Origin of the sequence: Shewanella aestuarii, assembly GCF_011765625.1 — a bacterium.
GTDB classification, from domain to species: domain Bacteria; phylum Pseudomonadota; class Gammaproteobacteria; order Enterobacterales; family Shewanellaceae; genus Shewanella; species Shewanella aestuarii_A.
In genome coordinates this window covers 3,123,745-3,239,087 of the sequence record NZ_CP050313.1, presented here as the reverse complement: position 1 = coordinate 3,239,087, position 115,343 = coordinate 3,123,745, and the positions used below count along the sequence as shown (strand labels likewise).

96 protein-coding genes, 7 tRNA genes, 1 pseudogene and 1 riboswitch (2 of these 105 only partly in view) are annotated in these 115,343 nt (G+C 41.4%); of the genes and pseudogenes, 56 read left to right on the top strand and 48 right to left on the bottom strand.

The genetic code is table 11. From position 1 onward, the window contains the following. From HBH39_RS14230 to HBH39_RS14185, 12 genes are all read left to right on the top strand, one after another. Nucleotides 1-1,230 carry the 3' portion of an MtrB/PioB family decaheme-associated outer membrane protein gene (locus HBH39_RS14230; RefSeq protein WP_167679344.1) on the top strand. It extends 765 nt beyond the left edge of the window, so the window shows 1,230 of its 1,995 coding nt (coding positions 766-1,995); its start codon lies off the left edge, out of view; the stop codon is at nucleotides 1,228-1,230. A gap of 32 nt (nucleotides 1,231-1,262) precedes the next feature. Beyond that, nucleotides 1,263-1,811, top strand: coding sequence for a molybdopterin-dependent oxidoreductase (locus HBH39_RS19985; protein ID WP_280117331.1), 549 nt, complete (start codon nucleotides 1,263-1,265; stop codon nucleotides 1,809-1,811). Nucleotides 1,812-1,852: 41 nt separating this feature from the next. After that, nucleotides 1,853-3,661, top strand: a complete 1,809-nt coding sequence (locus HBH39_RS14225) for a molybdopterin-dependent oxidoreductase (RefSeq protein ID WP_280117330.1) — start codon at nucleotides 1,853-1,855, stop codon at nucleotides 3,659-3,661. Nucleotides 3,662-3,683: 22 nt separating this feature from the next. Next, a complete protein-coding gene (locus HBH39_RS14220) occupies nucleotides 3,684-4,310 on the top strand; it encodes a DMSO/selenate family reductase complex B subunit (protein ID WP_167680093.1) in 627 nt (208 codons plus the stop codon). Nucleotides 4,311-4,345: 35 nt separating this feature from the next. Continuing rightward, a complete protein-coding gene (locus HBH39_RS14215) occupies nucleotides 4,346-4,975 on the top strand; it encodes a TorD/DmsD family molecular chaperone (RefSeq protein WP_167679342.1) in 630 nt (209 codons plus the stop codon). A 79-nt stretch (nucleotides 4,976-5,054) separates the two neighbouring features. Continuing rightward, nucleotides 5,055-5,507, top strand: a complete 453-nt coding sequence (locus tag HBH39_RS14210) for a hypothetical protein (protein WP_167679340.1) — start codon at nucleotides 5,055-5,057, stop codon at nucleotides 5,505-5,507. Nucleotides 5,508-6,172: 665 nt separating this feature from the next. Further along, nucleotides 6,173-6,754 (top strand): class I SAM-dependent methyltransferase, encoded by a 582-nt coding sequence (locus tag HBH39_RS14205; RefSeq protein ID WP_167679338.1) that lies wholly within the window; start codon nucleotides 6,173-6,175, stop codon nucleotides 6,752-6,754. Then, a complete protein-coding gene (locus tag HBH39_RS14200) occupies nucleotides 6,755-9,856 on the top strand; it encodes a DEAD/DEAH box helicase family protein (protein ID WP_244325663.1) in 3,102 nt (1,033 codons plus the stop codon). It begins immediately after the preceding gene. Between the two features lie 265 nt (nucleotides 9,857-10,121). Further along, nucleotides 10,122-12,959 carry a hypothetical protein gene (locus HBH39_RS14195; RefSeq protein ID WP_167679336.1) on the top strand — a complete coding sequence of 946 codons (2,838 nt, stop codon included), beginning with the start codon at nucleotides 10,122-10,124 and terminating at the stop codon, nucleotides 12,957-12,959. 86 nt (nucleotides 12,960-13,045) lie between these two features. Further along, nucleotides 13,046-13,843, top strand: a complete 798-nt coding sequence (locus tag HBH39_RS19840) for a TonB-dependent receptor plug domain-containing protein (protein ID WP_244325662.1) — start codon at nucleotides 13,046-13,048, stop codon at nucleotides 13,841-13,843. Beyond that, the gene (locus HBH39_RS14190; RefSeq protein WP_244325661.1) at nucleotides 13,840-15,753 is read left to right on the top strand and encodes a TonB-dependent receptor domain-containing protein; all 1,914 of its coding nucleotides are present in this window, start codon (nucleotides 13,840-13,842) and stop codon (nucleotides 15,751-15,753) included. The genes HBH39_RS19840 and HBH39_RS14190 overlap by 4 nt, the downstream gene beginning before the upstream one ends. A 387-nt stretch (nucleotides 15,754-16,140) precedes the next feature. Continuing rightward, entirely contained in the window at nucleotides 16,141-17,940 is a 1,800-nt protein-coding gene (locus HBH39_RS14185) for an SLC13 family permease (RefSeq protein ID WP_244325660.1), read from the top strand. Between the two features lie 21 nt (nucleotides 17,941-17,961). On the opposite strand, the gene HBH39_RS14180 is transcribed toward HBH39_RS14185, so the two are convergent. Further along, nucleotides 17,962-18,918 (bottom strand): glutathione S-transferase family protein, encoded by a 957-nt coding sequence (locus HBH39_RS14180; RefSeq protein ID WP_167679335.1) that lies wholly within the window; start codon nucleotides 18,916-18,918, stop codon nucleotides 17,962-17,964. 256 nt (nucleotides 18,919-19,174) lie between these two features. Here HBH39_RS14180 and HBH39_RS14175 point away from each other — a divergent pair, with 256 nt between their 5' ends. The 3 genes from HBH39_RS14175 (at nucleotide 19,175) to HBH39_RS14165 (ending at nucleotide 24,699) form a co-directional block, all read left to right on the top strand. Continuing rightward, nucleotides 19,175-20,590, top strand: coding sequence for an FUSC family protein (locus HBH39_RS14175; RefSeq protein ID WP_167679333.1), 1,416 nt, complete (start codon nucleotides 19,175-19,177; stop codon nucleotides 20,588-20,590). Nucleotides 20,591-20,804: 214 nt separating this feature from the next. Continuing rightward, nucleotides 20,805-21,299 (top strand): prepilin-type N-terminal cleavage/methylation domain-containing protein, encoded by a 495-nt coding sequence (locus tag HBH39_RS14170; protein ID WP_167679330.1) that lies wholly within the window; start codon nucleotides 20,805-20,807, stop codon nucleotides 21,297-21,299. Between the two features lie 358 nt (nucleotides 21,300-21,657). Next, entirely contained in the window at nucleotides 21,658-24,699 is a 3,042-nt protein-coding gene (locus tag HBH39_RS14165) for a sensor domain-containing protein (RefSeq protein ID WP_167679328.1), read from the top strand. Nucleotides 24,700-24,998: 299 nt separating this feature from the next. On the opposite strand, the gene HBH39_RS14160 is transcribed toward HBH39_RS14165, so the two are convergent. Then, on the bottom strand, nucleotides 24,999-26,513 hold the full coding sequence (locus HBH39_RS14160; RefSeq protein ID WP_167679326.1) for a sensor domain-containing diguanylate cyclase: 1,515 nt from the start codon (nucleotides 26,511-26,513) through the stop codon (nucleotides 24,999-25,001). After that, complete coding sequence (locus HBH39_RS14155) at nucleotides 26,510-27,349, bottom strand: phosphate/phosphite/phosphonate ABC transporter substrate-binding protein (protein ID WP_167679324.1); 840 nt, start codon at nucleotides 27,347-27,349, stop codon at nucleotides 26,510-26,512. Before HBH39_RS14155 ends, HBH39_RS14160 begins: the two co-directional genes overlap by 4 nt. A 442-nt stretch (nucleotides 27,350-27,791) precedes the next feature. Here HBH39_RS14155 and HBH39_RS14150 point away from each other — a divergent pair, with 442 nt between their 5' ends. From HBH39_RS14150 to HBH39_RS14140, 3 genes are read left to right on the top strand one after another with little or no spacing between them, the layout of a single operon-like run. Then, entirely contained in the window at nucleotides 27,792-29,186 is a 1,395-nt protein-coding gene (locus HBH39_RS14150; protein WP_167679322.1) for an efflux transporter outer membrane subunit, read from the top strand. After that, nucleotides 29,176-30,417: an efflux RND transporter periplasmic adaptor subunit gene (locus HBH39_RS14145; RefSeq protein WP_167679320.1), complete on the top strand. Its 1,242-nt coding sequence runs from the start codon at nucleotides 29,176-29,178 to the stop codon at nucleotides 30,415-30,417. The genes HBH39_RS14150 and HBH39_RS14145 overlap by 11 nt, the downstream gene beginning before the upstream one ends. Next, nucleotides 30,414-33,548 carry an efflux RND transporter permease subunit gene (locus tag HBH39_RS14140; protein ID WP_167679318.1) on the top strand — a complete coding sequence of 1,045 codons (3,135 nt, stop codon included), beginning with the start codon at nucleotides 30,414-30,416 and terminating at the stop codon, nucleotides 33,546-33,548. The genes HBH39_RS14145 and HBH39_RS14140 overlap by 4 nt, the downstream gene beginning before the upstream one ends. 186 nt (nucleotides 33,549-33,734) lie before the next feature. Here the strand turns inward: HBH39_RS14140 and HBH39_RS14135 are convergent, their stop codons facing one another. Next, nucleotides 33,735-34,256 (bottom strand): hypothetical protein, encoded by a 522-nt coding sequence (locus tag HBH39_RS14135; RefSeq protein WP_167679316.1) that lies wholly within the window; start codon nucleotides 34,254-34,256, stop codon nucleotides 33,735-33,737. Further along, the gene (locus HBH39_RS14130) at nucleotides 34,249-35,007 is read right to left on the bottom strand and encodes a winged helix-turn-helix domain-containing protein (protein WP_244325659.1); all 759 of its coding nucleotides are present in this window, start codon (nucleotides 35,005-35,007) and stop codon (nucleotides 34,249-34,251) included. Before HBH39_RS14130 ends, HBH39_RS14135 begins: the two co-directional genes overlap by 8 nt. A 496-nt stretch (nucleotides 35,008-35,503) precedes the next feature. Here HBH39_RS14130 and HBH39_RS14125 point away from each other — a divergent pair, with 496 nt between their 5' ends. After that, nucleotides 35,504-36,325, top strand: coding sequence for a cytochrome C (locus HBH39_RS14125; protein WP_167679312.1), 822 nt, complete (start codon nucleotides 35,504-35,506; stop codon nucleotides 36,323-36,325). Nucleotides 36,326-36,335: 10 nt separating this feature from the next. Continuing rightward, nucleotides 36,336-36,860 carry a hypothetical protein gene (locus HBH39_RS14120; RefSeq protein WP_167679310.1) on the top strand — a complete coding sequence of 175 codons (525 nt, stop codon included), beginning with the start codon at nucleotides 36,336-36,338 and terminating at the stop codon, nucleotides 36,858-36,860. 204 nt (nucleotides 36,861-37,064) lie between these two features. Here HBH39_RS14120 and HBH39_RS20130 read toward each other — a convergent pair whose 3' ends face one another. Then, a complete protein-coding gene (locus tag HBH39_RS20130; protein ID WP_432280122.1) occupies nucleotides 37,065-37,223 on the bottom strand; it encodes a hypothetical protein in 159 nt (52 codons plus the stop codon). A 275-nt stretch (nucleotides 37,224-37,498) separates the two neighbouring features. Here HBH39_RS20130 and HBH39_RS14110 point away from each other — a divergent pair, with 275 nt between their 5' ends. Both HBH39_RS14110 and HBH39_RS14105 read left to right on the top strand, forming a co-directional pair. Then, complete coding sequence (locus tag HBH39_RS14110) at nucleotides 37,499-38,458, top strand: Gfo/Idh/MocA family protein (protein ID WP_167679308.1); 960 nt, start codon at nucleotides 37,499-37,501, stop codon at nucleotides 38,456-38,458. 49 nt (nucleotides 38,459-38,507) lie between these two features. Next, complete coding sequence (locus HBH39_RS14105) at nucleotides 38,508-39,548, top strand: LacI family DNA-binding transcriptional regulator (RefSeq protein ID WP_167679306.1); 1,041 nt, start codon at nucleotides 38,508-38,510, stop codon at nucleotides 39,546-39,548. A gap of 383 nt (nucleotides 39,549-39,931) precedes the next feature. Here the strand turns inward: HBH39_RS14105 and HBH39_RS14100 are convergent, their stop codons facing one another. After that, a complete protein-coding gene (locus tag HBH39_RS14100; protein ID WP_167679304.1) occupies nucleotides 39,932-40,645 on the bottom strand; it encodes a FadR/GntR family transcriptional regulator in 714 nt (237 codons plus the stop codon). A gap of 807 nt (nucleotides 40,646-41,452) precedes the next feature. Between HBH39_RS14100 and HBH39_RS14095 the strand changes: the two genes are divergently transcribed. The 3 genes from HBH39_RS14095 to rimI all read left to right on the top strand — a co-directional run bounded on the left by HBH39_RS14095 (nucleotide 41,453) and on the right by rimI (nucleotide 43,002). Further along, the gene (locus tag HBH39_RS14095; RefSeq protein ID WP_167679302.1) at nucleotides 41,453-41,788 is read left to right on the top strand and encodes a cupin domain-containing protein; all 336 of its coding nucleotides are present in this window, start codon (nucleotides 41,453-41,455) and stop codon (nucleotides 41,786-41,788) included. Nucleotides 41,789-42,133: 345 nt separating this feature from the next. Further along, nucleotides 42,134-42,478, top strand: a complete 345-nt coding sequence (locus tag HBH39_RS14090) for a DNA polymerase III subunit psi (protein WP_244325658.1) — start codon at nucleotides 42,134-42,136, stop codon at nucleotides 42,476-42,478. 56 nt (nucleotides 42,479-42,534) lie between these two features. Continuing rightward, nucleotides 42,535-43,002: a ribosomal protein S18-alanine N-acetyltransferase gene (gene rimI / locus HBH39_RS14085; protein ID WP_167679300.1), complete on the top strand. Its 468-nt coding sequence runs from the start codon at nucleotides 42,535-42,537 to the stop codon at nucleotides 43,000-43,002. A gap of 184 nt (nucleotides 43,003-43,186) precedes the next feature. On the opposite strand, the gene HBH39_RS14080 is transcribed toward rimI, so the two are convergent. The 15 genes from HBH39_RS14080 to leuS all read right to left on the bottom strand — a co-directional run bounded on the left by HBH39_RS14080 (nucleotide 43,187) and on the right by leuS (nucleotide 60,013). Beyond that, nucleotides 43,187-45,511 (bottom strand): TonB-dependent hemoglobin/transferrin/lactoferrin family receptor, encoded by a 2,325-nt coding sequence (locus tag HBH39_RS14080; RefSeq protein WP_167679298.1) that lies wholly within the window; start codon nucleotides 45,509-45,511, stop codon nucleotides 43,187-43,189. A 278-nt stretch (nucleotides 45,512-45,789) separates the two neighbouring features. Continuing rightward, nucleotides 45,790-46,755 carry a lipoyl synthase gene (gene lipA / locus HBH39_RS14075; RefSeq protein WP_167679296.1) on the bottom strand — a complete coding sequence of 322 codons (966 nt, stop codon included), beginning with the start codon at nucleotides 46,753-46,755 and terminating at the stop codon, nucleotides 45,790-45,792. Continuing rightward, nucleotides 46,755-47,405 (bottom strand): lipoyl(octanoyl) transferase LipB, encoded by a 651-nt coding sequence (lipB, locus tag HBH39_RS14070; RefSeq protein ID WP_167679294.1) that lies wholly within the window; start codon nucleotides 47,403-47,405, stop codon nucleotides 46,755-46,757. Before lipB ends, lipA begins: the two co-directional genes overlap by 1 nt. Nucleotides 47,406-47,501: 96 nt before the next feature. Further along, entirely contained in the window at nucleotides 47,502-47,768 is a 267-nt protein-coding gene (ybeD, locus tag HBH39_RS14065; RefSeq protein ID WP_167679293.1) for a DUF493 family protein YbeD, read from the bottom strand. Nucleotides 47,769-47,925: 157 nt separating this feature from the next. After that, nucleotides 47,926-49,137, bottom strand: a complete 1,212-nt coding sequence (locus tag HBH39_RS14060; RefSeq protein WP_167679291.1) for a serine hydrolase — start codon at nucleotides 49,135-49,137, stop codon at nucleotides 47,926-47,928. A 166-nt stretch (nucleotides 49,138-49,303) separates the two neighbouring features. Beyond that, a complete protein-coding gene (locus tag HBH39_RS14055; protein ID WP_167679289.1) occupies nucleotides 49,304-50,122 on the bottom strand; it encodes a septal ring lytic transglycosylase RlpA family protein in 819 nt (272 codons plus the stop codon). Then, entirely contained in the window at nucleotides 50,112-51,107 is a 996-nt protein-coding gene (mltB, locus tag HBH39_RS14050) for a lytic murein transglycosylase B (RefSeq protein WP_167679287.1), read from the bottom strand. The genes HBH39_RS14055 and mltB overlap by 11 nt, the downstream gene beginning before the upstream one ends. A 9-nt stretch (nucleotides 51,108-51,116) precedes the next feature. Continuing rightward, nucleotides 51,117-52,226, bottom strand: coding sequence for a rod shape-determining protein RodA (gene rodA / locus HBH39_RS14045; RefSeq protein WP_432280121.1), 1,110 nt, complete (start codon nucleotides 52,224-52,226; stop codon nucleotides 51,117-51,119). Next, complete coding sequence (gene mrdA, locus HBH39_RS14040; RefSeq protein WP_167679283.1) at nucleotides 52,219-54,078, bottom strand: penicillin-binding protein 2; 1,860 nt, start codon at nucleotides 54,076-54,078, stop codon at nucleotides 52,219-52,221. The genes rodA and mrdA overlap by 8 nt, the downstream gene beginning before the upstream one ends. Before the next feature lie 139 nt (nucleotides 54,079-54,217). Then, nucleotides 54,218-54,688 (bottom strand): 23S rRNA (pseudouridine(1915)-N(3))-methyltransferase RlmH, encoded by a 471-nt coding sequence (rlmH, locus tag HBH39_RS14035; protein ID WP_167679281.1) that lies wholly within the window; start codon nucleotides 54,686-54,688, stop codon nucleotides 54,218-54,220. Continuing rightward, on the bottom strand, nucleotides 54,688-55,017 hold the full coding sequence (gene rsfS / locus HBH39_RS14030) for a ribosome silencing factor (RefSeq protein ID WP_167679279.1): 330 nt from the start codon (nucleotides 55,015-55,017) through the stop codon (nucleotides 54,688-54,690). The genes rlmH and rsfS overlap by 1 nt, the downstream gene beginning before the upstream one ends. Nucleotides 55,018-55,093: 76 nt before the next feature. Beyond that, on the bottom strand, nucleotides 55,094-55,744 hold the full coding sequence (nadD, locus tag HBH39_RS14025; RefSeq protein ID WP_167679277.1) for a nicotinate-nucleotide adenylyltransferase: 651 nt from the start codon (nucleotides 55,742-55,744) through the stop codon (nucleotides 55,094-55,096). A 7-nt stretch (nucleotides 55,745-55,751) separates the two neighbouring features. Further along, on the bottom strand, nucleotides 55,752-56,783 hold the full coding sequence (gene holA / locus HBH39_RS14020) for a DNA polymerase III subunit delta (RefSeq protein ID WP_167679275.1): 1,032 nt from the start codon (nucleotides 56,781-56,783) through the stop codon (nucleotides 55,752-55,754). After that, nucleotides 56,784-57,278, bottom strand: a complete 495-nt coding sequence (lptE, locus tag HBH39_RS14015) for an LPS assembly lipoprotein LptE (RefSeq protein WP_167679273.1) — start codon at nucleotides 57,276-57,278, stop codon at nucleotides 56,784-56,786. Nucleotides 57,279-57,433: 155 nt separating this feature from the next. Further along, on the bottom strand, nucleotides 57,434-60,013 hold the full coding sequence (gene leuS / locus HBH39_RS14010) for a leucine--tRNA ligase (RefSeq protein ID WP_167680090.1): 2,580 nt from the start codon (nucleotides 60,011-60,013) through the stop codon (nucleotides 57,434-57,436). A 137-nt stretch (nucleotides 60,014-60,150) separates the two neighbouring features. Between leuS and HBH39_RS14005 the strand changes: the two genes are divergently transcribed. Beyond that, nucleotides 60,151-60,651, top strand: a complete 501-nt coding sequence (locus HBH39_RS14005; RefSeq protein ID WP_167679271.1) for a zinc ribbon-containing protein — start codon at nucleotides 60,151-60,153, stop codon at nucleotides 60,649-60,651. Nucleotides 60,652-60,660: 9 nt separating this feature from the next. On the opposite strand, the gene HBH39_RS14000 is transcribed toward HBH39_RS14005, so the two are convergent. From HBH39_RS14000 to HBH39_RS13965, 8 genes and pseudogenes are all read right to left on the bottom strand, one after another. Further along, a complete protein-coding gene (locus tag HBH39_RS14000; RefSeq protein WP_167679269.1) occupies nucleotides 60,661-60,951 on the bottom strand; it encodes a DUF6482 family protein in 291 nt (96 codons plus the stop codon). Between the two features lie 274 nt (nucleotides 60,952-61,225). Continuing rightward, a complete protein-coding gene (locus HBH39_RS13995; RefSeq protein WP_167680089.1) occupies nucleotides 61,226-61,726 on the bottom strand; it encodes a pilus assembly FimT family protein in 501 nt (166 codons plus the stop codon). After that, nucleotides 61,716-63,305, bottom strand: a complete 1,590-nt coding sequence (lnt, locus tag HBH39_RS13990; RefSeq protein WP_244325657.1) for an apolipoprotein N-acyltransferase — start codon at nucleotides 63,303-63,305, stop codon at nucleotides 61,716-61,718. The genes HBH39_RS13995 and lnt overlap by 11 nt, the downstream gene beginning before the upstream one ends. Nucleotides 63,306-63,307: 2 nt before the next feature. Next, nucleotides 63,308-64,185: pseudogene (gene corC, locus HBH39_RS13985) on the bottom strand (CNNM family magnesium/cobalt transport protein CorC). Between the two features lie 58 nt (nucleotides 64,186-64,243). Beyond that, nucleotides 64,244-64,708, bottom strand: coding sequence for an rRNA maturation RNase YbeY (gene ybeY / locus HBH39_RS13980; protein WP_244325656.1), 465 nt, complete (start codon nucleotides 64,706-64,708; stop codon nucleotides 64,244-64,246). Between the two features lie 4 nt (nucleotides 64,709-64,712). After that, complete coding sequence (locus HBH39_RS13975; protein WP_167679264.1) at nucleotides 64,713-65,813, bottom strand: PhoH family protein; 1,101 nt, start codon at nucleotides 65,811-65,813, stop codon at nucleotides 64,713-64,715. A 147-nt stretch (nucleotides 65,814-65,960) separates the two neighbouring features. After that, nucleotides 65,961-67,385 carry a tRNA (N6-isopentenyl adenosine(37)-C2)-methylthiotransferase MiaB gene (gene miaB, locus HBH39_RS13970; RefSeq protein ID WP_167679262.1) on the bottom strand — a complete coding sequence of 475 codons (1,425 nt, stop codon included), beginning with the start codon at nucleotides 67,383-67,385 and terminating at the stop codon, nucleotides 65,961-65,963. Nucleotides 67,386-67,477: 92 nt separating this feature from the next. Beyond that, nucleotides 67,478-67,867 carry a hypothetical protein gene (locus HBH39_RS13965; RefSeq protein WP_167679260.1) on the bottom strand — a complete coding sequence of 130 codons (390 nt, stop codon included), beginning with the start codon at nucleotides 67,865-67,867 and terminating at the stop codon, nucleotides 67,478-67,480. Between the two features lie 299 nt (nucleotides 67,868-68,166). On the opposite strand from HBH39_RS13965, the gene HBH39_RS13960 reads away from it, so the two are divergent. From HBH39_RS13960 to rluF, 11 genes are all read left to right on the top strand, one after another. Beyond that, a complete protein-coding gene (locus HBH39_RS13960) occupies nucleotides 68,167-69,423 on the top strand; it encodes an FAD-dependent oxidoreductase (protein ID WP_167679258.1) in 1,257 nt (418 codons plus the stop codon). 127 nt (nucleotides 69,424-69,550) lie between these two features. Beyond that, a complete protein-coding gene (gene pth, locus HBH39_RS13955; protein ID WP_167679256.1) occupies nucleotides 69,551-70,144 on the top strand; it encodes an aminoacyl-tRNA hydrolase in 594 nt (197 codons plus the stop codon). 57 nt (nucleotides 70,145-70,201) lie between these two features. Next, nucleotides 70,202-71,293 carry a redox-regulated ATPase YchF gene (gene ychF / locus HBH39_RS13950; protein WP_167679254.1) on the top strand — a complete coding sequence of 364 codons (1,092 nt, stop codon included), beginning with the start codon at nucleotides 70,202-70,204 and terminating at the stop codon, nucleotides 71,291-71,293. A gap of 269 nt (nucleotides 71,294-71,562) precedes the next feature. Then, a tRNA-Met gene (locus HBH39_RS13945) sits at nucleotides 71,563-71,639 on the top strand. A 46-nt stretch (nucleotides 71,640-71,685) separates the two neighbouring features. Then, nucleotides 71,686-71,770 (top strand) — tRNA-Leu (locus HBH39_RS13940). A gap of 45 nt (nucleotides 71,771-71,815) precedes the next feature. Further along, nucleotides 71,816-71,890 (top strand) — tRNA-Gln (locus HBH39_RS13935). Between the two features lie 61 nt (nucleotides 71,891-71,951). After that, a tRNA-Gln gene (locus HBH39_RS13930) sits at nucleotides 71,952-72,026 on the top strand. Between the two features lie 17 nt (nucleotides 72,027-72,043). Beyond that, nucleotides 72,044-72,120, top strand: a tRNA-Met gene (locus HBH39_RS13925). 93 nt (nucleotides 72,121-72,213) lie between these two features. Further along, nucleotides 72,214-72,298 (top strand) — tRNA-Leu (locus HBH39_RS13920). 42 nt (nucleotides 72,299-72,340) lie between these two features. Then, nucleotides 72,341-72,415 (top strand) — tRNA-Gln (locus HBH39_RS13915). 226 nt (nucleotides 72,416-72,641) lie between these two features. Further along, nucleotides 72,642-73,559, top strand: coding sequence for a 23S rRNA pseudouridine(2604) synthase RluF (gene rluF / locus HBH39_RS13910; RefSeq protein ID WP_244325655.1), 918 nt, complete (start codon nucleotides 72,642-72,644; stop codon nucleotides 73,557-73,559). 255 nt (nucleotides 73,560-73,814) lie between these two features. Here the strand turns inward: rluF and HBH39_RS13905 are convergent, their stop codons facing one another. Beyond that, on the bottom strand, nucleotides 73,815-74,468 hold the full coding sequence (locus tag HBH39_RS13905) for a thiol:disulfide interchange protein DsbA/DsbL (RefSeq protein WP_167679252.1): 654 nt from the start codon (nucleotides 74,466-74,468) through the stop codon (nucleotides 73,815-73,817). 147 nt (nucleotides 74,469-74,615) lie between these two features. Continuing rightward, nucleotides 74,616-75,269 carry a DNA-J related domain-containing protein gene (locus HBH39_RS13900; RefSeq protein ID WP_167679250.1) on the bottom strand — a complete coding sequence of 218 codons (654 nt, stop codon included), beginning with the start codon at nucleotides 75,267-75,269 and terminating at the stop codon, nucleotides 74,616-74,618. A gap of 218 nt (nucleotides 75,270-75,487) precedes the next feature. On the opposite strand from HBH39_RS13900, the gene HBH39_RS13895 reads away from it, so the two are divergent. The 6 genes from HBH39_RS13895 (at nucleotide 75,488) to HBH39_RS13870 (ending at nucleotide 82,594) form a co-directional block, all read left to right on the top strand. Then, nucleotides 75,488-76,054: a phosphoribosyltransferase gene (locus tag HBH39_RS13895; protein WP_167679248.1), complete on the top strand. Its 567-nt coding sequence runs from the start codon at nucleotides 75,488-75,490 to the stop codon at nucleotides 76,052-76,054. A gap of 118 nt (nucleotides 76,055-76,172) precedes the next feature. Beyond that, on the top strand, nucleotides 76,173-78,101 hold the full coding sequence (locus tag HBH39_RS13890) for a peptidase U32 family protein (RefSeq protein WP_167679246.1): 1,929 nt from the start codon (nucleotides 76,173-76,175) through the stop codon (nucleotides 78,099-78,101). Nucleotides 78,102-78,165: 64 nt separating this feature from the next. After that, on the top strand, nucleotides 78,166-78,486 hold the full coding sequence (locus HBH39_RS13885; RefSeq protein ID WP_167679244.1) for a DUF3622 domain-containing protein: 321 nt from the start codon (nucleotides 78,166-78,168) through the stop codon (nucleotides 78,484-78,486). A gap of 135 nt (nucleotides 78,487-78,621) precedes the next feature. Continuing rightward, nucleotides 78,622-79,287, top strand: coding sequence for a hypothetical protein (locus HBH39_RS13880; protein ID WP_167679242.1), 666 nt, complete (start codon nucleotides 78,622-78,624; stop codon nucleotides 79,285-79,287). Between the two features lie 156 nt (nucleotides 79,288-79,443). Further along, a riboswitch (cobalamin riboswitch) is annotated at nucleotides 79,444-79,633 on the top strand. A 109-nt stretch (nucleotides 79,634-79,742) separates the two neighbouring features. After that, nucleotides 79,743-81,737, top strand: coding sequence for a TonB-dependent receptor family protein (locus HBH39_RS13875; RefSeq protein WP_167679240.1), 1,995 nt, complete (start codon nucleotides 79,743-79,745; stop codon nucleotides 81,735-81,737). A 116-nt stretch (nucleotides 81,738-81,853) separates the two neighbouring features. Beyond that, nucleotides 81,854-82,594 carry an HDOD domain-containing protein gene (locus HBH39_RS13870; protein WP_167679238.1) on the top strand — a complete coding sequence of 247 codons (741 nt, stop codon included), beginning with the start codon at nucleotides 81,854-81,856 and terminating at the stop codon, nucleotides 82,592-82,594. Here HBH39_RS13870 and HBH39_RS13865 read toward each other — a convergent pair. Beyond that, entirely contained in the window at nucleotides 82,577-83,479 is a 903-nt protein-coding gene (locus tag HBH39_RS13865) for a LysR substrate-binding domain-containing protein (protein WP_167679237.1), read from the bottom strand. The genes HBH39_RS13870 and HBH39_RS13865 overlap by 18 nt on opposite strands. A 290-nt stretch (nucleotides 83,480-83,769) precedes the next feature. On the opposite strand from HBH39_RS13865, the gene HBH39_RS13860 reads away from it, so the two are divergent. Continuing rightward, complete coding sequence (locus HBH39_RS13860) at nucleotides 83,770-83,976, top strand: dodecin (RefSeq protein ID WP_167679235.1); 207 nt, start codon at nucleotides 83,770-83,772, stop codon at nucleotides 83,974-83,976. A gap of 35 nt (nucleotides 83,977-84,011) precedes the next feature. On the opposite strand, the gene queG is transcribed toward HBH39_RS13860, so the two are convergent. Together queG and HBH39_RS13850 are read right to left on the bottom strand one after the other, a co-directional pair. Next, the gene (queG, locus tag HBH39_RS13855) at nucleotides 84,012-85,202 is read right to left on the bottom strand and encodes a tRNA epoxyqueuosine(34) reductase QueG (RefSeq protein ID WP_167679233.1); all 1,191 of its coding nucleotides are present in this window, start codon (nucleotides 85,200-85,202) and stop codon (nucleotides 84,012-84,014) included. A gap of 139 nt (nucleotides 85,203-85,341) precedes the next feature. Further along, nucleotides 85,342-87,204, bottom strand: a complete 1,863-nt coding sequence (locus tag HBH39_RS13850) for a tetratricopeptide repeat-containing diguanylate cyclase (protein ID WP_167679231.1) — start codon at nucleotides 87,202-87,204, stop codon at nucleotides 85,342-85,344. Nucleotides 87,205-87,533: 329 nt separating this feature from the next. Here HBH39_RS13850 and HBH39_RS13845 point away from each other — a divergent pair, with 329 nt between their 5' ends. Then, nucleotides 87,534-87,968, top strand: a complete 435-nt coding sequence (locus tag HBH39_RS13845; protein WP_167679228.1) for a DUF3069 domain-containing protein — start codon at nucleotides 87,534-87,536, stop codon at nucleotides 87,966-87,968. A 114-nt stretch (nucleotides 87,969-88,082) separates the two neighbouring features. On the opposite strand, the gene HBH39_RS13840 is transcribed toward HBH39_RS13845, so the two are convergent. The 3 genes from HBH39_RS13840 to HBH39_RS13830 form a co-directional block, all read right to left on the bottom strand. Beyond that, nucleotides 88,083-89,771 carry an NAD-dependent malic enzyme gene (locus HBH39_RS13840; RefSeq protein WP_167679226.1) on the bottom strand — a complete coding sequence of 563 codons (1,689 nt, stop codon included), beginning with the start codon at nucleotides 89,769-89,771 and terminating at the stop codon, nucleotides 88,083-88,085. A 176-nt stretch (nucleotides 89,772-89,947) separates the two neighbouring features. Beyond that, the gene (locus tag HBH39_RS13835) at nucleotides 89,948-90,412 is read right to left on the bottom strand and encodes a DUF1456 family protein (protein WP_167679224.1); all 465 of its coding nucleotides are present in this window, start codon (nucleotides 90,410-90,412) and stop codon (nucleotides 89,948-89,950) included. A 197-nt stretch (nucleotides 90,413-90,609) separates the two neighbouring features. Then, complete coding sequence (locus tag HBH39_RS13830; RefSeq protein ID WP_280117329.1) at nucleotides 90,610-91,878, bottom strand: Nramp family divalent metal transporter; 1,269 nt, start codon at nucleotides 91,876-91,878, stop codon at nucleotides 90,610-90,612. A gap of 241 nt (nucleotides 91,879-92,119) precedes the next feature. On the opposite strand from HBH39_RS13830, the gene HBH39_RS13825 reads away from it, so the two are divergent. Together HBH39_RS13825 and HBH39_RS13820 are read left to right on the top strand one after the other, a co-directional pair. Beyond that, complete coding sequence (locus HBH39_RS13825) at nucleotides 92,120-94,714, top strand: TonB-dependent receptor (protein WP_167679222.1); 2,595 nt, start codon at nucleotides 92,120-92,122, stop codon at nucleotides 94,712-94,714. A gap of 80 nt (nucleotides 94,715-94,794) precedes the next feature. Further along, nucleotides 94,795-95,436 (top strand): glutathione S-transferase family protein, encoded by a 642-nt coding sequence (locus HBH39_RS13820; protein WP_167679220.1) that lies wholly within the window; start codon nucleotides 94,795-94,797, stop codon nucleotides 95,434-95,436. 240 nt (nucleotides 95,437-95,676) lie between these two features. Here HBH39_RS13820 and HBH39_RS13815 read toward each other — a convergent pair whose 3' ends face one another. The 3 genes from HBH39_RS13815 to HBH39_RS13805 all read right to left on the bottom strand — a co-directional run bounded on the left by HBH39_RS13815 (nucleotide 95,677) and on the right by HBH39_RS13805 (nucleotide 98,826). After that, nucleotides 95,677-96,177, bottom strand: coding sequence for a DUF4447 family protein (locus tag HBH39_RS13815; protein WP_167679218.1), 501 nt, complete (start codon nucleotides 96,175-96,177; stop codon nucleotides 95,677-95,679). 24 nt (nucleotides 96,178-96,201) lie between these two features. Then, nucleotides 96,202-96,603: an SMI1/KNR4 family protein gene (locus tag HBH39_RS13810; protein ID WP_167679216.1), complete on the bottom strand. Its 402-nt coding sequence runs from the start codon at nucleotides 96,601-96,603 to the stop codon at nucleotides 96,202-96,204. Between the two features lie 129 nt (nucleotides 96,604-96,732). Further along, complete coding sequence (locus HBH39_RS13805) at nucleotides 96,733-98,826, bottom strand: M13 family metallopeptidase (RefSeq protein WP_167679214.1); 2,094 nt, start codon at nucleotides 98,824-98,826, stop codon at nucleotides 96,733-96,735. Between the two features lie 291 nt (nucleotides 98,827-99,117). Here HBH39_RS13805 and rsuA point away from each other — a divergent pair, with 291 nt between their 5' ends. Together rsuA and HBH39_RS13795 are read left to right on the top strand one after the other, a co-directional pair. Beyond that, nucleotides 99,118-99,810: a 16S rRNA pseudouridine(516) synthase RsuA gene (gene rsuA, locus HBH39_RS13800; RefSeq protein WP_167679212.1), complete on the top strand. Its 693-nt coding sequence runs from the start codon at nucleotides 99,118-99,120 to the stop codon at nucleotides 99,808-99,810. A gap of 249 nt (nucleotides 99,811-100,059) precedes the next feature. Continuing rightward, entirely contained in the window at nucleotides 100,060-100,293 is a 234-nt protein-coding gene (locus tag HBH39_RS13795) for a cytochrome c3 family protein (protein ID WP_167679210.1), read from the top strand. 242 nt (nucleotides 100,294-100,535) lie between these two features. On the opposite strand, the gene HBH39_RS13790 is transcribed toward HBH39_RS13795, so the two are convergent. From HBH39_RS13790 to HBH39_RS13780, 3 genes are read right to left on the bottom strand one after another with little or no spacing between them, the layout of a single operon-like run. Further along, the gene (locus tag HBH39_RS13790; RefSeq protein WP_167679208.1) at nucleotides 100,536-101,495 is read right to left on the bottom strand and encodes a DUF4097 family beta strand repeat-containing protein; all 960 of its coding nucleotides are present in this window, start codon (nucleotides 101,493-101,495) and stop codon (nucleotides 100,536-100,538) included. Nucleotides 101,496-101,547: 52 nt separating this feature from the next. Next, entirely contained in the window at nucleotides 101,548-102,216 is a 669-nt protein-coding gene (locus HBH39_RS13785) for a hypothetical protein (protein WP_167679206.1), read from the bottom strand. Continuing rightward, nucleotides 102,213-102,767, bottom strand: a complete 555-nt coding sequence (locus tag HBH39_RS13780) for an RNA polymerase sigma factor (RefSeq protein WP_167680084.1) — start codon at nucleotides 102,765-102,767, stop codon at nucleotides 102,213-102,215. The genes HBH39_RS13785 and HBH39_RS13780 overlap by 4 nt, the downstream gene beginning before the upstream one ends. 254 nt (nucleotides 102,768-103,021) lie before the next feature. Here HBH39_RS13780 and HBH39_RS13775 point away from each other — a divergent pair, with 254 nt between their 5' ends. Then, on the top strand, nucleotides 103,022-104,884 hold the full coding sequence (locus HBH39_RS13775) for a methyl-accepting chemotaxis protein (RefSeq protein WP_167679204.1): 1,863 nt from the start codon (nucleotides 103,022-103,024) through the stop codon (nucleotides 104,882-104,884). A gap of 80 nt (nucleotides 104,885-104,964) precedes the next feature. On the opposite strand, the gene rpiA is transcribed toward HBH39_RS13775, so the two are convergent. Beyond that, a complete protein-coding gene (gene rpiA / locus HBH39_RS13770; protein ID WP_167679202.1) occupies nucleotides 104,965-105,627 on the bottom strand; it encodes a ribose-5-phosphate isomerase RpiA in 663 nt (220 codons plus the stop codon). Nucleotides 105,628-105,896: 269 nt separating this feature from the next. Here rpiA and pbpG point away from each other — a divergent pair, with 269 nt between their 5' ends. The 3 genes from pbpG (at nucleotide 105,897) to HBH39_RS13755 (ending at nucleotide 108,779) form a co-directional block, all read left to right on the top strand. Beyond that, the gene (gene pbpG / locus HBH39_RS13765; protein WP_167679200.1) at nucleotides 105,897-106,805 is read left to right on the top strand and encodes a D-alanyl-D-alanine endopeptidase; all 909 of its coding nucleotides are present in this window, start codon (nucleotides 105,897-105,899) and stop codon (nucleotides 106,803-106,805) included. A 51-nt stretch (nucleotides 106,806-106,856) separates the two neighbouring features. Further along, entirely contained in the window at nucleotides 106,857-107,501 is a 645-nt protein-coding gene (locus HBH39_RS13760; RefSeq protein ID WP_167679198.1) for a cupin domain-containing protein, read from the top strand. Nucleotides 107,502-107,588: 87 nt separating this feature from the next. After that, nucleotides 107,589-108,779, top strand: coding sequence for a GGDEF domain-containing protein (locus HBH39_RS13755; RefSeq protein WP_167679196.1), 1,191 nt, complete (start codon nucleotides 107,589-107,591; stop codon nucleotides 108,777-108,779). Nucleotides 108,780-108,970: 191 nt separating this feature from the next. Here the strand turns inward: HBH39_RS13755 and HBH39_RS13750 are convergent, their stop codons facing one another. Further along, complete coding sequence (locus HBH39_RS13750) at nucleotides 108,971-109,666, bottom strand: pirin family protein (RefSeq protein WP_167679194.1); 696 nt, start codon at nucleotides 109,664-109,666, stop codon at nucleotides 108,971-108,973. 237 nt (nucleotides 109,667-109,903) lie between these two features. On the opposite strand from HBH39_RS13750, the gene HBH39_RS13745 reads away from it, so the two are divergent. Then, nucleotides 109,904-110,266 (top strand): HopJ type III effector protein, encoded by a 363-nt coding sequence (locus HBH39_RS13745; protein WP_167679192.1) that lies wholly within the window; start codon nucleotides 109,904-109,906, stop codon nucleotides 110,264-110,266. A gap of 43 nt (nucleotides 110,267-110,309) precedes the next feature. On the opposite strand, the gene fusA is transcribed toward HBH39_RS13745, so the two are convergent. Further along, complete coding sequence (gene fusA, locus HBH39_RS13740) at nucleotides 110,310-112,358, bottom strand: elongation factor G (protein ID WP_167679190.1); 2,049 nt, start codon at nucleotides 112,356-112,358, stop codon at nucleotides 110,310-110,312. 311 nt (nucleotides 112,359-112,669) lie between these two features. Between fusA and HBH39_RS13735 the strand changes: the two genes are divergently transcribed. Both HBH39_RS13735 and HBH39_RS13730 read left to right on the top strand, forming a co-directional pair. Next, a complete protein-coding gene (locus tag HBH39_RS13735; protein WP_167679188.1) occupies nucleotides 112,670-113,614 on the top strand; it encodes a GGDEF domain-containing protein in 945 nt (314 codons plus the stop codon). A 157-nt stretch (nucleotides 113,615-113,771) separates the two neighbouring features. After that, complete coding sequence (locus HBH39_RS13730; RefSeq protein ID WP_167679186.1) at nucleotides 113,772-115,058, top strand: acetyl-CoA hydrolase/transferase family protein; 1,287 nt, start codon at nucleotides 113,772-113,774, stop codon at nucleotides 115,056-115,058. 281 nt (nucleotides 115,059-115,339) lie between these two features. On the opposite strand, the gene HBH39_RS13725 is transcribed toward HBH39_RS13730, so the two are convergent. Then, nucleotides 115,340-115,343, bottom strand: the final stretch of a protein-coding gene (locus HBH39_RS13725; RefSeq protein ID WP_167679184.1) for an IS3 family transposase. It continues 842 nt past the right edge of the window; 4 of the gene's 846 nt are visible here — the last part of the coding sequence; its start codon lies off the right edge, out of view; it ends in the stop codon at nucleotides 115,340-115,342.

The following is a 115,343-nucleotide window of genomic DNA, read 5'->3' as shown; positions in this document are numbered from 1 at the left end:
GCCGCGCCAGATAACCAAGCCCATCAAGTGTCATTGTCAGGTCAATACAATATCAATCGCACCGTCATTAACGGTCGAATTGTTACTGGACGTATGATTCAAGATGACAACCTGATTCAAATGACCGGCAACCCGCTACAAAACTGGGATGGTCAAGTTGATACTCTTGATGGCCGCTTTGCGCTGACCTCTATGCTTACTAATCGTTTACGCTTAGGTGGCAGCATTGATTACAGCAAGCGTGATAATAAAAGCTCAACCGCTGAATTTGCTCAATACAACTTCAATAGCTTAACCGGCGCCTTTAGACAAAACGTGCCACAAGACATTGAGCGTAATACCTACAAAGTGAACGCTAGTTACCGCATTGCAAGTGGTTACCGTTTGCAAGCTGGTTACGACCGCAAAGAAGTGGAGCGCACCTTCAGTGATCGCGAGCAAACTAATGACGATAATTTATGGCTAAAACTCAATGTTCGCGCCTTGGATAAGGTTAACTTTAACCTGAAAGCCGAGCATGCGAATCGCAGTGGCTCTGCCTATGAAGCCAATGAGCTGACATCATCTGAAAACAACGCCTTATTACGCAAGTACTACTTAGCTGACCGTACACGCAACGCCGTTGAATTCAAGGTGAACTACACCCCAATCAACTGGATGAGCCTAGACATTAGCACCCGTTATGCTCAAGACGAGTATGACCAGACCCAAATTGGCCTGACTGAATCTGAAGATTACGGTTATGACGCTAGCCTTAACATTGCCTTTAATCAGCATATTGATGGTTATGTATTTGCCGGTCAGCAATGGATTAACTCTAACCAAGCTGGCAGCCAAGGTTTTGCTAGCCCTGACTGGGCAGCCGACATTGAAGACGAATTTATCAGCTTAGGCGCAGGTGCAAGCTACAGCGGCTTGATGCAAGACAAGCTTACCTTAGGTATTGATTACTTATTTAGTAACTCAATTAGTGACACAAATGTCACCGCCGATAGAACGAATCCGTATGGGGATTATTACTCATACAACCACAGTGCCAGCATGTACGCCGATTATGCCTTGAGCAAGCAAATGGCGCTGAAATTAACATACCGCTATGAACGCTATTTCGATACCGATGCAGCCAACGTAGGGGTCAATGATATTCCGGGGATGATTACTCTGGGCGATATCAACCATAACTATAACGCACACCAAGTGATGTTGTCGTTTACCTACAAGTTGCGTTAACACGCATCGTTTTAGTTACTGAGGATAAATGAATGGAACGTAGAAGTTTTTTAAAAGCCAGTGCCGCACTAGGCTGTGCAGCAACCATTACCGGCTGTAAAACCAGCTCTGATGAGCCAAATAAAGTCCCTGAAGTGCCACCTGTAGGGGAGAAGGTTGATTGGTCTTGTTGTACTTGTAACTGTGGACATAACTGTCCGTTAAAAGTTATTACCGTTGATGGAAAAATCACACGAATTGAAACTGATGATGTTGGTGGTGATGAATTTGGTACTCACCAAGTTAGGGCGTGCCTCAAAGGTCGCTCTTCTCGTAAAAAAGTCTACTCACCAGACAGGCTAAATCGTCCAATGAAGCGTGTTGGACCTCGTGGCCATGCAAGTAGTTTCATAGAGTGTTCGTGGGATGAAGCTTTTAATACCATTGCTGAAAATTTGCAAAAAGTCTATAACGAAGCCGGACCTTCTGCAGTATACCCCCACTATGGCACAGGCCGACTATACGCTAGATATTCTGGCGGTGATTGGCGTTGGGCTGGTCAATGGGGCGCAAAACTTTTATGTGAAATGGGGGATATTTAAACCACTATGGAACTTATAGCTCTTCACAACAGTTGGCAGCTATGTATTACACGTATGGTACAATCACATCAAGCACATACACTGAAATGTTGCACAGTGATTTAGTTGTTGCATTTGGTTTTAACCCAGCAGAGACACGCATGAGTGGTGGTGGTGGAACTTACGACTGGAGTACATGCACCCAAGGCAAAAAAGTTATCATGATTGACCCTCGCTATTCTGATTCTGCATTAGGCAAAGAAGATAAATGGTTGGCAATCCGTCCAGGTACTGACGCAGCTTTGTGTGAAGCTTTAGCTTACGAGATTATTCGTCAAGGTAAAGCTGATAAGGCATTTCTGGATAAATATTGTATTGGTTATGATAGCGACACTTTACCAGCATCTGCTAAACCAAATAGCGATTATAAGTCTCATATCTTAGGGCTTGGCGAAGATGGTATAGCTAAAACACCTGAGTGGGCAGCAAAAATTACAGGTATTGCTTCAAATGAAATTGTTGCTTTGGCTCAAGATTTAATGAATGCCTCAACCCCTTTTATATGCCAAGGTCTAGGTCCACAACGTCACGCAATTGGCGAGCAAACTGTACGCTCAATTGTCATCTTACCTTTATTACTAGGGAAAATCGGTATTTCTGGAACTAATTCAGGTATTTGGCCTAGTCATGGGAGAAGTTCCATAAGTCTCTCACCTAAAGGAGACAATCCATATTCAGGCAGTATTTCATTCTTTACTTGGAGTGATGCGATTGTACGTGGTGTTGACTTTACGCCTGAAAAAGATGGTCTAAAAGGTGTTGAAAAACTAGATAGTAACATTCGATTTATTTGGAATTATGCTGGCAATGCATTAATTAACCAACACTCTGATTCATTTGGCACTCATGAAATTTTAGCCAGCAGAGAAGCTGATGAGCTGTTTATTTTAGTGCATGATGTGTTTATGACACCAAGTGCAAAATACGCAGATATTTTGTTACCTGATTTAACTGATTTAGAGCATACCGATATTAGTGCATTCGGTGGAACTAACCAAGAAACAGTTATTCCGATGACCACCTCAGTAAATAGCCCTGTAGATGCAAAAGGTTGCTTTGAAGTGACTTATGAAATTGCTAAACGCTTAGGTCTTGAAGGTGCAGTGTTTGAAGGTAAGAATTACGACCAATGGCTGGATGAACTATACAAGCGTGACCAAGCGAACAATGCCAAGTTACCTGATTACAAAGATCTTGTTGAGGGTGGTTTGTATAAAATACCAAATCCAGACTTCAAAAATGTCGCGTTCAGTTCATTTTTTGCGGACCCTGAAGCAAATAAACTCAGCACTCCAAGTGGTAAAGTAGAGATCTACTCAGAAACACTTGCAGCAATGTCAACTCATTGGGAACTCCCTGAAGGAGATTTAATTCCGGCCATTCCAATGTATCACAAAACATGGGAGAGCTATGAAGACACCGAAACTCGTGAACAATTTCCATTACAACTAATCGGTCATCATACAAAAAGTCGAACTCACTCAAGCTTTCATAATATCAAATGGTTAACTGAAGCTGTTGAAGATGCAGTATGGATAAATCCTAAAGATGCAGCAGAGCGTGGTATTACTGATGGTGCCAAAGTTGAAATTAGTAATGATCGCGGGAGCGTCATTATTGCTGCAAAAGTTACGCCGTTAATCATGCCAGGCGTAACATCTCTAGCACAAGGAGCTTGGTTAAATAGCGATAATTTATCAACAAAAGTCGATACTGGCGGTAATGTTAATGCATTAACCAAATACCACCCAACACCGATTGGTAAATGCAATCCACAACATACTAACCTAGTTGAAATCCGTCTAGCTTAATAAACGGTAACGAGAAGATATGATGAATAATTATACCCAATATGGTTTTCATATAAACACTGAAAAATGCAGTGGTTGCAAAACATGCCAAATTAGTTGTAAAGACAAAAATGATATTGATTTAGGACCTATGCTACGTCGTACCTATAAATACGGCGGTGGCAGCTTTCAAGAAATAGAAGATGGTGTATATATTAATGACGTATTTGCCTACTATGTGTCTATTAGTTGTAATCATTGTAATGAACCAGTATGTGTGAAAGCCTGCCCAACAGGAGCCATGCATAAACGGCGCGAAGATGGCATTGTTGATGTTATGACAGATCTTTGTATTGGATGCTCAAGTTGCGCACGAGCTTGCCCATATGATGCACCTCAGCTAGATACTCAACGCAAAGTGATGACCAAATGTGATGGATGTAAAGACCGAATTGCACAGGGTAAAAAACCTTCCTGTGTTGAGTCTTGCCCACAACGCGCATTAGATTTTGACAAAATTGAAATCTTGGAAAAAAGATACCCTATGGCTGTTAGAGGTGATGCTAGACCATTACCGAGTAGTAGTATTACAGACCCTAACTTACTTATTACCGTAAATCGTTACAACGACCGCTCGGACGGTTCAATCCAAAACGAAAACGAAGTGTAATCTTAATGAGTTATTAGGCATGGGTGCAGTCACCCATGCCTAAAACCACTCAGTTAATAACAACAGAGATTGTAATGAACCAAGCCACTTTTGAAAATTCAGCAGCTATCTGTAATGTACTTTCTTGTATGTTATTCAATACACCAACAGAAGCTTTTTACCAACACGTGAATGATGAAATTATCACTAATTGGCCGACTCTTATTTCGCCAACTGACGATATTTGTATAAAAATGAAAAAGGCGTTGTGTAAACATAGTTTCATTGAACTCAGTAATGACTATAAACAACTTTTCGTTGGACCTGGAGTTAAGTCTGCTTACCCTTGGGGGTCGGTCTATACAGATAAAGATCAACTTGTGAATGGACAAAGTTGTATCGAGTTTGAACAATTTTGTCAGCATAACAATATCGATATAAATACGGCTTTTAAACAGCCTCGTGATCATATTGGACTAATTATCGCTGTGTTGGGTAAGTTAATGACCGAAAAAAAGCCAAAATTGTCTATTATTTTGCTCACTGAACACCTATTGCCTTGGGTAGATCAGTTTCTAACATGTGTAAAAGTCAATGCAATAACTGAATTTTATAGAGGAGTTGGTGATTTGTTAAAAATTTTAATTTTCGACTTGCAGATCCTGCTTGATATTAAAGTAAAGTGAAATTTTTAGTTGAGGTGAAACATTTAATTTACTTCTTGAGTATCATCCCAATGCGTTTATATCGCTAGTAGGAAAATTAATGAGTGTCATTCGATCAGTAGCCCAACAATGGAACAAAGCTGACTTTGCCCAACAATTACAAAAATACTTTGCTGAGGATAAAGCAATTGATGAATTATTTGTCGGTGCTACATCCTGTTCGACAGTGTGTAGCCTCATAGCGGCTATGATCGAATTACCCCCAAAGCCTAAAAATGAACATTACAACATGGATAAGGCACAAGTTTTTGATACCTTGTTCCAATGCTTTTTATTAATGTTTATTAAGGAGCTAGAACACAAGGACCTCACTCAAGCTGAACAACTTATTATGTCGCTTGCCGTGCATTATGCTCAAACAATTTGTGATGATAAACAATATGCCGATTCAATGCTGTACGATAAAGCCCAACGAGTATTAACTGCAATGGCACGTCTATCATTAGAAAGACAAAAACTTCGAAAGCAACAATGTAATATGGGCAAGGTTTAGGATAGGACTTCTCTTTGCCAGTCATTTAACCAAATTAGCAATTCTGGCCGAAATATAGGGCTCAAAGCTGCGCGTTGACGCTTACCCCCATGGCTATCTTTCTTATTTTCAACTTCGCCAACAAGATTGGCTTTCTTACTCTAGCGATGGCATTCACATCGCTACAGAGCTTGACATTATCTTGAGTGTACCTTGTTAACCGGCCTTTGGAAGGTACAGCAACACGTCAAAGGTGGCTTATGCCTGCACCACGCTTTACAGAATAGTAGAAACCGTATAGGTAAATGAGTTAGTGCCATTTGATTACATCATGGCTTGCCTTAATGAACGGTGCCAACCAGTACTGGATATCTTCAGCCTGTGGCCTTGGAATTTTAAAAGATAGGTGTAGTTGCCTAGATACTTGCGTTCATATAGCAAGTTATGGTCCCCGTAACCACGGGACTTAACGATTCTTTTAGCCCCCTTAATGCCACAATGCCACCAGCACTCGATAAATTCGATAGCGCTGAACCCCAGACAAAAACACAACTTTTATGAAAATTAACAGCTTGATCCTCTTGCTTCGCGGTAATGTAGTTGATTAGTAATTTTGCTTGATGTCGTTTTACCAAAGCATGATTGTTTATGATAATCTGTTGCCATTGTTTATTAATTCCAACCTTATGAAAACTAACTTTTATAATGTCAATGCCGAGTCATTCTATAACGATACTGTTGGCGTCGATTTATCGCCCTTATATGACATATTTTTACCATTATTAACGCCTAATGGTCATATTATTGATGCAGGGTGTGGTAGTGGCAGAGATAGTTTGTACTTTTTGCAGCAAGGGTTTGACGTTAGTGCTTTTGATGCCAGTGAAGAGTTAGTGGCTAAAGCGTCTGCGTTAACGGGGATTGATGTTGCGCTAAATACGTTTGAGCATTACAAAGCGGCAAGATTAGCCGATGGTATTTGGGCGTGCGCGTCATTACTGCATGTTGCTAGTGGTTTATTGCCTGCTGCATTGACCAACTTAGCTGAAAATTTAAAACCGGGCGGTTATCTTTATTGTTCATTTAAATATGGCAATGATGATGTTGAACGGGGTGGCCGTTACTTTACCAACGCTGACGAAACCAGACTTAATCTGTTTATTAAAGATACCCGTTTAACTGTGGTTAAAACATGGATAACAGGGGATGCACGACCTGATCGCCAAGATGAAAAATGGTTAAATGCTATTCTGATAAAAGGCAATTAAATGCCCCTAGATGCGATAAGGATAGATCAGGTTTTAGCCCGGTTTGGATATCAGTTAGTCGATATAGTAGAGGTGGGTCGCTTATATTTTTTTGAGCAGACTAAGGCAACATCCTTAGCATCACAATTACCCGCCATTTTAATTGATCACACCTTGTATGCCCTCAATCCTGCTGAGTTTCATTATGTGGATTACACCAGTTATCAGAATAAATTGATGCATCAATATCAAGGATTGTATCGATTTTGTGCTTTTGATATCGCGCAATTAACCCAAGATATTACATTGTTTGTTGCCGATGAAATTGAAACTATTGAGCTGAAAAAGTATGGTGCGGATCGACAAGATCAACATATTGATCCCACGCCGCCAGAGTTTAAGTTTGCACAAATTTTTGAGACCGTATTTGGCCAAGCATCTGTGCATGCATTACAGGCCGAAGCGCCTTATGTAGACAGGCAGGGTCATAAGCGATTTGTTGATTACATTCTGCATCGAAAATCATCACCCATAGCCATTGAGCTTAATGGTGAAACTTACCATCATCCTTTATCTTCTATTGTGTCTAAAAAGCAATATCGTTCGCAGTTGTTCAAACAAAACTCATTGGTTAACGATGGCTATTTGGTTTATCGCTGGTCTGATCGCGGCATGAGTGATGCATTTAAATTTGAAGACCAGTTAAAAGATTACTTTGGTGAGTCAGCTCACTTTTTAACATCCCCCTTGTATAAAGCTGAGCGGCCAGTTGATTTTAGTTTGTATGCGCATCAACAAGATGCAGTCAATCGACTGGCTGAAAAAAGACAAGCTGGGCAGAACAGTTTTTTGGTGGTTTTACCCACGGGCACCGGTAAAACCGAAGTTTTTATTGAAGATGTCAGGCTGCAAATACAGCAATATAATGCCAAGCGAGTATTGGCTGTTGTGCCTACTGTGGCGTTAAAAAATCAGCTTATCGCACGCATTCACGCTCAGCTCCCAGAAGTAAAAGTGGGTGAGTTACTCAATCATCCTCAACTCGACATTAGTGTGCAAACCAGTGCTTATGTATTGCGCCATTATCGAAAATTATCCAAAGACCATTTTGATTACATTGTGATTGATGAAGCACATCGCGCAGCGGCTGATGGTTTGCGGCAGGTGTTAAATTACTTTACCCCCAAAAGTTTGCTGGGGTTAACCGCTACACATGAGCGGCTTGATAAGCGGTCTTTGATTGATATTTTTGGTCATTACCAAGTTGAAATGACATTAGAGCAAGCGATTCAAAAAAATCTAGTACCACAAATTCGTGCCTTTAGATTGGAGTCTAATATTGATTTTTCTAAGGTGAGATTTAATGGTAAAGAGTTTGTCAGAAGCGATCTGCAAAAAACTGTTATTGTGCCTTCGCGTGATCAATTGATTGCTGATGTTTTACTAAAATACTTTTTCAACCCACACTCGCCAACAGTGAGCACCCAGCAGGGGATCGTGTTCTGTGTGGACATTAAACACAGCCAAAGAATGGCTAAATTATTAAATCAATTAGGCATAAAAGCGGCTGCGGTCAGTGGTCATGATCGTGCTGGCTTAGATTTGTACCATCAAGGCAAGGTGCAAATGTTATGTGCCTGCGACTTAATTAACGAAGGTTGGGATGCGCCTCAAACCGGTATTGTTGTGATGGCAAGGCCCACTATGTCAAAAGTGTTATACACCCAGCAACTTGGGCGTGGCACTCGACATTATCCGGGCAAAGAAGCCTTGTATGTTATTGATGTTGTGGACAGTTATGGCGCAGCAATGACGCCTTGGTCGTTACATGGCTTGTTTAATTTAGGTAGTTACCAACCCTTTGGTGATGTGGTTAAGGATGTGCAAGGGACAGCTCAGCAAGAGTTACTGATTTTAGATGGCTTATGGGAGTCAGAACGTCGTATTGAACCCATTAATATTTTTAACTTTGAAAAAGAATTCAGTGACTTATTAAATGAAGAACAACTTGCCAGAGAGCTGTTTATTTCAACGGGAACAGTAAAAGCGTGGATGAAAAAAGGTGAGTTAGTCGCCGATAAAACCATTCCCTTTGGCAGTAAAACCTTAAGTTATTTTAGTGTGGCGCAGCTTGAAAAGATAAGAAAAAGTAAGCACATCCCTTTAAGAACTCAAGATACGCGCAAGGCCGACTTTATCGAATTTATTGAAAAACGTGACTATACGTTTTCATACAAAATAGTCCTGCTTATGTTGATGGCCAATCATTGTAATAAGCAAGGTGAGATGGATTTAGAGGTGCTAGCTAGTTTATATTCAGGCTTTTACCAAGCTTTACTTCACAAGTACGCCAAAGCCGAAAAGGGAGATAACCCTCTTAATATTCAGGATAATTTATTAGATCCTGCATTTATCAAACGGAATATTCTGATTAACCCATTTGAAAAATTTGAACGTAAACGCTTTTTATATCAATGCAAAGAGCTGAATTTAATTTCGTTCGACACAGTGTTATGGGACAAGCTTACTCCCTCTGACTTAAATAACATCACAGTACAGATGCTAGATGATCTTAAACATTACTACAGCAAGCTAGACATCGCCTTAACTGAGCAAGATATAGCCGTGTTAGGTTTACCGGCAGTTAATACTCAGCCAGCTAAACTACAGGCTATTGATACGCAACAAGCGTCAGATGAAAGTGGGCTGTCTTTACCGTTTTATCAAGATCTTAAAATTGCCTGTGGTCACTTTCGGTCGAGCAGCGCCGAGATTGTGAGTCGCATTGATTTACCTGCAAAATATGGGGCAAAAAATCCAGATAAATATTTTATTGCAAGGGCGGCTGGTAACTCTATGAATGGCGGCAAATCGCCAATTGTGGATGGTGATTTATTGCTGTTTGAATGGATAACCCCAAGCAGTGCAGGCTCAATATCCAACCAAATTTTAGCGATTGAACTACTAGATGAAACCGGTGAACCACAATATTTACTCAGAAAAGTTATCAAGCAATCGCCAGGTCAATACACATTAATCGCTAATAATACCGATTATTCTCCCCTCAGTGCCAGTGACCAAATGAATACCTTTGCCCGTTTTAAAGCGGTGATCAACCTGTAGTTGTCGATTTTAGCCAGTCAAACCACTGTGCTATTAATGCTCTTCACTCTTTTTTGTTACTCAAAAGTTACAAGCCAACTTGCTTGCAAGGCTTGTGGTGACAGGCTTTTCATTATTCTGTCATGCTATGGAAATGTTAATGTCACGTTAACACAGTCTTTTTGTCATTTTTACTCGTTAGTTTTATGCACCAGCAAATGCGTCTGCCGGTGGCACGCAATAAAACCTCACTAACTTGTAATGCAATCCGTCTTCGGAGATGACAATGGAACTGAAAAACCTTTTTAAACTCACCGCGATTTCTACCGCTTTAGCTGCAACTTTAGGTCTTGCGGGATGTGGTGGTGATATCAATATCAACACAGGTAAAGAGACCACAACGCCTACCACACCAACTACGCCTCCAACCACTCCAACAGAAACGGCGCAGCAAAAGTCTTATAGTGGTTTTGCAACTAAAAGTACCACGCTTGCTACTGTCGATGGTAAAGAGGTTTGGGAATTAAAAGGTAGCTTGTTACCTTCAACTGCAGCATCAACCATTTCTACAGGCGGTCAAGACGGCGATAAAATTGTATTGGGCAATGATGTTGTATGGCTACTTAACGGTGCGGTGGTTGCTGGTGGCGATAACGAAAATTCAGTTGAATTGTCTATTCTGCCTGGCACTAAGGTATTAGGTGGCAGTGATTCGTATCTAGTCATTAGCCGTGGTTCAACTATCATGGCTGAAGGCACAGCTTCCGCACCTATCGTATTCACATCAGCAGAAACCGCGTTAGGCCAAGAAGGCAAAGCAGGCCAATGGGGCGGCTTAGTCTTACTGGGTAATGCACCGGTAAACACCTGTCCAGATCTAGCCAATTGTGATGCCTCGTTTGAAGTGGGCAACCATAACTATGGCGGCGATAACACTCAAGATAGCTCAGGTGTGCTCCAATATGTGCGGGTTGAATTTGGCGGCTTTAAAATTAACGACACTCAAGAAATGAACGGCATCAGCTTTGCGGGTGTTGGCAGCGGTACTCAAGTTGACCACATTCAAGTGCATTTAAATAATGATGATGGCGTTGAGTTTTGGGGCGGTAACGTGTCCATTTCTAACGTGGTGTTAACGGAAAACTTTGACGATTCATTAGATTGGACTAACGGTTGGCAAGGTAGTGCTCAACACGTTTATATTCGCCAAGGCGACAATGGCTCTAACCGTGGTATTGAGGCTGACAGTAACAGCGATGCCAACGCTATGCCTATGTCTAAGCCTACATTAGCTAACATCACTATCGATGTGGCTAACGGTACTAACTCGGGTGGTGACGACGCCGAAGGGATTTTATTCCGCAAAGGCACTGGCGTAACCGCTTATAACCTGTTGGTGAAGGGGGATGTAGATTCGGGTGAGTGTTTAGAGGTGAATGATGACAACACTGTAAACAATGCCAATAGCGCAGAGTTAACCGTACAAAACAGCTTGGTTGACTGTGTTGAGCCATTTAAAAATGCCAAACCGGATGCCGCAGAAGGTCGCACTTTAGCGCTAGATGTTGAAGCTTGGTTTAAAGGCCAAGAGGGCAACCTAGTCGGCGCGTCTGACTTAACAGGCTATATGCCGAACACCTCATCAGTTGCATTGACTGCTGGTAAAGCAGATTTAAGCAACTTGGATGATCGCTTAGTGGATGCCCAATATATTGGCGCATTTGATGGCACCAATGATTGGACTGAAGGTTGGACAACGGCGATTCATGACGATGCCACTCCCGCTCCGACAACATTACCGACATTAACATCTTGCCCTGTTGGCACCACCGCTGAAACCGTTCCTGCAGGCTTGTACAAAGATGATGCGGTCACCTTAGTGTGTACTTTACAGGGTAACGTATTAAGCAATACCACTTTATTGGCTGGTCAAAATGTCATGTACAAAATTGATGGCGGCGCAGTTGTTGTTGGCGGCGATAACAGCAATTCAGCCACTTTAGCCATTCAAGCGGGTACTAAGTTATTTGCCACCGACAACAGCTATATTGTGGTCAGTCGTGGTTCAAAAATTATGGCTCAGGGCACAGCCACTCACCCCATTGAAATGACCTCGCAACAGGATGTGATAGCGGGTGCTGAAGGCGCGCGCGGTCAGTGGGGCGGGTTAGTGCTTTTAGGCAAAGGCTTAACCAATACTTGTCCAGATAAAAATGCCTGTGATGCCTCATTTGAAGTCGGTGACTTCCCATATGGCGGTAACGACAACACCGATAGCAGCGGTCAAATCAGCTATGTGGTGATTAAGTATGCGGGCTTTAAAGTGAATGATACCCAAGAAATGAACGGGATTTCGTTTGCAGCAGTCGGCAGTGGCACCCAAGTTGACCACATTCAAGTGCATGCTAATGGTGATGACGGTGTAGAGTTTTGGGGCGGCGCGGTGAACCTGAAATACGTGTACCTTACCCACAACTTTGACGACAGCTTAGACTGGACTAACGGCTGGCAAGGTAAAGCGCAGTTTGTTTACATTACCCATGAAGATGGCAATGCTAACCGTGGTATTGAAGGTGACAGCCACAAAGGTGCCACAGATACGCCAGTATCCAAGCCTAAATTAGCTAACTTCACCATTTTACCGGGCGCAGACATTGAAAATGCCAGTGGTGATAAAGGCGAGGGTATTTTACTGCGCGTCGCCACCGCAGCTGAACTGTATAACGTGTTAGTGCAAGGACGTAAAGGCAGTACAAGCACCACAGAATCTGGAGAGTGTTTAGAGCTAGATGGCAGTTATGCAGGCTTAGTTGACAATGTGAACAACAACACCTTAACCATGTCACACTCGATTATCGACTGTAACGAGCCGTTCAAATACAGCTCTGATAACGCGGCAACCGCAGATGCAATCAATGTTGAAACCTGGTTTATGGGGCAAGAAGGTAACGCAACCAAAGCGGTAACCTTAACCGACGGCATGCCAGCAACCACAGATGCAGCATTAATCGGCGCGGGTAAAGACTTAAGCACAGACGACAACTTCTTCGAAGCCACCAACTTTATTGGTGCATTCGATGGCCAAAATGATTGGCGTCAAGGTTGGGCTTACTTCCCACAGTAAATCACACCATTAAGTAGCTAAGTTTATAGCCGCCCCGCAATGCTATGGGGCGGCTATCTCTGAACCGCATACAGGACTTATCACGTATGAAAACCAAGCCGAGTTTTACCGCCAACAAATTAACGCTCGCGATTCTATCAGTGCTTTCAGTAACATCATTGGCCGCCACTCAGGCAATCGCGCAAGATGAAACACTCAATGAGCCGACATCTAGCACGCAAACATCAACGCAAGCCGCTGGTGAATCTTTTCCGATAGAACCTATTGAAGTGATCTCTGTTACCGGGCGACTACGTACCTCAGCTTCGGCTGCGACCGAAGAGCGTCGTGAACAAATTGCTGTAGCCGATATTATGGGCTCAGAACAAATTTCGAGAACCGGCGACAGCGATGCCGCTGCTGCACTGCGCCGAGTGACGGGGTTAACCCTAAAAGACGGTAAATTTATTTATGTGCGTGGTCTGGGTGAGCGTTATTCAAGCACCTCGTTAAACGGGGCTATAGTACCGTCACCGGATCCGACCCGAAATGTAGTGCCGTTAGACATGTTTCCTGCATCGATAATTGAATCATTATCGGTACAAAAATCAGCTTCAGCTGAAAAACCAGCCGCATTTGGTGGTGGCCATGTCGACATTCGCACTAAGGCTATTCCCGCTAACTTTTTCTTTAAAACCTCTGTGGGTGGGCGTTTTAATACCAACGACAGCAATGATAGCTATACCTACAAGGGTGGCGGTGATGATTGGACCGGCAAAGATGACGGCACCCGCGGCATGCCATCCAGTATTGATAACACGATTAATCAATTTGGCGGTATCAGCCCGATTGATATTGTTAGCGGCTCTAATGGCGCTATCAACTACCCACAGCCCAAAAAATGAATCGCGAATTGGCCTTAGACATGTATCGCGATATGGCGGTAAAAACAGACAGTACCGACCCTGGTTTTAGGGGCGACATTGCCATTGGCGATCGCTTTGACATATCAGACGACTTTGTATTTGGCGCATTAGCGGCATACTCCTATAAACAGCAAGCTGAAAACTACACTAAGTATGAAGTTGAGCTTGATGGTGACAGCGAACAAACTCAAATAGAAAACCAAAAAGACATTATCGGCACCGACTCGATTGTGCAAATGTCGGCCATGCTGAATTTAGGCTTAGAAATTGGTTACAACCATAAAATTGAAACCTTCACCACCTATTTGCGTGACACCTCAGACGATGTTTCCGTTGGCATTGAAGAAACCATAGACACCCTTGGCGAGCCCAATGCATTACAGGTTTATGGTATTGATTACGAAGAAAGAACCTTAATCAGCAATCAAATAAAGGGTCATCACTTTATTGAAGTATTCAATGATGCTGAATTTAACTGGATGTTTTCTGATGCCAGCTCAGAACGGAACGCCCCAAATGAGTTGTCTTATACCTATAACGTGATTTTAGATGAAGCCAACTCGCCTATTTCACGTAATCTGAATACCCAAGATGCGCCCAAATATGTGTATTCAAACCTACAGGACGACAGCCAAAATTACGGCTGGGATTTCGCCTACCCGCTGCAGTTTGATGATGCCCTGATGAAAGTCAAAGTCGGCTATCAATACTATGAGCGCACCCGCGAAAGCTATGCTACTCGCCTCGCGTTTGATGTTGATTTAAGTCCAACCGACCCGAATGGCGCTCTCTTGTCTGAAGAGTTCGACGCTATTTTTTCTGACGACAACATCAATAACAACACCATCGGGCTTGAGTTAAAAGATGCCTCAACCGACACCGAAGACTATGTGGCCGCTGAAAAAAATGATGCCGGTTTTATCAGTGTTGATGTCGATTTTGATGACGTATGGCGTTTTTATGCAGGGGTGCGTTATGAAGATTTTCGCCGTGTCACCTTGCCGATAACGCCTGAGGGGGAGATTTCAGACGAGGGCGGCCGTTACGATTTAGCCGATTATGCCATCGCGGAAGACGGTTGGTTCCCGTCAATGTCACTTACCTGGAAGCAAACCGACACCACCCAATGGCGTTTAGGGGCCAGTAAAACCATAGTGCGTCCAGACTTACGTGAAGTGTCGCCTGTGCGATTTCAAGATCCCGTTACCGGATTTGATTTTTTTGGTAATCCAGAGTTAGCCAGCTCAGACATTTATAACCTTGATGTGCGCTGGGAATATTACTCAGATGAAGGGGATAACTTCAGCTTAGGCGCGTTCTATAAAGATGTGGATGCACCTATCGAGCCGATTCAGCGCATTTCTGAGGCGGGTCGTCAGCTGAAGTTTTATAACGCCGAATCGGGTTACGTATACGGACTTGAAGCCGAGTTTTTACAAACCTTAGACTTCATCAGCGAAGGCAGCCTATGGGAAGACTTCTTTGTTGCCGGTAATTTAACCATAGGTGACTCTGAAATTACTATCGCTCCCAATGGTGAAATCGACCCAACTAACAATAAGCGCCGTATGACAGGCCATTCTGCATGGGTGGCCAACGTACAGCTAAGTTATGACTCTTCTAACAGTTATCACAGTGCCACTTTGGTTTATAACGTGTTTGGTGAACGCATTGCTTACGGTGGCCGTGGTGGCTTAGATGATGTGTATGAAAAACCCTTTCATAGTTTAGATTTCACCTATAGCTTTTTTCCCACCACCAGCATGGCGATTAAGTTAAAGGCGAAAAACTTACTGGGTGAAACCACAGAATATGAACAACAGGATATTCAAGTGTACGCCAAAGACCCAGGCACAGAATACACCCTGCAATTTAGCTACGAATACTAGAATTGCGGTTATGTTAGGGAAAACGAGTACTGATTTTTAACCATATTTACTCATCATTTCTATGGTTAAAAAGGTGCATGGCCACTTTCTTTGGAACGAGAAAGTGGCTTTTTTTAACATTGATAGTTGGCAATATTCTGGATATGAAATTGAGTGAAAGTGATTGCATTGGCCCTGTGGCAAGTTATTAAACCTAATGATAAAAGTCTAATTTGTTTAAGGTGTTAACGGTAAAGTTGAACTATGCTAATAGCACCTGCCAACGATGATCATTAATGTTTGAGGAAGCACTTCATGTTAAGGATTAATCATCTAGGGTCCATTTGCCATGTCATCTGATCAAATCATTATTGTTACTTTATTAGTGATCACTATGGCGCTGTTTCTATGGGGAAATGGCGTCACGATGTTGTTGCATTAATGGCTTTGCTTGCCTGTGTATTTTTGGGCGTTGTGCCCAGTGCTGACGCATTTAGTGGTTTTGGGCACCCCGCAGTGATTACCGTGGCAAGTGTGTTAGTGCTGGGGTATGGCTTACAAATATCGGGAGCGGTAGATGTTCTGGCAAAACATTTATTGCCCACCTCTAAGGGACCAACCTTAAGCATATTGGCCTTGATAAGCCTTGCAGCCTTGTTATCGGGCTTAATCAATAACGTTGGCGCGTTGGCGCTACTGATGCCAATAGCCATTCAGATGGCAGCCAAGTTTGGTTTGCCTGCGGGCCAAGTGTTAATGCCGTTAGCATTTGGGTCTATTTTGGGGGGCATGATGACCTTAATTGGTACGCCGACTAACATGGTGGTTGCTGGCTTTCGAGGCGCAAGCGGCTTGGAGAGTTTTTCCATGTTTGATTTTTCTCCGGTGGGTGTGACGGTGGCCGTTGTGGGCGTGGTGTTTATTGGGGTGTTTGGCTGGCGACTGGTGCCTGTGCGCAAACAGTCTGAGTCGGGCAGTTTTGACACGGGAACTTATCTAAGCGAGGTGCGTATTGTAGCGGGCAGTCAGGCTGAAAATAAGAGTCTGTTTGAGGTTGATAAATTACTGGTTGAGGCTGATGCGCAAATTATTGGTTTGATCCGCCGTAAGGTGCGCTTGTCTGCCCCTAGCCCCAGACGAGTTTTGCAGCAAGATGATATTTTAGTGATTGAGGTTGAGCCAGAGTCATTGCCAAAAGTACTTTCAAGTCTTGGGGTAAAATTGGAAGAAGACATTAGTGTCAACAATGAACCACCAACCGAACCTGCGTTAGAGTCTGATAAGCCAGACTTAACCGATGCTGATACAACCATCATTGAAAAAGAGGGGCAATGGGATGCGGGCAAAGTCGCTGATATCATTTTACAGGAGTGGGTGGTTAAACCCGGTGCCGCATTAGTCAATCGCTCTGCTACAGACATCGAACTACGCAGCCGCTTTGGTATTAATTTGTTAGCCATTTCTCGCCAAGGTTTGCGGTCAATTAAACGTTTGCGTTCAACACCATTGCGAGCAGGAGATGTATTGCTGCTTCAAGGCGACCCTGAGTCGGTTGCGGGATTTGCGTCGCAATTTGGGTGTTTACCTTTAGCTGAACGAGATATTAGGGTGCCCAAAAAAGGTCAAGCGCTGGTGGCCTCAATCATTATGGCCATTGCAGTGACAACAGTGGCATTGGGTATTTTGCCTGCTGCGGTGGCTTTTGTGGCTGGTGGGTTGGCTTTTTCATTATTGGGCATTGTGCCAATCCGATCGATTTATAGCACCATTGATTGGTCGGTTGTGGTGTTATTGGCTGCGTTATTACCGGTTGCTAATGCCATGTTTACAACAGGTGCGGCAGATTTAATTGCCCAGTTTTTACTGGATAATGTCGCTCAAAGTCATGCCATTGGTGCTTTGGTATTAGTGCTGGTTATCACTATGTTTTTATCTGATTTAATGAATAATGTGGCTACGGCAGCCGTGATGTGTCCCATTGGCATAAGCACTGCAACTCAGCTTGGCGTGAGTGCAGATGCTTTTTTAATGGCTATTGCCGTTGGGGCGTCCTGTGCATTTTTAACCCCCATTGGTCATCAAAATAATACCCTGATACTGGGTCCTGGGGGATTTCGATTTGGCGATTACTGGCGACTTGGTTTATTACTTGAGGCCATTGTTGTGGCGGTAAGTATTCCTATGTTGTTGTGGGTATGGCCATTTTAATCGGTGGTTCCTGCGGTTTGTTCATTTAAGTAAATCTCTATCGTGCTTAATGGTAAAGTCCAGAGCAGGCCCTTTGGGGACTATCAGAGTGGGGTTAATGGTGTCATGACTGGCGTAGTAATGTCTTTTGGTGTAATCCAAATCTATGGTGTCGGCGACAGTGCCAAATTGGTAAAGCTCTCTGACGTAATTACTAATATGATGAAATTCACTTAAGCGGTTGCGATTACATTTAAAATGTCCATGGTATACCGCATCAAAACGCACCAAGGTTGTAAATAAGCGCCAATCGGCCTCGGTGAGTGTGTTGCCGACTAAATAGCGGTGTTTACCTAGGTGTGTTTCAAGCCAATCTAGGCTAGTAAAAAGCTCATCATAGGCGGTTTCGTATGCTGTTTGGGTGGTAGCAAAACCGGCTCGATAAACACCATTGTTGATTTGATGATAAATTCGGTCATTAATGGCATCGATTTCAGTTTGGAGTGCTGCGGGGTAATAATCATCGTCATTGCCGGTTAACGGATTAAACGCGCTATTAAAAATGCGGATTATCTCACTGGATTCATTATTAACAATTTGATGGGTATGTTTATCCCATAATACTGGCACAGTGACACGGCCTTGATAATCGGGGGCTGCTTTTAAATAAAGTTGATACAAATAGTCACTGGCAAAGAGGTGGTCTTTATAGTTGCTATTTTGTGGGTCAAATTCCCAGCCATTTTGTCGCATTTCAGGTTTGACACAACTGACACTGATGATGTTTTGCAGTTGCTTTAATTGCCTGAAAATCAGTGTTCGGTGTGCCCAAGGACAGGCTAATGAAACATATAGATGATAGCGACCAGCTTCTGGTTTATAGGGGCCATTCGCTGAGATAGTATCTCTAAAGCGACTTTGCTGGCGTTTAAATTCGCCTTGGCTTTTAGAGGTGTCATACCATTGATCAACCCACTTGCCATTGACAATTAATCCCATGGTTTACTCCTGTATTGAGACGCCTTTTATGTTTGTTAGTACGTCAAGATGGCTTTAGCGATCATATATATTTAATCGCGCGAACTGACTAGTGCTTTTTTTTTCTAATCCACTGTATATTATTCGCTGATTGGTTATTTTTTACTGTCCTGTTCATTGAAATTTATTTAGCGTCTACAGCTAATTGTAACTAACCAAGCTAAGCTAAATAAACGCTAATCACTAAAAATAGTTAATTACGCATTAAGGTTATTAATTGGAAGAATCGAATAATAAAATCGCATTAAAAATGGCTTTGGCTGTGGTGCTTTCGATTTGTTGTGCGCTTTGGTTGCAATGGGAAAAACCATACTGGTCTGCTATGGCTGCATTAGTGATGGGAATGAGTGAATCCATTGGTCATGCGATAACCAAAGGCCGTCATCGGCTATTAGGTACCGGTGTTGGCATTATTGCGGGATTATTTTTAATTGTATTTTTATCTCAAGAACGCTTCATGTTTTTGGCGATTTTATGTGTGATTTTGGCTATTTGTGTTTTCATGACTAGTGATCCTAAGTATGGCTATATCTATTCCACCACATTCACCGTGTGCATCATTATTGCCAGTGTTGGTGGCTTTGATAACCAGGTAACATTTAATGTTTTGTTGTTAAGGTTACAAGAAACCCTCCTTGGAATAGTGGTATACACTTTAGTATTTCGTATTATTTGGCCAAGAAACACGGAAACGCTTTTTTTAGAGCTGTTTACCAAAACCCAAAATAATTTAGTAACTAGCTTTGAGGAAGCGAACCGTCATCTTGATGCTATTATGGCTGACGGCGTCGATCATCATGGCGTGCGTTATAAAGATCACAGTTCAAGTATCAGAAAGTTATATGAATATCTCAATATGCCATTTCACGACCGTTATCAATTACATCGGCGCGATAAGCAGTGGCGAGAGCATGTAAAAGCCATGGCTGTTGCGCAGCACTGTCTAGCTCAAATTCATGCAAATTGGCAAAATCCACAATTAATTTTGCGTCATAGAATGTTATTAAAGGACGTGATTGATTTTTTACAAGAGCCTACTCAACATGCAGACAAAGGTGTACCTTGTCCTCGTTATATTCAGCAAGCTTACGATGAATTACCCCTAGAGGCTAAAGCTGACTTTTTGCCGCCTAAAAATTATCGGCTTGATGCTATAAAGTCACTAAAAGCATTATGCATGTTTATTACTGCGTTGATGTTATGGATTTATGTCCCTATTCCAGATAGTTATATGTTTCCATTAAATGCAGGGGTATATGCGGGGTTATTAGCGCCAATGCCTGATCGTATGCTCAAGCATTGGATGTTGGGTTACTTTGGCTTTGGGGTGATATTTATTGTCCAATATGTGTTGATCATGCCAGCCATGACAGAAGTTTGGCAATTAGCTGCGTTCTATTTTATTAATACTTATATGCTCTGGCGAGTGATGTCGCATCCCCGTTTAGTGGTTCACCGCATTATTGGTGGCAATATCATGTTGCTGATGACAGCAGGGGCGTTAAATAACACACCCACTTTTGACGTTGAAAGCTCAATAATCATGTTAATTTATATTATGTTGAGTTTTGTTATTGTGCAGTTTTATACCCATTTATTCAGTGGCATTGTGGCTAAGTTATCTGCTGAGTAAATCCAAGCCTATCACCTCATCTCGTTCAACTCTCTTTATTTGAAATACCTCAACTGCAAATTACTTGGTTGCAAGCACTAAAAGTATGTTGCGAAAAGCTATTGTTAAATTTTAGGGGGCTTATGGGCTTGATCTGTATCATTTTTAAGCTTTTTGGTAATTCTTGTCATCAGCAGCTAAAGTTAGTTTATTGCTCTATTTTAGAGGTGAGAATATGAAAGTTATTAAAGTTCAGGGTTTTACGCTAATTGAGCTAGTGGTGGTGATTATTATTTTAGGGATTCTCGCGGTAACTGCTGCACCTAAATTTATTAACTTGCAAGGGGATGCGCGGGTGTCAGCCCTAGCAGGATTAAAAGCTGCGATTAATGGTACTAATACATTAATTTACTCAAAAGCTGCGATTCTTGGGGTAGAAAAACAGGACAAAGTGAATAGCTTTTTCATTGCTGATGGCGTAGATATCACAATTATGTACGGCTATTTGGCACCTAGTTTTAACGATTTTGCTGTTGCTTTAGATATCAGTATTTCTAAAGTGAATAATAATGAGGATACTGAGTGGTTATTTGAAAAAGAATCTGGCAGCGGCCGAGCCAAAATTTGGCAAGCTGGCGCTCCACAGGATACTTGTTTTATTACCTATGACAAAGCAACACTAACAACCCCGCCCGTTATTTCAACTTTGCCCGATCCCGCAGATTGCTAAGCTAATTGGCAAGGCTGATTCAGCTGCAATTTAGAGGGTATTTGGCTTAGACATTTTTTATTGATGAGGTTGAAATATTGACCATGACGACTCGGACATCACAACTTTGGTATCGGCTTTGTTTGTGGAAAAAATATTCATCCATAAGTTTGATCCATGTCTATACTTGTAAAAAAGTCAACGCATTAACTTTGTCAACTTTAAACGATATGACCATAAGGTTGATATCAAAGTCATTAAATGTGTTGCTGATCAAAACTGTGCAATAAACCCCTATCGCGTTTATTTTTTAGTGTTCTAAAAACTTTTATGCTGAGTGACGATGAAAAATAATAGCAAAAGATTCAAATTAAATTTGATGGCTATCCTATCTATCACGGCTTTGCTTAGCTTGTCGTGGGTGTTTTTTGCCAAAGAGGGGGTGGCAAAAATCAATCAAGTACAAAATTTTTGGGTTGATTATAGCCAACAAACAGTCAAAGAGATTGAAATTTTGGAGGAAATCCATCACTCAATAGGGTTTGGTGGACTGATTCATCATTTTAAAAATTATGTTTTACGCCATAACCCCTCCTATCTTGATAGTGCGAAGGAAAGTATACAAAAATTTAAACATTCTCTTTATTCATACCACCAGTTTGTAAATTCAGCTGCTGAAGAGCAAGCTATTTTAGACATTAAAAACGTTGTGGAACAATACGAGGCTAACCTTGAATTGGTAACGCTTGGTATTGCAAATGGACAGACCATAGCTCAAATAGATAAGGTGGTAAAAGTAGATGATGAGCCAGCTTTTATTGCGTTAGCTTTTTTGAAAGAAAGGGCTTTGGCTCGAGCGGAAGAGACTCGTCACTTCACGACTCAAAAGATTAAAGAAACCACTCAATTCTTATTGTTTAGTATCTTAGCTATTCCAGTGATGTTTATTTTTAGCGGCATACTGATCCGATTTATCAAAGTCAATCAACGCATTCAAGAAGCTTATGGCATTCTTGATAATCTATTAAAGTCGATGCCGGATGCTGTGCTGAGTTTTAATCGCGACGGTAAAATTTTGCGTGCATCAAAACAGGCGCAGCGGTTATTAGGCTATAGCCATGCTGAACTTTCGGGCATGCAGGCTGTGCAATTGATGCTCCCTGAGCAGCGCAATCAATATGCTGCAAAAATTAAGACTTTTGTAAAACACTCTGCTTCGAGTCGTATAACAGAACTGAAAAGCTTATTTGTGTTGTCAAAAGCAGGGCAACAAATTCCCGTTGAAATTAATCTTAGCCGAGTAGATGTCGCTGACGTCTGTGGCATCATTGTCATTCGAGATATTAGTGGTCGATTAAAAAACGAACTATCGCTAATAAAAAGCCAACAACAATTGATGAACGCGCAGAAAGTGGCACATTTGGGGCATTGGGAGTGGTTAGTTAAAGAGCAACAATTTGAATGCTCAAAGCAAACTCAAATCATTTTGGGTTTTCCTGGTGGCGTTAATCACCTAACGCTTGACAGTTTTATTGATAGGATACATCCAAAAGATAAAGATCTGGTTCGCAATGCCTTTAATGACGCCATCAACAAACAGCAGGGCTTTGCGTTGGATTGTATGTTAGCTGAGATAAATGGAGAAGAACGCATTGTTCATTTAATTGGTGAGGTTACTTTTGATGATCAAAACCAGTCTTTAATGTTATCGGGTACAGTGCAAGATATAACTCATTTGCGTCAAACTGAACAGCGTGTTCTGTTGGCGGCTGCGGTTTTTGAAAATACCACTGAAGGAGTTCTCATAACAGATAAAACCAACCGTATCATTGCGGTTAATAATGCTTATACAAACATTACAGGGTATGACGAAGATGAAGTGCTAGGGTTGAGTCCAGATTTTTGTTCATCAGGACACCATGATAAAGATTTTTATCGTGAAATGTGGCATCAAATTAAGACTAGAGGAAAATGGCGAGGTGAAATATGGGATAGGCGCAAGGATGGCAGTGTATTTCCAAAGTGGGTTAGCATTAATAAAGTTACTGATGAAAATGCGAATGTAGTTAACTATGTTGCTGTTTTTTCAGATATTACACATATGAAAGAGTCAGAGCAGCGACTTGAATATATTGCACAACATGATTCTTTAACAGATTTACCCAACCGTATGCTTTTCAACATGACTTTGGAACATGCTATGGCGGTTGCTAAGCGTAAGCGCTGTAAGTTAGCTTTGTTTTTTATGGATTTAGATCGTTTTAAGCAGATCAACGACTCACTAGGTCACCCTGTAGGTGATGCTTTACTCGTTGCGGTTACCAAGCGACTAATGGAGGATAGACGCGCTTCAGACACCATATCTAGACTTGGTGGTGATGAGTTCACTATTATTTTTGAAGGTGTGAATGGTAAAAATAGTATATTAAACGCCGCAAATAGTCTTTTAGATAGCTTCAAAACTCCCTTTATCATTAATCATAACGAACTGTATGTTTCATTCAGTGTTGGGGTTGCGGTGTATCCTGATGATGGTGAAACAATTACCGAACTAGTTAAAAATGCCGATACTGCAATGTATAAAGCTAAGCGTGATGGTGGCTCCCAAGTTGTTTTTTATGATGAGAGCCAAAGCATAGAAGCGACAGAACGTTTTTCTATTGGAAACAACCTTTTTCAAGCAATGAAAGAGTTGCAGTTTGAATTGCATTATCAGCCTCAAATTGATTTAAGTACCAATCGTATTGTTGGCGTAGAGGCTCTAGCTCGTTGGACGCATCCACAATTAGGCATGATTTCACCAGCAAAATTTATTCCAGCGGCAGAAGAGAATGGGCTGATTGAAGAAATTGGTAAATGGTCATTAATTACAGCCTGCCAACAGATGAACCTATGGAAGGCACAAGGGTTACCTTCTATTAGAATGTCGGTGAATATTTCAGGTAAACAAATTACCTCAGGTTTGTTGGTCGATAGCGTAAAAAAAGTACTAAATGATACTGGGATTAATCCCAACCACCTGATATTAGAGATAACAGAAAGCTCGGTCATGCAACAAGCTGAGTTAGCTGTTGATACATTAAAAGCACTCAGAGCTCTGGGTGTTGGAGTGGCGATAGATGATTTTGGAACAGACTATTCATCACTGACTTATTTAAAACGATTTAAGATAGATAAACTTAAAATTGATCGGTCTTTTGTTATGGGGTTACCTGAGGATAAAGAAGATGCTGCTATTGTGAAAGCGATTATAGCGATGTCACACAGTCTTGGGTTTAGTGTTATCGCAGAAGGAGTCGAAACCGAAACCCAGAAATTGTTTATGTTAGAAAATGGTTGTGAAGAAATGCAAGGCTATTTGTTTAGTCCTGCGGTTCCCGCAGATAAGTTTGCTGAACTGTGGAGCAAACATCATAGTTAGTCAGAAGTAATATCAAACATGATAAATAACTGCTCATTCTAGCTTGTTAAATGTACAAGTTTATCTGTTAAATCACTTAATCACGGCGTTGAATTTTTCGAGTAGGGAATAGCTATTTATCGAAATTTTTGCCTTGTTATCAGATGTTTTCCTTACTATTTCTGTTACTTATTTACCGAGATAGGTATTATGGGATGGAATTTTTAATAGAGATTTAGCGAGGTAGTTGTAAAGTAACATCTTAAAAGTATTTCCATATATTATTAATTGACTGTTTAATACACTTGTAACAGAGGAGGTTAGATATCATCGAAAAATGAAAAGTTGTTTTTCCCTTTTCGTTTAACAGCATACATCATCTCATCAGCGCATTTAATCAACTCTTCTGCACCATGGCCGTTATTTGGGTAAAGAGCAATACCAATACTTGCGCCAATCTGGGCTGTTTGTTCATTGAGGTTGAATGGCTCTGTTAAAGTATCAATAATTTTTGTTGCAACGGCTTCTACGTTATCACGATGATAAGCTCGAGATAATATGATGATGAACTCATCACCACCGACTCGCGCTACAGTGTCCATTTCACGAGTGCACTTGAGCAATCTTTCAGATACCCCAATAAGTAATAAGTCTCCTGCATCGTGGCCTAAGGTGTCATTCACAGCTTTAAAACCATCAAGATCAATAAACATGATACCAACAATGCTGTTATCTCGTTTGGCCATCGATAGTGCTTTAGTTAGGTTTTCTAAACACAATCTTCGTGTTGGAAGACTGGTTAGTGCATCATGGTTTGCCAGATGCTTGAGTTTTTCTTGGGCCAATTTCTGTTTGGTTATATCGGTTTTGATAGATAAATAGCGTTCAGGTTTACCTTGGTTGTTTAAAAATGGCACTATCGTGGAGTTTACCCAATATTCAACCCCAGATTTTGTCAAATTGCATATTTCGCCATGCCAAACATCTCCCTGCTTGAGGCTTTGCCACATATTTTGGTAAAACTCAGGACTATATCTATTTGAGCTAACCAAGTTGTGTGTGCTACCTATTATTTCTTTTTCTGTATAGCCACTGATTTTTATAAAGTTGTCATTCACATAAGTGATCACGCCATCGATATCTGTCATGCTGATAATTGCATGATGATCAAGCGTCTTATTCTTGAAGGCTAACTCTTGTTGCATAGCGCTAAACGATTTAGTGAGTTCGCCCAGTTCATCTTTGGTTAACCGCGGTAGTTCTGTATTAAAGTCGCCATTTTCGATTTTGTTTGCTGCACGACTGAGTTTTTTTAACGGCCGATAAATGAGCTGGAATTGGCTGAGTGTAGAGATAGCGATAATCAAAATAATCATGTAAATAATGACATTTTGTATGGCACTGATATTTTTTAGTATAAGTGTTTTTTCTTTACCCCAATCGGCCTCAAACACGATGAAACCTAGAGGTTCACCAGTTAGTTTAATAGGGTAATTAATTTGAATAAATTCACTATTGAGTTTAGCTGTGTCAGTGTCATTCCTAAACAACGGGTAGATTTTTCTGTTGTTTTGATTAAAGAAAGTAATATTGTACCAATGGTTGGCATAATTTTTTTCTAGCATTTCTAGGGTAGAAAACAGAGACCCAAGGTCTTTTTCTAAAATATGCGGAACCATGACCACTGCAGTGATATCAAGCAATTCGTTGATATGATTTTCATATTTTATTTTAGCTGACGCTAGCTGTTGTGGTTGCCAAAATACTTGAATGAAAGCAATGACTAACATTAAGCCTAATAAAGGCGGAATGGCTAGCTTAAATTTGATGCTCATTGAGTCGCAGGCGCTACATAGAATCGGTCTAAGTCAATTTCCTTAAGGGTAATGTATTCATCCATGTTTGCAGGGCCGATTTTTTTCATGGGGATCTCTTCAAGTAATTGCCTACCTTGCTCTAACCCACCTATTTTTAACAATGCCTCCCGTACTCGATTGACGACTTCAACGGGTACACTGGGTAATACTGCTATTGGGTGTGGCACCACCTCTTGGGTTTTATGTATTATTCTTAGCGCCTCTTTAAATTGTGGTTTTTGGTTATTTAACGTTTTTTGTACCCCGCCGCCAGCAGCCGCTTCACCAAGTAATACATTTATGTAAACTGAATCATGGGTTTTTACATAATTAGAGTTGAATGACACCCCAAAATTGTCCTGCAATTCTTGACGCATAAGTAATGATGCACCTAGAGCATTAGGTGATGGGAACGCAATTGTTTGACCATTAAGTTGGGCTGGAGTCGTGATGTCACTGTCTTTTTTTACGACCAAAATACCATATAGCATGCGCCCATTATCTCTAACAATTGGCAAGTATCCTGCGTAATCATTTGCCATGACCATGTGGTAGGGATTCATGTAAGCGAAATCGAATTTCCCTTGCGAGAATTCCTGTTCAAACTTTGAAATATTAGATGATCCTACCAGGTTAAATTTATAACCTGTTTCTTGCTCTAAAATATCGAGGATCGGTCGCCAAATCTGGTGTATCTTGATAGATTCAAATTGAGGGACCACACCAAAACTGTATACTTTTTCTGCTTGTTCAGCGTAAGTTTTGGTGCAGATAATACTTATTGCACAAAGAATAATTATGGCGATTTTTTTCATAAAGCACCCAAAAATCAACAGAGAAAGGCACAAAATGTTGTCTGTTATTATCATTTTGTTATTACAAATGAGTATAGTACAAAATAAAAACAATGAATTATTAAGCGCAAACACTCTCTAACGTTTATGGTCATTAGGCCATTATCAGTGCGATATAAAATAGCTATTTGGGGTATGGTGAATATTCAAAGCGAATAAAGTGGTTTGTGTGTTTTGATAAATTAATATCCGATTATTTTGTTACGATAATTTATTCTCACTCCCTAAATTGTGCTGCGTACCTTATCTCATTAAAGAACTGATAAGTTAATTTAGTCTTACCTGTGTAAAGCTATGCAAAGTTACAGTTTGGCAGTGTTATTTAAATAGTGATCTCATTACAATCCAATACGTAACAGAAAAGTCATATTGAAAATAATACACAAAAATGGATTTCCAGTTCATGAAAACACGCTATACGCTAGTGGCGGTTGCAACTTCGCTATTCATTTTATCCGCTTGCAGTAGTTCATCTTATGTTAATCAGCCTTTGGTTGAGCCTACATTACCGGTATCGTGGCACACAGATGCAAAATCGTTAAAAGACAATCAACCTTGGGTAACTTCAATTGCCACTGAACAGTTATTAGAACTCATCAGCATTGGCCTTAATACCAATCAAGAATTAATTCAATTGGCACTTGAAGTTGAGCTAAAAAAGCAACAGCTTGATGTGAGTGAGGCCAGCTTTTGGCCTGAATTAAGCTTGTCTGCCAATAGTGCTCGGCGTGGCGATAATGTGTCTTCATTAAGCACTAACAGCCTCAGTCTTGACCTCAGTTATGAGCTAGATATTTGGGGTAAATTATCCGATAGCGCCAAAGCCTCAAAGTTAAATTTACTCACGGCCCAAGCCAATTACCAACAAGCCAGAGATACATTAGTTGCCGATATCTTTATCGCTTATTACAAGGTGGTGACCTCAACTGAATTAGTTAAGTTATTTGAACGCCGGACAGCAAATGCCAAACTGAATTTTGAAATCATTGAGTCAGGCTATTTACAAGGTTTAAATGCGGCATTAGACGTGTATTTAACCCAAAATGAATACCACAGCGAAAACGCAAATTTGTTATCGCAGCGCAGTCAGTTAAACAAAGATGTTCGATCGCTAGAGCGTTTATTAGGTGGCTATCCAGCGGGGGATTTATTAATTGATGAGCAATTACCCTTATTGCCTCAGGGCATAAAAATGGGCGTTCCTAGCGAATTGGTAAAGCGTAAACCGCAATTGCAAGCGGCGTGGTATCAGTTATTAGCGCAAGATGCCTTAGTGGCCTTTACCCAAAAGCAGCGTTATCCCGCATTACGAATAGGCGCTGATATTGGTAGCGCAAGCAATGATGTCAGCAACTTATTCAGTGGTGATTACAGCTCATGGTCGGTGTTTGCTGGCCTTACTGCGCCCCTTTTTAATGCTGGACGCTTAAAGTCACTTACCGAGCAGCAAAAACTGAAATTGCAACAACAAGAGCAGCAGTATTTAAGTACCTTGTTTAGTGCGTTTGAGGTGGTTGAAAACAACCTCGATCTTGATGCTAGTTTGCAGCAGCAATACCAATCAACGCTAAAAGCGCAAGACAATGCCTTACAAGCTGAAACCCTGTCGTTTGAACAATACCAAAGTGGTCTTGTGAGTTACACCACAGTGTTAGATGCCCAAAATCGTGCTTTTGTGGCTCAAAGCTCAGTCATTAGCTTAAAAAATCAAATCATTGCTAACCGTATTGGTTTACTGCTTGCATTAGGGGGTGACCTTGATGCCAGCGTGACAAAAGAAGAAAAATATGATGAATAAGAAATACCTTATCCCCGTTGTCATTATTGCCATTGCGGTGGCGACAGTTGCTTTGATCACCTCAAATCCGCCCACTTCTGATCGCGGCAAACCGATGAAAGTTGCAGCCATGTTGGTGGAAACCCAGGTGGTTAAGCCACAAGACTATCAAATTCAAGTAAGCAGTTTTGGGGTCGTTAAGCCACGTACGCAAAGTGTGTTAGTGACTCAAGCATCTGGTCAAATCTTATCAATTAGCCCTAATTTTCGTGAAGGCGGCTTTTTTGAAAAAGGTGAAGTGTTAGTTCAGCTCGATGATAGAGACTATCAAGCGGAAGTGAAAATTGCCGAAGCAGGCTTACTGTTAGCTAGGCAGCAATTATTAGAAGAACAAGCGCGAACTAACCAAGCATTGGCTGATTGGCAACGCTTAAGCAATGATCGTCAACCCAATGCATTAGTGTTACGTGAGCCTCAATTAGCGGCGGCGCGAGCGGCCATGCTATCAAGCCAAGCAAAACTAGAACAAGCTAACCTTGCCTTAGAGCGAACTAAAATCGTTGCGCCTTATTCGGGACGAATTTTAGAAAAAAATGTTGATGTAGGCCGTGTGGTGTCAACCAATAGTCAACTGGCTACCATTTACGCCACTGATTATGTTGAAATCCGTTTACCCATCAATAACAATGATTTAGCACTAGTAGACTTGCCAGAGCAGGGTAATACTGTGGTGGCAAAGGTGAGTTTTGAGTCAGATTTAATCGGCTTGCAAAAGTGGGAAGGGCAGTTAATTCGCACTGAAGGTGCCATCGATAGCAACTCGCAGCAGCTTTATGTAGTGGCACAAATCGATGATCCTTTTGATTATCAAGCTAATCAACAAATGCCACTTAAAATTGGCCAATATCTTAGTGCGAATATTGCCGGCAAAATGCTTCCCCAAGTGCTAGTTATTCCGACTAAAGCCATCTATCAAGGTAGTTATGTGTATGTGGTTAATAACGGAAAGTTATTGCGCCGTGAAGTCACAACGAGGTGGCAAAATAGCCAAGATTCAGTGATCAGCTCAGGTTTGCAAGCTGGTGATGAACTGGTTATTACCTCGCTGGGGCAAGTTAGCTCTGGCACGCCTGTTGTTGTAGCCGGTGCCGCGAAGGATAAGGCAAGCAAAGATAACCGCGCTGATGATTTAAACCCGCCTACGCCAACAAAACCGCACAAGGCTAGCACTAGTCAGGAGCCACAATCATGATTGCTTGGTTTGCTAAAAATCATGTGGCGGCCAATTTATTGATGTTGATGCTGCTGGTGCTGGGATTAGGGTCGTTGTCAACGCGCATTCCACTCGAAGTCTTTCCAACGGTCGAGTCTGAGATGGTCTCTGTGCGAGTGTCATTGCGTGGGGCCACACCTGAAGATGTTGAAAAAGGAGTCACGATACGTATTGAAGAGGCGGTACAAGATTTAGAGGGGATAAAAAAAATGACCTCTACCTCTTCCGAGTCGTCATCGCAGGTGATTATCGAAATTGACAGTGGTTTTGATGCCCGAGAAGTACTGGCAGACATAAAAAGTCGCGTTGATGCAATTAACACTTTCCCTGTGGATGCTGAAAAGCCAATTGTGTCTCTTGCTCAGCGCAAGCGTGAAGTGATTGCCGTTACGGTCACGGGCCAATATAGCGAAAAGGAAACCTTAGAATTTGCTGAGGTAGTGCGTGATGAACTGCTGCGCCTTGATGGTGTTACTCAACTGGATTTAAGTGGGGTGCGCAACTATGAAGTGTCGCTTGAATTGTCGCAAGATAAATTACGCCAATACAACTTAACCTTGAGCGAAGTGGCAAAAGCGATTAATGCTTCGAGTACCGATATTTCGGCAGGTAATTTAAAAACCCAAGGTGGCGATATTTTATTGCGCTCTAAAGGTCAAGCCTATTACAAAGACGAATTTGCCAACATTGCGATTAAATCGGCATCAGATGGCACCATTATTCGTTTAGGTGATGTTGCAAATGTGGTGGATGGTTTTGAAGAAACACCGGTAAGAACCCGCTTTAATGGTCAACAGGCGGCATTTATTGATGTCTATCGTATTGGGCAGCAAAGCGCGATTGATGTGGCAGATAAAGTAAAAGGTTATATCGACTCTCGCCAAGCAACCTTACCAGAAGGTTATAGCTTAAGCTATTGGGATGATGACTCTGAGTTGGTGAAAAACCGCATTGCCACCTTAACGACCAGCGCAATACAAGGCGGCATATTGGTATTGCTGTTGTTAACTTTATTCTTACGGCCATCGATTGCTATTTGGGTGTTTATTGGCATTCCGGTTTCGTTTATGGGCGCATTTATTTTTATGCCATTTTTTGGTGTGTCGTTAAATGTGATTAGCCTATTTGGGTTTATTTTGGTGCTAGGGATAGTGGTTGATGATGCCATTGTTACTGGGGAGAATATATATACCCACCTTAAAACGGCACCTAGTGGCGAACAAGCTGCTATTTTGGGAACTCAAGAAGTGGCGGCACCGGTTACCTTTGGGATATTAACCACGGTAACAGCCTTTTTACCTATGTTGTTTATTGAAGGCACTCGTGGGGCATTATTTGCCCAAATTGCGATTGTGGTGATCCCGGTTTTATTGTTCTCGTTAATTGAATCTAAGTTTGTGTTGCCTGCTCACCTTAAAAATATCAAGTTGCGCCACGAGAAGCAGCAATACAATAAGTTTGAACTGTTTCAACAAAGGTTTGCTGATGGTTTTGAACACGCGATTATTAGGTTTTATCAACCGTTTTTACGCTTGGCGTTAAGACATAAAACGGCCACCTTAAGTTTGTTTATTAGCATTTTATTTATTATTGCGGCATTGCTAGCGACCGGGTGGACTAAGTTTACTTTCTTTCCGCGTATTCCGAGTGAAACCATACGGCTTAACTTAACCATGCCTGCGGGTACGCCATTTGAAGTCACCAATGGACATATTATGCGCATTGCGGCTAAAGCTGAGGCGCTACAAGACAAGTACCGTGATGAAGATGGTAACAGTGTCATTATCAATATTTTGGCGACCACAGGTGGTCGTGGCGGCACCTCGAATGAGGGGGGCGTTCGTTTTGAAATTACGCCAGCCGAGAAGCGTATCTCTGATATTACCTCTAGGGAATTATTAACCGAATGGCGTAAAAGTGTCGGTGAAATTCCTGGGGCTGAGTCTATGAGTTATCGAGCTGAAACCGGCCGAAGCTCTGATCCCATCGATGTGCAGCTTAGTGGTAACTCAATTGCAACCCTAAGTGAAATCGCCGACAAAGTAAAAGCGCACTTAAAAACTTACCCAACGGTATTTGATATTGCCGATAGCTTATCTGACGGTAAAGAAGAATTGCTGATTGAGCTAACCGAACAAGGCAAAGCGCTGGGGCTAACGCGTCAAGAGGTGACTAGCCAAATAAGAAGCTTCTATTTTGGTGCTGAAGTGCAGCGCATTCAACGTGGTCGTGACGATGTTCGGGTGATGGTGCGCTTACCATTAAATGAGCGTGAGTCATTGGATGACCTTAAAAAAGTGCTGATTTCCACCAGTCAGGGAGCGCAAGTGCCATTGGGGCATGTGGCCAAAATGACCTTTGGTAAAAGTCCGTCTAGCATTAAACGGGTCGATCGTTATCGAGTATTAAATGTCACCGCAGATTTGGACAAAGACAACACCAATATGACGGTATTACAAGCCGATCTTAAAGTGTTTCTTGATAATTTAGTGCAACAATATCCGGGAGTTAGACACTCGCTTGAAGGAGAGGCGCGCGAGCAACGTGAGAGCTTTGGGTCGTTACAGTGGGGCTTAGTGTTTGTGCTATTTATGATTTACAGCTTATTGGCGATACCGTTTAAGTCGTATATTCAGCCGTTGATTGTGATGAGCGTGATCCCTTTTGGCTTGATTGGCGCTGTGCTCGGCCACTGGTTTATGGGATCGCCACTCACCATATTCAGTATATTGGGTATGTTGGCGCTGGTGGGGGTTGTGGTCAACGATTCATTAGTGCTGGTGGATTTTATAAATAAAAAACGCGCTGATGGTATGGCGATAGCCGAAGCGGTTTTAACCGCAGGCGCCAAACGCTTTAGGCCTGTGATGCTGACCAGTTTAACCACCTTTATTGGTTTAACACCGCTGTTATTAGAAAAATCAACTCAGGCGCAGTTCTTAATTCCAATGGCAATATCATTGGGCTTTGGGATTATATTTGCGACGTTTATTACGTTGATTTTAGTGCCGGTCAACTACATTGTGGTCGAGCGTTTAAAAGGCAATAAAGTGGATATTGCCAGTTTTGAACATCAGCTTGATGATAGCTTTGAAGCCGCTAACCGTTAAACCAAATGGAGTGAATCAGTAGCGCATTCGGTATTAGGCTAGGCGTTATTTGGTTTTACCCTTGGCAAAATAGCCAAGTGTTGACAGGCTAATCAATTCAAAATAACGGCACCAAAGTTAACATTTAGGTGCCGTTTTTATGGTGAAGACTGGTTAGTTGCGATGATGGTCAAAGTTAGATGCGGGTTAATTGACTATTCTGCAGCCGCATACGGTATTACTGGGTTGAAATAACACTATGGCATAATCTCTGTCAGTATCTAATTCCAGTGGCTCAATCGAGAGATTATGCATTTTTTGGCTGTCGATATTTAACGAGCTGATATAAGACAGATATTGCATGTGCTGTGGCTGTTCGCCTTGAATATTGTGCTCAGTTTCTTGTTTGGTCGTGACTGAAAAATGGTAGCGATTGTTATGTTGGTCAACATCAATCAGTTTGCCATGCATCAAAATGCTGCCAGCTGAGCTGCCATCGAGGTTGAAATAGCGGTAATTGATTTGTGCTTGCTGATTTTTAGCCACAACGTCCACCAGCAAATAATGCCGCTGTTCAGAACCATTTGTATTCGTGCGATCAAATAGCTCTGAACTGCAACTTAGCATCAAGTCTTTCGTGGGATATAGGTGATGATAGCTGACCGTGATGCTGACTAACAACAGCGTTAGCACAATGAGGTTGATGCTCCAAACTACTTTTCTATTCACACAAAGATACCTCCGTAAACCATTGTTCGGAAATAAAGTTTTTCTGCTGTCTAAAATCGGTCAGCTTTAGGTTTCGAACAACAGATTGACCAAACTTATCGCCTTTTAAGGTGATATTAAACACTTGTTTGTCGTGTGAAAGTGACAGATATACATTTTTCCAAGGCGTTGTGTCGCAGTGGCCAAATTCCTGAGCTAAGCGTTCAGCAAGTAATAATAATAGGGTGTTATTGGTTTTTGATTTTGCATAGCTTAGCAAGTTTAATTGCTGGCCAGATTTGAGTGTGACGCTGGTGCTGGCAAAAGCCGGTGTATGCTGCACATCATCATCGACAGACACTCGCCATTGTCTTAACACCAATATAGTCAGCAGCAAGATCAGTATGCCAATCCAAGCTTTCAAGGCTCTATTTCGCTTGCCAAACAACCATAAAATCACCGCTTGATAGGTTTGTTTTACTCGTCCGGTGGTGGCCTTAGTGACAGGCTTTGATAAGCGCTTATCTATGTGTAATCGATAACCTTTGCCTTTTATGGTTTCAATCATGTGTTCATGTAACGGCCCTAAAAACGAGCGCAGCATAAAGATGGCTCGGGTGACCGATGAATCGCTTAGCGGCGGATGCTCATTGTCGCCGGCGCCTAATGTTTGCTTCGCGACCACTTTATCAATGTTGACCACAAGTAAAGTTAATACCTGTCGCTCAGCACGGGGCAATTGCCACTGCTCGCCAGTTAATTGATTTGTCAAAATACCCCTTTGTATATCAAAGAGGCTGTCACCTATTTGCATGCCTAGCAGTCCAGTGATTATCTTATTGATTAGCTTATGCGACTGGATAAATAATTTCTGTGATCGCGACTAATTCCTTACAACTCATATATAAAACTGTCGATGCCATTTGCTTAAGCTTGCTGATTTGTGATTAAAGTCACCTTATTCGAGCCGTCTTTCGTAAGTATGTCATCGCGATAAATCGTCAAAAATACTGCAAATATCATAAATAAAGCGCTGAAGATCACATTGCAATCTGAATTTTGGTTTTAAGCTGTTAGGGTTAATCGCTTTTGTCGAGTTTTAGCTTTATCAATGCATTAATTCTTTATTAGAAAAATCTCACTGATATTCATCAAGTCAGCATCACATTATTTACAATATTCCTTGTCCAAACTGGCTTCAATCAAACAACAGACGTTCACAAAATGACGTCGACAAAATAAAAACATTATCCAGTGAGGACACTTTTATGAGCATCAATAGACGCCAAGCATTGACCAAAATTATTGGTATCAGCACCGCAGCAGCGGGAGTCACATTAATGGGCACTTCGGCTTTTGCCGCAACCGATGAGCAAGGCAACTTTCGTTTAGCATTAGGTGATAAATTAAAATATGTACCACTAGATGCAATGGCAACGGCAAAGTTGGCTTATGAAACCGGTGGTGGGTGTATGCATCAGGTTTTTCATTCGCTAGTGACCATGTTGGCTAATTCAAGTAGTGCAGACGCGGCCAAATTTGCCTCTATTCCTACCGCTATTGCAGCCTATGGTGGTGCCGGTATAGCTGGACAAGGCACAGTTTGTGGCAATATGAATGCCACCGGTATGTTAGTGAATATTCTTGATGATATTAATGGTCAAAATGCTGCAGTGATTGGCGCAGCCTTTAGATATTATGAAACAACCGAGTTACCACTGTCATCAGCAGAGTTTATTGCGGGGATTGGCTCTACAGAAGAAAAGACCGCCAAAGTGGGCAAGTCATCTATTGCTAACAGTGTGTTATGTCACTCATCAATCAGTAACTGGTCTAAAGCGTCAGGCTTTAGTTTTAGTGAAAAGGGTGAACGTTGCTACCGTTTATCAGCCTCAATTGCTTATCATTTGGTTGAGTTATTAAATCGTGCTTACGCGGGTGAAGATATTGCGGCATTGCCAGAATCTAAACCGTCAGAAGATGCGCAAAACTGTCAAAGCTGTCATGGTGCCACATCGACAATGGGCAGTGCAGCAAGTGTGAAAACTGATATGGAATGTACCGTGTGTCATACCGGACACTTTAATTAAGGAGCCCGTCATGAATGATAAATTAGTGACAAGCCTTTTGGCTGGGTTATTACTGTGTACAGGTTGTGGCAGTGACAGCGATTCTGCTAAAGATGAGCCGCCTGTTATTAACCCTCCACCGGTTGTTGACAGCATTGATGCCACTGAGGCATTAGCCATTAACCTAAGTCTTGCTGAGTTTGATGGCGTGAGCGGTACATTAAACTTTAGCTTGGCGGATGATGACGCATTAGCTGTGACCAATGCCAAAGATTACAGCATTACTTACTTTGGTTTTCCTGACGAAAACTTATCGTCTAGTCACGCAAAAGCATGGAAGCGCTGGCACGTAACTCATCAGTATACTTGTGATAGTGCTGCAGCGGATTGTGAAGGTGTTTTAGTGGAAACAGAAAAAGGCAGTTATCGCTTTGATGCTACCGATTTAGATTGGGATGTAAACACTGCGCCTGGCTCAGTTAAAAAATACAAAGTGGCAATTGAAATCAAAGGTACATTGGCAAGTACTGAAATAGCATTATTGCCTTCGACTTAACGCTTCCCCCACTCCACGGGTTGAGGACCATAGTAACACTTGGTCCTCTTTTTTATGGTATTTTCGTTGCCATAACCGATAAGTTTAGTCACCCAACTTAAACAGCTAGCCGCACTGAGCACGACTGACATTTGATGCCAAGTGTTGCGAATGCAATGACAAAAAATATGTACCGCGTTATCAGGATTTGGTAAATAGCCCTGGTTAGCAACAAAATATCCCCGAGGTTCCTAGCGATAAAAATGCTTGGTTAGGATTAATAGCCACAATACCGACAGCGCCTGCGGCATTGTCACCGGCGCCAGCTACAATAGGTTCCTCACTGAGTCGCAATCTCAGCGCATAAGGTGCCAGCCGAATCAAAGATATCCAAGACAAAGTCACCTGCCATCATTAAGCGTAAATAATCTTTAGGTAATAAAACTTTGGTGATTTTTAGGGCGGGGTACAGCTTGGGCGGTTATTATCGCTAACATTAGTTTTGGTTGTTTTAACTGACAAGTAGATTTTTTATGTTGTAATTTATACTTGCTTTACTGCTATTTTATAGCTCGGATAGCGCTAACAGTTAGCTGTGAGGTGTTTGTTGCAATGTATGCTGTCTTTATGACAGCCTTTCAATTATAAGGAAATAAACCATGATCCATTGGGGGATTGTCAGTAGTGGAAGAATTGCAGCGCAGTTTTGCCAAGATTTGGCCTATGTAAAAGGCTGTATCGCGTATGGCGTGGCGGCAAGAGATATCAATCATGCCCGAGCCTTTGCCGCACAACATTGTATTGAGCATTGTTATGAAGGGTATCAGGCAATGTTTGCTGATCCTAATATTGATGTGGTGTACATTGCAACACCACATAATTTTCATTTTCAAAATGTATATGATGCATTAATGGCGGGTAAGCACGTGTTGTGTGAAAAGCCTGTGACGGTATCTGTGGATGAATGGCTAGCGCTGGCTAAGCTGGCAAAACAGAAGCAACTTTTGCTGATGGAGGCTATGTGGACTTATTTTTTGCCTGCGATGATAAAAGCCAAGCAATGGTTATATGAAGGCCGAATAGGCAAACTAAAACATGTGAAAGTAGACTTTGGCTACCCGATAGCTTTTGAACCCAGCGGCCGTGAGTATAATCCTGATTTAGCTGGAGGGTGTTTACTGGATATGGGTATTTATCCGTTGGCCATCGCCCATTACTTTGTGCAAGCACCGTTGACGGAATTAAAGGTTATCGCTGATGTGCTTCCAAATGGCGTTGAAGACGATGTTATGATGATGGGGCGCTGTGGAGAAGTTAAAATTAATCTTGCGACGTCTTTTCAATGTAAATTAAGCAACACAGCTTATATCATTGGCGATAAAGGAATTATTGAAATACCTGATGCCTTTAGAGCGTCAGAGTGCAGTTTGTTTGAGCTTGATCTTTTAGTTGATCACTTTGCGGATAACCGTCAATCCCTTGGATATCATTATGAAGCGCAAGAAATGGTTAATCTAATTAATCAGGGTAAAATTGAAAGCCATGTGGTTAGTCATCAGCATAGTTTGACGTTCCAGCAGTTATTAGCTCAGGTTAAAGCGATGATCAAACTGCAGTAAAGTTTGATGTTACTCATTGATATTATTGAAAATGAATGAAAGGTAGTACATGGCTGATCTAAAAAGAGCGCGTATTAAAGATGTGGCAGAGCAAGCGGGCGTGTCGATGATGACCGTTTCTCGAGTACTAAATCAAGATGCCAAAGTCAGCCCTAAAACTCGCGATAAAGTCATGGCCGTGGTTGAGAAAATGGGCTATCGCCCTAATGTGTCGGCTCGTCGGCTTGCTAGTGGTAAGTCATTCTTTTTAGGTTTGTTATATGATAACCCAAGTGATGCCTATATCAGTCAGTTTTTATTAAGTGCGCTACATTCAAGCCGTAATGCGGGCTATCACTTGATTGTTGAAAAAGCCAATGACCAAATTGATAAAACCATTACGTCGGTAAAAGAGCTCATTGAAGTCACCCAAGTTGACGGGATGATTTTATTGCCGCCATTGTGTGACAACCAAGCCATTATTGATGTGCTTACGCATGCTGCAATCCCCTTTGTACGTGTGGCGCCTGATACGCAGTTGGCCTTATCGCCCTATATTTGCATGGACGATTATCAGGCCTCATTTGAACTAACCGAAATGTTGATTAAACAAGGCCATAAAAAAATTGCTCACATTATTGGAGATACCAAGCAAGGCGTAAGTCGCTTGCGTTATCAGGGGTATTTAGATGCGCTGAGATCAAATCAAATCGTGGTACCACCCGAATATGTCGAGCAAGGCAGTTTTACTTATCAGTCAGGTATGAATGCTGGGCAAAACCTTCTAAGTCTAGCGGATAGACCCACAGCAATTTTTGCTGCCAATGATGATATGGCTGCCGCCGTTATTTCAATTGCGCAAGTTAAGGGATTAGACATTCCTAACGATGTGGCTATTGTGGGGTTTGATGATACTCAAGTGGCGAAAATTGTATGGCCGAATATTTCTACTGTAAGGCAACCCATTGATGAAATGGCGCAAATGGCGATTAGCATTTTGGCTTCGACCAAGTTTGAGAAGCTGAATGATGTTAGCGTAAGCGAGCTTAGGCATGTGCTCGATTTTCAAATTATTGAGCGTGGTTCTAGCCAGTTAATCTCAGCTAAATAACACACCAATAGACACATATCTTATATTTGTTTTATTGTAATATAAATCCACTTAGATGCATGCCATAACAGTATTTCAATATCCTAACTATAGGTGTGTTGACGGTGAGAAATAGCTTTTTGTTAAGTGTGTGCTGTAGCGCTATTATCAAATGTGGCCATGGTCAATGGCTTGCTCCATCATGGTTCAGCCTATGGTCGTCCGATCTGACTTTATGTAAATGGTCATCATTATGGCAGTTACTATTAGCTGTGCGAAAGCGGTTGATGATAAAGTTGAGAGCGGCAAAGAAGCTCAAGCAGAAACAATTTAACCTTATCCGCCTTACTTTGTCATACAAAAACACCGCCAGTTGGCGGTGTTTTTATGATCTACTTTTAAAATTAGCTGGTTAGATCATGGGACATTGATAAAAGGTGTTTTCGTGAGGCTTCACGGGCTTTGTCTACATTGCCTGCCATAATCGCTTCATAAATGTTTCTGTGTTCATTTAAACAAGTCCCACCTTCTTGTGATGCATGAGCAAAAAAGTTTTCAAAGATAGTGGTGAGAATATTGCCAAACGGCAGATAGAAGTCATTACCTGTTGAAAAGAAAATTAACCGATGGAATTCTATATCAATTTTAATCCAACCTTGAATATCAAGCGCTGGTGCGGCATCGAGTTCACACATTTTCTGGAAAACTGCTGATAATTCTTTACGTTGTTCTACCGTGGCATTTTGTGCGGCTAAAGCACAAGCTTCAGGTTCAATGGCTCGGCGAAACCCTAAAAATTGCGCGTAGAATTCTTTAACATCAGTAATGCCTTCCATCCATTCAATGAGTTGTGGATCAAGAAAATTCCAGTACTTTTTCTCAACTACACGAGTGCCTATTTTGGGACGAGATTGTAGTAAGCCTTTTGAGGTTAGTAATTTTACAGCTTCCCTTAACGCTGTGCGGCTAATGCCAAATTGCTCACAAAGCGCCATCTCTCCCGGAATAATATCACCCTGGGGTAATTCGCCGGAAAGGATTGCGCGAGCAATTTCACGTGCAACATGCAAATGTAAACTGCGTTTAGAGCCTGAAATAGAACTAAATTGATTAGACATATTATCGCAAATATTGAGAGTTATGGCGGTAATATAACATGATAAATACTGATGAAAAGTACTGAAAATAGGTATTAATTATTCAAAAAGAGACGGATGCTGACTTGTCTTTATATTTGTATTATCAAAAGCCAACCTTACTTGCCATTCTATTTTTGAACAAATAATAAGCATCTAGTATGTGGCAAGACTTACTCGCCAGACGATTAGCTTCCCCTTGTTCGTACTTGAACTTAAGTTAATGATATTGATTTTTTATCTTAGTAATACTTTTGTGGTGTAGGTAATGCTAATTTCATATCAAGCTAAATGTTTACGATTGGTATAAACAGTATCTTGGCGATTTTGCTTACCACGGCTAGCGATTTAACTTGCATTGCTGTTTTTCATGATTAGAGTTTGTCATGAATGATTAGCGGCTGGGTCAAGCGGGTTTTGTTGCGCCCCTTAGGGCATGATTTCTTCACCTGTTTCGATTTCGGCTTCAGTAAGCAATATAGGTTGCGTTGCTATAGGTCTGTTCACCTTTTTTGCAGTCTTGAATTTAGTGTATTTGGTATAAAGTAATACAATATTTGTAATGGTTGTATATAATCCTACTAGAAAATGAAGCTGATCACATTCGGCTTGATTAATTGGCGGCAAGGCATTCCGTTATATAGTCTATCTGTCAGCGACTTTGGGCGGATAAAAGATTAGTTGATATACTGCACATAAATAATATCTTGTATTACAAATTAATTGTAAGCATTATGATAAAACAATATAGACGATTAGCAACGCTTATAACGTTTTTGGAGTAGCACAATGAATGTATTTTTTAAAGCTGATGAACACGAATGGGAACAAGTGGACCAAGGTATCAAGCGTAAAATTGTTGGTTTTACCGATGATTTAATGATGGTGCACTTGAGTTTTGAAAAGGGCGCTGAAGGCAAACCACATACTCATGAAATTCATGACCAAATTGGTTATGTTGCTAAAGGTCGTTTTGAAGCGCAGATCAATGGTGAAAAGCAAATCTTAAAAGCGGGGGACGCTTATATTGCGCGTAAACACTTTGAGCATGGTGCGATAGCGTTAGACGATGAAAATATTTTATTAGATGTATTTTCACCATCAAGAGAAGATTTTTTAAAGTAATACTCACCTAAAACTGGCTCTGGGTTATGAGAAAACAAAAAATTGCGATAATTGGCGTGAACATCTTTACCCAAACAAGTTTTGGAGGGAGAATTTCCCTTTATTAATTAAAAATCATAACGACAGCTCATTAGTTAGCACCTACATAGCTTAATTGTTTAGTCTTAAGCCAAGGTGTTTGCACTGTTAAATTTAGATGCTTGCAAGTGTCTAACAGTGTACTTTTATTAGTGCCTCAACCTATTCTATGGGTTGGTATTTGCAGCGTAAAAGCGAAGTTTTTTTCCTTCCTCTTAGGTAAACTGCTATTCTGTTGCAACCTCAACGAAAAACCAATAACTCACTATGATAGATAAAGCTGCCTACCTTGATGCTATGAACATCACTCGCTGGCGTAGTGCCGATAAACCGGGTAAGCCGTATTTAGTGCTGCATGACGTAGACGCCGATTTATCAGAACAAGGCTTTATTGAGCAAGTGTTAGCATTGCTGGATGTGTTGCCGGAGCAATGTGATTTTGATTGTGAGTTACTCAAGGGGCCGCAAGTCGTGTGGGATATGCGCAAGGTTAAAATGCGTCCTCGAGTCGCCTGGTTGGTCAGCGCGCCGCTATCAGAAGTGATTCAATCGGCTGATGAAAAACGTCAACTCTGGCAACAGATTTGTCAGCATCGCAATAAAGTCGCTTAAGTTGTTTTTGTTCGTTTTACCCATAACTTTTTATTTCTTAAGGTGTTTCTCAAGCTATGTCAGCACTTATCACTTCTGCAATTCCATTTGAAATTCGCAGTCTGTCTGTTGATGATGCTCCGGCGATGTTCAGGATTGAATCGTTAGTGCATTCCCACCCTATGAGTTTGGCAAATCTTGAAGATTGCTTTGGTCATTTGTATCGTGTGCAGGGAATTTATGCCGCCGATGAGTTATTGGGCTTTTCAATTGTGCAGCAAATTATTGATGAAGTAACATTATTGGATATTTGCGTTGCCCCAACAGCTCAAGGCCGTGGTTTAGGTAAGCAATTACTCACTGAGTTAATTGCTCAGGCAAAAGTGGCTGATGCAGTTGTTGTAATGCTGGAAGTGCGTCAATCGAATTGCGCAGCAATGGGGTTATATCAACAAGCTGGATTTGTTGAAAGCGGTAGGCGTAAAGGGTATTACCCGCTTGATGATGGTCGAGAAGATGCCATTTTAATGGACTTAAGTTTGTGAGCTGTTTGTAAGTTTACGTTACGAATTTATATTTAAACTTGGATTTCACAGAAAAATAAGCATTTGCCTTATATACGCATTAACATTTTTAATTACTCTACAGTTAAATAGAAAAAAACCGTTTAATAAAAAAGGTCAGTGCAATATGCGCTGACCTTTTTTTATTAAGTTGCTATTTTATCAATTAAAACGTGTAGTTAAGTTTAATGTTAAAGTAGCGTCCTGGCTGTGAATAGGTTTCTTCAGTGACGCCTAATGAGCCCATTAAGAATTTGGATTGGCCTGCCACATCCGCGTATTCAATGTATTCTTTATCAAACACGTTAAATACTCCGAAACGCACGCCCCAGTTATCATTAATTCGAAGATTAGCGGTTAAGTCGGTAACCGCATAACCTGAGGTGTTAAATACTTCATTGAAATCCATATTAGGCATAGCAATAGGGAAGATATCTAAGTCGGTGGTGCGATCCATTTTATCGGCAAAACGCACGGTAAGCCCCAAGTCTAACTCGGTATTACCAAGATAAGTGTGGTAATTGGCACCAATGTTACCTTTTAATGGGCTGACGGTATTCAGGTAATTACCATCTTGATCTTCCCCATGGGTGTAGGCCACATTAGCCCATACTTCAACATCGCTGCCAATCCACTGACGGAATGAGGCTTCTGCGCCGTAAAGGGTCACTTTATCGTAGTTGATATAGCGGTACTCTAATGAGCGAGGTAATATGCAGCCTATAAGGCCATTACCACTACAACCGACAAATTCCCAATCAATGTAGTCATCAGCTTGGGTATAAAAGGTGGTCAGTTCGTACTGAGTGTCACCATGGTGTCCCCGAACGCCTAACTCGATTGTATGGCTAGACTCTGATTCTAAATCGTAGTTTGCTTGAATGAGCACAGGAAATGGCATTGCGCCATCTTTAACTTCTAGCTCACCCCACTTTTGGTCTGGGGTTGGCATTTTGTAGCCATATGCATATTGGGTATACACATTCACGTTATTGGTAATGTGATATACAAGGCCTGCTTTGGGGGACCAAAAGCCATCGCTCATTGCGGCAAAGTCGGCCGGATCTCGTCCTGCATCTTCAGCTTGATGTTGATCTGGGGTGTTTTTAAAGTAGTCGTAACGTAAACCTAATATAGCGTTTAGTTTCCCGTCTAAAAAGGTAATGTCGTCTTGTACAAAAGCGCCTGCTCGTAAGCTTTTAGTATCTGCAAACGAGAAAGTATCTGTGTCAGAGGGTATCCAGTTGCCATTATCGTCAAGCTGTTGATAATCACGTGGGCGGCTCATTTTTGATTGCTCAATATCCACACCATAAATAATATTATGGTCATGGCCGGTTAACGATAATGCTTTACTAAAAGTACTGGCAAAACCAAATCGATATTCATTAAATTGGTAGTCGCGTTTTTGGCTGATTTCGCGATCGGGTGCTGAAATACCATTGAAGTAGTTACGCTTTTCACTTTGATCTGTTTGACCATAATAAAGAACAAAGTCGACGTTATCGTGTACTACGCGCTCTTTAGTTGAACGCAAACGCAATGACGTATTTAAGGCATCTGTTTTACGATCATAATCAATTGAGGTGTCTTTGCTTGGGTCGGTTTTGTGTGGCTTTTGCTCCCAACGGTCTAATTGTTGGGTTAAGTAGTCAACCGTTAACTGTAAATTGGTGTCGTCATTAAAGTGATATTTACTTTTCAGTAATACGCTATCGGTAACAAGATCACTGTCAGGCAAGGTGTTGCTGTAGTTTTGTTGCTCTTCACCTTGACGGCGTTGATAACTGACAAGGTTGTCAAAGTTGCCTTGGCTAAATGCGCTGGTAAAGCCACCGTTGAATTCGTTGTTCATGCCAGTGTAGCCAGCATTAGCTGAAAAATAATAGTCTTGACCCGCAAGGTAATCGTCCGCGTCTTTAGTGGTCATAACCATCACGCCGCCTAATGCGTCAGAGCCGTACATAGTTGATGCTGCAGCTTTAAGCACTTCTACTTGCTTTAACCCTTCAACCTCAGTTAAACCACGGCCTGTCCCTTCTGCACCTGGGCCAAGTGGTGAGGCGTACTGGTTATTTACCCTTACGCCGTCTTTTACCATCATCACACGGTTGCCACCAATACCACGAATGGTGACTGAGCTCGGCTTACCTGCACCACCTTTAACATCCACTGCGGATTCTGTTCTAAATAAGGTGGCAAAGTCTGTGCTCATGTTACGTGCAATGGCTTCTTCATCTATGACTACGACACTGCCAGCGACTTCGTCCAAGGTTTGTTCCATTCGTGAGCCAGATATCACAATAACATCATGGAAGTTGTTAACGATATTTAACTTTTCATTGGCAAGGATAGCGTCAATATTTGATGAATTTTGTTGGTTTGTTTCTTTTGCCGCAGTGACATCAGCTGGTTTTTCTTGGGCTATTGCGCTTGGCGCTAATATCGCAGCAATGGCTGCACTGATCATGGTTAATGGAAGCTGTTTCATTATCGCTAGCCTTTCTCAAATCTGAATAGGAATTACTCTCAACTGTATGGCGGCGGAGTTTATCATGAACATTAATTTGCATAGCGATCATGATCTCAGTATGAGTATTGGCTGGCTTTTTTAATGAGTTATTTAAAATTGCTGTTAAAGGTGAGTTGGGCTGTTGATGAGGCTGTGTTTGATTTTTGTGTTTGCTTTGGGGTGATGTGTTAATGGCTTTTTAATAAAAAACGGCGCTTATTCGCGCCGTTTTTATTGAGGTTGCAGCCAGTAAAGCGTTATTTAACTTCTTTACCTTGTGCTTGCAGATCGGCATGGTAGCTTGAACGAACAAGTGGGCCACAGGCTGCATGGGTAAAGCCAAGCTCGTCTGCTAAGGCTTTTAACTCATCAAACTCTGCAGGTGGTACATAACGCTCAACCGGTAAATGAAATTTACTTGGCTGTAGATATTGCCCTAACGTTAGCATTTCAACATTATGCGCTCGCAAATCACGTAATACATCCGCGATTTCTTCATTGGTTTCACCTAAGCCCATCATTAAGCCCGATTTAGTCGGTACATTGGGATGACGGTCTTTAAACTTTTTCAATAGATCTAACGACCATTGGTAGTTAGCTCCTGGTCGCGCTTTTCGGTAATGTTTTGGTGCAGTTTCAAGGTTGTGATTGAATACATCAGGTGGCTCGGTGGCTAAGATGTCTAGTGCGGCATCAATACGACCACGAAAATCCGGTACTAAAATCTCAATTTTTATATCTGGATTTAGAATACGGATTTCACGAATACAGTCAGCAAAATGCTGAGCTCCGCCGTCACGTAAATCATCACGGTCTACTGAAGTGATAACCACATATTTTAGCTTCATGTCGGCAATGGTTTGAGCCAGTTTTTTAGGTTCTTGTACATCAGGTTTTAAAGGGCGGCCATGGGCTACATCGCAAAATGGACAGCGGCGAGTACAAATGGCACCTAAAATCATAAAAGTTGCAGTACCATGATTAAAACATTCCGCTAAGTTAGGGCAAGAGGCCTCTTCACATACCGAATGTAAACCGTTTTTGCGCAGTGCTGATTTGATATCAAGAATTCGCTGGTTAGATGCGGGGAGCTTTACGCGTAACCAATCCGGTTTGCGCAACATGGTTTCGCGCTCTGAGGGAACAATTTTGACAGGTATACGTGACACTTTATCTGCATCACGTAATTTTACACCTGGTTGTAATCTTTCAGGCCTATTCATTATTTTGCTAATCCTTGATGATGTTCAAGTTGTAGGTAGCCCATAACTTGGCTAAAGGTTTGTACTAATTTTTCGCCAGCTTCTAATACGGTTTGCGGGCCGCCTAATGCTTTGCATTGCACCATTTCAAGACCGGCGTAACCACATGGGTTGATGCGTTGAAATGGCGCTAAATCCATATCCACATTCAGTGCCATGCCATGAAACGAACAACCTTTACGAATACGTAATCCAAGTGAGGCTATTTTGCGCTCTTGCACATATACGCCAGGAGCATCGGCTTTAGCGTAGGCTGATATATCGTACTGAGCTAGCATATTGATAATGCATTGCTCGATGTTATTCACTAATTGCCTGACGCCAAGTTTATTGCGCTTGATGTCGATAAGTGGATAGACCACTAGTTGTCCAGGGCCGTGATAGGTAACTTGACCACCACGATCAACTTGAATAACGGGGATGTCGCCGGGGTTTAGAATATGCTCGCTTTTACCCGCTTGGCCTTGAGTGAACACTGGCGGATGTTCAACTACCCACAACTCATCTTGGCTGTCACTATCACGGTTGTCCGTGTATTCCTGCATGGCATGCCACACAGATTCATAGTTTTGTAGTCCAAGATGGCGGATGTGCAAAGTTTGTGGTTGCAAGGGCAACGTCTCCCCTAAGGTTGTTATGTTCAACAGGTATACAATAAAACTTGAGTATTATACTCAAGTTTTATTGTTCTGAAGATATTTTTGGAATTAGAGTACGCGTTTTACACCTTCAATAGCGGCAAGATCGATGTACGCTTTTTCAATATGCTCTTTGCTGGTGACAGTAATTCGAATTGTTACTGAGTAATAGCTGCCTTTGCTTGATGCTTTTACTGTTGGCACATAGTCACCTGGAGCAAGTTGTTGTGCTACAGCGACAACGCGATCGGCTAAGGTATCATCGGCATCGCCAATGACTTTAAAAGGACATGAATGTGGAAAGTCCATGACTTGATCAAAGTTGGTATCTAACATCGGATTACTCATTTATGTATTGTGAATACTAATATGGTGGCAATTATACCTGATTCAAGTCAGTGTTGACTTGAAAAAAATAAAGCCGCTTACTAAAGCGGCTTTAATAAATTGATTTTCATCAAATAAATAAATTTTGATGAAATAAATTACTCAGTTATTCAAACCAACTAGCAAACATTTGTTTGAAATAGTCCATTAACTTACTTATCCAGCTACCTTCCTCAACAGTATTGAGTGTGACAAGTGGAAACTGAGCGATGTCTTTGCCATCTAACTGGAAGTAAACACGGCCAACGGTTTCACCTTTAGCCAGTGGTGCGGTTAACGGTTTGGTTAATTCAAAGTTGGCTTGTAAGTCTTTGGCTTTACCACGATTAATGGTAATGGGGGTGTCTGTGACTAAGCCTAGGTCAACGTTTTCAACATCACCGTACCAAATTTTTTGGCTGATAAAAGTGTCACCAGCTTTGTATGGCGTGATGGTTTCAAAAAAGCGGAAACCATAGTTAAGCAGCTTTTTGCTTTCAGCCTTACGGGCTGACTCACTCGCTGTACCAAGTACAACAGAGATTAGACGCATGTTGTCTTGAGTTGCTGATGTGACCAAGTTATAACCTGCACCAGAAGTATGGCCGGTTTTAATGCCATCAACATTTAAGCTGTTATCCCACAATAAACCATTGCGGTTGTATTGCTTAATACCGTTGTAAGTGAAAGATTTTTCAGAATAAACACGATATTCTTCCGGTACATCACGAATTAAAGCTGCCCCTAAAATTGCCATGTCGTAAGCAGTGGTTTTGTGATTATCTGAATCTAGGCCATGTGAGTTTTCAAAGTAGCTGTCGTTCATGCCCAGTTGTTTGGCCCATGAATTCATTAAGTCAACAAAAGCGTCTTCCGTACCGGCAATATGCTCAGCCATAGCTACGCAGGCATCGTTACCCGACTGAATGATAATCCCACGGTTTAAATCGGCAACTTTGACGGTTTTGCCTACTTCGATGAACATTTTTGATGAGTCAGGGAAATTTTTAGACCAAGCATTTTTAGTGATTAACACATCGTCATCTAAAGAGATATTGCCGACTTTTACTTCATGGCCAATCACATAACTGGTCAGCATTTTTGTTAATGATGCTGGGTTTAGGCTTTCATAAGCGTTTTCTTCGGCGATAACCCGACCAGAATAATAATCCATTAATACATAAGCTTTGGCTGCGACACTCGGTGCATCCGGGGTCACCATTGGCGCACGATTTGGCGTTGGGCGTGGATCCGGCTGAGGCGTGTTAGCATGAGCAGATAAAGACACTAAGGAAAATAGCAGCGCGGTAGTGATTGGAGCTTTAGCAAAATTCATCATGAAAGTAGCAGGTCTCTAGTAATTCGAAGATAAGACAAAAATCCATTATACCATTAGTAGGCAATGAAATTGCATTAAGGTTCCTTCATTGGGGAAAAAATATTGGCTCAACAAGGTTGAGCCAATAGTGAGGGTAGTTTAATGCACTTTTGTGAATGCTTTTGGGCTACGGCACGATAAAACTTTGTGGGTAACCTTGGCTGTGTAATTTATCGAGTAACTGATTAGTAAGATAAATTTTGCCAATAGGTCCAAGTTGAATACGGTGCATGCCATTGCCGGAAATGATGCGAGATTTTACGGCGTATTTTTTTTCTAATTCTTTGGCCAGACTATGAATACGTAATTTGTCTTTTGATGCAACCACTTGAATATAATGCGGCTGCTCATCGGTTGAGGTTTCTACTGCGCGTTCAACATCAGACTCGACATGTATCACATCTAATCTGACACGAGCAGTACCTTTAGCCAGCATGCCTAGGTGATAAGCACCAGCATAAGATAAATCAATGACTCGCCCGTCATGAAAGGGGCCTCGGTCGTTCACGCGCACAATAATTTGTTTATTGTTCTCGAGATTGGTGACTTTAACATAACTCGGCAGCGGCAAATTTTTATGTGCGGCTGTCATGGCATACATGTCGTAGGTTTCACCATTTGAGGTTAAATGGCCATGAAATTTCGCCCCGTACCATGAGGCGTGGCCAGTTTCACTAAAGCCTTTTCCGGTTTCAAGTACCTGATAGCTTTTGCCTAGTACAGTGTAATTACGATTGCCTTGGCGAGAATAAGGCTCGTATTTTGGTACTGCATTCTTCACTTTGCTGACATCAGGTGCATTATCGGGATACTTGTCATTCGCCATTGAATAACGGCCCGATTGGCTTGGGGCTTTTTTGTTGTCTTTATTGGGTTTAGACGAACAGCCTGCTAATAACGCAGTGATAAGTAAGCTAGTTAAAATTAATTGAAATTTATTTGGCATTATATTCGGCTTTTAATTGTTCGCTAAATTGATACACGGCCATCGCATACAGTGGGCTACGATTGTAACGGGTGATCACATAAAAATTTTTCAACCCTAACCAATATTCATCTTCGCTCGGTTGTTCAAGTTTAATAAGCATGGCTGGTTGCGAAATATCAATATCTCTTGCTGTCGCTAAACTCAGGTTGGGCGCTAAGATATCATTGGCTTGATAATGGAGTTTTTCTTTAGTCCATACTTTCGCTTTAGGTGGTTTATTGTCACTGTGGTGCAATTTTAATGCAACGAGTTCGCCGCGTTGCCAGCCATGTTGATGAAAGTAGTTGGCTACACTGCCAATGGCATCTTGTTTATTGGTTAATAAATCTCGGCGGCCATCACCGCTAAAGTCAACGGCATAGTGGCGGTAACTTGAGGGGATAAATTGCCCATAACCCATGGCGCCAGCATAAGAGCCTTTTAAGGTGGCGTTATCTAATTGCTCTTCTTTTATCAACGACATTAAGTTGGCATATTCTTTACGGAAAAATGTCGCCCGCGGGGAATAGTAAAAACCTAAGGTATACAGTGCATCTTGGACGCGATAATTACCCATGTAGCTACCATAAAAAGTTTCTATGCCAATAATGGCCACAATGATTTGAGGATCAACATTATATTTATCCGCAGCCTTTGCAATGGTATCGGCATTTTCATGCCAAAAAGCGAGGCCTTTTTCCAAGCGCTTTTCGGTTAAAAAAATCGGGTAATACTGATGCCAAGGTTTGGCTTCCCAGGGTTTGGTGATTGCATCAATAATGGCTTGGTTATAGGTTGATTGATTTAAAAAGTCGCTGACTTCCTGATGGCTAAATCCATTTTTAATTTGATCGGCTATAAATTGTTGTTTTAGGTCGTCAACGTCGGTTGCTGCGTGGACGCAGGATATCTGACTGGATATCAATAGTGTGAGCGCGCCAAATATTCGGGTTGAGAATTGCATGAAATCTTCCTATCTGTCTATAAATCGCCGATGAGTTTGAATACTCATTAAAATGCCAAAACCCGTCATCAATGTCATCATCGAGGTGCCACCGTAACTCACAAGAGGCAAGGGGACACCCACTACCGGTAGAATGCCTGAAACCATGCCGATATTAACAAAAATATACACAAAAAAAGTTAAGGTGATACTACCGGCAAGTAAACGAGCAAAACTCGTTTGTGCCCTTGACGCAATAACTAAGCCGCGGCCAATGATGTATAAGTAGATGACTAATAAAAGCAGGCTGCCGATTAAACCGAATTCTTCACCTATGACGGCAAAAATAAAGTCAGTATGTCTTTCTGGTAAAAATTCAAGCTGTGATTGCGAGCCTTGTAACCAGCCTTTACCCCAGACGCCACCAGAGCCAATAGCAATTTTAGATTGAATAATATGATAGCCAGCACCAAGTGGGTCTTTTTCGGGGTCAAATAAGGTCATTACCCGTGTGCGCTGATAGTCATGCATTAAGAAGAACCACAAGATAGGTAAGAAGATTAACCCTGCAATCACAACCCCACCGACAATTAACCAGCTCATACCGGATAAAAATAGTACAAAAACCCCTGATGCTGCGACTAAAATTGAAGTACCTAAATCAGGCTGTTTAGCAATCAATAAGGTTGGGATTAATAAAATAATAGCCCCGCCAGCTAAGTAACGCTTTTTAGGCGGCAAAGGAAATTTACTGATATACCATGCCATCATGATAGGGAAGGACAGTTTAATCAGTTCCGATGGTTGAAACTCCATAAAACCGAGATTAAGCCAACGCTGAGCGCCTTTATTGATGGTGCCAAAAAAATGCACGCCAAGTAATAAGATAATGCCTGCTATATAAATGGGCAGAGCCCAGCGTCTTAATACTTCGGGGTTAATTTGAGCGACACAAAACATGATCACTAAAGATAACCCCATACGGGTAAATTGGCGCTCCATCATTGCTGGGTCTTCGCCGCTAGCTGAGTAGATAACAAACAAGCCAAAGCTCATTAATATCAACAGGCCTGTAAGTAATGGCAGATCGATATGTAAACGCTGCCAGATAGATTTTTTCTGATGATGACTGTTATTCACTTGGTATCGTCCATTCATCGCGCAATAGATATTCGTCAAGTAATGCGCGTGCTACAGGGCCTGCGTTAACCCCACCCCAACCAGCATTTTCAAGTACGACTGCTAAGACAATTGTAGGGTTTTCAAAAGGAGCATAGGCAACAATAAGTGCATTATCTCGTAGATGCTCCGCTACGGTTTCGGCATCGTACTTTTGATCTTGTGCTACTGAGAATACTTGCCCTGTACCGGTTTTCATTGCCGCGGTGTACTTTGCATCTGTAAAGCGGGATTTATCTGCTGTTAGTCGCATGGCTTCAGTGATAATGTCCCAGTTTTTAGGGTTTTTTATTTCAATCGGTGGTTGCTCATCGATTGGCGTATCAATTTTTACCGTGTCATCTTTAAACGATTTGAGTAAGTGCGGGGTAAAACGCTGTCCTTTATTCGCTAAAATTGCGGTTGCATTAGCTAATTGCAATGGTGTGCTTGTCCAGTAACCTTGGCCAATACCAACTGATATGGTGTCGCCGTTATACCAGGGTTGGTTGTAACGGAGTCTTTTCCAATCTCGAGAAGGCATGACGCCTGCTGATTCTTCAAAGATATCAACGCCGGTGCTTTCACCAAATCCAAATTGCGCCATAAAGGGAGATAACTTATCAATGCCCACTTTATAGACTAAATCGTAAAAGAAGATATCGCAGGAATCGATAATGGCATGATAAACATCAACCCATCCATGGCCCCATTTTTTCCAGTCGCGCCATTTTCGTTCAACGCCGGGCATTTGCCAAAAACCCGGGTCCCAAACGCGGGTTCGATCACTAATGGTGCGCTCATCTAGCCCTAATAACGCCACTAAGGGTTTGACTGTCGATGCGGGGGCGTATTGGCCTTGGGTTGAGCGGTTTATGAGTGGCCGTGATTTATCATTAAGCAAATCACTATAGGCTTTGCTGCTAATACCATGAACAAATTGGTTAGGATCGTACGATGGGCTTGACACCATGGCTAAAATACCACCGTCTCGAGGGTCTATTGCCACGACTGAACCGCGTCTGCCCGCTAATAATTCCATGGCTTTTTGTTGCAGCTTTAAATCAAGGGTTAAATAGATATCTTGCCCTGGTGTGGGTGGGGTGACTTTAAGTGTCCTAATAACGCGGCCACGGTTATTCACTTCTTCTTCTAAGTGGCCAGGCAATCCATGCAATAAACTTTCGTAAAACTTTTCAATACCTTGTTTGCCAATATCTTTTGTTGCGGCGTAATTTTTCCAGTTGTTATTTTTTTCAAGCATGGCTTTATCACGGCTATTTATTTTTCCCACATATCCTAGAACATGGGTCATTAGCTCTGTATGGGGGTAGTGACGTTTTAAACCGGCTTCAACATAAATGCCCGGAAATTGGTGTTGGTTAACAGTGAAACTTGCAACCTGCTGTTCAGTAAGCTTATTTTTTAAGGTTAGTGGTTTGAAACGACGGTGAAACTTTAAGGTTTCTTTGATGTTTTGGCGCTCTTCATCACTGATTTCTATGATCTCATTGAGCTTGTCAAAAGTCTCATCAAGGTTTTTTATTCGCTCGGGGATCATTTCTAAAGAATAATAGGGCTGATTTTCTGCTAGTAACTGGCCATGACGATCAAAGATTAAGCCGCGGCTTGGTGGCGTGGGTACGACACGAATACGATTATCATTAGAGCGGGTTTCGTAATCTTTGTAAGAAACAACTTGAAGCTGATAAAGGTTAGAGAGTAAAACGCTTAACAGAATAAATACACACACAAAAGTGAACAATGCGCGACGCTTGAATAATGAGGCTTCTGCGGCGTGATCATGGATAGTGATGCGCTTCTTTGGCGGCACTTAGCGTCTCCAGCGTGTATAAGTAACGGCGAAAATAAATAGAATCGCTTTAATTGTGCTGTAATGTCAACAACAATGAAATTAGTTTAACTTACTGATAGTTTTATTAAACCTTAACTAATTCTTATGCTTAGATAAGTTATTCACGATGGTAAGGGTGGTTGTTATTGATGCTCCATGCGCGATAGAGACTTTCACCAATTAAGATTCTTACCAGTGGATGCGGCAAGGTTAAGGCTGATAAGCACCAACTTTGATTGGCCGCAGCTTTGCAGGCCGGGGCAAGTCCTTCTGGCCCGCCGATCAACAAGCTCACATCACGCCCATCTAATTGCCACTTGATCATTTGTTCTGCTAAATCGGGCGTTGTCCAATTTTTGCCGGGTAAATCCAAGCTGACAATATGATTGCCTTTTGCAACAGCTGCTAACATTAACTCGCCTTCTTTTTGCAAAATACGGGCTATATCAGCATTTTTACCGCGTTTACCTGCAGGAATTTCTATTAATTCAAGCGGCATATCTCGAGGGAAACGACGCTGATATTCTTCAAAACCACGGGTAACCCAATCGGGCATTTTGGTGCCAACGGCAATCAGTTGTAACTTCATTAGGCGTTATGTTCTGACCACAGCTTTTCTAGCTGGTAGTACTCGCGAGTTTGTTCTTGCATGATGTGTAAAATCACATCACCTAAGTCTACTAGTACCCATTCGCTACTGTCACGGCCTTCAACACCTAATGGCTGCTCGCCGGCTTTTTTAGCTTCGACTACCACGTGTTCACCAATGGCGCGAACATGGGTTTTAGATGTGCCTGTGCAGATAATCATAGTTTCTGTGATGCTAGACTGTTGCTTAACATCTAACACAACAACGTTTTTAGCTTTTAAGTCATCGATTTTATCGAGAACGAAATCTTTAAGTTCGGTGCTTTGCACGCGAAATACCTCATTAGTCAAAATTAACGGAGCATTATACTCAATTTCACCTGAAATACGCAATTAACTCGACAGGTTAACGACGGTAAAGATGATGCTGCTGAATGTAATTGATGGTGCAGGGTGCAAGTAGCTTGGAAATATCTTGATTGCTTTGCACTTTTTGGCGAATTTCAGTGGAGGAGATATTTTGTAGGCAGATGTCGACAGGAATGATGTCGCCATGGGTGTTTTGGGATGTATTGTTTTTGTTGTCAATTAATTGTGCAATTGTGGTTGCTCGCTGATTGAGCACTTGTTGCATTGGCGAGTCTGGGGGTAAAGTCCAACCCGGGCGCTGGCAAAGTACAATATGACATAACTCAAAAAGCTGTTGCCATAAGTGCCAGCTGGGTAAATTGATGAATGAATCCATGCCCATAATGAAGTAAAAACTGGCTTGAGGATACGCTTGCTTGAGCTGCTGCAGTGTGACGACTGTATAAGACGGAGTGTCGCGATTGATTTCAATATCACATAACTGCAATTGCGGATATTGCAGGCAAACATCTTGTACCATTTTTAATCGATGTTGTGTTGTGATGTTGGTGGATTGTTTATGTGGAGGGATATGATTTGGCATCAACCAAACTTCATCCAGTAAAAGCTTCTGCTTGATTTCTAATGCAGGTTTAATATGACCAAAATGAATTGGGTCGAAGGTGCCACCTAAAATTCCAATGTGCATAGTGTAATTAACTTAGCTCAATATGCGCTAAACGATTGTGCGCACGAGGGTCAAATAAAATACATAAGTGGCTCATGCCAATCCAATCTTCAGCACCACGCTGTTTAAGGTTGAGTTCTAAGGTTGAGGCCAAAGCAAGCATATGCTCAATGTGGTGTAATTCAAGACGGGTTAATGCCGCTTGATAAAGCGGCTTACGTTTGTCCCAAATCCGATATTGTCCCCATAGCTTATTTAACGGCTCTCCTTGCTGCTGGGCTAATTTCAAATTTAATAATAAGCTGATCTCTTTAAAAATTGCCCACATTAAAATGGGCATGGCAGTGCCTTCACCTTGAAGTTGCGCTAACATGTGCTGAACTTGTTTTTGATGATTACTCAGTAGGGCGTCGGTGAGTTGGAATACGCTAAAACGCGATTGATCTTCAAAATACTGGCCAAGTTGCTCAGCGCTAATATTGGCTGTGGGGCTGATCAATTGCAACATTTGCATTGATTGCTCTGCGGCAAGTAAATTACCTTCAAACAAATTAAACAGCATGGCTTTGGCGTCATGATGCAGAGTCAATTGGTAATGTTGAATGCGGCTATCCAGCCAGCGCTCAAATTGTTTACCTTCAGGTGTAGCACAAGGTAAATAGATACCTTGACTGTCTAATGACTTAAACCATTTGCTATTAGTTTGTTCAAGGCCAGCTTTGGGACCCTGTATGATTAAAATAATATCTGGATTGGGCTGTTGAAGCAGGGTTTGAAATGCACTAGCGCCTTCAGTACCGGGTTTACCTTGAGGCAATGTCAGTTCGATAATGCGTCTGCTGGCAAACAAGCTCATTGATTGCCATTCTTGAACTAAATCATTCCAGCTAAAACCGGTTTCTTGAGTAAGTTGTACTCTTTCATCGAAACCTTGTTTTTTGGCCGCTTTAATTATCTGGCGTTTACTGTCGTCAACTAACCAAGGATCGTCGCCAAAAATTAAATACACTTGGGCGAGATTTTTAAGGTGTGTTTTTAGTTGGTCAGGATAAACCCGCATCTAGTTGGTTCCGATAGATGCAAGTGTTTGAATAATTAAGTCTGCCGCCTGTATGCGCATTTCACGGGTTAACAGCTCCATTTCACGGCTTTTAGCCAATGCGGTGCGGGGATCGTCTTGATAGTCGCGTCTAACTTCTGCTTGATAGGCTTGAGGTTCACCTTGTGGCAGGGTCACACTATAATTCACAACATAAATAAGTTCATACTCAGCAACATTACCCGTTGGGTAAAGTGATAAGGTTGCACGTTCTAATGAGTCATTGACAAGTCTTAGGGTTGGGGTAGTTTCTGTTGCTGAAACTAAACTGACTTGGTTGATGCGCAGTCTGTCGCTAACTAACCTTGTAAGCTCGCTATATTGATCGCTACTGCTTAAATGCAGCTGTTGTAATTCAACCGGAATTGAGTAGCTACGTTGTAGTTTAAAGCCACAGCCACTTGTCATAAGTAAAATAACCGAGAGTAGCGCTATGCCAATATGTTTTGCCAGCATAAAAGTGATTAACGTCCTTTATCAGCCATGATGATTATGGCAAGTAAATTAATTGCCCATCACAAACTAGGTTGTGATGGGCGATAAACTAACAAGCTTGGTCATACTAATCTAATTGAGTATGGCTTATTAGTGGCTAGTGTTGATGACTAATATTAATTAGCAACAATATTCAGCAGCTTGCCCGGTACATAAATCACTTTACGAATGGTTAAACCATCAGAGTGCTTTTGTACGTGCTCATCTTGCATGGCAATTTCTTGCACTTGCTCTTGAGTGGCATCTGCAGCAACAGTAATTTTTGCACGTAACTTACCGTTAATTTGTACAATAATTAATTTGCTGTCTTCAACAAGGGCCGATTGGTCAACTTCAGGCCAGCGGCTATCCTCGATTACGCCTTCGTTACCCAGTTCTTGCCATAAGTTAAAGCTGATATGTGGCACGATTGGGTAAAGCAAGCGAGTCAGTGCAGATAAGGCTTCAGCCATTAATGCACGATCTTGCGCTGACTCTTGTGGTGCTTTCAATAGGTGGTTCATCAGTTCCATTATTGCTGCAACGGCAGTGTTGAACATTTGACGACGACCAATATCATCACTCACTTTTGCGATGGTTTTATGTAGCTCACGACGTAATGCTTTTTGATTAGCATTTAAAGCTTTAACATCTAATGCTTCCGTATTACCAGCTGCTATGTGCTCGCTAGCGAGTTTCCAAAAACGTTTGATAAAGCGATGAGCGCCCTCTACACCTGACTCTTGCCATTCCAGTGTTAACTCTGGTGGCGAAGCAAACATCATAAATAGACGAACAGTATCAGCACCGTATTTTTCTACCATCACCTGTGGGTCGATACCGTTGTTTTTCGATTTCGACATCTTACTCATGCCAGTGTAAACCAGTTCGTTACCGTGTTTATCGATGGCTTTAGTGACACGACCTTTATCGTCTTTTTCGATGGTGGTGACATCTAATGGCGATACCCAAGTACGGGCGCCTTTATCATTGGTGTAGTAGTAAGCGTCTGCTAATACCATGCCTTGGGTTAACAATTGTTTAGCTGGCTCGTTTGAGTTAACTAAATCCATGTCACGCAATAGTTTATGGAAGAAGCGGAAGTACAATAAATGCATACAAGCATGCTCAATACCACCAATGTATTGATCAACCGGTAGCCAATAGTTGGCTTTAGCGGGATCTAACATTTGGTCGGCATGAGGACTACAATATCGCGCGTAGTACCATGACGATTCCATAAAGGTATCAAAGGTATCGGTTTCACGCTGTGCAGCTTGACCATTTACTGTGGTTTCAGCCCAAGCTTTATCAGCTTTAATTGGGCTTTGAATACCGTCCATAATCACATCTTCTGGTAAAATAACCGGAAGTTGATCTTCTGGAGTTGGCATAACAGTGCCATCTGCTAAGGTAACCATTGGAATAGGAGCACCCCAGTAACGCTGACGAGATACGCCCCAGTCACGAAGACGGTAGTTTACTTGGCGTTTGCCTTTACCTTCAGCGGTTAACTTGGCGTCAATGGCATCAAATGCCGCTTGAAAATCTAAGCCATCAAACTCGGCGGAATTAAACAGAGTACCTTTGTCGGTAAATGCTTCTTTGCTGATGTCCAACTCAGCATCGACAGGCTTGATAACTGCTTCAATGCTTAAACCGTATTTTTTAGCAAATTCATAGTCGCGTTGATCGTGTGCGGGAACCGACATCACAGCGCCAGTGCCGTAGTTCATTAATACAAAGTTAGCGACCCAAATTGGAACAAGTTTACCACTGATAGGATGTATGGCATTTAAACCGGTTGCAACGCCTTTCTTTTCCATTGATGCCATAGCGGCTTCAGTGGTGTCAGCATTTTTACATTCTTCAATAAAGTCAGCTAGCTCAGGATTATTTTGTGCAGCTTCAATCGCAAGAGGGTGGCCTGCTGCAATCGCAACATAAGTGACACCCATAACGGTATCTGGACGAGTAGTATAGATATCAAAGCTTTGATCGCTATCCGCAACTTGGAAAGTCATCTCGATGCCTTCACTGCGGCCAATCCAGTTGCGTTGCATGGCTTTAACTTGCTCAGGCCAGCCATCAAGGGTATCGATATCGTTTAATAGCTCTTCAGCGTAATCAGTGATTTTAATAAACCATTGTGGAATTTCTTTTTGCACGACTTCGGTGTCACAGCGCCAGCAGCAACCGTCTTGTACTTGCTCGTTAGCCAGTACGGTTTCATCATTTGGACACCAGTTAACCGATGAGGTTTTTTTATACACTAGGCCTTTTTCATACAGCTTAGTGAAAAACCACTGTTCCCAGCGATAGTATTCAGGGGTGCAAGTGGCAATTTCACGACTCCAGTCATATCCAAAACCAAGCAATTTAAGCTGGTTCTTCATGTACTCAATATTTTCATAGGTCCACGGTGCTGGAGAGGTTTTATTGTTAATCGCTGCGTTTTCCGCGGGCAAGCCAAAAGAGTCCCAGCCAATAGGCTGTAGAACATTTTTTCCTTGTAAACGTTGGTAACGCGCAACAACATCACCTATGGTGTAGTTACGTACGTGTCCCATATGAAGTCGGCCAGATGGGTACGGAAACATAGAGAGACAGTAAAACTTCTCTTTGGTTTCGTCTTCGGTAACTTCAAAGGTCTTTTGGTCTTGCCAGTGCTTTTGCACTAGGGCTTCAATCTCTAAGGGATTATATTGTTCTTGCATCAATCTATTTCCGGCCATGCCGCCCATTTTTGGTATTGCACGTATATTTGAACTAACGCGCATTTGCGTGATGAATAACTACATAGAATAAACTAGAAGTGATGCATTAAAAAGGTTCGTATGAAGGAGTATTGAATATGAGTGGAAGAAGTTCAGCGTTATTAGGGCTATATCAGTCGCTATTTGAGCAAGTTAAACAGCAGTTTGAGCAAGATAACTCATTGACTGCTAAAAGTTTGTTTGCCTCAGTCACCCAAGGAAAAAACTATTTACAGCTGAAATCAACGGCCGATGAACAAGAACTGGCTTTAGTGGAAGAATTTTTAAAGCGTGATATAGCTAACTTTTTAAAAGATCAAACAGCTGATGACATGAGTTACAGCCCCACTGTCATCGCCTTTGAAAACACCTTATGGCACTGGTTAAGTGAGATAACCGATAAAAGTCAAATAGAATGGCACGAACTTCAGCAAGATTTTAAGCATCATGGTTGTTATAAATCCGGGGAAATTATCAATCAGGGGATGTTGACCTGCGATCAATGTGGTTATCAAATGCAAATTGATTTCCCAGGGGTTATTCCCGACTGCCCACAATGTGATAGTGACACTTTTTCTCGAGAACCATTATCACCCTAACTCAGTACACTAGAAATTAACGCGATAACGGCAATGGTTGTTGTAACTATTGCCAATCATTTCATCGTAGGCAGTTTGCATTTCGATGATTGCATAACGAATACCTTGTAACTTGAGTAACTCTTCTGCCTGTTTTATGGAGTTTAGACTTAAGAGTTTGCCATCTTTACTGCGAGCACTGCGAAAATTACCGTTGTCATCTTTAACACCTAACAAGTAATGATTTGAATCAGCATAACTGATGATAGTCGGATGTAATGACTGAACTGCGATGGCTTGCTTTATTTCTGATAATTGCATTTTGAGCTCCCAAACATACTGACTTAGATATCTTAGTGCATTACGCAGCAAACTATTGTTTGGTTCATTTTTGTACAAAAATGTCAGGTGAAAACCGCATTAAGGAATATTTGGCTTAGCGTGTCGGTGTTGTTGTAACTTAACTCAAATTAACTTAACTTGGGTTAGAAATGGACATGTAACCATTGCCGCATTTTTAGTCGTGACTTTACTTTTAATAGCGCCAATCGACGCGAAATGGGCTTTCTAAGGCTGCTTCGTTTCAGTCACTTTTTTAACAGCCACTGCTGACAATGGCATAGCCTGGAGGGGTAGTGGCATTAGCGGCTTGTGTATAGTGAAAGTAGCAATTGTCGTTGGTGACTTGACCATTTTCATCTTTGTCGTAACCAATATAAGTGTTGGCTGTGCCTTGATACTGAATCGTAAAGCTGTCATCCAGCTCGATCCATTTTTCAATGTCGGTATTATCTAAATAGCCCCATTTCAAACGTGTTTCAAACATACCATCGCCATCTAAATCAATATCGAGTAAATCATCGCGTCCAGCAACGCCTTGCACTTGTAGGCTCGGCATTTGAGATTTGGCATAAACCAGAGTATTAGCAGTTTTTACGCTACTGGATATTCCTGATAAGGTACTGATCCGCGCATCGCTACTTAAGTTAATAAATTTAGGTGCAGCAATGACCGCAAGAATACCTAGAATAATAATCACAACAACGAGCTCAATTAGTGTGAAGCCCTGTTGCTGAACTGAGGAACTATCGATTATGTTTGGCAATTTGTTCACTTTGGTAACGAAATCCTAATCCTAATAATAGCAAAAGCGTGCTAAAAATCAGCAATGGTATTTGGCCAATGCGTTTAAACCAAGTTTCGCCCTCGTATAGTGCTACTTCGCTGACCAATACGCCGGTTTCAAATTGTGGTAATCGATCGGTGATCTTTCCAAAAGGATCAACAATGGCTGTGATGCCATTATTGGTTGCTCGTACTACAGGTCTACCCATCTCAATCGCGCGCATTTGGGCTATTTCCATATGTTGCAGTGGTCCGTTAGAACTACCAAACCAAGCATCATTGGATACCGTTAAAATAAAGTCTGTATTGGCATGGGTATTGGCTCTAACTTGCTCAGGAAACACGATTTCATAGCAAATGGCTGGTGCAATTTGGTAACCAACCGCAGACAAATTATTTTGAATAAAATCGCCACGTTGAAATGAGCTCATGGGTAAGTTAAAAAAGGGCGCTAATGGGCGCAGTAAGCTCTCAAAAGGCACAAACTCACCGATTGGTAATAGATGATGTTTTTTAAATTCATTTATGCCATTACCTTGATAATCAGCATGGGTTTGTTGCTTATTATGATGATTGCCTAGGACAATAAGTGAGTTGAAAAAATCTTGTTGTTGGTGACTGATAATGCCGGTAATTATTGCGCTGTTGTTGAAGCTTGCCACTTGATTTGTGTTAACTAAAAAGTCTTCCACCATTGACTCTGGTGCGGGTATTGCGGCTTCTGGCCAGATAAAAATATCGACGCTGGATTGTTCATCAAAATGTTGTCGGCTTAGGTCCATGTATTTAAGCATGGTAGGCCATAATGCATCAGGCTCCCATTTCATACTTTGTGGGATGTTCCCTTGCACTAAAGCCACTTTAACGCTTTTACCGCTAGCATGTATTGGGTTTAATGCAGGGGCGACCAAGGTAAAAACGATGAGCATTATTGCGACACTGAATAACGGTATCATGCGTTTTTGGCTAGTTAACATCATAGCTCCGGCTAGTATGGCAATGATGAAACTTAATCCTAATGCGCCAACAATACTGGCAAGTTCATTTAATGGGCCGTTGGTTTGACTATATCCTATCCAGATCCAAGGAAACCCCGTGAGCACCCAACCTCGTAGCCATTCGGTTAATACCCATAGCGCAGGAAATAACGCCAGATATTTGAAATACTGCTGTTTTTCATTGGCTTGAGTTGAGGGTAAGATTTTATTTAATAACCAGCCTGCTAGTGCAGGGTAAATCGCTAAATATAAGGCTAAAATCCCCATTAAAGCCATCGATACGATTAATGGCATTCCGCCAAATGTATCAATACTGACATGCACCCAGCTGATGCCAAATGAGAAGCAACCAAAGCCGAAGCTGAGCCAGTACCTATATGCATGCTTGCCGATAAGTTGCTGACTTTGCCACAACGCAAAGGCTAAGGCTATGGGCATTACAGCCCAAATGTTATAGGGAGCAAAAGACAGTGAGGTACTGGCACCAGCAAAAAATGCTGTTGCCAGTGTCACTAAACTCAATGTTGAGTGAGGTAACAATTTATTGAGCACGATTAGTCGTCTGAGTTTTGGCTAAGTTCGGGATCGGGCAGTTTAACACGTAGCTGAATTAAACGACGGGTGTCGGCATTGGTGACTTTAAATTCGATATTATCAATGACAATGCTTTCGTTGCGCTCAGGCAAATGACCAAATGCGTGTGAAACAAGACCACCTACAGTATCAAATTCTTCATCGCTGAAGTTTGTTCCACAAGCTTGGTTGAAATCATCGATCTCAGTTAAGGCTTTCACCATAAATACAGTATTACTGAGTTTTTTTACTTCAGTGTCTTCTACTGAGTTATGGTCAAATTCATCTTCAATTTCACCAACGATTTCTTCTAAGATATCTTCAATGGTAACCAATCCTGATACACCACCGTATTCATCAACCACAATGGCCATATGATAACGTTGTGATCGAAACTCTTTGAGTAATACATCAACCCGTTTGCTTTCGGGTACAACCACTGCTGGGCGTATCACTTGTGCAAGTGAGAAGGGCACTTCGGAGTTTTTGAAGCCGTATTTTAATAAATCTTTGGCAAGTAAAATGCCTTCAATATGGTCTTTGTCTTCATTGACGACAGGAAAACGAGAGTGAGCAGAATCGATGACGATTTCAAGTAATTCATCGACAGAGCTATCTATTTGTAGAGTAACAATTTGCGAGCGTGGGATCATGATGTCGCGCACTCGCAGGTCTGAAACCTCTAATACGCCTTTAATCATCTCGCGGGTATCTTCTGTGATCAGATCTCGCTCTTCAGCTCCGGCAATCACATCGACCAAGTCTTCACGATTTTGAGGTTCGCCCTGGAATAATTGGTTGATTTTATCGAACCAGCTTTTCTTTGAGGCGTTTGTACTCGGGGGATATCGTCACTCATAATATTTACCTAAATAAGTTAATTAAAACTGTGTGTTAACAGCCATAAACCTATTTACTTATGCTTCCTTATAGGGGTCTGAAAAACCTAAATGTTCAAGGAGTTGAGTCTCTAATGACTCCATTTCCTCAGCGTCTTCATCGATAATATGGTCATAGCCTAGCAAATGCAAGCAACCATGTATCACCATGTGGGCCCAGTGGGATTCCAAGGATTTATTTTGTGCTAATGCTTCTTGTTCTACCACAGCAACGCAAATGATTAAATCACCTAAAAGTGGCAGGTCAACTTCAGCGGGCGCTTCAAATGGAAAAGATAACACATTAGTGGGTTTATCTTTGCCACGGTAAGTGTAATTCAACTGCTGGCTTTCGCTGGCATCAACCAAGCGAATGGTTAGCTCTACATCACTCATTCCTGTGCCAATGGCGGTCAGCACCCATGATTCAAACTGGCTCTGGGTCGGTAGGTTGTCGGACTCAACTGCGATTTGCAAATCCAGTGCTAAATTGACCTTGGTCATGTTGTTAATCCGCATTTTTGTTAGTGGTTAAATTGTTGTTTGGGGATGCGTTGTCGTTAGCTAGTGCTTGCTGACGTTTGTATTCACGTTCTCGATAAGCTTGGTCTTTAGCCGCTTTTTCTATTTGCTCTTTTTGCTCAAATGCCTCATAAGCCTCGACAATGCGAGCGACAACGGGATGGCGAACCACATCTTGCGCCACAAAAAAGTTAAAGCTGATTTCTGGTACTTCGCTTAATACTTCGATTGCATGACGTAAGCCTGATTTTTGGCTACGTGGCAAATCGATTTGAGTAATATCGCCTGTGATCACCGCCCGTGAGTTAAACCCAATACGGGTTAAAAACATCTTCATTTGCTCAACGGTGGTGTTTTGGCTTTCATCTAAAATGATAAAGGCGTCGTTAAGTGTGCGGCCGCGCATATAGGCGAGTGGTGCCACTTCAATAACGCTGCGTTCAATGAGCTTTTCTACTTTTTCAAACCCCATCATTTCAAACAAAGCATCATAAAGCGGGCGTAAATAGGGGTCGACTTTTTGGCTTAAATCGCCAGGTAAAAAACCGAGCTTTTCACCGGCTTCAACCGCAGGCCGGGTTAATAGAATACGGCGAACTTCTTGGCGCTCGTAGGCATCAACTGCCGCTGCAACTGCAAGATAGGTTTTGCCAGTTCCGGCGGGACCAATACCAAAGCTGATGTCATGGCGGGCAATATTGTGCATATAGACGCTTTGATTTGGTGTGCGTGGTTTAATAACACCGCGTTTCGTTTTAATACTAGTACTGTTGTCACCCATGCCGTCGTCGGCTTCTAAAGCGATGGCTTCTTGAATCGCTAAATGAACCGTATCGGGCTCTAAATCTGGCGTGCTGCCTTTTATCGGCTGGGTTTCAATGTATAGCTGTTTCAGAAGATTGTTGGCATTTAGTGCATTGCGGGGCAGACCAACAATAGTGAAATGATTATTTCTATGAATAATCTCGACACCCAAACGACGTTCTAATTGTTTGATGTTGTCGTCAAATGGGCCACATAATGACGTTAATCGACGTGTATCAGAGGGCTCTAGATACAAGTTCATAGTGGTGACTTTAGTGGACAAATAAGGCTCCGTTACAACTTTTTTATTTTGATTAAATCCAGTGTACGTATCCACTGGGCTAATTTCTAGTTATGTTAGATTGAAACAAATAAAAAGGTGGACTAGCCACCTTTTCATTTGCTTTAGCTTAATACGCTGTAAAACCGATTAAGGTTTATATTGGGTGACGCCTAGGGCATCATCTTGCTTATGTTTGGCTAAAATTTCTGCTGGGCGAAGGCTACGGCGTAAATCCATTTCATCCTCACCACGAATAAATTCGCCGCGTAATGAATTGGTGTATACGTCCACAATTTTCACATCCACAAAGCCGCCAATGCAGGTATGTGGTGCTTCAAAGTTGACTACGCGGTTATTTTCTGTGCGGCCACGTAATTCCATTGGGTTTTTCACCGATGGGCCCTCAACCAAAATGCGTTGAACAGTGCCTAACATTTGACGGCTATAACGCATAGCTTGTTGGGTAATACGGTCTTGTAAGATAGCTAAACGCTGCTTTTTCTCTTCATCTGATACGTCATCAGGTAAGTCTGCGGCAGGTGTGCCTGGGCGGGCGCTGTAAATAAAGCTGAAGCTGTGATCAAATGCCACATCTTCAATCAGTTTCATGGTGTCTTCAAAGTCTTGTTGAGTTTCACCTGGGAAACCAATAATGAAGTCTGAACTGATTTGAATATCAGGACGTGCTTTGCGTAAACGACGAATAATGGACTTGTATTCAATGGCCATATGGCCGCGTTTCATTTGGGTTAAGATGCGGTCAGAACCCGATTGCACTGGTAAATGTAAGAAGCTGACCAGTTCAGGTGTGTCTTCATACACATCAATAATATCTTGTGTAAACTCAATTGGATGACTTGTGGTAAAGCGAATGCGATCAATACCATCAATGCTGGCAACTAGTCGCAATAACTCGGCAAAAGTACAGATTTCATCATCGTGTGTAGCACCGCGAAACGCATTGACGTTTTGACCAAGAAGATTGACTTCACGTACCCCTTGTTCTGCAAGCTGTGCGATTTCTAAAATCACGTCATCAACAGGACGACTGACTTCTTCGCCACGGGTATATGGCACTACACAGAAAGAGCAGTATTTGCTACAGCCTTCCATAATAGACACAAACGCGGTTGGGCCTTCAGCTCGAGGTTCAGGTAAGCGATCAAACTTCTCAATTTCTGGGAAGCTCACATCGATCACGGCTTTTTCGCCTCGTTGTACTTGATCGATCATTTCTGGTAAACGATGCAAGGTTTGTGGACCAAAGATAATATCAACGCATTGGGCGCGATCTTTAATGGCTTTACCTTCTTGGGATGCAACGCAGCCGCCTACACCGATAATTAAATTCGGATTCTTATCTTTTAAGGTTTTCCAACGCCCAAGTTGATGGAAAACCTTCTCCTGTGCTTTTTCTCGAATAGAGCAGGTGTTAAGCAATAACACGTCTGCTTCACTCGCTTCTTCTGTCAAGGTGTAGCCTTGGTATTCGTCCAATAAATCAGCCATCTTTGATGAGTCGTACTCATTCATTTGACAGCCCCAGGTTTTAATATGAAGTTTTTTACTCATCACTGCTCGCCGATAAACCTATAGTAAAAATAGCGCGATATTTTACCTGTTGTAGGCTGCTGTGGCTAGCATTTGTGCGAGTTTTGCTAATATTACTCTGGTGCGACCAATACCCCTAAACTTTGTACTGATTTGTTGTTGTCATAGGTTTGCTCCAATAAATCATGATGTTGGCTTACTAGTACACCAAAGTCTGCTGCCATATCATGGGTTTGGTTACGCGCTTCTATGACATTTTTTTGTTCAAGTTCGCGATTAAATGACACTAACATTTCCGTGGTTTGTACATATAAGGCATAATCGAATGCATTACGGTATGTGATGGTTATTTTTTCCATGGCTTGTGGTTGACTTGTATTAGTAGAGGTGTTTGCCGCGCTTACATAGCCTGAAAAACATAAACTACTAGCCAAAAACAATGCTGATAATCCTATTGCTCGCTTTGTTGTTTGTGTGTAGTACGTTAATTGACGGTTTTTCATAATTTCCTCACTTTACACTCTTACCTGAGTGAATGGGTTAAGCCAAGAAAGCGGTGTTCTGATAAACGTCGACACAAGATCCTTGGCAGGTGGCGGAACATTAAGATGATTTATGTAATCTTTGTGACTACTTGTAGTGATTAGACAATGACAGTTTATGTTTAGGTTTACTGGAAAATATGTCGTCTTTGTAACCAAGTATGGCTAAGGCGTTTTATAGCAACATCTGTACACAAATCGACCTCTTTTGACATATCCATACACAGATTATTGAAGTTTATTTACCTAAGGGCGTTTTCATGTCACAACAATCTTCTTCAACTTTGTCTTCATCTGAAAACTCATTGGCCGCAGTGCAATCATGTGCTTTATCTCATTATGATGTGGTGATCATCGGTGGCGGTATGATTGGCGCTGCCACTGCTGTTGGTCTCGGCCAATTGGGACTCTCAGTTGCTATAGTTGAAGCTCATAAGCCTAAGCCCTTTGATGAGTCGCAAGCATTAGATGTACGTGTGTCAGCAATTAGTGTGGCTTCAGCGCAATTACTCTCTCGATTGGGGGTTATGGACTCACTTTTAGCCATGCGTCATGTGCCTTATACCGGATTAGAAACTTGGGAGATGATGGATTGCATTACGGCATTTAGTGCCGATCAAATTGGTGAACCTTTACTTGGCTATTTTTTTGAAAACCGTTTGATTCAACTCAGCTTGTGGCAGCAAATTGAATTGATGGACAACATCAATATAATTTGTCCTGCGAAAGTGAGTCGTTTTGAACGCTTAGCCAAAACCGATAACGCAGCGATTTGTGTCCATTTAGACAATGATAGCAAGCTAACTACTCAATTACTTGTTGGTGCAGATGGTGCAAATTCGCAAGTAAGACAATGGGCCGGTATAGGCGTAACAGGGTGGGATTATGCGCAATCCGCCATGTTGATCAATATTGAAACGCAAACGCCACAACAGTCGGTCACTTGGCAACAATTTACGCCACAGGGGCCGCGCAGCTTATTGCCTTTACCCGGCAATCATGCTTCTTTGGTTTGGTATGATTCAACCAACAGAATTAAACAGTTAGCGCAACTCAACCCATTACAATTAGCGGAGCAAATTCGCGCGAACTTTCCAGATAGATTAGATCCTAATTTTACCGTTATCGATAAAGGCAGTTTTGGTCTGACCCGCCGTCATGCGAAGCAATATTATCAGGATAATCTGGTTATATTGGGCGATGCAGCTCACACCATCAACCCATTAGCTGGCCAAGGGGTTAATATTGGCTTTAAAGATGTCGACGTTTTGGTGAGTAAGGTAGCTGAAGCGCTTGGAAATGGTGTGTCATTTAGCGATAACAGTGTGTTAAAGCAATATCAGCAAGCGAGATATTTTGATAATCAATTAATGATGACTGCAATGGATGCCTTTTATGTCGGTTTTAGTAATGACCTATTACCGTTAAAACTGTTACGCAATGGCGCATTAAAACTGGCAAACCTTGATGGGCCAATAAAACAAAAAGTATTGAAATATGCTTTAGGTTTGAATTAGCCCATGCACAGAAATACCGTCAATTAATAATGGGTGTTTGTTGGTAACGGTTTTGAGTGTTAAAATGCCGCGTTTTAACCATAGCTGCTTTGCTATTGTGGATTTTCCAACTAGATTTTAGGTCAACATGAGTCACATTAAATTGATTGTGGGATTAGCTAATCCCGGCGCTGAGTATGCTCAAACCCGCCACAACGCAGGCGCTTGGTATGTTGCAGAGCTCGCCCGTATTTGTAATGTGCAGCTTGTTGCTGACAGTAAATTTTTGGGTGTCACAGCTAGAGCGACTTTACATCATCGAGATGTGCGATTACTTATTCCAACCACATTTATGAACCTAAGTGGGAAGTCTGTCGCAGCTTTGGCCAATTTTTTTCGAATTTTGCCGGAAGAAATTTTAGTTGCTCATGATGAACTCGATATGCCACCAGGCGTTGCTAAATTTAAGTTTGGCGGCGGCCATGGTGGCCATAATGGTTTAAAAGATATAATTGCCAGTTTAGGCAATGACAAAGGTTTTCATCGTTTGCGCATTGGTATTGGTCATCCGGGTGACAAGAACAAAGTCAGTGGATATGTGCTAGGCAAAGCACCTGCAGCAGAACAAGAGTTAATTGTTGCCGCAATCGATGAAGCTGTGCGCTCAACTGAAATTTTGTACAAAGAAGACATGGTGAAAGCCATGCATAGATTACATTCGTTTAAAGCTACAACGCTTTAACAAACACAATTTGAACGTCATTATCAATTCGATAATTTTACATATAAAGGTAAGCATATGGGTTTTAAATGCGGCATTGTTGGTTTGCCAAACGTAGGTAAGTCAACGCTGTTTAATGCACTAACACAAGCTGGTATTGAAGCGGCTAACTTTCCGTTTTGTACTATTGAGCCAAACACTGGTGTAGTACCCGTGCCGGATCCGCGTCTTGATGCGTTAGCTGCGATTGTTAACCCACAACGTGTGTTACCGACCACAATGGAGTTTGTGGATATTGCAGGTTTGGTTGCTGGAGCATCAAAAGGTGAAGGCTTAGGGAATAAGTTCTTAGCTAACATCCGTGAAACTGATGCAATTGGTCATGTAGTGCGTTGTTTTGATGACCCTAATATTGTTCACGTGGCCAATAAAATTGACCCTGCTGGCGATATTGAAGTGATCAATACTGAATTGGCATTAGCGGATTTAGACAGTTTAGAACGTGCCATTTTACGTCAGCAAAAGAAAGCTAAAGGTGGAGATAAAGACGCTAAATTTGAAGTGGAAGTATTAGAAAAAATGCGTCCGACTTTAGATCAAGGCAAAATGCTGCGTTCGCTTTCGTTAGAGAAAGAAGAGTTGGCAGCGGTTGCTTATCTTAACTTTTTAACTTTAAAGCCGACTATGTATATCGCTAACGTGTCTGAAGATGGTTTTGACAATAACCCTCATCTTGATGCTGTTAAAGCTATTGCGGCAGAAGAAAATGCGGTTGTTGTTGCGGTTTGTGCAGCCATTGAATCTGAATTAGCGGAAATGGATGCTGAAGAGCGTGATGAGTTTATGGCCGATCTTGGAATTGAAGAACCAGGCCTTGATCGCGTTATTCGTGGTGGTTACAGCTTACTTAATTTGCAAACCTACTTTACTGCAGGTGTTAAAGAGGTAAGAGCGTGGACTGTGCCTGTAGGTGCAACTGCACCCAAAGCGGCTGGAGTTATTCATACCGATTTTGAAAAAGGCTTCATTCGTGCTCAAGTGGTATCTTATGACGACTTTATTGCTTATAAAGGTGAAGCGGGCGCAAAAGATGCGGGTAAACTTCGTGTAGAAGGCAAAACATATGTTGTAAAAGATGGCGATGTCATGCATTTCTTATTCAACGTATAAGCCGTCATTAAAGCAGAAGATAGCAAACTATCCTTATCTTGAATCAGCTTAATATGATTGAATAAATGATCAAGATAAGGCTGTTGGGCGTAAAGTGTACAGAGTGGCGTTTTAAATGGCCTTAATTCGTTGGAACATTATTCAGTTTGGTGAAGTAATAGCCGAATAGATAAAAATGATGAAAATAGCGAAAAAAAGCAGTTGACCTCGATACTGTGAATAAGCATAATACGCCCCGTTCCTCGCCAAGAGGGCAGCGAGAAAAAAGTGGCAATGTAGCTCAGCTGGTTAGAGCACAGCACTCATAATGCTGGGGTCGCAGGTTCAAGTCCCGCCATTGCTACCATCTTCTTCTTTTGAAGAGTTCAAGATGTAAAACATGAACAAGTCGTGCGGGAATGGTGAAATTGGTAGACACGCCAGATTTAGGTTCTGGTGCCGTAAGGTGTGAGAGTTCAAGTCTCTCTTCCCGTACCATTATTCGAAATGCTGGCTTATGCGGGTGTTTCAAAAAAATTTGATTGGGGTATCGCCAAGTGGTAAGGCACCGGGTTTTGATCTCGGCATTCCTAGGTTCGAATCCTAGTACCCCAGCCATATTTAAGCTGTAAAGATAGACAATTGTTAGATTAAGTTTAATAGTCTTAATACAGACTATTGGGGTATCGCCAAGTGGTAAGGCACCGGGTTTTGATCTCGGCATCCCTAGGTTCGAATCCTAGTACCCCAGCCATTTTGTTGTAAAACTATGGCAATGTAGCTCAGCTGGTTAGAGCACAGCACTCATAATGCTGGGGTCGCAGGTTCAAGTCCCGCCATTGCTACCATATTTTCTAGGTGGAAAGGCGTGAGCCAAAACAGTTAGCGAATATCAAAGTTTACTCTTATTCTAAATAGGGTATACTCATAAAAAATTTGATGCGGGAATGGTGAAATTGGTAGACACGCCAGATTTAGGTTCTGGTGCCGCAAGGTGTGAGAGTTCAAGTCTCTCTTCCCGTACCATCAAATTCTTCTAAGTTTTTCCTCTAGTTGTAAAAAAATAATTGGGGTATCGCCAAGTGGTAAGGCACCGGGTTTTGATCTCGGCATTCCTAGGTTCGAATCCTAGTACCCCAGCCATTTTTTCCTGATTCAATCTCCTCCTCATATCTATCACAGTAAATATTTTCACAAGCTAGAATGATCAGTAATTTATCCTGATTGTTATTAATAGAATACCCCCTATCATTTTTCTCTATCGATTAATTCCTCTGCATATAAATACAATTTATTTTCCCCCATTGGGCAACCCCTGTTGGCTATGATATTCTTGCGCTCGTTATCTTTTACCAATAGGAAATTCATCGTGTCTGATACGGGTATGCGTCTTAATAAATACATTAGCGAAAGTGGGATCTGCTCTAGACGTGAAGCTGACCGCTTTATTGAAATGGGTAATGTGTTTATTAATGGTAAACGTGCGCAAGTAGGCGATCAGGTTTCTTTTGGCGACAAAGTTAAAGTGAATGGCCAAGATATTGAAGCCAGAGATGCAGAAGATTTAGTATTTATTGCGCTAAATAAGCCGGTTGGTATTGTCAGCACCACTGAAGCGACTGAGCGTGATAATATTGTCGATTTTGTTAATCACTCAACCCGTATTTTTCCTATTGGTCGTTTAGATAAAGATTCTCAAGGGCTGATCTTTTTGACCAACAACGGTGATTTGGTTAATAAAATTCTTCGCGCTGGTAATAATCATGATAAAGAATACGTGGTTACGGTGAATAAACCGATTACCGAGAGTTTTATTAAAGGAATGAGCAATGGCGTTCCAATCCTTGGGGTGATCACCAAAAAATGTAAGGTTGAGCAAGTATCAACATACGTGTTTAAAATTGTTTTAGTGCAGGGATTAAATCGACAAATTCGTCGCATGTGCGAGCATTTTGGATTTGAAGTAACTAAACTTGAGCGCCAGCAAATCATGAATGTGAGTCTAAAAGGATTGCCCATAGGCGAGTGGCGTGATTTAGATAAGCAAGAATTAGATACACTGTTTGAAATGATCAAAGACTCGTCATCGGAAGATAAAAAAGCCACCCAAAAGAAGAAGCCTAAACCTAAGCCAAAACTGCCATCATTAAGGGATAAAATAGAAGGCCCTGAGCACTTTATGCAAAATCATCGTGGCGGTGCAAGTAAAGGCAAAGCTAAACCTAAACCTAAAGGGGCTGGTGGCGGTCGCGGCAAGCCGAGCGGAGCTCGCAAACCTAAACGATAATGCCAATCAAAGTGAATAAGTAGACAAAAATAGCGCAAGGGAAATGCGTGATAACAAGGCTGATTTTTTTGATAAGTAGTTATTCTACAATCAAAAAATCTAACTCAGTTAACAGGTGTTTTCGCAAGCTTGCATGATGAGTCATTTATTACGATGGTAAAAGTTGATATGTATGAAAATATCACTTCAGGATAATAAAAAAGGGGCAAGTGTTATTCACACTTGCCCCTTTTTGTTTTGATACTGAGCTAGTGATTACTTTTTCAGTGCAAGGTAATTCATCACTTCAATAATATCTTCTAGTGTACGCATTTCATTCATGTTAACTGCGTATTTATCATTAACAATGAAGGTTGGCACACTTTGGACACGATACATAACTTGTTGTTGGCGCCATAAACTCAGTTTTTTATCGGTTGCTTCGCTATCAGCAAGTTTGTCGTAGGCGTCGCCATCAAGACCAAATTTGGCAAACACCTTTTTAATATCATCACGGCTGGTGACTTGTGGTTCATGGCTATGGCCGTGGGCGCTGTGATCATGTCCATCATCCGCTTCACCTTGGATTGCATTAAACATGGCGATTTTTAGCTCATCTTTATTGTCCATTTCATGAATAACGGCTAATGAACGCATTACTTCAGTGCCAATTTCACTATTCATAAAATCAACATGCTTAGTGTCAAAGTTAATTTGCTTATCTAAACCGGCTTTAATTTCAGGAAGGTAACGTGTTTCCATATTAAAACAGTTATGGCAGTAAAATGAGAAAAACTCTGTTACTTTTGGTTCAGTTGGCACCATGTTATTAGAAATTTGGGTGTAATGTTTGCCTTCAATAAATTGCGCTGCAAAGCTACTTAATGGCGCGACGGCTAATGTAATGGCTAGGGCTAAATGTTTGAACATGATTACCTCAAAAAAAGTTTATTACTATGCATGAATACGCCATGGATTATGCCGTAATTTTTGACTGTTGGTGTTGTTATTTATGTGATCTAGCGGTGATTTATATCATTTAACTGGTGTGTCTCTTACTGGCGTAGACTTAGGCGGTTAAGCTTTTTCTCGTAAGGTTTGCCAAGCTTCACATACCTCTTTGAACCTGTCTGCATTACCATCGTCTCTGTCAGGGTGCCACTTTAAGGCGAGCTTACGCCATTGGCGACGAATGTCTTTGTCGGTGGCAGTTTCATCCAGTTCGAACACTTTTAAAGCATGCCCTTTATTCATTAAATTAACGTTAAAACCAATATATTCCTGATAACTACTCCAAAATGATTCAAGCATTTCACGCACTACGTTAACGCTAGTGTCATAGTGGTTCCAATCTAAATAATAATCACGTAGCGCAGCATCATCACGATGCAATATATCGGCATTGCTAGGCACAATCCGAAACAGTTGGATCTCCATGGCTTTTACTTGCAGCCATTGCTTAGGTAGCAACATATCTTGTAGTTGATATAACGCATTCATTAATAGAAAGTTTCGTTTGAACAAATCTTTTTCTGGCAGAGGGTCTAAGTGATGCATTAAACCTTTTGCTTGTAGCTCAGTGGCTAAATGATGGACTTTCCAACTACGATTAGATGACTTAAGCAAACTCAGTAACGGCCAAATAAGCGCATTGTCACCTTTAATGGCGATGTGTTCGGCGTTTGCTGTTTGAGATAATGCAGGAGTGGTTAAACGGTTATCTATTAACATGCGAGCGTCTTCATCCTGAATTGGCGATAAAAAATACTATGCCATAGCCAACTCGTAAGGAGAAGACGTTTTTTGATGGTGATAAGTTTGCTTGTAGCTTATTGCTGATGAATTACGGTTCAATAATATGATCTAAATGAATAAACTGAATGACAAAGTAGGCAAAGTTGATCATTTTGGTATAAAATTCGCCGCAATCAAAATAGGGGCCTCATCTGATGATCGATAAACACTTTATTAGCGCGCAACAATTACTTGAAGATTCATTCCGCTTAGCTGCGAAAGTTTATGAAAGTGGTTTTAGACCACAGTTCATTGTTGGCATTTGGCGTGGTGGTGCACCTATTGGCATTGCAGTACAAGAATATTTTGATTTTAAACAGGTAGAAACGGACCACATTGCTGTACGTACTTCATCTTACTATGGCATTGGCACCGACAAGCAAGATAAGAACATCAAGGTTCATGGATTGCATTATATTATTGAAAATGCAAATGCCAGCGATGGCTTATTGATTGTTGATGATGTGTTTGATTCGGGGCGCAGTATTGATGCGTTAATTGGTAAGTTAAAAAAATTCATGCGTTTAAATACGCCAGCAGACATTCGTATTGCCTGTCCTTATTACAAGCCGAATAATACCAAAGTACCTTTAAAGCCTGATTACTATATTCACGCATCTGAAGAGTGGCTAGTGTTCCCACATGAAGTAACAGGGTTAAACTTAGAAGAAATCGCTCAAGGCAAAGGTGATTTAAAAAACATCCAAGATTTATTTATCTAAACTGGGTATTTTTACAACATATTTGCTAGAATACAGCTTATCAGAATAGTGCGCCAACAAGCTTTGTTGGCGCACTTTTTTATCAACCTGTTTTATATAAGATGAATTGATTAATCCTATGGCTTCTGTGGAAATTTTTACTCCGACACCGACTTCAGTATCGACGACTAAGCGTCAACTTGAATTGCTTGCACCAGCAAAAAATGCTGATTATGGCATTGAAGCCATACGTCACGGAGCAGATGCGGTGTATATTGGTGGCCCAGCGTTTGGTGCCCGCCATAATGCGGGCAACAGTGTTGAAGATATTGCCCGTTTGGTTGAGTTTGCTCATCGCTATCATGCGCAAGTGTTTGTTGCGTTAAATACCATTTTAATGGATGACGAACTTGCCAAAGCCCAGCAGTTGATTTGGGATTTATATGAAGCCGGTGTGGATGCATTAATCATTCAAGATATGGGAGTGTTGCAGCTTGATTTACCTCCTATTGCCTTACATGCCAGTACGCAAATGGATAATCGCACTCCTGAAAAATCAGTTTTTTTAGAACAGGTGGGTTTCTCGCAAGTGGTTTTGGCTCGTGAGTTAAATATTCCACAAATTCGCGACATTGCTGCTAGCACAAAAATGAAACTTGAGTTTTTTATTCATGGTGCACTTTGTGTTAGTTACAGCGGGTTATGTAATTTAAGTCATGCGTATTCTAATCGCAGTGCTAATCGTGGTGAATGCTCGCAAATGTGCCGTTTGCCTTGCAATTTAACGACCAGAGATGGTGATGTATTGGCTGAAAACCAACATTTATTATCACTAAAAGACAATAACCAAACAGATAACTTAGAGGCATTAATTGATGCTGGCGTTAGCTCTTTTAAAATTGAAGGCCGCTTAAAAGACATTACTTATTTGAAAAATGTGACAGCACACTATCGTCAGCAGTTAGATTCGATTATCGCCAAGCGTGATGATCTTGAGTCTATTTCTCATGGGCGTTGTGAATTTAACTTTACTCCCGATCCCGATAAAAGCTTTAACCGCGGTAAAACTGATTACTTTGTTAACCAGCGTACTGAAGCAATTGAACACTTTAGCTCACCTAAGTTTATTGGCGAAAAAGTGGGACGCATTACTCATGTAGGTAAAGATTTTATAAAAATTGACACCAGCGAAAGTGGCAAACAAATCAGCTTTAATAATGGTGACGGGCTGTGTTTTTTTGTTGAGCATTATGAAGTTCAGCGTTTATCTGATGATAAATTAGCTGGCACTCGAGTCAATCGTGCTGATGGCAACACCTTGTATTTAACAGAAGTGCCGAAAGATTTAAAAGTAGGCGTGATGATGTTTCGTAACTTTGATCATAAGTTTGAAGCAACCCTGAATAAAGATTCTGCGAGCCGTAAAATTGCCGTTGATATGCAGTTTTGCGATACCCAAGACGGTGTCGGCTTAACAATTACTGATGCTCATGGCATATCGGCAACGGTGGCGATGGCCTGTTCAAAAGAGGCTGCCAACGATCAAGTTAAAGTGGCCGCTAATTTGAAAAAACAATTAGCAAAACTTGGCAGCACTGATTTTGTGGCCAACAAGATTAATTTGTTAACTGAACAAGTATGGTTTTTACCGGCTTCTACTGTGAATGAGTTACGCCGTGATGCAGTCAATGCATTAATACTGGCTAGGGTTAATGCTTATGTGCGCCCCGCGCGCTGGCAACATAATAAAGAGGCTCGTTTCCCACAGAAGTCGCTGAGCTTTTTAGCCAATGTTGCCAATGAAAAAGCACGTGATTTTTACGAACAACATGGGGTGATTCAAATTGAAGATACCTATGAGAAAAATAAAGTGCTTCACGATGCGCCCTTAATGGTGACCAAGCATTGTTTGCGCTTCAGTTTTAATTTGTGCCCGAAAGAAGTGGAAGGCATTAAAGCTGACCCGATGTTTTTAGATGTAGGTAAAGATAAATTGAAATTAGTGTTTGATTGCCAAAAATGCGAAATGATGATTGTTGGTTCAAATCAAATGGTAAAACAAAGTTAAGCTTGATGTGTTATATCAAGTGATAACAGAAGATAGTCTCTAAATTTTTAGGATAAATAGACAAATGAGTCAAAGTAAAAAATATGCTTTTCGAGTTTTTGAAGCGAATAATGGTTGGAAAACTGAAATTACTCGCCGTATGACCGCAACTAAAACTGTGGTTTCAAAAAGCCATGATGGTTTTGCATCAGAAGCTGAAGCGACCGCATGGGGCGAACAAGCACTACAAGATTTTTTAGGTAAGCAAGTTGAACGCAATAAGCGTAAAACTGAAAAGCATTTAAAAGCTAAAAGCTTAGCCGCTGCCATTGCTGCTGAATCTGGCGAGTTCGACGACGTTGAACAAACTGATGCTAGCGATGGCGATGATGAGGCTTTTAATTAATGTTAACAGCTGTGCATGCGTGGCAAGCTGTTAAAGATTAGTTTTTGATAAAAGGCCGTTGTGTTATATAGTTAGATTTACATCATACGGCCTAATCAAAGGTATTTGATTAGTTGACTGAAAGGACTTTATGGAATGAAACCTTCTGCGGTTAATTTATTTTGGCTTACTTTGGCTTGCTTAATTCCGTTTGCCTCACTATCAGCGAATCCTTTTCCCGCTCAAAATACCATTTTTGGTGACGAAAACACGACCATTGGTAAAGTCGAAATGCCTAAAGATGTTCAGCAACTTACCGATTTCGCATCTAAATTTGGTTTTTTACCACCGTTATCTTGGAAACTTGCATTTCACGAAATGCAGGGCGAAATGTTTATGGCAGAATTTATTCCAGCGAATGAATCCTTAAACAATTGGAGCGGGCTTGTTTGTATGCAAGGTTTCAAAGGGCTTGCAAATGATATCGAACCTCAAGTTTTTCTCGACGGTATGGCTGATACTTATAAAGAACATTGTGAAGGTCAGGTTGTATATACCGTTTTAGGCGCTTCAGAGGTGGAAGGTTTAAAGGCTGTCCATGGTATTTTAGGTTGTACAGTGATGCCTAACATTCATCACAAATCTATTTTTGTTGATAAAACTTTCTCGACAGTCCCCAAAGGTGAAATTGGGTACTTTACTGTCGTCAGCGGCGCTGAAGACTTATACCTCATTCATAAATCAATTCGTACTGCAGTTTTTAAAGAAAATAAGCCACCATTAGATGCAACTAACTATCGTGATTTTATGGCCAATAATTAACGGTCGATCTTTTTCGGATTTTACTTTTACGGCTAGTTGAAAATAACTCTTGATTAGCTGGGGGATAAAATTCTTATCTGTATATCAAGTTGTTACCATAGTCCGTATAATTGCCGCGATTCAATTGGTCATGATGACTAGTCAATCTTTTGTGGTGCTAAAGCTTATTCATTGAGTTGTAATAATAAGTGATTAGATAATCGGGAAATCAGTGCAAATCTGATACTGCCCCCGCAACGGTGAAGGTTAGGATAGTGTGCAACATAGCACTGTTCGCCGATATTATTATTTTATATATGATATTGAATACCTGAGTCCGGAGACCGGCCCTAAAGATGATTTTAAGATTTCGGTGGGCAGATCTTGAAATGTGATAAACATTGCGCACTTTTATCGGTGATATTTGCTTATTGCGACATTCCTGCCCCATTTTCCCTTTTAGGAGTTAAAGGTAAATGGGTATTAAACCAACAAAATTAGCCTTATCATTAAGCGCTATCTTCGGACTTACCAGTCTGTCTTCATTCGCTTTTGCTGCTGATTTAGACAGCAAGGCCACATCAAAACAAGCGGTAATAGATTCATCTTCTGTTGATGAAACCCTGGTTGTTATTGGGCGTAGTCCTAATAATCCATTGAACATTGCTGCTAATGTTAATGTGATTGATGCGGGCGATATTCAAATGAGCGGTGCCAGCAATTTAGGTGATTTATTGCGCGGGCAAAGTGGCATTCAAATCTCTGATAACAACACCGGCCCGGTATTTTCTATGCGAGGGTTTAGTGCTTCGCAAGCGGCCAGTAACACGTTAATTTTACTCGATGGCCGTAGACTGAATAACATTGATATTGCTGCGCCAAGTGTAAGTGCCATTTCAGTGAGTCAGATTGAACGTGTTGAAATATTGTCAGGCAGCTCTGGGGTATTGTATGGCGATCAGGCAGTGGGCGGGGTGATCAATATTATCACTAAAGCACCCACTGATATCGGTGGTGGTTTGCAATTAGCCACAGGCAGTTTCAATATGCTTGAAGCAAAAGGAGATATGTCAGGGGCGATCAATGAGGCTTGGCATTACTATTTGGCAGCCAGTTATAACGAGTCCGACAATTACCGAGATGAAAATGATAGTCAAACCAGTTCGGTTTTAGGTCGTGTTCAATATCAAGCAGACAAGCAAGATTTTTTCATTGAAACCAGCTATTACGATAACGATAGGCAAACGCCAGGTTCGTTGTCTGGCACTGAGTTAGCCGATGATCCCAGACAAGCCAATCCATGGAATATAGGAGATTATATTCATGAAATAACCAGTGCTGTTCGCAGTGGTTATTTTTATCAGTTGAATAACAACTGGAATACTGGCCTTGATGTGAGCTATAGCGATAGTGCTACTAAGAGTATCCAATGGGGCGGTTACGGACGCAACGATCGAACCTTGCTCAGCGTCTCACCTAAAGCGATTGCTAAATATGTTGTTGATAATGGAGAGCTAAATATCGTTGGCGGCATTGATTATCATCTTGGTGAGTCAGAATTTAGTTGGGGGCGAAGTAATCAACAAACTCAAACCAGTGCTTATGTTCAAGCTACCGTGCCACTGACTCAATCTTTATCGTATGTCGTCGGTGGTCGCTATGCGCAAGCCGATGATGATTTGGTTGATGGCGATGCTTATCCTAATGGAGTTGATTTAGAACAAGATGCGCATGCATTTGAATTTGGTCTGAATTATCGTCACAGCAGTGGTCATCGTGTATATGTTCGAGCAGATGAAAACTTTCGCTTCGCTAAGGTTGATGAACAAGCTTATACCTCGCCTGGGGTGATTGGCTTAAAGCCTCAAACTGGGCGATCATATGAAGCGGGTTGGGATTTTATTAACGCTATTCATCAACTTACTGTGAATGTTTATCGGTTAGATTTAGAAGATGAAATCATTTGGGATCCAAGTGCACAAAAGCCTGATGGTGGTCAGTTTGATGGTGCTAACGTTAATGCTGAAGCATCGCGTCGTTATGGCGTCAGTACGCAATATGATATGCAAGTATCATCAGATTTAGTCTTTGGGATTAGTTATGACTATATCGATGCCGAGTTTACCAACGGTGTGAATCAAGGTAAGGCACTGTCTTGGGTGGCTAAGCATAATGGCCGTGGCTATGTGAGTTATGATATCAATGACCATTGGCAGGTATTTGCCGAGGGCGCTTATACTGGTGAGCGCTTTATTGAAGGCGACAATGCTAACCTTGACCCTAAACTTGACAGTTATGTGCTAACGAATATAGCCATCAATTACACTCGTAATCATTGGTCTGCGAGTTTGCGAGCTGATAATTTGTTAGATGAAGACTATGTTAGCGCAGGTTATTATTCAATTTGGGGAAGTGGTTATTACCCTGGAGAAGGGCGTAACCTTCGTTTAAGTACCAGCTATCGCTTCTAAATTGATAAATTAGTTATACTATTTAAAGCCAACAAGTTTTTTGTTGGCTTTTTTATGCTAAGGTTTTTCAAAATGAAAACATGTACAACGACACAGTGTTATAGGTAATAAGGTTTATGACAAATCTTGAGCAACAAGTGTTAACACACGTTAGAGCAATTATCGCTAATGAAGAACAAGTTATTGGTCGCCGTGGTATTCTGGCACCATTGAAAAAAGCATTACTTAATGAAGCTGATATTCGTGTTATTAACGATACCGTGTCGGAGGATCCGGCATTAGCTGCGCATTTATTAATGCGTAGCAATACAGCCCAAACAGCAGGCGTGGTATCAACAAAAAACCGGAGTATTAAAGATGCCCTTATTCGCTTAGGGCAAGTGAACATATACCGTTATGCCTTTTCGTTTTATTTGAAAGAGCGCTTAGATTCATTAGAAGAACCCTATAAAAAGCTAGTTAAAGGGTATTGGCAGTTAAATGAAGTAATTGCCGTTGATACCATTTCGCTACTACGAGAAGAAAACGAAAAAGGCTCTGGACTGAAAATTGATGCAGATGAAATGCAGACGCTAGCCTTATTTAGTGTCTTTGGCCAAGTCATTACCTTAACCGCATTTGCTTATTTAAATAGTGAATTAGAAAGACCGATATCGCTAAAGGTGATCAAGTCATTAATTGATAATCATCAGCAAACATTATCGATTGAGGCATTTGAATCACTGGGGCTAGACGATGATTTACGCAGTGAATTTATGATAGCTCATAATTTAAGCCAAACAAGTAACCCTGACTCAGCAGGGTTGTTGTTACGCAGGGTGCTTTCTAAGCGAGGATTGTTAATTAACCCGCTGTAATTGCAAACCTTCTTGTGCCACTAATTCTAACCATTTTTGGATAAGGTTTGCGTTAGTGGCATCGCGTCTGTAGGCTCCAAATACAGGCTTTTTAAGCCCTTCAGCCCCCAATTTAACTGCGCTTACACCTAATCCTTGAAGCTCTTTGAGTGACCAAGCCGGAAGGGCTGCAACGCCATCGTTACAGGCAACTCGTTGCACTAATACTGAGCTTAACTCACATTGTTTTTGCTCGCCGGGTTTGATGCCTGCTGGCTCTAGAAAGTACTTATAGATATCTAGACTATTAAGAGGTGCTGCAAAGCTTAATAGTGGGGTATCAGCCAATTGTGCAGGCGTAACATATACTTGGCTGGCCAAAGGATTGTCATTGGCAACCACAAGCTTAATTTCAACATCAAATAAATGTTGATAAGCAAGCGTATGGCCAGGGACGGGCGCAGAGGTGAGTACAATATCTAAACTGCCGCTTTCGAGGGCATTAAGCGACTCTGTTAAGTGTTTATTTGCAATCTCTACAGAGGTATTTGGGACTTGATGTTGAAATGCTTCGATTGCTGGTGCTAACCATTTCATACCGCTGCGGCATTCAATCCCTAGCTTGAGCTGCTGTTCTGTGCCTTCTAAACCGCGTTTTAAATCAAACTCTGTCGCTATAACCTTAGGCAAAATTTCTTCAGCTAAGTTTAATAAGCGAGCCCCTTCATGGGTAAAGGCTAATGGCTTGCTTTTACGTACAAAAATGGCTGAATTAATGCGGGTTTCGAGTTCTTTAATTTGATGAGAAAGTGCCGATTGAGTTACAAAGCGTTTTTTAGCTGCACCCGCTAAGCTGCCACTTTCTTTTAATGCTACTAAAGTGCGAAGATGTCTAAGCTCTATCATTACTTACCCCACATGAAACTTACTCAACTAGCCGATAAACAGCTTTCAATTACTTGACAGCAGATTAACACAGTAAACTTCTAGACGTCCAGACGCCTGTGTAATTTTTTTACAAAAAAGTAACCTTATTTTAGCAATTCATGATGACAATGGTGCTAAAGCTACAGTTTTTGCTGCTTTAGTCATCAATTGAAGGAGCCGAGGGTTTAGTTGTTAGCCTAGGTTAATGTCTCAATTGATGGTTTTTTGCCTATACTCAATGATATTCACGGTTACTAGAGGGCATAAAGATGAGTCATACATACAAGGTTATTGAATTAGTGGGGTCTTCTCCCATAGGCACTGATGAGGCGATTAAAAATGCGATTGCACAGGCCAATAAATCGCTTAAACATTTAAGATGGTTTCAAGTGGTTGAAACGCGAGGTCACTTAGAAGAAGGTTTAGTTGCCCATTGGCAGGTAACGGTGAAGGTTGGGTTTACCTTAGAAGATTAATCCTATTTTAGGGGGAGGTTGCCCTCCTCTTTGAGTTAGGCATCTCTAGGTAAGCCTTTTTGTACACTGCGGATCACGCGCTGGATTTTACGCTTTTGTGATGCTTCTTCAGCACTAATTGGACTGGTTAGCTTTTGTTGTTGCTGGGTTAAGGCCCATTCAATATGCTCGATAATTAATTCATCCACTTCTGCAGATGTTAGTTTTTGAGTTAAAGCTTCAATAATGTGCGGATCGGCAGGGGCATTGCCTAATGCAACAGCAATGTTGCGTAACCAACGTTTATGTCCAAGGCGACGAATAGCGCTACCTTCGGTTTTAGTTAAAAACTCTTGTTCAGACCAGGCGAATAAATCTAATAATTTAGGTTGAACTAATGGCGATCGAGTATGAAAATCGTGCTCATTTGTGAGTGGCGCTCTGGCATTCACTGGGCAGACTAATTGGCAATCATCACAACCGTAAATACGATTGCCAATCAGTGGTCTAAATTCTTCAGGAATGGCGCTTTGTAACTCAATGGTTAAATATGAAATACAGCGTTTTCCATCAACCACATAAGGGGCAACAATCGCATTGGTTGGGCAAGATTTGATACAGGCAACACAGGTATTGCACCCTTCTACTATCGGGATGTCTGTGGGTAATGGTAAGTTAATGAGTAGTTCACCTAGAAAAAACCAACTACCAGCATCAGGGTGTAGAATTAACGAATGTTTGCCAGTCCAGCCAAGCCCCGCTTTAGCTGCTAGAGGCCTCTCTAAAATGGGAGCGGAATCAACAAAAGGACGAAAATCTGTTTGGCTGAAATTAAGTGTTTGGCAATGCTCTGCAATTTTGTCGCCTAGCTTTTTAAGTCGTTGACGCATTAATTTATGGTAATCACGTCCACCAGCATAACGAGATATATAACCCAGATTAGGATCACTAAGGTTAGTCGCAAACCCAGCTTCAGGAGGTAAGTAATCCATTCGTGCACTAATGACACGGATAGAGCCAGGATGCAGTTCGGCTGGCCTTGCACGCATCATACCGTGATTGGCCATATAGCCCATGTCACCATGAAAGCCGTTATCAAGCCAAGTTTGTAATTTAGGCTCGTGCTCCGTTAAGTCAAGGTCTGTAATGCCAATATGCGCAAACCCCAACTCTTTACCCCATTTTTTTATCTGTTGGGCAAGTTGGCTAAGTTGAGTACTTGTTAGTTGCGGCTGGTGTGTATTCATTATGGTGACAGTAAGTTAACCTTAGACCGTGCTATTATAACGGCTTTATGAATACGATAGGGGAGAAATTACTCATAAAGCAAGTCATCAGTCCGTTAGGTCAAGCCCGCTTAGACGGGTGACTTACAATATGGCTTATTTATAAAGATTTCACGCAGTTTCTGCCTGCATTTTTGGCTAAATATAATGCTTTATCTGCTTTTACCAATAAGGCTGAAAAATCTTGTTCATCTTCAAATGAAGCCACACCAGCACTCACTGTTTGTGTTAATTGAGCGGCAATTAACGACCAATCGTAAGTAGAGATTATATCGATTAAGCGATGCGCGATTTCTATGGCCTTGTCTTGTGAAATGTTAGGTAGTAGTACAATATATTCTTCACCACCGACACGACCAACAATGTCGGTATCACGCATCATGCTAACGGCTAGCTCAGCAATTTTTACCAATACCTTATCGCCAATATCATGACCAAAGTTGTCGTTTACTTGTTTGAAATGATCGGCATCAAACGAAATGATAGAAAACGGGATGTTATCATCTTTAGCCTGCTTGATAAAATCATCACCTTGGTCGTAAGTGAAACGACGGTTGGCGAGTCCTGTTAATTCGTCCGTTAAGGCAAGTTGTTTAAATGAGCGTTTACGTAGTATTTGTTTATAAGCAAAAATAGACACTAGAATTAAAATCACTAAACTCAAAATAGTAATAATTATTTGCATGTTTTTATTATGTTGCATGATCTCAAGTTGAGCTTGTTTTGCTTTTGATGCCTTTATTAAGGCTAAGTTTTCATTTTTAATTTTGTTAGTATCAAAGCGGGTTTGCATTTCTGCATTGCGATCAGCTAAATGTTTTTTATCCATTTTAATGTGTAAATCAACATATTGATAAAGTGTTTGATAGGCCTCATACCATTGTTGTGATTCACCTAATATGTCACTTTTTAGTTTTAAGCTGGTGCTGATCCCACGGCTGTTTTGACTTACAGCGAATGATTTGATCGCCTTGTCTAAATACGCTATTGCCTCGTCATAGTTGTCTTCATCAAAAAACACCTGTGCAAGGTACAAATTCATATAGCTAAACGAGCCATCATAAGACTCCGGAATAACAGTTTCTGCTTGAAGCAGGTGTGTTTTAGCTTGCTCAAATTGACCGAGCTTTATTAAGGCACCAGCAATATCAATAGACATGCTTTCCGCGTTGAGGTTATTGTTTTCGTTTAACCAAAATGCACGACTTTTTTGATAGCGTTCTATTGCTTGCTGGTATTCGCCTAATTCTTCTAATGAAAAGGCTATTTGATTATTGACTTCATTAGCATCATAAGTTTGATTTGTTTCGATGAAGTACTGCTCTAATTCAAGTTGGTATTTCAACGCGGTAGCCGAGTCGCCTAAACGGCGGTAGGTAGAAGCAAGTTCACCTAGGTTGTACGAAGCCCAATAAGGTATATTTAATGACTCATAAAGTTGTTGTGCGGTAATTAAGTCTTCTAACGCCGCAGTGAAGTTGCCCTGATATGAAAACATGCTACCACGAGAACTGCGTCCATCAGCGATAAGGCGAGGGTTTTCTAGCTGGTAGGCGGCCTCGATACCAATATTATAGTCTGATAGCGCTTCATCTACTTTCGACATAACTTGCCGGTACCAACCGCGGCATAAATACAAATCGGATAATACTATTGAAGGAGCGGGATCAGAAAAAAGCAGTATTTGTTCGCTGGCGTAATCGATGGCTTGCTGTATTTGTTCGTTAGTGATGGCTTCAAAATTCCAGCATTTAGTTCGGACTAAGCGATGTTGTCTTTGAGTATCATCTGCAGCGATTAAGCCTTCAAGCTCAGTGATTAATTGGTCAATTTCAGATTGTGTACTTACTAAACCATTTTCTATTCGGTCAAAAATGTTATCGGCACGGGTTGGGTTTGGGGATGCGGCAGCATTGGCATTGATGCTTATATTCAGCAATAAGGCATAAAAAAAGATCGACATAAAACGAGTGCTGAAATTGGGCAATGTATTCATCCAGTTCTGGTTTGTAACTTTTGTTATTTTTTGGGAGCTTTTGCTTGAATTGAGTATAACTTAGTTAAAGGATTAAGGTAAAATTAATATCCATAACTTTGGTTTGTGTGAACATTTGTCTGTTAGGCGACCATTCGATTGGTGATGGTAGATATTAATTAAGCTGTGATGCAAGTTTGCTGGACTTGCACCTCAATTTTTAACGGATTTCTAAGGCTGTGAAGGTGGTGTTTGGCTGCAATCGCGTATAATCACAAATATGGTGAGTAGCCGATATTAAATTAAAGAGAAAAGTAATGAGCGATAAAGATCAACAATACACAGAGACTGTGAAGCAAGTTTCTTATAACGTAGCGAATAAAGTGCTTCCTATGGATAAAATGCCAGCCACATTACTTGAAGCTTATGATGGCTTGTTAGTTGAATTATTAGCCGATAAAGCCGGCCTTTTTCAGCAAGCCTGGGACGGTTTACCGGCTAGTGCGCAAAAATTGTTTACCCAAGCTGAGTTTCATGGATTTTATATTGCTAATGCTTGGATGCAGTTAAGCCGTGTGGCTCAAGAGATTGCGGATAGCGCTGATTCTGAAGAAGAAATGAATAATAATGAATATGACGGTGTGTTTGGTCGTTTAGCAGAGCAGTCTTTAAAAGAGTGTTTACGTAAATTGAAAAAAGCTCGTACTGATCGCTCGATGCTCAATAGTTTCAAACAGGTCATGGCTGACTAATTCAGCTAGCATTAAACGATTGTTTAAAAAAATCCCAGCGCCTGCTGGGATTTTTATTGCGTCAATTAAATTGTCGAGTCTTTTGGCTTGATCGCCAAAGCGACAAACTAAAAGCTAGAATGCAGTGCGACGATAACGGCGATATTCAGGTTCCCAAAAGTTATCTTCAATGGCTTGCTTTAGTAACTCATCGGTACAAGGCAATGCTAAACCTTGTTCAATGGCTACTTTAGCCACCGCAAAAGCAATGTGTTTACTGACTTTCTGAATATCGTCAAGATTAGGCAAAAGCGCACCTTCTCCGGTATTACCAAGGGGTGAACACTCAGATAAAGCACGGCTTGATGCCATTAGCATTTCATCAGACACACGTTTTGCGCCACATGATAAAACACCAAGACCAATACCCGGGAAGATAAAGCTGTTGTTACACTGAGCAATTTCAAAGGTTTGTTCGTTAATAACCACATCTTCAAATGGGCTGCCTGTAGCCACTAAGGCTTGGCCTGCGGTCCAATGCAAAATATCTTTTGGGGTGGCTTCTACTCGGCTAGTTGGGTTAGACAGTGGGAAAATAATCGGCCTTGGGCAATGGCTATGCATGGCTTTAATCACTTCTTCCGTGAATAAGCCCGGCGCACCAGAAACACCAATTAATACTGTCGGTTTAGCATTATTTACTACATTTAGCAGTGATACGTTCTCACTGTAGTTATCCCACTTTTCAATGGTGGATACCGGTTGAGCGAGTTTGGTTTGGAACGCCAATAAATTTGGCATGTTGTCCATTAACAAGCCCCAGCGATCGACCATAAATACTTGCGATCGAGCTTGCTCATCGCTGATACCTTCCGACACCATTTGCGCAATAATGGCTTCGGCGATACCGCAGCCAGCACTTCCCGCACCTAAGAATACTACTCGCTGTTTGTTAAGCTCTGTTTTAGCCGCTTTACACGCAGCAAGCAATGACCCAACTGTTACCGCGGCGGTGCCTTGAATATCATCGTTAAAGCAGCAGTATTGATCTTTGTAGCGCTCTAATAAAGGCATGGCATTTTTTTGTGCAAAATCTTCAAACTGGATCAGTGCATCAGGCCAGCGTCGACTTACCGCTTGCATAAAGGCTTCAACAAAGTCTTTATATTCTTCACCGCCAACTCGCTGGTGGCGCCAACCCATATACATTGGGTCTTCTAATAGCTGCGGGTTATCTGTGCCAACATCTAAAGTCACAGATAAACAATACGCAGGGCTTATACCACCACAGCTAGTGTATAAAGACAATTTACCAATTGGGATCCCCATGCCGCCAATACCTTGATCGCCAAGACCAAGAATGCGTTCGCCATCAGTGACCACAATCACTTTTACTTTATGGCGAGTAGAGTTATTTAAAATATCGTCAATGCGGTCTTTGTTAGGATATGAAATAAATAAGCCACGATTACGACGGTAGTTTTTCGAAAAACGCTCACACGCTAGCCCCACTGTTGGGGTATAAATGATGGGCATCATTTCTTTAATGTTACTGCGCAGCAGGCTATAAAAGAGCGTTTCATTGGTGTCTTGAATGTTTCGCAGATAGATATGTTTATCGAGATCATTATTAAAGCTAGCAAACTGCTCGTAGGCTCTAGACACTTGCTCGTCAATGGTTTCGATTACCCAAGGTAATAATCCTTCAAGATTGAAAGAAATTCGCTCATCTTCAGTAAAGGCGGTGCCTTTATTTAGCAGAGGAGATTCAAGAATTGCAGGTCCTGCAAAAGGAAGATAGAGGGGGCGTTTATTATCGTCCATGGGTAACCTTTTTTGTTTGATGTTAGTTAGGTTTTTAGATGGCGTAGATTAACATGACTAGCAATTTTTGTGGTCTGTTTAGTGAGTAAATTCACATTTTTTTCATTGATGGGTGTTTGAATAGATACAAAAATGCACTGACAAAGCAGTGCATTTAAAGTCGTTGACCAATCTAGTTACATGCCACGGTGTTTGATTGATAAACCTTTTAAAAAGTTACGTAAAATTTGATCGCCACAAGCTTTAAAGTTTTTGTGGTCTGGGCTACGGAATAGCGCGCCTAATTCTGACTTAGTAATTGAAAATTCAGCTAAGCCTAAAAGGCTAATAATATCCTCTTCTTTTAAGGTGAGTGCGACGCGCAGTTTTTTAAACATTAAGTTGTTGTTTAAATTTTTAACTGGGCTTGGCACTGTTGCACCTTCTTGTAAGCCACGGTTCGTAATAATCAATCCATCTAAAAATTGGCACATAAGGCTGTCATTAATGGCTTGGTAACCGGGTTCTTCTTCTTTTTTAAGCATAGCAATAATATTGTCAGTGCTGACTTCAGCATTAGCTGCAGCAAAAATGTGGACCATTTTTGCATTTGAATAGTCAAAGATGAAGCGAATACGGCGAAGAATATCGTTGTTTATCATAGTTCTCTCTGGCGCGGCTGCGCGAGTTATGTGAATGCTTTATTTAGCCCTCCTATTATAGCGCATTTCAGTATGATTATTGCTGGATAATTTTACGTAACGCTTGACGTATATCATCATGAATACCAAATACGCGCGACATATCGGTTAATTCTATAAGAATTACTTCAGACATTTTTGCCAAGGTGAATACTGTTTTACAGTTTGGTTAAATACCAAAAGATAAAAATGCTTGAAAAGCCGATAAAATAAATTAGCCCTAACCACGACAACCGCACCATATTAGGCCCATATCTGTGATGTTTAGGCAGATGCTTACTCGTCATCAAACGAAAGTTTAGCCAAGCAAAAATAACCGTGGTCATAAAAGCTAATATCATCACAAATTCAAGTAGTGGCAATAACGCACCTTTAAAAAATAATATTAACCCTAGGCCTAATAAGCTGATAAATAACATAATACTGTTTAGTCTTAATGATGAATCAGCAGATTTATTTAGCAATTGCCACGCCAGATTTAACGTGCGGCTATAGCCATCGATGACGGTAACTGTGGTACTAAAAATACACAGTAGGGCAACTGTGGCAATCAAATAGCGACTATGTTCGCCCATTACTTGGCTATAAAGGCTGATTAACTGGTTGGCAAATTGCGATCCAGAATCAGAGAATTGTTCACCAGAACCATGCATCACTAACGCGCCTAACGCTAAAAAGACTAGCGCAAGTATCGCTGTGGTGACATAACCTAAATTGAAGTCAAAAACTGCTTGTTTGGCATTAATCGATTGTGATTTTTGTTTTTCGAGTAACCACACTGAGTTCCAAGTACTTACCTCAATAGGGGCAGGCATCCAGCCCATCATTGCAACTAAAAAACCAACATTAGCCCATTGCCACGCATCGGCTGTTGATGTGATTTGTGGCTGACCCCATTGATGCGCCCAAGCCAACACAACTGCAATCAAGGTGGTTAGCGTTAGCGTGAACATAATGATTTTAGTGATGCTATCTAGCCATTTGTAATGACCGATTATCAATAACAACAGTGAACTGACTAACACTAATGCAGCAAGAATATCAATCGATAAGGGAACAAACTGAGTCAGCAGCGCTGCAGTTAACATACACACGCCAGCGGTACTGGCTACCGCGGCAACACTATTGAGCAGACTAAACAGGACTAAATAGCCTTTACCTTGACGTTGGTAGCCATGTAATAAACTCTCACCTGTGGCTGCTGTGTAACGTGCGCCTGCAGCAAAAAAGGGATATTTAACCAAGTTTACCGCTAACACTAACCAAGCCAGTTGCCAGCCATATTCAGCACCAGCGCGAGTTGATGCGACAAGGTGCGAAGCCCCAATAGCCGCAGCAGCCATCAAAATGCCTGGCCCAAGGTTAGCAATACCTTGCCTAAAACGTATCACTTTAGATGGATGTTTAATGATGTGGCTGGATGACATTTACTGGTACTCGTAGGTAATTAAAAATTTTACTTATATTTTTTATGAGCTTAGCTTGCCACAAATTGTTACATAGCAAAACTGCTGGTTACACAAATATTTAACATTTTAGTTTGTTGTTTATTGACATTTTGAATCAAAGCTCTAATTTAGTGATGGCTTAACATAAAAGCATTGCTCGAAAATGATGTCGAGTAACTTATTAAAATAAAAGTATTTAAATATTATATTAAGGAAGATCATGAAAAGACCTCACCTACTACGCAGCGCCTGCGCTGTGGCAATTTCGTTAACCTTAGCACCAACTACTTTTGTTTCTCATGCTGCGGAATCAACCGAAGCTAAGCAAATAGAAAAAATCGAAGTAACTGGCTCCCGTATTAAGCGAACTGATATTGAAGGCCCGTCGCCAATACAGTCATTGAACAAAGATGATATTGCTAATATGGGTTTTGATAATCTTCAGCAATTGCTTGAAAAGATGCCTGCAGCTGGTGCAGGCACTTTTTCGACAAGAGGTAATAGTCAAGATTCTACTGCAAATGGTGGCGCAGCTATCAGTTTGAGAGGGATGGGAGCGGATGCCACTTTAGTGCTGATTAACGGCCGTCGAGTTGCGACAAGTTCTTTTGCTGAAGGAATTACCAACTCATTTGTTGATATTAATAATATCCCTGTTTCGGCTATTGAGCGTATTGATATTTTGAAAGATGGCGCTTCAGCTATTTACGGCTCAGATGCTATTGCTGGTGTGGTAAATATTGTTTTGCGTAAAAATATTGAGGGTCTAGAGCTCAACCTTGGATATGGTGGCGCGTCAGGTTCAGATTATGACGAAACAACTGCCAGTTTAGTCTGGGGCATAACAGGTGAAAAAGGGAGCGCGTCTGTCATTGTTGATTATTTCAACAATAATCGCTTAGCAGCGAGTGAAATGGGGAGGTTTGGTACTGCTAATCAATCGCCTTATGGTGGAGAGGACTTCCGCTCATCTCGTGGTTTCCCTGGTTACTTTTATGTCGATGGCGTGAAAACCATTGATCCTGATTGTCCACCAGAAAATGCAACGGCTAGTGGTAGTTGTTTATTCGATTATGGCCCTTATAACCTGACGATTCCAGAAGCCGAGCGAGTTGGGTTTATTGGTCAATTTGAATATATTTTTGCTGAAAATGTAACGGGTTTCTTAGAGGTTGCGGTTCAACATAATACTTCAGAAGCTGGAGGTGCAGCGACACCTCTAGATGAATCTGCTGGTTTAACTGTTCCGGGAACTCATCCAAATAATCCGTTTGGAAAAGACATTGAAATTGGTCGATTCAGACCCGTAGATGCTGGAGCTCGTCGTTGGGATATCGAGTCAGATACATTAAGAATGGTGGCTGGTCTTCGTGGCGTTGTAAACGATTGGGATTGGGAGGCATCTGTACAGCGAGGTAGAAGTGAGTCTACTCAGCAGGGGGATCGCACGCAAGGTTGGGTGCGAGTTGATTATTTACAGCGTGAAATAGATGCTGGTCGATATAATCCTTTTGGAGGCACGTATAACTCTCAAGATGTTATCGACGATATTACGACTAGTTTAGTGCGCCAAGGTGAGTCACATATGACTTCATTTGATGCGAACATTACTGGCCAAGCATTCACAATTGGTGATCGAGACGTCATGATGGCTGCTGGTGTTGAGTATCGTGAAGAGGATGTATCGGACACACCTGATGAGCAATTTCAACGTGGGCTAATTTTTGGTACTGAAGCGGTTTCTGCGAAAGCGGATCGCGATCAATATGCTGGCTATGTAGAATTTTCTATTCCTGTTGCAGATAACTTTGAATTACAACTTGCTGGTCGCTATGATCATTACAGTGATTTTGGTTCAACCTTTAATCCAAAAGCAGCGTTTATGTGGGGAATAACTGATAATCTGAGTGCTCGTGGTTCTTGGGCTACTGGTTTTAGAGCACCTTCATTAGCACAAATTGGTTTAGGGCCTTCGCAAGAAAGTAATTTCTTTATTGATACCTATCGCTGTGAGGCTGACGGTGTAGATTGTACCGCCCTAGATTACAACACTGAATTTGCTGGTAACCCAGATCTAGATGCGGAAGAGTCTGAAACTTGGAACGTGGGCATGATTTGGGCCCCGTATGAAAAGTTTGACATTGGTTTTGATGTTTGGAGCATTCAACAAGATAATAAAATCGATAAACAGCCTTTAGGTGATATTTATACCGCGCATTGTAATGATCAAAATAGTACGGTGTGTGAACGTCTACCTGCTCCTGTGGGCCAAACATTCGGTACTATCGATGTTATTCATTCAAGCTTTATTAACTTAAGCTCTCAAGATGTACGAGGTGTCGATATTTCAAGTCATTATGCTTTAGAGCTTGATGATTATGGTGATATTAAATTTGGTCTTGAGTGGAGTTACTTAGATAAATTTGAAAAAGATAACTTGGATTATACCGGTGAATATAAGTTTCCTGAATACCGCTGGCTAGCTACTGCTAACTGGAGTAAAGATGACTTTTCTGCGAATCTAAACCTAACCTATGTTGGTGAGTTTGAGGATACGCCAGACATTGATTTTGATGGTGTTTTAGACTTTGAAGATAATCAGTCTCGTATGGTTGATTCGCAAATTATTGTCGATTTACAAGGAGCTTATCGTTTCTCTGAAACATTCAAGTTAACTGTTGGTGTAAATAATGTATTTGATGAAGAACCACCATTTGCAATTGGTGATGGCGATTCAGATCTTTATGGTTATGTGCAATCAATCCATAATCCTTTAGGGCGATATATTTATACAAAGCTAACAATGAACTTTTAATATAATGACTTATTAGCTATTGGGCCGTATTACTTTTATATTGAGTAATACGGCTTTTTTATTACATACAGGTAAACACAATGATCACATTACATGGTACTCCGCGAAGCCGCGCATTACGCGTGTCTTGGATGTTAGAAGAGTTAGGAATTGAATGGCAGTTTCGCTTTTTAAATTTTGCTAAAGGAGAAAATCGCAGTGCTGAGTTTTTGGCGTTAAACCCAAGCGGGAAAATGCCTGTGATTGAAGAAGATGGCTTTGTGATGACCGAATCTGCGGCCATTGTGCAATATCTTGCTGAAAAGTATGGTCATGATAAATTCCTACCCGCCAGAGGTACCCAGCAATCCGCTATTTATCATCAGTGGGTGAGTTTTATTATTTGTGAGCTCGAGCAGGCGCTTTGGAGTATGGGTAAGCATCGCTTTGCTTTGCCGGAGGAGCAACGTCTTGCTGAGATGTTACCTGTTGCCAAATGGGAGTTTGATAAAGCAGCGGCTTTAGCCGAAAACCAAGTACCAGAATCAGGCTATTTATTGGGTGAGCAATTCACTACGGCCGATATTTTACTCACTCATACATTAATGTGGGCAACTGCATTTGATCAAACTATCCCTCCCAAATTAACAGCTTACCGAGATAGATTGCTCACTCGGGCAGCATTACAATCAGCCTTGGCCAAAACTGAGCCAGTTGCGAAAGCGGCACAAGAGCAAGCTTAGTGTCAAAGCCTAGCGGGTTTATTGAAGAGAGTCTGGTTGTTTGAATAAACAAAAGGGTCGCTGACGTTTAGTCTTCGACCCTTTTAAATTTAATCCCAATCGTAATAAATAACTGCTCATGCTAGCTTGTGAAAATTCCTAATAACAGCGTTTTTTCTACGCTATTTCAGTCCACTTATCTATTGTGATTGATATATAAAAAATACGGTTACTGGTCATGCTACATTAGCGTTAACAGCCTTACAGTTGAGTTGCAGCCCATTTGGCGCGGCTTTCACGGCTTTCGCTCATGCCGTTATCGGCACGATAAGCTTTGTAAGCTTCTGCATCTAATGGGATTAAACTGACATCGACCTCTAATACCAATTTACACTCTTTTTTGATGCGCCATGCCGCTGTGTTATATAGCTCAGTTAATGGCAAAGAGCTTAAAAACTCAGGGTTATATTGGGTATATAACGCTTGAGTGGGATAAACCACAAAGGCTAAACGACGCTTAGGTTCTTTTTTGAAAAGCGCTTCAATACCGTCAGTGGTATTGAGTACTTGCATTTCAATGATGTCATCAATTTCTAATAGTTTTTTCTGTGCAGGTACAGGTGCTTCTGCCTCTGCGGCTTCCCATGCTATTACGGCTTCATGAGTGGTTTTGGTTAACAAGGCCACTTGTTCAGTGGTTAATCCAAATGACAGGCGTAAACACTGCATTTCAATGGCATTTAAGCCAGTATCTTTAGACATGGTTTTTCCTAAATAGAGATAAATTTATTGTGCAAGCCAAACGTCTTCAACCCAATCCCAAAATGATTCCCACATTTCACCATTGAAGTCACCGTCTTCCCAAAACTGCACTTGGCCGTTTTCATCAATGCAGTAAAAGCTATCACCTACTTGGCAAATTGGAATTTGTTCTCTAGGTAAGCCTATTGACCAAGCATAACTGGCCACTTCAGGTAAAAATGTGTGAGTATAAGGATCGGCTGCGGTAACAGGCTCAAAACTACCGTAAATCACATCGCTGGCATGCAATAAAAACTCTTTTAAATCGGCAGGGATGCCAATTAAAATTTGCTCTTCAACTTCGACGAGTTGCTCAAAAGTTGGCAACTCTAAAGGAACCGGAACGGTTTCGCTGAGTTCTTGAAGTTGATCGATAATTTCTTGCATGTGTTTATCCTTTGAACGCCATCATAGGTGGTGCGATATTTGGCGGGATTATAGCAGAATTATCGTGAATAGCAGGATAAAAAAGGACGCCGTGTTAGGCGCCCTTGAAGAGGATTTTGGCTTATTTTATTACCAAATTTTTACGCGGTTTTCTGGGGCAATATACATTTTATCGCCTTCTTTTACGTCATAAGTGCTATAGAACTCAGGCATATTTGATAATGCGCCTATCGCACGGAAGTGGCCAGGAGAATGTGGATCGGTTGCAACACGGTTACGCAATGCTTCTTCTTTCATTTTCACTCGCCAAATTTGGCTAAAGCCCATAAAGAAGCGTTCGTCACCGGTTAAACCATCAATAACTGGTGCTTCTTTGCCATTAAGTGACATTTTGTAAGCTTTATAAGCGATAGTGACGCCAGACAAGTCACCAATGTTTTCGCCTAAGGTTAGTTCACCATTAACGTGTAAATCATCAAATACTTGATAACCATTGTACTGAGCAATTAAAGCTTTACCCTTGCTTTCAAATGCTTTTAAGTCAGCTTCTGTCCACCAATCACGCATGTTACCTTCACCATCAAATTTAGCGCCTTGGTCATCAAAACCGTGGCCCATTTCATGGCCGATAACCGCGCCAATACCACCGTAGTTAACAGCGTCATCGGCTTCAAGGTTAAAGAAAGGCGGTTGTAAAATTGCTGCTGGGAACACGATTTCGTTCATGGTTGGGTTGTAGTAGGCATTAACGGTTTGTGGCGTCATGTGCCATTCATCTTTATCGATAGGTTGTCCTAACTTAGCGATATTTCGGTTATGCTCAACAATGGCTGCACGGGTGATGTTACCTACTAAATCATCTGCTTTAATCGATAATTTGCTGTAATCTGCCCATTTGTTTGGGTAGCCAATCTTAGGATTGAATTTCGCTAATTTGTCTTTTGCAGCCACTTTGGTAGCTTCACTCATCCAATCTAAAGAATCGATACTTGAGCCATAAGCACTGCGTAGGTTTTCAACTAGGTGTTCCATACGGTCTTTCGCTTCTGGCACAAAGTGACGTTTGACGTACACTTTACCTACCACTTCGCCCAATGTACTGCTAACCGTGCTAACACCCCGCTTCCAACGCGGCTCTTGTTCTGCTTGACCGTTTAAGGTTTTAGCAAAAAAATCAAAGTTTTCATTATCTAATGCTTCAGATAAATTACTTGCCGCATGAGTGAGGGCTTGCCAAGTCATGTAGGTTTTCCAAGTGTCTAAATCATTGGCTTTTAATACTTCATTGAAGCCTTGAATATAGCTTGGCTGGTTAATAATGATATCCGCTTGTTTGTCTGCGCCTAAGGCTGCTAAGTAGCCCGTCCAATTGATGTCTGGTGCTAAAGTCGCTAGTTCAGATACTTCAAATTTGTTATAGGTTTTAGTGCTGTCGCGAGTTTCGACTACATCCCAATGCTTCTCTGCAATGGCGGTTTCTAGGGCTAAAATAGACGCTGCTGAGGCTTTAGCGTTTTCTAGGCCGGCTAGATTGAACATTTTTTCGATGTGCTCAAGGTAGGCTTTACGGATATTTATAAAGCGCTCACTATCGTTAAAGTAGTAATCTTTTTCCGGCAGACTTAAACCGTATTGCCAAATGTGGGTGGCGTAACGGCTTGAGTCTTTGGCATCCACATTGATGTAAAATGCTAATGGTGTCCCGCCGCCATTGACTTGGTTTTCAGCAAAAAAGGTGACTAATTCATTTTTGTCTTTTAGTGCAGCAATTTTATCAAAAGTGGCTTTTAATGGCGTAACACCCAATTTATTTAAGGTTTCAACGTCCATGAAAGAACGATAGAGATCTGCTACTTTTTGCTCATCAGTTCCTTCGGTTAAGGTGTCTGATGCACTTAAATCTTCAATAATGGCTTTAACATCTTGTTTGGCATTTTCACGTAAATCATAAAATGCGCCAATGTTAGTGCGATCGCCTGGGATTTCTGCTGTGTTCATCCAGCCGCCGTTCACGTAAAGATAGAAGTCATCTTGTGGACGAACTGACTTATCCATATTGTCGAAGGTAATGCCCGATGTTAGGGCTTTTTCAACGGCTGCCGCGGTAGCGGTTTTGGCTGTTTCTGGTTTAACTGCTTCAGTGGTCGCTTTCGTGCCATCGTTGCATGCGGTAAGGCCTGCAATCAGTGAGGCACAAAGTCCTCCAATAACCAATTTTCTCATGTTGTTTCCCTTGCGTTAATTTAAAGCCCCATTGCAGGGGCTAATGAAGGTGCATTTTATTTATTGCCAATGACTTAAGCCGACGACTTTATCAATAGCTTTTATTATGTGAATGCTATGTTAATGGGTTGCCACCTGTTTTTACAAGCTGCACGCTAGGTTCTTGAGCGCTTTTTTTGTGACGAACTGTTACTAAAGAGTGACAAGGGCAGATTAATTGTCATCGATGATTTCTATTTACAGGTTAAGCCCGCATAATATGAATAAATTGCAGTATTAAAGGTATATGGCGTGCGTTTAGACAAATTTATTTGTGAGAGTACCGAGCTTACTCGCTCAACCGCAAAAAAAGCGTTGCACAGAAGTGATGTAACTTGTGACGGTGTTATCGTAAAAGACCCCGGCTTTAAGGTAACTGATAAAACTGTAGTACGCCTTGAAGGGCGGATTATCAGTGTTGTTGGTGAGCGGTATATTATGCTGCATAAACCTATCGATACCATTTGCTCAACCATTGATGAAGTGTATCCATCAGTGCTGAGTTTGCTGAACGTCGAAAAAGTCGATAATTTGCATATTGCTGGTCGATTAGATGCAGATACTACAGGGTTAGTGCTGATTACCAGTGATGGTCAATGGTCACATAGAATCACATCGCCTAAAAAAGATTGCGCAAAGCGTTATTTGGTGGAGCTTGCGGAGCCGGTTGAGCAAGCATTGATTGCTGAATTTGCTGCGGGTATTGCACTTCGTAATGAAGAGGGGTTAACAAAACCCGCTATACTTGACATCGTTAACCCTTGTTTGGTCAGATTAACTATTAGTGAAGGCAAGTATCATCAAGTTAAGCGTATGTTCGCTGCGGTTGGAAATCGTGTGGTCAACTTACATCGTGAAAGCATTGGTGGAATTGAATTAGATGCCGATTTAGCATTAGGTGAATGGCGATTTTTAACGGATGAAGAAATAAATTCTATTGATTAAGCAGTTGCTTAAGTCGAGAGTATGATTCTGCTAAACTTGTGGGTAAAATTTGAACTGCGTGTTTATTTTTTGTTAATAAAGACTGGTATTATATAAAAATACAATCAATAATTTGATGTCGTTAGCGATTTTGTACTTTATTTTTGAAATGTGAGCCAAAATAGTTGTTAATACAACTAAACCAGTGTTTGACATAGAGTGATGACCGCAAAATATGTCACAACACCTCGATGACTTAGGAGTTTACTTATGAAATATCCAATTTTACTTGCAGCACTATTTTTTGCTGGTTCAGCAGTTGCTGTTGACTGTGTTGAATGTCACGAAGAGATCCCAGTGGCACAACACGTTGAAGACGGTGCAACTTTAGCTATGTGTGCTGATTGTCACGCTATTGGTGATGCACATGAAATCGATATGGAGATGCACACTCCAGAGCTAACCATTACTGAGTGTACTGATTGTCACCAAATGGAAAAGTAATTCCTTTATAGGACTTTTCACTGCTAAGTCAGTAATTAAAAGCCTTCATCTGTGAAGGCTTTTTTGTGCCTGCAATTTTATTGGCGCCAAAATACTTGCTTGTTTGTATTCCAACATCCTGTATTAATGGCAACTTTAGGCTTATCAATGCCGATGTTTACGCGTCACTTACATAATTTCCTGCCAGCAGCTTTGTTTATCTCTATGTTTCACAGAACTAAATGTTGCGATTAATTAGTCAGTTATTTGCTAGCAAGCTCAATCGTGCCGCTGATGGTGTTGATATTAATCCGACCATGACCCGCTTGAGTGGCAAACGTCAAGGATGCACCAGGAGAATACTTAGGCTTTAGGGGTTTGTCTTGGGTTAAATTATTGCGTATTTTTCCGCCTGGACCACCATCAATGTTGAACTGTGCATCTGGCATGGTCATAAAGGTTATTGCTAAGTTACCACTAATTGATTCTAAGGTCGCGTCTTTTAGCGAGTGAGCAACCATTAGTTCTGTGTCACCACTGATTGCTGTTAATTTTAATTCTTCGATTGTCATTAGCTCAGCTTTAATCTCGCCAGATACTTGCTCTATGCTAACTTGACTATATTGGCCTGCTTGAATGTCAATATCACCACTGACCATGCGCAAGGTGCTTTGCCCTTCACTTTGTTGATCATCAATATCGCCCGATACGCTTTCAAACGTTAGCTTACCCGATAGATTCTTACTGGTGATGTCACCCGAAACCGTGTTGGCTTGAATGTCGCCTGAAAGATGATTAAGGCTGAGATTGCCACTAACTTGTGCGATTTTTATCTCCCCCGTAAAGTTGGCAATACTGACATCCGTCGATACGCCCTCATTGTCTAACATGATTTTGGCGGGTAAATAGATTGTAAGGTTAGAGCCTTGTTTATTGTTGCCATTATAATTACGGGGCATTTTGTCTTCGATGACAAAGTGATTGCCTTGTTGTTCAAGAGTTAAACCTTGAGATAAATCATCTAAGTTGCCTTCAACTTTAATACTAGCTTGATCCCATGCAATGAACTGTAATTGACCTCGTTGAACTTTGACTTTTACCGATGGGTTTTCTGTCACACTTAACTGCTGATTAACCGCATCACCCGCTAAAGCTGATAAGCTAAGTGTGGCCGTTGAGCTCAATATGACAAAATGGATTACTGATTTTAGTGACGATTTCATGTTAATTCCTTATATTCACATTTATGTGGTTAGGTGATGTTTGATGACCTAGTTATATGTGTTGATTGAGTAATGGCTGATCTTGCGCCTGATAAATTGGCAGCAAAGGCAGTTGCTTTATGAGTGCTAATTCTTGCTTTAAAATCCAAATCCAAAGTTGCCAAATCTGTTGATTGTTTGGCTCTTTTAATAGTATTTGCTGGGTTGAGTCTGCTGCTTGTCTAAGATCAAATAGACTTTTTTCAATTTTCGATTGCTGCTGTTCCGTAGTCATAGTTTCAATGGCCTGTTGATAGTTTACGGTCGCAAACCCTTGCGTTTGTTGCGAGGTGATTAAGGCGTCAATTTGGGCTTGATGATTAGCAGCAATTTGTTGAATTAACGCATTAAGTGGCGCGATATCTTGCGCGTAACTTTTAATATCATCTTCTTGAATGAAGGCATCATTAGCCATGTTTGTTCTATCGTTAACCTTGGCGAGTTGACGGTCATCATGGTTGAAATAAAACCATTGCTGTAAACCTATCAGGCTGACAAGCATCAGACTTGCGGCAATGGCAACCGTGCGCCATTTAGACGAGGTTGTTGTTCTATTTTCACCTTGCTGAGGCGTGAGTTGCTTTTCTATACCTAGCCACAAATCGTTTTCGGGTTTTATTTCTTTTGGTAAATCATTCACTAATGCGTCGAGATTGATATTTTGTTGATGAGACTGCTTCATTTCATCATCTCCTGTAATAATTGCTTAGCTCGGTGATATTGGGCCTTACTGGTGCCGACAGCGATATTTAATAACTTTGCAATTTCATCATGTTGGTAACCTTCTATTGCGCAAAGAACAAATACGATTCGAGTGCGTTGCGGCAAGCGAGCGAGTAACTTATCAAGTTGATGGCATTCCTGTGCAGGCATGATTAACGCTTGATGATTTTCGTCAACATCTTGGTGGGGAATAAATCGTTGCCAAAATGTTTGTTGCGCTTTCATGTCATTAATGGCTTGTCGTACACAAAGCCGATGCAACCAAGTGGTAAATAAGCTTTCACCTTTAAACAGCGGCAACTTTTGCCATAAACGCACAAAACAGTTTTGGGTAATTTCTTCCGCTTGACTGACGCTATGACAAAGACGCAAGCAAATGGCATACACCCGACAATGATGACGCTGATAAAGCGCTTTAAATGCTTGCTGATCACCTTGACTAGCTAATGCCACCAACTCATTATCGTTAGCCAGTTGAGACTGAAAATGATCGATTGTCGAATGCGGCATTTGGTTTTGCTCGGTCACAATACTTCCTGTTTAACGTGAAATGAGTAGATAACTAATAGTTTGACAGTAGCAAGTACATAAAAGGTTTACTTTTATATTTAAAAAATTAACATTTGGTGTTTTTAGTCAGTATTAAGCTATTAATTTTAATGAGTTCAGTTGTTATTTTTTTATTGACTTTTATCCATTAAGTTAGCAGTAATGACATATAGCAACTATACATATTGAAGAAGATAAAAAAGAAGGGCATTAAAATGCTGATCCGCTCAAAGCTCATGTTAAGTGCTGCAGTTTCTATTTTGGCACTATTATCCATGTTTGGATTGCAACGATACTCCGCGAGTGTTTTTGAAAAACTTTCCCATGCCAGTAATAATGTTGTTGAAGTTGAAAAAGAAATATTACAGCTACGCAGAGAAGAAAAGGATTTTTTAACTCGACTCGATTTGAGTTACATCGACAAACACAAACAGAATTTTGCTGATTTAAATGTGCTGTTTCAAGCATTAGGTAGCTTACTCGAAGAAAGAAATATTTCGACTCAAGCGCTTAATCGTTTACGTGCCAGCATTGATCTGTATGGCAAAACCTTTGCTGAGATCGTGGTGTTACAGAAAGAAATTGGCTTAACGCCCAAATCAGGTCTTTACGGCACCTTGCGTGATGCAGTGCATAGTGTAGAGCAATTACTTTCATCCAATAGTGATAGCACATTAACCATTATCATGTTGCAATTACGTCGTAATGAAAAAGACTTTATGCTGCGCCGTGATACAAAGTATGTAGATACTTTTCAAGACAATATTAATCTATTCAAACAATCGTTAACTAATTCAAATTTAGCTTATAACATTAAAACTGAACTCTTAAATAACATCGAGCGTTACCAAAATGATTTCCTCAGACTGGTCAGTAAAGAGCGCGAATTTGGCTTGTCTGTCAATGATGGGAAAATGCTTGAACTTCGAGATGTTATTCATCAAACCGAGCAAGATGTTAAGGCATTGCATGAGCAAACTTTTGCCGAAATTGCTCAGGCAGAGCAAAATGCGATTTATCTTGGTGTGGCGGTGTCGCTGATTATCACTGCTTTTTTGATTGCTATTACCTTCATAATTATACGAAGCATTATTGTACCGGTTGAAAGAATTACTCAGGTGATTTCCAGAATAGAGCAAACTAAAAATTTGTCATTACGCTGTGATGAATCTGGAGATGATGAGCTATCCCGTATTGCTGTGCATTTCAACAGTATGGTTCAAGCGTTTCATCACTTGATTGAGCAAGTTAATGAGGCGGTAGAGGCGATGAATCACTCATGTCATGAGTTATCAAAAAATGCATCTACGGCTTCTGAAGGTGTGTTACGGCAGTTAAATGAAACGGACATGGTGGCGACAGCAATCACACAAATGGGCTCAACCATTGATGAAATAGCTAAAAATACTGAGCTTGCTGCATTAAAAGCCAGTCAAACCCATGACAATGCTCAAAGTGGTCAAGTGGGTGTGGAGCAAACGATTGCTAAAATTGAGCAGCTAGCAAGCCAGTTAAATGATTCCTCGCAAGTGATCACGCAACTGGAAGCCGATAGTATCACTATTGGTCGGGTACTTGATGTGATCCGTGGTATTGCTGAGCAAACTAACTTACTCGCGCTTAATGCGGCAATCGAGGCTGCAAGGGCTGGCGAGCAAGGAAGAGGCTTTGCGGTTGTTGCTGATGAAGTAAGAAGTTTAGCGATGCGAACTCAAGAATCTACTGAGGAAATATCTAGTATTATCAATACACTACAGTCAAGAACTCATTCTATTGTGCAATTAATGGATACTTGTCAGCGTCAAGGGGGGGAAAGTGCTGAGCAAGCTGCAACAGCAGGCACCTTGTTAAGTCAGATCAACAATGATGTGATCAATATTATGGACATGAGTACACAAATAGCTGCAGCGATTGAAGAGCAAAGTATGGTTGCTGCTGAGGTCGGTAAAAATATTGTTGTGATTCGTGATATTGCTGATGAAACGGCACAAGCATCTGAAGAAAATGCGGCGTCATCTGAAGAGTTAAGTATTCGTGCGGCAGCACTGCATGAAGCGGTGAGTGTGTTCAAAGTGTAATGAAAACGAAAACGCCTAATGATGATTGTTAGGCGTTTTTTGTCATTTAACCCATATCGCTTAAAGGGAGAGTTTTAGGGTTATTTTGGTAAAACTGTCGCAACCCCATTTGGAGTGCCTACAAGTAGTACATCAGCCCCTCGGTTAGCAAAAAGGCCATTAGTGACAACACCTACAATCGCATTGATTTTAGTTTCCATTACTTTGGGATCTAATATTTGCATGTTATGCACATCTAAAATCACATTACCATTATCAGTAATAACACCTTGACGGTATTCAGGATCGCCTCCTAATTTAACAAGTTCACGTGCAACGTATGAACGCGCCATTGGGATAACTTCAACCGGCAGTGGGAACTGGCCTAAAATAGAAACTTGCTTAGTATTATCAACAATACAAATGAACTTTTTGGCCACTGCTGCGACAATTTTTTCACGCGTTAATGCTGCGCCGCCACCTTTGATCATATCCATGCGATCATTAATTTCATCTGCACCATCAACATAAACCGCAATTTCATCAACATTGTTTAGGTCAAATACTTCAATACCAAGCTGCTTTAATTTAGCCGTTGAAGCTTCAGAACTTGATACCGCACCTTTGATGTCATCCTTGATTGTGGCAAGGGCATCAATGAAGTGGTTAACCGTTGAACCCGTACCCACTCCAACTATGGTATCTCGTTCAACGTATTTCAGCGCTGCCCATCCTGCGGCTTTTTTCATTTCATCTTGAGTCATATCAACATCCTGTGGTGGCAATAAAATAAATTGCCTTAGTATAGCTCAGGCTAAGCCTGAGCAGATACGTTAACTGGGGATTTTATTTACTTGCAAGTCACATAATTCGTTATAAAACCGACTAAAATTGCAATGGGTATGTATTTAGTGTGCAAAGGAAGCGCCATCGACAATAAGCCTAAACTTAATACCTAAGTATTGATTTAATTGCCAAGCTATAAATATTATGTCGTATAATTACTGTTAACATTCAATTTTTTCTTTTTATTATGAAATTTATCCAATTCGTCCTTGTGGCTTGTGTGACCTTGCTGGCTACATCTCAAACGGTTATAGCCGCGGCCAAATCAACACCGGCAAACCATCAAGAGTTAGCCGCAGGCAGTGCAATGTTGGTCGACCTGAAAACCAATGAAGTTTTATATGCCAGTAACATTAACCAAAGTGTGCCGATTGCTTCTGTCACAAAGCTAATGACGGCCATGGTGGTGTTAGATGCCAAACTACCAATGAATGAAAAAATCACAGTTAAAATTGATGACTCGCCGATTATGAATAATGTGCATTCTCGTGTTCGGATAGGAAGCGAAGTTAGTCGTGAAACCATGATGCTAATGACGTTAATGTCATCGGAAAACCGCGCAGCTACCTCTTTGGCACATCATTATCCGGGTGGTTTTAAAGCTTTTGTCAAAGCGATGAACGCCAAAGCGAAAGCGCTAGGCATGAGCCATACCTATTTTGCAGAGCCAACAGGCTTATCAGTGGAGAATGTATCGAGCGCCAAAGATTTAGTCACCTTATTAAAAGCCAGTCAAGATTATCCATTGCTTGGCAAGCTTAGCTCGCAAGAGAAAAAGCATGTTATTTTTAGTAAACCACGTTACAAGCTAGATTTTCACAACACCAATAAACTGGTGTTTAAAGATAATTGGAACATTGCACTTTCTAAAACCGGTTATACCAGTAAAGCGGGGCATTGCTTAGTGATGTTGACCGAAATGGATAAACGTAAAGTGGCATTTGTGGTATTGGATGCTTTTGGTAAATATACCCACATGGCAGATGCAAATCGTCTTAAAAAGTGGCTTGAAACCGGCAAGGTTTCACCTATTCCAGCCTCGGCTAAAACGTATAAAAAACAAAAAGAACTAGCCAATGTAAACAGTGATAGCTAAAGCGATGGCATAATGCCTTAACGCTGCTGGCTTATAATAATGAGATATTGAATGTTAAACATGGATTTTAGTCAGCGCGTGGTGATCAACACTCATGAGCTTAAATGGGATAAAAGTCCTGCCCCTGGTGTTTGGCGCAAGCGTCTTGCAAGGCAAGACGCCGAGTGTGGCCATGCTACCAGTATTGTTAAATATGATGCAGGAGCCAAGTTTGCCAGCCATCCACACCCTAAAGGTGAAGAGATACTGGTATTAGACGGGGTATTTTCAGATGAAACTGGCGACTACCCCAAAGGGAGCTATATTCGTAATCCAGAAGGTTTTAGCCATGCACCCTTTAGTGTCGAAGGATGCACATTATTAGTTAAGCTGCATCAGTTTCAACAAACCGATACTGAACAAGTTTTAATTGATACACAAAATAATCAATGGCAACAAGGTTATGGCGCACTACAGGTGATGCCTCTTCATCAACACCTCACTGAGTCTACCGCGTTAGTTTATTGGCCTGCGGGGACTCAATTTCAACCCCATAGGCATTTTGGCGGCGAAGAGATTTATGTTATTAGCGGTGAGTTTATTGATGAGTTAGGCCGCTATCCTGCTGGCACTTGGATCCGTAGTCCGCATTTAAGCGCACACAATCCCTATGTTGAACAAAACACCTTAATTTGGGTAAAAGTGGGTCATTTGTAATATTAATGGTTTGATAAATTAGATGTTGGCGATATATTAGTGTTTACTCAGTAAGCCACAGAGCAAACTATGGATGGAACATAAGCAATGGACGCTTTTATTTTACATCTGATCATCGTCATTGTTAGCGCTGTGATGGTCATCACCTTCAGTATTTTTTATGTTATTGGCCATAAACAACGCTGCTTGCTGGATTGGACAATTGCTGGTGGGCTGTTTTTGGTTAGTAGCACCATAGGGTTGCTATCTTATTATGTCACCTTGCCTTATTGGTTGGGACCTGCTGCGGCAAATGGTTTGTACGTTCTTGCTCATTTAGGTTTGCTGGTTGGCTTAAGGCGGCATTTTCAATTAGCGCCCCAATGGATACCGGTTATTTATATCGCTGTATTAGTGTTTTTTATTCATTATATTCCTGGGCTGCTTGAAACGTTAACTCACCGCTTATTGTATATCTACCCACTTTTAATGCTGATCAGTATTTCTACGGTTATCACAGTATTGCGAAATACCAAACAACAAACTCTTCTGCTAACTTATTATCCATTGATGCTGGCTGAACTGATTTTTTTTGGCCAACAACTTGTTCGTTTTGTGTTTGTGGCGTTTGACCAAACCTTTCCACTCACTGAACTAGGCAGTCAATTGTTACTAGAGTCCGGTACGCTGGCCGTTATCGTTTTTCTTACGCTAATGACTTTAGCTTGTTGTTTAATTGTTTCTCGTCAGCAACAGGCACATTTACATCAAGCAACGCAAGTCGATAAGTTAACGGGATTATTAACAAAACCTTCGTTAGTTTTACAGGCTAGCCAATGCTTTAATCCTGATAGTCAGCAGCAAAAGTTAAGTTTTCTTTTAGTTGAAGTGGCTGATATTGAAAGGGTGAACCAAGATTTTGGCTCGAATGTAACAGATGATGTTATTAAACATGTTGCCGATATCGTGCAGCATATAGCCAATGTTCAACATGAGGTCTTTAGACTGAATGAGCGCAAATTTGTAGTGTTATCGACACATTTTGATCTGGCGCAATTACAAGGTTTAACTCAGCGGATTCATCTTAAAGTGGCCTGTTGTCGTTTAAACACTTTGCCTAAAGAGATATCGGTTGCGGTGAATATTGGTTTTGCGCTTCAAACTAAGGATGACCATAGCTGGCAGACGATTTTGCAAAGGGCTGGTGCAGAACTAAAGAATCCGACTTTGCAAGTAAAACCTCAACAGCAACAAGGGTCCAAATTACATAATATTATGTCATTTGGCTTACATTCATAATTTACAATCTGTTTTAGCAAAAGTTAAACTGCTTTACTTACCCATAAGTGGAGTTGATTGTTTAAGGATGGCTCGTGCTTTATCTCACGCTATGAGTCACACATCAGGTTATGCACATGACCCGATTGCCAAATTATCCGTGTTGACGCCTTAAGTTATTTTCACCACCTATGTAAGCCGATCAATAAGCCCTAAGGTAAATCAAATATTAATGCGGTGACTTGTTGATCACTAACATTGTTAAGTGTTATCGATTGAACTTCACTAATATGTGCGCCATCGCCAGCATTTAACTTGTGGTGGTTTATCGACAATTCCCCTTGAACTTGATGAACATAGGTATGTCGGCTTGGGCTGACTTCAATGGTGAGCTGTGATTGCGCAGCTAAAATAAGCTGTGACAAGGTTGCATCTTGTTTTAATCGTAAGCTGCCCTCTTTGCCATCAGCAGAGGCGATTGTGGTTAACCCCAGTGCTTGACCAAAGTGCTTTTGTTGATATTCAGGTTTAGTGCCTATTACATTGGGTTGGATCCAAATTTGTAAAAATTTGAGGTCATCAGTTTTAGACGCATTGAATTCACTATGGCTAATCCCAGTTCCTGCGGACATTAATTGAAACTCACCAGCAGGTAACACGGCAACATTACCTTCGCTGTCTTTATGGGCAATTGCGCCTTCAAGCACATAGCTGATGATTTCCATGTTTTTGTGACCATGAGGGGTAAATCCAGCACCTGGCGAGACTTTATCATCATTAATGACTCTAAGTGCAGATATTCCCATGTGCGCAGCATCGTAATAGCTACCGAATGAAAAACTATGCTTGCTATCTAACCAGCCAAAGTTTGCATGGCCTCGCTCATGTGCGTGACGTAAAGTGATCATCCGTTTGCTCTCCGTGTATCAAAGTATGCTGACTGTTGACTTAATTGGCTTACTATATCTTAGGATTAATCGATAAAATATTGGAAAATTTAACCCTAAACATACAATAAAATTGAACGGTTGGTTAAATAGTGTGCACCGGTAACTTGGGCTCATTTTGGATGACGGTTTTTCATTTGACCAAGGTGAAATCTGGCTTTAGGGTAGGCTTTTATTTTTTGAGTGGATTTAATACCCATGAGCAATATTGCTGACTTTATCGACAAGCTTGAACATCAAGCCGACAGCCTTATGTTTGAAGACTTTTTAGCATTAATTGATAGCCATTATGACTTCAGCGTAACGGGGTTTACCAATGGATCACAGCGCAACAGTGCGGGTGAAAACTCAGGCTCGTGTAAGGTATTTGCTTTTGGCCTGTTACAACAACTTACTCAGCAGCAAACTTTGGCTCTATTTGGCCAACATTACCGAGATGTGCTGGCTAACCCACAAGCAAATGATCATCAAAATATTCGTCAGTTTGTTCAACATGGCTGGGATGGGATTCAGTTTGAACAAGAACCAGCTAAAGTATTAGCGAGTAAAGCTGAGTGCTAAAAAATAAACAAGGAGGGCATTAGCCCTCCTGTTGTTTTGTCTGCTAATCTAGCTTGGTTTCGGCTATTAACTGGCGTTGCACATGTTCAGGCACTATGTCATAACGGCTAAATGTCATAGCAAATTGGCCATCGCCACCTGTCATTGATTTCAGCCGAGTTGAATAATCATCAACTGTGGCTAATGGTGCCTCTACTGCGACAGAAACCTTGTTGTTATCTGTTGCTTGTGTGCCGCAAATAATGCCGCGATTTGCACTGATATCGCCCGTAATATCACCTACATGCTCTTGCGCTACACTCACTTGCATTTCCACAATCGGCTCGAGGATCACTGCTGAAGCTTGTTCAACAGCATCTAAAAATGCTTTTTTGCCCGCCATCACAAAGGCAATTTCTTTAGAGTCAACACTGTGATGTTTGCCATCAAGTAAGGTGACTTTAATGTCTTGCATCGGATAGCCTGCCAGTGCGCCGCTAATCATGGCTTCTTTAACTCCTTTTTCAACGGCTGGAATATACTGACTGGGAACTGAGCCGCCCACCACTTTGCTGACAAACTCAAAACCTGTACCTCTTGGTAAAGGCTCGATAGTGATTTCAACTTCACCAAATTGACCTGAGCCGCCAGATTGTTTTTTATGACGATAACGCGCTGTGGCTGCTTTGGTAATGGTTTCGCGGTAAGCCACTGCAGGCACTTGGGTTTCTAAATCAACCTTAAACATGTTGTGGGCTTTTTCGAGAGCGATTTGAAGGTGCAAATCACCTTGTCCTTGCAGCACGGTTTGTCCTTCAGCTTCATTTTTGGCGATATGTAAGCTGGGATCTTCAGCGACTAATTTATTGAGTACTTCAGCAATTTTTTGCTCATCACCGCGACGTTTTGCCGAAATGGCTAAACCAAAGATAGGTTGAGGAAAGCTTAACTCAGGTAAGCTAAATTCATCTTCGTCGTGACTGTCATGTAATACTGCACCGACGGTGAGCTCATCGACTTTAGACACGGCGCAAATATCACCGGGGATTGCGCAGGTTACCGCAATTTGTTGATCGCCTTGTAATTTAAATAAACTGCTGACTTTAACAGGTTTACGGTTATCGCCAACAAATAGCTTCATGCCTAAGGTGATGGTACCTTGATGAACACGAAATACTCCCATTCGGCCAAGGAACGGATCGATAGAAACCCTAAATACATGAGCGAGTACGTGATCAGTTGCTGACTGGGTCACATCGACAGGAAGGGCGTTTTCACCAGAACCTTTGATGAATTGTGGTGGATTAGCTTCAAGTGGATTAGGACACAGCTTAATAATAAGCTCCAATAAAGCCGCGATACCGACTTCATTTTCTGCACTGGTAAAGCAAACTGGAACTAAGTGGCCCATTCGCAGTGCGGTTTCTAACGGTTCGTGTAATTGCTCAGGACTTAGCGATTCACCTTGCTCAAGGTAAAGCGACATTAATTCATCGTCTTCTTCTAATACGGTATCAACTAGCTCATCTCTTGCTGCACTAATATCGTGAAATAATGCACTGCCTTGCAATTGAGGTTCAGGGTGAAGGTAGCAATCAATTACATCATCAAGTGCTGCGTTAGGTAAGTTGACTGGTAAACAGCGGTGGCCAAATTTAGTTTGAATATCTTGCAGTAACGCAGGGAGTCGCTGCGCATTTTCATCAATATGGTTGATAGCAATTAATACCACTTTACCTTGTGCTCTGGCTGCATCAAATGCCCGTTGAGTAATAGTTTCAATACCAGCGGCAGCGTTTATGACTAATAAAACGGTTTCAACGCCGGGAAGCGGTAATAAGGCGCGGCCAAAAAAGTCTGGTAAACCTGGGGTATCGATAAAGTTAATGTGATGATTGTCGATGTCAAGATTAAGAAAAGAAGGTTCTAGGCTATGGCGATGGTCTTTTTCTTGGGCAGTGAAATCAGCATGATTTGTGCCCTTATCGACCCTGCCTTTTTGGGGGATAGCCTTACCTTGAAACAGTAATGCCTCTAGCAATGAAGACTTACCCGAGCCAGTGTGCCCTAGCACTGCTAAATTCCTTATCTGTTCGGTGGTGAACTCAGCCATGATGGCCTCCTTTGTTTTATGTTTTAAGATGCATAGCAGCACTTCGATAGGGTGACACGGCAAACAACATCGACTTTGCTGCATATGGTGAAGCGAAAAATGATTGGCTTTCTTATGACCAGTATAGGCTTGTCAATTTGATGTTCTTTTGATCAAGATCACGATTTAAATCAGCAATATATTCAAAAAACTGCACAAGAGTTTTGCTTTCGTTTGGCGGTATTTGTGAGGATGTTAAGCGCTTAATTTACAGTGCTTTTATTGATAGTGAAGCTATACTCATTTTGAATGCTTTTTATGAGAGGACTTTGATGTTATTGAATGATCCCTTAGCCATGATTGATATATCGGCATTTTTTTCCAAGGATAATCCCTTTTTGCAATTTACGATTGATACCTTGCCTGTGCCGATTTTTTACAAAGATATCAACGGCATTTACTTAGGTTGTAATAAAGCATTTGAAGATTTCATCAAAATATCCCGAGAAGACTTGGTAGGGGCCAGTGTTTATGACTTGTTTGCAAAAGATTTGGCCGATATTTATCAAAGTGCCGATAAGGCATTATTTGATAATCCTGGTGTGCAAATTTATGAGGTTGAAATTCGCAATAATGAAGGTGAACCTGTCTTTGTCAAATTTCATAAAACCAGCTTTGTTGATCTGCAAGGTAATGTCGCTGGGTTAATAGGAGTGATATTTGACATCACCGAGCAAAAAAAGTTAGAAGCCACATTGATAAATAATGCGACGTTTGATGTGCTGACGGGGTGTTATAACCGCCGTGAAGGCATTGCGCTAGCGGTAAAGAATATCAATTTAGCCATTAATGGCGATATACAATATGGGGTGATGATGATTGATGTTGATCATTTTAAACGGGTCAATGATCAGCATGGTCATGGCGTTGGCGACAAAGCATTGCAGCATATTGCCGACCTATTTAGCCAGATAAAAGGGCAAGACGATACCGTGATACGCTGGGGTGGGGAAGAGTTTCTTATTTTAGTTAAAGCACCAATTGAGCTTGCCAACTTTAAACAACAACTCCTGCAGCAGGCAAATGTGCTAAGAGAAACATTAGCTAATACGCCACTGGTTATTGATCAATTGTCGCTCTCGCTGACCATTAGTTGCGGTGTTAGCCATTTTCAAGGTCAAACCCTACGAGAGTTAATTAATCAAGCCGATACCTTTTTGTATATGGCAAAAAATAACGGACGCAATCAGGTGTGCAGTGAATACCTGTGCGAGTAACGGCTCGTTTTTAACGTGGTAGTTACTCGGTGCATGGGTTAAACGGATTTCGAGATCAAATCAACTATTGCTCAAGATCAAAGACAACATCACTAATGCTGTCAAAGCGTTAGATTAGCCCTTACACTAGCTTTAGGCATATTTTTGGGCAACATCAATGAAACCAATTATTTGTAACACTGCATTAGAGGCCATTTCATTAATTGAAGACGGTGAAACGTTATGGACTCACTCTATGGGCGCAACCCCTAAAGTATTACTTGATGCGTTAGCTGTGCATGCGCTAACTAAGCAAAATTTAACCTTGCTGCAATTACATACTGAATGCGCAGAATCACTGAGCGATCCACGTTTAAAGCAACATATTCGTCATCGTTGTTTTTTTGGTGGCTTGCCCACAAGGTTGCTGTTACAGCAAGGTGATGCTGATTATGTGCCTATCTTTTTATCTGAAGTACCTAAACTATTTCGTTCAGGAGAACAGCCTATTGATACTGCTATTATTCAAGTATCACCGCCAGATCAGCATGGTATTTGTTCATTAGGCATATCGGTAGAAGCTACCCTTGCTGCCTGTCAAATGGCGAAAAAAATAATTGCACATATCAACCCGCAAATGCCACGCACTCATGGTGATGGCTTTATTCATTATCATAAATTTGCCGCAGTGTATGAGCAAAGTGTGCCATTACCCCAGCATCCACTGGCAGCAAGTGACGCCACTAGCTTGGCGATTGGTCAACATGTGGCAAAACTAGTACGAGATGGTGACTGTTTGCAAATGGGCATAGGTGCAATTCCTGATGCTGTGTTGTCTTGTTTGACTGATCATAAAGATTTAGGCGTACATACCGAGCTATTTTCAGACGGTGTGCTTAATCTGGTTGAGCTTGGGGTGATTAATAACAGCCGTAAAAAAGTGCATCCGGGTAAATTGGTGACGGGGTTCGCCTTGGGTAGTCAGCGACTTTACGATTATGTAAATGACAATCCATCAGTCATTTTTATGGACATAGAGCAAGTTAATGATACGGCTATTATTCGTAAGAATCCTAATGTGATGGCGATAAACTCGGCATTACAGGTGGATATTTCTGGACAAATTTGTGCTGACTCATTGGGGACGCGAATTTATTCAGGGGTGGGCGGGCAAATGGACTTTATTCGTGGAGCAGGGTTATCTGAGGGCGGCCGCTCAGTGATTGCATTGCCAAGTACTGCAGCTAAAGGTACGGTTTCAAGGATCGCCACCGTTTTGTCACCTGGTGCTGGGGTTGTTACTACCCGTGCCCATGTGCATTACATCGTCACCGAATATGGCATAGCTAATCTGCGGGGTAAATCGTTACGAGAACGTGCTCGTGCCTTAATCGATATTGCTCATCCTGACTTTAGAGATCTGCTTTGCCAAGAAACTTTTGATATGTGGGGGCTGAAGGTTTAGTTACTTGACTGATTTTTTGAATATGCTCGCAAACAGGATAACTTTTTTCTAAGCTGCCAAATAATATTGTTGAGTGTTGAGTGTTGAGTGTTGAGTGTTGAGTGTTGAGTGTTGAGTGTTGAGTGTTGAGTGTTGAGTGTTCAGGTGTGGTATATAAAGTAAACCGTTAAAGCATCTATACTTCATCGGCTGTTCAAATGCCTCATGACGTATCAGTTTGTATCAATCATTTAAAAATGCTACCTGAAATGAAGTGACCCCATAAAGTTGGACATTTCTAGTTAA

What these genes read in the sequence shown, in the direction of transcription:
- lipA (WP_167679296.1), bottom strand. Translation starts at nt 46,755, where the DNA reads ATGAATAGGCCTGAAAGATTACAACCAGGTGTAAAATTACGTGATGCA.
- HBH39_RS14155 (WP_167679324.1), bottom strand. Translation starts at nt 27,349, where the DNA reads ATGAAAAAAATCGCCATAATTATTCTTTGTGCAATAAGTATTATCTGC.
- HBH39_RS14000 (WP_167679269.1), bottom strand. Translation starts at nt 60,951, where the DNA reads ATGCAATTATCAGAAATAAAGCAAGCCATCGCAGTTCAGTCATTACAT.
- HBH39_RS14150 (WP_167679322.1), top strand. Translation starts at nt 27,792, where the DNA reads ATGAAAACACGCTATACGCTAGTGGCGGTTGCAACTTCGCTATTCATT.
- HBH39_RS14170 (WP_167679330.1), top strand. Translation starts at nt 20,805, where the DNA reads ATGAAAGTTATTAAAGTTCAGGGTTTTACGCTAATTGAGCTAGTGGTG.
- leuS (WP_167680090.1), bottom strand. Translation starts at nt 60,013, where the DNA reads ATGCAAGAACAATATAATCCCTTAGAGATTGAAGCCCTAGTGCAAAAG.
- HBH39_RS13780 (WP_167680084.1), bottom strand. Translation starts at nt 102,767, where the DNA reads ATGCCGCATTCGACAATCGATCATTTTCAGTCTCAACTGGCTAACGAT.
- queG (WP_167679233.1), bottom strand. Translation starts at nt 85,202, where the DNA reads ATGAATACACACCAGCCGCAACTAACAAGTACTCAACTTAGCCAACTT.
- fusA (WP_167679190.1), bottom strand. Translation starts at nt 112,358, where the DNA reads ATGGCTGAGTTCACCACCGAACAGATAAGGAATTTAGCAGTGCTAGGG.
- HBH39_RS14185 (WP_244325660.1), top strand. Translation starts at nt 16,141, where the DNA reads ATGGGGAAATGGCGTCACGATGTTGTTGCATTAATGGCTTTGCTTGCC.
- HBH39_RS13830 (WP_280117329.1), bottom strand. Translation starts at nt 91,878, where the DNA reads ATGTCATCCAGCCACATCATTAAACATCCATCTAAAGTGATACGTTTT.
- HBH39_RS14205 (WP_167679338.1), top strand. Translation starts at nt 6,173, where the DNA reads ATGAAAACTAACTTTTATAATGTCAATGCCGAGTCATTCTATAACGAT.
- HBH39_RS14145 (WP_167679320.1), top strand. Translation starts at nt 29,176, where the DNA reads ATGATGAATAAGAAATACCTTATCCCCGTTGTCATTATTGCCATTGCG.
- HBH39_RS14160 (WP_167679326.1), bottom strand. Translation starts at nt 26,513, where the DNA reads ATGAGCATCAAATTTAAGCTAGCCATTCCGCCTTTATTAGGCTTAATG.
- HBH39_RS14190 (WP_244325661.1), top strand. Translation starts at nt 13,840, where the DNA reads ATGAATCGCGAATTGGCCTTAGACATGTATCGCGATATGGCGGTAAAA.
- HBH39_RS14220 (WP_167680093.1), top strand. Translation starts at nt 3,684, where the DNA reads ATGAATAATTATACCCAATATGGTTTTCATATAAACACTGAAAAATGC.
- nadD (WP_167679277.1), bottom strand. Translation starts at nt 55,744, where the DNA reads ATGCACATTGGAATTTTAGGTGGCACCTTCGACCCAATTCATTTTGGT.
- HBH39_RS14200 (WP_244325663.1), top strand. Translation starts at nt 6,755, where the DNA reads ATGCCCCTAGATGCGATAAGGATAGATCAGGTTTTAGCCCGGTTTGGA.
- HBH39_RS14090 (WP_244325658.1), top strand. Translation starts at nt 42,134, where the DNA reads ATGATAGATAAAGCTGCCTACCTTGATGCTATGAACATCACTCGCTGG.
- ybeY (WP_244325656.1), bottom strand. Translation starts at nt 64,708, where the DNA reads ATGACCAAGGTCAATTTAGCACTGGATTTGCAAATCGCAGTTGAGTCC.
- HBH39_RS13870 (WP_167679238.1), top strand. Translation starts at nt 81,854, where the DNA reads ATGACAAATCTTGAGCAACAAGTGTTAACACACGTTAGAGCAATTATC.
- HBH39_RS13750 (WP_167679194.1), bottom strand. Translation starts at nt 109,666, where the DNA reads ATGATCACTTTACGTCACGCACATGAGCGAGGCCATGCAAACTTTGGC.
- HBH39_RS14100 (WP_167679304.1), bottom strand. Translation starts at nt 40,645, where the DNA reads ATGTCTAATCAATTTAGTTCTATTTCAGGCTCTAAACGCAGTTTACAT.
- HBH39_RS13730 (WP_167679186.1), top strand. Translation starts at nt 113,772, where the DNA reads ATGAAACCAATTATTTGTAACACTGCATTAGAGGCCATTTCATTAATT.
- HBH39_RS13820 (WP_167679220.1), top strand. Translation starts at nt 94,795, where the DNA reads ATGATCACATTACATGGTACTCCGCGAAGCCGCGCATTACGCGTGTCT.
- mltB (WP_167679287.1), bottom strand. Translation starts at nt 51,107, where the DNA reads ATGCAATTCTCAACCCGAATATTTGGCGCGCTCACACTATTGATATCC.
- HBH39_RS13775 (WP_167679204.1), top strand. Translation starts at nt 103,022, where the DNA reads ATGCTGATCCGCTCAAAGCTCATGTTAAGTGCTGCAGTTTCTATTTTG.
- HBH39_RS13850 (WP_167679231.1), bottom strand. Translation starts at nt 87,204, where the DNA reads ATGTCGATCTTTTTTTATGCCTTATTGCTGAATATAAGCATCAATGCC.
- HBH39_RS14225 (WP_280117330.1), top strand. Translation starts at nt 1,853, where the DNA reads ATGTATTACACGTATGGTACAATCACATCAAGCACATACACTGAAATG.
- HBH39_RS13745 (WP_167679192.1), top strand. Translation starts at nt 109,904, where the DNA reads ATGAGCAATATTGCTGACTTTATCGACAAGCTTGAACATCAAGCCGAC.
- HBH39_RS14060 (WP_167679291.1), bottom strand. Translation starts at nt 49,137, where the DNA reads ATGATGAATTTTGCTAAAGCTCCAATCACTACCGCGCTGCTATTTTCC.
- HBH39_RS13790 (WP_167679208.1), bottom strand. Translation starts at nt 101,495, where the DNA reads ATGAAATCGTCACTAAAATCAGTAATCCATTTTGTCATATTGAGCTCA.
- HBH39_RS13860 (WP_167679235.1), top strand. Translation starts at nt 83,770, where the DNA reads ATGAGTCATACATACAAGGTTATTGAATTAGTGGGGTCTTCTCCCATA.
- HBH39_RS13805 (WP_167679214.1), bottom strand. Translation starts at nt 98,826, where the DNA reads ATGAGAAAATTGGTTATTGGAGGACTTTGTGCCTCACTGATTGCAGGC.
- HBH39_RS13735 (WP_167679188.1), top strand. Translation starts at nt 112,670, where the DNA reads ATGTTATTGAATGATCCCTTAGCCATGATTGATATATCGGCATTTTTT.
- miaB (WP_167679262.1), bottom strand. Translation starts at nt 67,385, where the DNA reads ATGAGTAAAAAACTTCATATTAAAACCTGGGGCTGTCAAATGAATGAG.
- HBH39_RS13905 (WP_167679252.1), bottom strand. Translation starts at nt 74,468, where the DNA reads ATGTTCAAACATTTAGCCCTAGCCATTACATTAGCCGTCGCGCCATTA.
- HBH39_RS13835 (WP_167679224.1), bottom strand. Translation starts at nt 90,412, where the DNA reads ATGATAAACAACGATATTCTTCGCCGTATTCGCTTCATCTTTGACTAT.
- holA (WP_167679275.1), bottom strand. Translation starts at nt 56,783, where the DNA reads ATGCGGGTTTATCCTGACCAACTAAAAACACACCTTAAAAATCTCGCC.
- HBH39_RS13885 (WP_167679244.1), top strand. Translation starts at nt 78,166, where the DNA reads ATGAGTCAAAGTAAAAAATATGCTTTTCGAGTTTTTGAAGCGAATAAT.
- HBH39_RS13895 (WP_167679248.1), top strand. Translation starts at nt 75,488, where the DNA reads ATGATCGATAAACACTTTATTAGCGCGCAACAATTACTTGAAGATTCA.
- HBH39_RS14105 (WP_167679306.1), top strand. Translation starts at nt 38,508, where the DNA reads ATGGCTGATCTAAAAAGAGCGCGTATTAAAGATGTGGCAGAGCAAGCG.
- rlmH (WP_167679281.1), bottom strand. Translation starts at nt 54,688, where the DNA reads ATGAAGTTACAACTGATTGCCGTTGGCACCAAAATGCCCGATTGGGTT.
- ybeD (WP_167679293.1), bottom strand. Translation starts at nt 47,768, where the DNA reads ATGTTAGATACCAACTTTGATCAAGTCATGGACTTTCCACATTCATGT.
- ychF (WP_167679254.1), top strand. Translation starts at nt 70,202, where the DNA reads ATGGGTTTTAAATGCGGCATTGTTGGTTTGCCAAACGTAGGTAAGTCA.
- HBH39_RS14080 (WP_167679298.1), bottom strand. Translation starts at nt 45,511, where the DNA reads ATGAAACAGCTTCCATTAACCATGATCAGTGCAGCCATTGCTGCGATA.
- rimI (WP_167679300.1), top strand. Translation starts at nt 42,535, where the DNA reads ATGTCAGCACTTATCACTTCTGCAATTCCATTTGAAATTCGCAGTCTG.
- HBH39_RS13785 (WP_167679206.1), bottom strand. Translation starts at nt 102,216, where the DNA reads ATGAAGCAGTCTCATCAACAAAATATCAATCTCGACGCATTAGTGAAT.
- HBH39_RS14055 (WP_167679289.1), bottom strand. Translation starts at nt 50,122, where the DNA reads ATGCCAAATAAATTTCAATTAATTTTAACTAGCTTACTTATCACTGCG.
- HBH39_RS13815 (WP_167679218.1), bottom strand. Translation starts at nt 96,177, where the DNA reads ATGTCTAAAGATACTGGCTTAAATGCCATTGAAATGCAGTGTTTACGC.
- HBH39_RS14005 (WP_167679271.1), top strand. Translation starts at nt 60,151, where the DNA reads ATGAGTGGAAGAAGTTCAGCGTTATTAGGGCTATATCAGTCGCTATTT.
- rpiA (WP_167679202.1), bottom strand. Translation starts at nt 105,627, where the DNA reads ATGACTCAAGATGAAATGAAAAAAGCCGCAGGATGGGCAGCGCTGAAA.
- HBH39_RS13810 (WP_167679216.1), bottom strand. Translation starts at nt 96,603, where the DNA reads ATGCAAGAAATTATCGATCAACTTCAAGAACTCAGCGAAACCGTTCCG.
- pbpG (WP_167679200.1), top strand. Translation starts at nt 105,897, where the DNA reads ATGAAATTTATCCAATTCGTCCTTGTGGCTTGTGTGACCTTGCTGGCT.
- HBH39_RS13825 (WP_167679222.1), top strand. Translation starts at nt 92,120, where the DNA reads ATGAAAAGACCTCACCTACTACGCAGCGCCTGCGCTGTGGCAATTTCG.
- HBH39_RS14125 (WP_167679312.1), top strand. Translation starts at nt 35,504, where the DNA reads ATGAGCATCAATAGACGCCAAGCATTGACCAAAATTATTGGTATCAGC.
- HBH39_RS14165 (WP_167679328.1), top strand. Translation starts at nt 21,658, where the DNA reads ATGGCTATCCTATCTATCACGGCTTTGCTTAGCTTGTCGTGGGTGTTT.
- HBH39_RS13900 (WP_167679250.1), bottom strand. Translation starts at nt 75,269, where the DNA reads ATGTTAATAGATAACCGTTTAACCACTCCTGCATTATCTCAAACAGCA.
- HBH39_RS13845 (WP_167679228.1), top strand. Translation starts at nt 87,534, where the DNA reads ATGAGCGATAAAGATCAACAATACACAGAGACTGTGAAGCAAGTTTCT.
- HBH39_RS14210 (WP_167679340.1), top strand. Translation starts at nt 5,055, where the DNA reads ATGAGTGTCATTCGATCAGTAGCCCAACAATGGAACAAAGCTGACTTT.
- HBH39_RS13795 (WP_167679210.1), top strand. Translation starts at nt 100,060, where the DNA reads ATGAAATATCCAATTTTACTTGCAGCACTATTTTTTGCTGGTTCAGCA.
- HBH39_RS13760 (WP_167679198.1), top strand. Translation starts at nt 106,857, where the DNA reads ATGTTAAACATGGATTTTAGTCAGCGCGTGGTGATCAACACTCATGAG.
- HBH39_RS13880 (WP_167679242.1), top strand. Translation starts at nt 78,622, where the DNA reads ATGAAACCTTCTGCGGTTAATTTATTTTGGCTTACTTTGGCTTGCTTA.
- HBH39_RS13755 (WP_167679196.1), top strand. Translation starts at nt 107,589, where the DNA reads ATGGACGCTTTTATTTTACATCTGATCATCGTCATTGTTAGCGCTGTG.
- HBH39_RS19985 (WP_280117331.1), top strand. Translation starts at nt 1,263, where the DNA reads ATGGAACGTAGAAGTTTTTTAAAAGCCAGTGCCGCACTAGGCTGTGCA.
- HBH39_RS14140 (WP_167679318.1), top strand. Translation starts at nt 30,414, where the DNA reads ATGATTGCTTGGTTTGCTAAAAATCATGTGGCGGCCAATTTATTGATG.
- HBH39_RS14095 (WP_167679302.1), top strand. Translation starts at nt 41,453, where the DNA reads ATGAATGTATTTTTTAAAGCTGATGAACACGAATGGGAACAAGTGGAC.
- HBH39_RS13960 (WP_167679258.1), top strand. Translation starts at nt 68,167, where the DNA reads ATGTCACAACAATCTTCTTCAACTTTGTCTTCATCTGAAAACTCATTG.
- HBH39_RS14120 (WP_167679310.1), top strand. Translation starts at nt 36,336, where the DNA reads ATGAATGATAAATTAGTGACAAGCCTTTTGGCTGGGTTATTACTGTGT.
- HBH39_RS13840 (WP_167679226.1), bottom strand. Translation starts at nt 89,771, where the DNA reads ATGGACGATAATAAACGCCCCCTCTATCTTCCTTTTGCAGGACCTGCA.
- HBH39_RS14180 (WP_167679335.1), bottom strand. Translation starts at nt 18,918, where the DNA reads ATGGGATTAATTGTCAATGGCAAGTGGGTTGATCAATGGTATGACACC.
- HBH39_RS13965 (WP_167679260.1), bottom strand. Translation starts at nt 67,867, where the DNA reads ATGAAAAACCGTCAATTAACGTACTACACACAAACAACAAAGCGAGCA.
- HBH39_RS14195 (WP_167679336.1), top strand. Translation starts at nt 10,122, where the DNA reads ATGGAACTGAAAAACCTTTTTAAACTCACCGCGATTTCTACCGCTTTA.
- pth (WP_167679256.1), top strand. Translation starts at nt 69,551, where the DNA reads ATGAGTCACATTAAATTGATTGTGGGATTAGCTAATCCCGGCGCTGAG.
- HBH39_RS13875 (WP_167679240.1), top strand. Translation starts at nt 79,743, where the DNA reads ATGGGTATTAAACCAACAAAATTAGCCTTATCATTAAGCGCTATCTTC.
- HBH39_RS14215 (WP_167679342.1), top strand. Translation starts at nt 4,346, where the DNA reads ATGCCTAAAACCACTCAGTTAATAACAACAGAGATTGTAATGAACCAA.
- HBH39_RS14110 (WP_167679308.1), top strand. Translation starts at nt 37,499, where the DNA reads ATGATCCATTGGGGGATTGTCAGTAGTGGAAGAATTGCAGCGCAGTTT.
- HBH39_RS13865 (WP_167679237.1), bottom strand. Translation starts at nt 83,479, where the DNA reads ATGATAGAGCTTAGACATCTTCGCACTTTAGTAGCATTAAAAGAAAGT.
- HBH39_RS13890 (WP_167679246.1), top strand. Translation starts at nt 76,173, where the DNA reads ATGGCTTCTGTGGAAATTTTTACTCCGACACCGACTTCAGTATCGACG.
- HBH39_RS19840 (WP_244325662.1), top strand. Translation starts at nt 13,046, where the DNA reads ATGAAAACCAAGCCGAGTTTTACCGCCAACAAATTAACGCTCGCGATT.
- lptE (WP_167679273.1), bottom strand. Translation starts at nt 57,278, where the DNA reads ATGCTGGCAAAACATATTGGCATAGCGCTACTCTCGGTTATTTTACTT.